This window comes from Pigmentiphaga sp. (assembly GCF_033795525.1).
In the GTDB taxonomy this organism is placed as follows: Bacteria; Pseudomonadota; Gammaproteobacteria; order Burkholderiales; family Burkholderiaceae_B; genus Pigmentiphaga.
Map to the genome: position 1 here is coordinate 450,884 of NZ_JARYGM010000001.1, position 115,343 is coordinate 566,226.

The 115,343-nt window shown below is 66.1% G+C and carries 98 protein-coding genes, 3 tRNA genes and 2 pseudogenes (2 of these 103 running past the window's edge); 66 read left to right on the plus strand and 37 right to left on the minus strand.

The genetic code is table 11. The features are described from left to right. Nucleotides 1–663, minus strand: the 5' portion of a protein-coding gene (locus QHC78_RS02170; RefSeq protein ID WP_319742238.1) for an HTD2 family dehydratase. It extends 225 nt beyond the left edge of the window; the window shows 663 of its 888 coding nt (coding positions 1–663); it begins with the start codon at nt 661–663; its stop codon lies off the left edge, out of view. 107 nt (nt 664–770) lie between these two features. Here QHC78_RS02170 and QHC78_RS02175 point away from each other — a divergent pair, with 107 nt between their 5' ends. From QHC78_RS02175 to QHC78_RS02200, 6 genes are all read left to right on the plus strand, one after another. Further along, a complete protein-coding gene (locus QHC78_RS02175; protein WP_319742239.1) occupies nt 771–1,706 on the plus strand; it encodes a LysR substrate-binding domain-containing protein in 936 nt (311 codons plus the stop codon). 81 nt (nt 1,707–1,787) lie between these two features. After that, entirely contained in the window at nt 1,788–2,723 is a 936-nt protein-coding gene (locus QHC78_RS02180) for an IclR family transcriptional regulator (protein WP_319742240.1), read from the plus strand. A gap of 47 nt (nt 2,724–2,770) precedes the next feature. Beyond that, nucleotides 2,771–3,763 carry a tripartite tricarboxylate transporter substrate binding protein gene (locus tag QHC78_RS02185; protein WP_319742242.1) on the plus strand — a complete coding sequence of 331 codons (993 nt, stop codon included), beginning with the start codon at nt 2,771–2,773 and terminating at the stop codon, nt 3,761–3,763. A gap of 22 nt (nt 3,764–3,785) precedes the next feature. Then, nucleotides 3,786–4,670: a TauD/TfdA dioxygenase family protein gene (locus QHC78_RS02190; protein WP_319742243.1), complete on the plus strand. Its 885-nt coding sequence runs from the start codon at nt 3,786–3,788 to the stop codon at nt 4,668–4,670. 116 nt (nt 4,671–4,786) lie between these two features. Next, a tRNA-Arg gene (locus QHC78_RS02195) sits at nt 4,787–4,861 on the plus strand. A 59-nt stretch (nt 4,862–4,920) separates the two neighbouring features. Beyond that, complete coding sequence (locus QHC78_RS02200; RefSeq protein WP_319742244.1) at nt 4,921–6,333, plus strand: amino acid permease; 1,413 nt, start codon at nt 4,921–4,923, stop codon at nt 6,331–6,333. Here QHC78_RS02200 and QHC78_RS02205 read toward each other — a convergent pair. Next, nucleotides 6,317–8,626 carry a molybdopterin guanine dinucleotide-containing S/N-oxide reductase gene (locus QHC78_RS02205; protein WP_319742245.1) on the minus strand — a complete coding sequence of 770 codons (2,310 nt, stop codon included), beginning with the start codon at nt 8,624–8,626 and terminating at the stop codon, nt 6,317–6,319. The genes QHC78_RS02200 and QHC78_RS02205 overlap by 17 nt on opposite strands. Nucleotides 8,627–8,642: 16 nt before the next feature. Continuing rightward, complete coding sequence (locus QHC78_RS02210; RefSeq protein ID WP_319742246.1) at nt 8,643–9,101, minus strand: Lrp/AsnC family transcriptional regulator; 459 nt, start codon at nt 9,099–9,101, stop codon at nt 8,643–8,645. Between the two features lie 149 nt (nt 9,102–9,250). Between QHC78_RS02210 and QHC78_RS02215 the strand changes: the two genes are divergently transcribed. The 6 genes from QHC78_RS02215 (at nt 9,251) to QHC78_RS02240 (ending at nt 17,713) form a co-directional block, all read left to right on the plus strand. After that, entirely contained in the window at nt 9,251–10,186 is a 936-nt protein-coding gene (locus QHC78_RS02215) for a 4-hydroxy-tetrahydrodipicolinate synthase family protein (protein ID WP_319742247.1), read from the plus strand. A gap of 18 nt (nt 10,187–10,204) precedes the next feature. Then, a complete protein-coding gene (locus tag QHC78_RS02220; protein ID WP_319742248.1) occupies nt 10,205–10,984 on the plus strand; it encodes an SDR family oxidoreductase in 780 nt (259 codons plus the stop codon). 112 nt (nt 10,985–11,096) lie between these two features. Next, nucleotides 11,097–12,101 carry a Bug family tripartite tricarboxylate transporter substrate binding protein gene (locus tag QHC78_RS02225; protein WP_319742249.1) on the plus strand — a complete coding sequence of 335 codons (1,005 nt, stop codon included), beginning with the start codon at nt 11,097–11,099 and terminating at the stop codon, nt 12,099–12,101. A gap of 16 nt (nt 12,102–12,117) precedes the next feature. Beyond that, nucleotides 12,118–13,377: a D-amino acid dehydrogenase gene (locus tag QHC78_RS02230; protein WP_319742250.1), complete on the plus strand. Its 1,260-nt coding sequence runs from the start codon at nt 12,118–12,120 to the stop codon at nt 13,375–13,377. A gap of 125 nt (nt 13,378–13,502) precedes the next feature. After that, nucleotides 13,503–15,680 carry a glycogen debranching protein GlgX gene (gene glgX, locus QHC78_RS02235; protein WP_319742251.1) on the plus strand — a complete coding sequence of 726 codons (2,178 nt, stop codon included), beginning with the start codon at nt 13,503–13,505 and terminating at the stop codon, nt 15,678–15,680. A 146-nt stretch (nt 15,681–15,826) separates the two neighbouring features. Further along, on the plus strand, nt 15,827–17,713 hold the full coding sequence (locus QHC78_RS02240) for a sensor histidine kinase (RefSeq protein WP_319742252.1): 1,887 nt from the start codon (nt 15,827–15,829) through the stop codon (nt 17,711–17,713). An 81-nt stretch (nt 17,714–17,794) separates the two neighbouring features. Here QHC78_RS02240 and ppa read toward each other — a convergent pair whose 3' ends face one another. The 5 genes from ppa to hemC all read right to left on the minus strand — a co-directional run bounded on the left by ppa (nt 17,795) and on the right by hemC (nt 22,630). After that, nucleotides 17,795–18,331: an inorganic diphosphatase gene (gene ppa / locus QHC78_RS02245; RefSeq protein WP_319742253.1), complete on the minus strand. Its 537-nt coding sequence runs from the start codon at nt 18,329–18,331 to the stop codon at nt 17,795–17,797. A gap of 79 nt (nt 18,332–18,410) precedes the next feature. Continuing rightward, a complete protein-coding gene (locus QHC78_RS02250; RefSeq protein WP_319742254.1) occupies nt 18,411–19,703 on the minus strand; it encodes a heme biosynthesis HemY N-terminal domain-containing protein in 1,293 nt (430 codons plus the stop codon). A gap of 3 nt (nt 19,704–19,706) precedes the next feature. Continuing rightward, on the minus strand, nt 19,707–20,864 hold the full coding sequence (locus tag QHC78_RS02255) for a uroporphyrinogen-III C-methyltransferase (protein WP_319742255.1): 1,158 nt from the start codon (nt 20,862–20,864) through the stop codon (nt 19,707–19,709). After that, nucleotides 20,861–21,700: a uroporphyrinogen-III synthase gene (locus QHC78_RS02260; protein ID WP_319742256.1), complete on the minus strand. Its 840-nt coding sequence runs from the start codon at nt 21,698–21,700 to the stop codon at nt 20,861–20,863. Before QHC78_RS02260 ends, QHC78_RS02255 begins: the two co-directional genes overlap by 4 nt. Before the next feature lie 3 nt (nt 21,701–21,703). Beyond that, nucleotides 21,704–22,630 carry a hydroxymethylbilane synthase gene (hemC, locus tag QHC78_RS02265; protein ID WP_319742731.1) on the minus strand — a complete coding sequence of 309 codons (927 nt, stop codon included), beginning with the start codon at nt 22,628–22,630 and terminating at the stop codon, nt 21,704–21,706. Between the two features lie 166 nt (nt 22,631–22,796). Here hemC and ppc point away from each other — a divergent pair, with 166 nt between their 5' ends. Next, on the plus strand, nt 22,797–25,643 hold the full coding sequence (ppc, locus tag QHC78_RS02270; protein ID WP_319742257.1) for a phosphoenolpyruvate carboxylase: 2,847 nt from the start codon (nt 22,797–22,799) through the stop codon (nt 25,641–25,643). 251 nt (nt 25,644–25,894) lie between these two features. On the opposite strand, the gene QHC78_RS02275 is transcribed toward ppc, so the two are convergent. The 5 genes from QHC78_RS02275 to metE all read right to left on the minus strand — a co-directional run bounded on the left by QHC78_RS02275 (nt 25,895) and on the right by metE (nt 32,282). Further along, nucleotides 25,895–26,623, minus strand: a complete 729-nt coding sequence (locus tag QHC78_RS02275; RefSeq protein WP_319742258.1) for a TerC family protein — start codon at nt 26,621–26,623, stop codon at nt 25,895–25,897. Nucleotides 26,624–26,801: 178 nt separating this feature from the next. Further along, nucleotides 26,802–27,515, minus strand: coding sequence for a TerC family protein (locus QHC78_RS02280; protein WP_319742259.1), 714 nt, complete (start codon nt 27,513–27,515; stop codon nt 26,802–26,804). Nucleotides 27,516–27,578: 63 nt separating this feature from the next. Next, nucleotides 27,579–28,460: a succinate--CoA ligase subunit alpha gene (gene sucD / locus QHC78_RS02285; protein WP_319742260.1), complete on the minus strand. Its 882-nt coding sequence runs from the start codon at nt 28,458–28,460 to the stop codon at nt 27,579–27,581. Nucleotides 28,461–28,495: 35 nt separating this feature from the next. Continuing rightward, a complete protein-coding gene (gene sucC / locus QHC78_RS02290) occupies nt 28,496–29,659 on the minus strand; it encodes an ADP-forming succinate--CoA ligase subunit beta (protein WP_319742261.1) in 1,164 nt (387 codons plus the stop codon). A 316-nt stretch (nt 29,660–29,975) separates the two neighbouring features. Beyond that, the gene (gene metE, locus QHC78_RS02295) at nt 29,976–32,282 is read right to left on the minus strand and encodes a 5-methyltetrahydropteroyltriglutamate--homocysteine S-methyltransferase (protein ID WP_319742262.1); all 2,307 of its coding nucleotides are present in this window, start codon (nt 32,280–32,282) and stop codon (nt 29,976–29,978) included. 113 nt (nt 32,283–32,395) lie between these two features. On the opposite strand from metE, the pseudogene QHC78_RS02300 reads away from it, so the two are divergent. Beyond that, nucleotides 32,396–33,310: pseudogene (locus QHC78_RS02300) on the plus strand (LysR family transcriptional regulator); the annotation flags it as partial. A gap of 31 nt (nt 33,311–33,341) precedes the next feature. Here the strand turns inward: QHC78_RS02300 and QHC78_RS02305 are convergent. The 4 genes from QHC78_RS02305 to recA form a co-directional block, all read right to left on the minus strand. Further along, nucleotides 33,342–34,961, minus strand: a complete 1,620-nt coding sequence (locus tag QHC78_RS02305; RefSeq protein ID WP_319742263.1) for a M30 family zinc metallopeptidase — start codon at nt 34,959–34,961, stop codon at nt 33,342–33,344. 69 nt (nt 34,962–35,030) lie between these two features. Continuing rightward, nucleotides 35,031–35,333, minus strand: coding sequence for a hypothetical protein (locus tag QHC78_RS02310; protein WP_319742264.1), 303 nt, complete (start codon nt 35,331–35,333; stop codon nt 35,031–35,033). Between the two features lie 55 nt (nt 35,334–35,388). Further along, nucleotides 35,389–35,865: a recombination regulator RecX gene (gene recX, locus QHC78_RS02315; RefSeq protein WP_319742265.1), complete on the minus strand. Its 477-nt coding sequence runs from the start codon at nt 35,863–35,865 to the stop codon at nt 35,389–35,391. Next, entirely contained in the window at nt 35,852–36,922 is a 1,071-nt protein-coding gene (gene recA / locus QHC78_RS02320) for a recombinase RecA (RefSeq protein WP_319742266.1), read from the minus strand. Before recA ends, recX begins: the two co-directional genes overlap by 14 nt. 129 nt (nt 36,923–37,051) lie before the next feature. Between recA and QHC78_RS02325 the strand changes: the two genes are divergently transcribed. From QHC78_RS02325 to QHC78_RS02335, 3 genes are all read left to right on the plus strand, one after another. Continuing rightward, on the plus strand, nt 37,052–37,741 hold the full coding sequence (locus QHC78_RS02325; protein WP_319742267.1) for a response regulator transcription factor: 690 nt from the start codon (nt 37,052–37,054) through the stop codon (nt 37,739–37,741). A gap of 99 nt (nt 37,742–37,840) precedes the next feature. Next, nucleotides 37,841–39,217, plus strand: coding sequence for a sensor histidine kinase (locus QHC78_RS02330; protein ID WP_413816408.1), 1,377 nt, complete (start codon nt 37,841–37,843; stop codon nt 39,215–39,217). A 201-nt stretch (nt 39,218–39,418) separates the two neighbouring features. After that, nucleotides 39,419–41,095, plus strand: coding sequence for an MFS transporter (locus QHC78_RS02335; RefSeq protein ID WP_319742269.1), 1,677 nt, complete (start codon nt 39,419–39,421; stop codon nt 41,093–41,095). 37 nt (nt 41,096–41,132) lie between these two features. On the opposite strand, the gene QHC78_RS02340 is transcribed toward QHC78_RS02335, so the two are convergent. Both QHC78_RS02340 and QHC78_RS02345 read right to left on the minus strand, forming a co-directional pair. Further along, nucleotides 41,133–41,594, minus strand: a complete 462-nt coding sequence (locus tag QHC78_RS02340) for a cyanophycin metabolism-associated DUF1854 family protein (RefSeq protein ID WP_319742270.1) — start codon at nt 41,592–41,594, stop codon at nt 41,133–41,135. Continuing rightward, nucleotides 41,591–43,855, minus strand: a complete 2,265-nt coding sequence (locus tag QHC78_RS02345) for a cyanophycin metabolism-associated ABC transporter (protein WP_319742271.1) — start codon at nt 43,853–43,855, stop codon at nt 41,591–41,593. The genes QHC78_RS02340 and QHC78_RS02345 overlap by 4 nt, the downstream gene beginning before the upstream one ends. Before the next feature lie 364 nt (nt 43,856–44,219). On the opposite strand from QHC78_RS02345, the pseudogene QHC78_RS02350 reads away from it, so the two are divergent. Beyond that, nucleotides 44,220–46,367 (plus strand): annotated as a pseudogene (locus QHC78_RS02350) (cyanophycin synthetase); the annotation flags it as partial. A gap of 73 nt (nt 46,368–46,440) precedes the next feature. Beyond that, nucleotides 46,441–49,047 carry a cyanophycin synthetase gene (gene cphA / locus QHC78_RS02355; RefSeq protein WP_319742732.1) on the plus strand — a complete coding sequence of 869 codons (2,607 nt, stop codon included), beginning with the start codon at nt 46,441–46,443 and terminating at the stop codon, nt 49,045–49,047. A gap of 11 nt (nt 49,048–49,058) precedes the next feature. Here cphA and QHC78_RS02360 read toward each other — a convergent pair whose 3' ends face one another. From QHC78_RS02360 to QHC78_RS02375, 4 genes are all read right to left on the minus strand, one after another. Further along, complete coding sequence (locus QHC78_RS02360) at nt 49,059–49,922, minus strand: spermidine synthase (RefSeq protein WP_319742272.1); 864 nt, start codon at nt 49,920–49,922, stop codon at nt 49,059–49,061. 35 nt (nt 49,923–49,957) lie between these two features. Then, nucleotides 49,958–50,389 carry an RcnB family protein gene (locus QHC78_RS02365; RefSeq protein ID WP_319742273.1) on the minus strand — a complete coding sequence of 144 codons (432 nt, stop codon included), beginning with the start codon at nt 50,387–50,389 and terminating at the stop codon, nt 49,958–49,960. Between the two features lie 235 nt (nt 50,390–50,624). Then, nucleotides 50,625–51,683: an aromatic ring-hydroxylating dioxygenase subunit alpha gene (locus tag QHC78_RS02370; RefSeq protein ID WP_319742274.1), complete on the minus strand. Its 1,059-nt coding sequence runs from the start codon at nt 51,681–51,683 to the stop codon at nt 50,625–50,627. Next, nucleotides 51,661–52,839: an ABC transporter substrate-binding protein gene (locus QHC78_RS02375; RefSeq protein WP_319742275.1), complete on the minus strand. Its 1,179-nt coding sequence runs from the start codon at nt 52,837–52,839 to the stop codon at nt 51,661–51,663. The genes QHC78_RS02370 and QHC78_RS02375 overlap by 23 nt, the downstream gene beginning before the upstream one ends. A 171-nt stretch (nt 52,840–53,010) precedes the next feature. Here QHC78_RS02375 and QHC78_RS02380 point away from each other — a divergent pair, with 171 nt between their 5' ends. The 3 genes from QHC78_RS02380 to QHC78_RS02390 all read left to right on the plus strand — a co-directional run bounded on the left by QHC78_RS02380 (nt 53,011) and on the right by QHC78_RS02390 (nt 56,414). Further along, complete coding sequence (locus QHC78_RS02380) at nt 53,011–53,931, plus strand: LysR family transcriptional regulator (RefSeq protein ID WP_319742276.1); 921 nt, start codon at nt 53,011–53,013, stop codon at nt 53,929–53,931. 134 nt (nt 53,932–54,065) lie between these two features. Beyond that, entirely contained in the window at nt 54,066–55,862 is a 1,797-nt protein-coding gene (locus QHC78_RS02385; protein ID WP_319742277.1) for an alkaline phosphatase D family protein, read from the plus strand. Nucleotides 55,863–56,027: 165 nt separating this feature from the next. Then, on the plus strand, nt 56,028–56,414 hold the full coding sequence (locus QHC78_RS02390; protein WP_319742278.1) for a hypothetical protein: 387 nt from the start codon (nt 56,028–56,030) through the stop codon (nt 56,412–56,414). 189 nt (nt 56,415–56,603) lie between these two features. Here the strand turns inward: QHC78_RS02390 and QHC78_RS02395 are convergent, their stop codons facing one another. Further along, entirely contained in the window at nt 56,604–56,975 is a 372-nt protein-coding gene (locus QHC78_RS02395) for a VOC family protein (protein ID WP_319742279.1), read from the minus strand. A gap of 153 nt (nt 56,976–57,128) precedes the next feature. On the opposite strand from QHC78_RS02395, the gene QHC78_RS02400 reads away from it, so the two are divergent. From QHC78_RS02400 to gloA, 13 genes are all read left to right on the plus strand, one after another. Next, on the plus strand, nt 57,129–58,757 hold the full coding sequence (locus QHC78_RS02400; protein WP_319742280.1) for a tannase/feruloyl esterase family alpha/beta hydrolase: 1,629 nt from the start codon (nt 57,129–57,131) through the stop codon (nt 58,755–58,757). 74 nt (nt 58,758–58,831) lie between these two features. Beyond that, nucleotides 58,832–58,908: transfer RNA gene (locus QHC78_RS02405), tRNA-Met, on the plus strand. Nucleotides 58,909–59,485: 577 nt separating this feature from the next. Continuing rightward, the gene (miaB, locus tag QHC78_RS02410) at nt 59,486–60,865 is read left to right on the plus strand and encodes a tRNA (N6-isopentenyl adenosine(37)-C2)-methylthiotransferase MiaB (protein ID WP_319742281.1); all 1,380 of its coding nucleotides are present in this window, start codon (nt 59,486–59,488) and stop codon (nt 60,863–60,865) included. Continuing rightward, nucleotides 60,862–61,881, plus strand: coding sequence for a PhoH family protein (locus QHC78_RS02415; RefSeq protein ID WP_319742282.1), 1,020 nt, complete (start codon nt 60,862–60,864; stop codon nt 61,879–61,881). The genes miaB and QHC78_RS02415 overlap by 4 nt, the downstream gene beginning before the upstream one ends. Continuing rightward, the gene (gene ybeY / locus QHC78_RS02420; RefSeq protein WP_319742283.1) at nt 61,856–62,365 is read left to right on the plus strand and encodes an rRNA maturation RNase YbeY; all 510 of its coding nucleotides are present in this window, start codon (nt 61,856–61,858) and stop codon (nt 62,363–62,365) included. The genes QHC78_RS02415 and ybeY overlap by 26 nt, the downstream gene beginning before the upstream one ends. A 26-nt stretch (nt 62,366–62,391) precedes the next feature. Further along, nucleotides 62,392–63,291 carry a CorC family transporter gene (locus QHC78_RS02425; RefSeq protein ID WP_319742284.1) on the plus strand — a complete coding sequence of 300 codons (900 nt, stop codon included), beginning with the start codon at nt 62,392–62,394 and terminating at the stop codon, nt 63,289–63,291. 53 nt (nt 63,292–63,344) lie between these two features. Continuing rightward, nucleotides 63,345–64,940 carry an apolipoprotein N-acyltransferase gene (gene lnt, locus QHC78_RS02430; RefSeq protein WP_413816409.1) on the plus strand — a complete coding sequence of 532 codons (1,596 nt, stop codon included), beginning with the start codon at nt 63,345–63,347 and terminating at the stop codon, nt 64,938–64,940. Between the two features lie 102 nt (nt 64,941–65,042). Beyond that, a complete protein-coding gene (gene glyQ / locus QHC78_RS02435; protein WP_319742286.1) occupies nt 65,043–65,942 on the plus strand; it encodes a glycine--tRNA ligase subunit alpha in 900 nt (299 codons plus the stop codon). After that, nucleotides 65,943–68,075, plus strand: coding sequence for a glycine--tRNA ligase subunit beta (gene glyS / locus QHC78_RS02440; protein ID WP_319742287.1), 2,133 nt, complete (start codon nt 65,943–65,945; stop codon nt 68,073–68,075). It abuts the gene before it with no gap. 2 nt (nt 68,076–68,077) lie between these two features. Beyond that, the gene (gmhB, locus tag QHC78_RS02445; RefSeq protein WP_319742288.1) at nt 68,078–68,653 is read left to right on the plus strand and encodes a D-glycero-beta-D-manno-heptose 1,7-bisphosphate 7-phosphatase; all 576 of its coding nucleotides are present in this window, start codon (nt 68,078–68,080) and stop codon (nt 68,651–68,653) included. After that, the gene (locus tag QHC78_RS02450) at nt 68,653–69,405 is read left to right on the plus strand and encodes a lysophospholipid acyltransferase family protein (protein WP_319742289.1); all 753 of its coding nucleotides are present in this window, start codon (nt 68,653–68,655) and stop codon (nt 69,403–69,405) included. The genes gmhB and QHC78_RS02450 overlap by 1 nt, the downstream gene beginning before the upstream one ends. Nucleotides 69,406–69,410: 5 nt before the next feature. Further along, nucleotides 69,411–70,319, plus strand: a complete 909-nt coding sequence (locus tag QHC78_RS02455; RefSeq protein ID WP_413816397.1) for a M48 family metallopeptidase — start codon at nt 69,411–69,413, stop codon at nt 70,317–70,319. 84 nt (nt 70,320–70,403) lie between these two features. Continuing rightward, nucleotides 70,404–70,799 carry a lactoylglutathione lyase gene (gene gloA / locus QHC78_RS02460; RefSeq protein ID WP_319742290.1) on the plus strand — a complete coding sequence of 132 codons (396 nt, stop codon included), beginning with the start codon at nt 70,404–70,406 and terminating at the stop codon, nt 70,797–70,799. Here gloA and QHC78_RS02465 read toward each other — a convergent pair. Then, nucleotides 70,796–71,983, minus strand: a complete 1,188-nt coding sequence (locus QHC78_RS02465) for an FAD-dependent oxidoreductase (RefSeq protein ID WP_319742291.1) — start codon at nt 71,981–71,983, stop codon at nt 70,796–70,798. The two genes, gloA and QHC78_RS02465, sit on opposite strands and share 4 nt — an antisense overlap. A 132-nt stretch (nt 71,984–72,115) precedes the next feature. Between QHC78_RS02465 and QHC78_RS02470 the strand changes: the two genes are divergently transcribed. Together QHC78_RS02470 and QHC78_RS02475 are read left to right on the plus strand one after the other, a co-directional pair. Continuing rightward, nucleotides 72,116–73,060: an AraC family transcriptional regulator gene (locus QHC78_RS02470; protein ID WP_319742292.1), complete on the plus strand. Its 945-nt coding sequence runs from the start codon at nt 72,116–72,118 to the stop codon at nt 73,058–73,060. 90 nt (nt 73,061–73,150) lie between these two features. Then, complete coding sequence (locus QHC78_RS02475; protein WP_319742293.1) at nt 73,151–74,380, plus strand: nucleoside recognition domain-containing protein; 1,230 nt, start codon at nt 73,151–73,153, stop codon at nt 74,378–74,380. On the opposite strand, the gene QHC78_RS02480 is transcribed toward QHC78_RS02475, so the two are convergent. Further along, nucleotides 74,362–75,297: a LysR family transcriptional regulator gene (locus QHC78_RS02480; protein ID WP_319742294.1), complete on the minus strand. Its 936-nt coding sequence runs from the start codon at nt 75,295–75,297 to the stop codon at nt 74,362–74,364. The two genes, QHC78_RS02475 and QHC78_RS02480, sit on opposite strands and share 19 nt — an antisense overlap. Before the next feature lie 124 nt (nt 75,298–75,421). On the opposite strand from QHC78_RS02480, the gene QHC78_RS02485 reads away from it, so the two are divergent. Together QHC78_RS02485 and QHC78_RS02490 are read left to right on the plus strand one after the other, a co-directional pair. Further along, entirely contained in the window at nt 75,422–76,282 is an 861-nt protein-coding gene (locus QHC78_RS02485) for a polysaccharide deacetylase family protein (RefSeq protein WP_319742295.1), read from the plus strand. Between the two features lie 47 nt (nt 76,283–76,329). Continuing rightward, nucleotides 76,330–77,298: a Bug family tripartite tricarboxylate transporter substrate binding protein gene (locus QHC78_RS02490; RefSeq protein ID WP_319742296.1), complete on the plus strand. Its 969-nt coding sequence runs from the start codon at nt 76,330–76,332 to the stop codon at nt 77,296–77,298. 37 nt (nt 77,299–77,335) lie between these two features. Here QHC78_RS02490 and rsmA read toward each other — a convergent pair whose 3' ends face one another. The 4 genes from rsmA to QHC78_RS02510 all read right to left on the minus strand — a co-directional run bounded on the left by rsmA (nt 77,336) and on the right by QHC78_RS02510 (nt 82,997). Further along, a complete protein-coding gene (rsmA, locus tag QHC78_RS02495; protein WP_319742297.1) occupies nt 77,336–78,118 on the minus strand; it encodes a 16S rRNA (adenine(1518)-N(6)/adenine(1519)-N(6))-dimethyltransferase RsmA in 783 nt (260 codons plus the stop codon). Continuing rightward, nucleotides 78,115–79,116 (minus strand): 4-hydroxythreonine-4-phosphate dehydrogenase PdxA, encoded by a 1,002-nt coding sequence (pdxA, locus tag QHC78_RS02500; RefSeq protein WP_319742298.1) that lies wholly within the window; start codon nt 79,114–79,116, stop codon nt 78,115–78,117. Before pdxA ends, rsmA begins: the two co-directional genes overlap by 4 nt. A gap of 108 nt (nt 79,117–79,224) precedes the next feature. Beyond that, nucleotides 79,225–80,724, minus strand: a complete 1,500-nt coding sequence (locus QHC78_RS02505) for a peptidylprolyl isomerase (protein WP_319742299.1) — start codon at nt 80,722–80,724, stop codon at nt 79,225–79,227. After that, the gene (locus QHC78_RS02510; protein WP_319742300.1) at nt 80,721–82,997 is read right to left on the minus strand and encodes an LPS-assembly protein LptD; all 2,277 of its coding nucleotides are present in this window, start codon (nt 82,995–82,997) and stop codon (nt 80,721–80,723) included. The genes QHC78_RS02505 and QHC78_RS02510 overlap by 4 nt, the downstream gene beginning before the upstream one ends. 156 nt (nt 82,998–83,153) lie before the next feature. Here QHC78_RS02510 and QHC78_RS02515 point away from each other — a divergent pair, with 156 nt between their 5' ends. The 9 genes from QHC78_RS02515 to ruvA all read left to right on the plus strand — a co-directional run bounded on the left by QHC78_RS02515 (nt 83,154) and on the right by ruvA (nt 91,684). Continuing rightward, nucleotides 83,154–84,230, plus strand: a complete 1,077-nt coding sequence (locus QHC78_RS02515; protein ID WP_319742301.1) for an aminoglycoside phosphotransferase family protein — start codon at nt 83,154–83,156, stop codon at nt 84,228–84,230. After that, nucleotides 84,230–84,907 (plus strand): N-acetylmuramate alpha-1-phosphate uridylyltransferase MurU, encoded by a 678-nt coding sequence (gene murU, locus QHC78_RS02520; protein WP_319742302.1) that lies wholly within the window; start codon nt 84,230–84,232, stop codon nt 84,905–84,907. Before QHC78_RS02515 ends, murU begins: the two co-directional genes overlap by 1 nt. A 31-nt stretch (nt 84,908–84,938) precedes the next feature. Continuing rightward, entirely contained in the window at nt 84,939–86,285 is a 1,347-nt protein-coding gene (gene pepP, locus QHC78_RS02525) for a Xaa-Pro aminopeptidase (RefSeq protein ID WP_319742303.1), read from the plus strand. Between the two features lie 7 nt (nt 86,286–86,292). Next, complete coding sequence (locus QHC78_RS02530; protein WP_319742304.1) at nt 86,293–87,471, plus strand: FAD-dependent monooxygenase; 1,179 nt, start codon at nt 86,293–86,295, stop codon at nt 87,469–87,471. A gap of 136 nt (nt 87,472–87,607) precedes the next feature. After that, nucleotides 87,608–88,609, plus strand: a complete 1,002-nt coding sequence (gene dusB / locus QHC78_RS02535; RefSeq protein ID WP_319742305.1) for a tRNA dihydrouridine synthase DusB — start codon at nt 87,608–87,610, stop codon at nt 88,607–88,609. A 21-nt stretch (nt 88,610–88,630) separates the two neighbouring features. Beyond that, nucleotides 88,631–88,867, plus strand: coding sequence for a helix-turn-helix domain-containing protein (locus tag QHC78_RS02540; protein WP_319742306.1), 237 nt, complete (start codon nt 88,631–88,633; stop codon nt 88,865–88,867). Between the two features lie 65 nt (nt 88,868–88,932). Next, nucleotides 88,933–90,519 (plus strand): bifunctional phosphoribosylaminoimidazolecarboxamide formyltransferase/IMP cyclohydrolase, encoded by a 1,587-nt coding sequence (gene purH / locus QHC78_RS02545; protein ID WP_319742307.1) that lies wholly within the window; start codon nt 88,933–88,935, stop codon nt 90,517–90,519. A 4-nt stretch (nt 90,520–90,523) separates the two neighbouring features. Further along, on the plus strand, nt 90,524–91,072 hold the full coding sequence (gene ruvC, locus QHC78_RS02550; protein WP_319742308.1) for a crossover junction endodeoxyribonuclease RuvC: 549 nt from the start codon (nt 90,524–90,526) through the stop codon (nt 91,070–91,072). Between the two features lie 36 nt (nt 91,073–91,108). After that, nucleotides 91,109–91,684, plus strand: a complete 576-nt coding sequence (gene ruvA / locus QHC78_RS02555) for a Holliday junction branch migration protein RuvA (RefSeq protein WP_319742309.1) — start codon at nt 91,109–91,111, stop codon at nt 91,682–91,684. 50 nt (nt 91,685–91,734) lie between these two features. On the opposite strand, the gene QHC78_RS02560 is transcribed toward ruvA, so the two are convergent. Beyond that, entirely contained in the window at nt 91,735–93,141 is a 1,407-nt protein-coding gene (locus QHC78_RS02560; RefSeq protein WP_319742310.1) for a class-II fumarase/aspartase family protein, read from the minus strand. 180 nt (nt 93,142–93,321) lie between these two features. Between QHC78_RS02560 and ruvB the strand changes: the two genes are divergently transcribed. The 9 genes from ruvB to QHC78_RS02605 all read left to right on the plus strand — a co-directional run bounded on the left by ruvB (nt 93,322) and on the right by QHC78_RS02605 (nt 100,368). Beyond that, nucleotides 93,322–94,395, plus strand: coding sequence for a Holliday junction branch migration DNA helicase RuvB (ruvB, locus tag QHC78_RS02565; protein ID WP_319742311.1), 1,074 nt, complete (start codon nt 93,322–93,324; stop codon nt 94,393–94,395). 397 nt (nt 94,396–94,792) lie between these two features. Then, complete coding sequence (ybgC, locus tag QHC78_RS02570; protein ID WP_319742312.1) at nt 94,793–95,230, plus strand: tol-pal system-associated acyl-CoA thioesterase; 438 nt, start codon at nt 94,793–94,795, stop codon at nt 95,228–95,230. A 42-nt stretch (nt 95,231–95,272) separates the two neighbouring features. Then, complete coding sequence (gene tolQ / locus QHC78_RS02575; protein WP_319742313.1) at nt 95,273–95,950, plus strand: protein TolQ; 678 nt, start codon at nt 95,273–95,275, stop codon at nt 95,948–95,950. Beyond that, on the plus strand, nt 95,950–96,396 hold the full coding sequence (gene tolR, locus QHC78_RS02580) for a protein TolR (protein ID WP_319742314.1): 447 nt from the start codon (nt 95,950–95,952) through the stop codon (nt 96,394–96,396). Before tolQ ends, tolR begins: the two co-directional genes overlap by 1 nt. Before the next feature lie 6 nt (nt 96,397–96,402). After that, on the plus strand, nt 96,403–97,374 hold the full coding sequence (gene tolA, locus QHC78_RS02585) for a cell envelope integrity protein TolA (RefSeq protein WP_319742315.1): 972 nt from the start codon (nt 96,403–96,405) through the stop codon (nt 97,372–97,374). Between the two features lie 38 nt (nt 97,375–97,412). Next, entirely contained in the window at nt 97,413–98,735 is a 1,323-nt protein-coding gene (gene tolB / locus QHC78_RS02590) for a Tol-Pal system beta propeller repeat protein TolB (RefSeq protein ID WP_413816410.1), read from the plus strand. 156 nt (nt 98,736–98,891) lie between these two features. Next, nucleotides 98,892–99,428 carry a peptidoglycan-associated lipoprotein Pal gene (pal, locus tag QHC78_RS02595; RefSeq protein WP_319742317.1) on the plus strand — a complete coding sequence of 179 codons (537 nt, stop codon included), beginning with the start codon at nt 98,892–98,894 and terminating at the stop codon, nt 99,426–99,428. 12 nt (nt 99,429–99,440) lie between these two features. After that, a complete protein-coding gene (gene ybgF / locus QHC78_RS02600; RefSeq protein ID WP_319742318.1) occupies nt 99,441–100,214 on the plus strand; it encodes a tol-pal system protein YbgF in 774 nt (257 codons plus the stop codon). 78 nt (nt 100,215–100,292) lie between these two features. After that, nucleotides 100,293–100,368, plus strand: a tRNA-Lys gene (locus QHC78_RS02605). A gap of 450 nt (nt 100,369–100,818) precedes the next feature. On the opposite strand, the gene QHC78_RS02610 is transcribed toward QHC78_RS02605, so the two are convergent. Continuing rightward, a complete protein-coding gene (locus QHC78_RS02610) occupies nt 100,819–101,604 on the minus strand; it encodes an IclR family transcriptional regulator domain-containing protein (protein WP_319742319.1) in 786 nt (261 codons plus the stop codon). A 128-nt stretch (nt 101,605–101,732) separates the two neighbouring features. Between QHC78_RS02610 and QHC78_RS02615 the strand changes: the two genes are divergently transcribed. The 6 genes from QHC78_RS02615 (at nt 101,733) to QHC78_RS02640 (ending at nt 108,151) form a co-directional block, all read left to right on the plus strand. Beyond that, complete coding sequence (locus QHC78_RS02615) at nt 101,733–102,716, plus strand: Bug family tripartite tricarboxylate transporter substrate binding protein (protein ID WP_413816411.1); 984 nt, start codon at nt 101,733–101,735, stop codon at nt 102,714–102,716. Next, nucleotides 102,674–103,882, plus strand: a complete 1,209-nt coding sequence (locus tag QHC78_RS02620) for a M24 family metallopeptidase (RefSeq protein ID WP_319742321.1) — start codon at nt 102,674–102,676, stop codon at nt 103,880–103,882. Before QHC78_RS02615 ends, QHC78_RS02620 begins: the two co-directional genes overlap by 43 nt. Nucleotides 103,883–103,899: 17 nt before the next feature. Beyond that, on the plus strand, nt 103,900–104,742 hold the full coding sequence (locus QHC78_RS02625) for a TauD/TfdA dioxygenase family protein (protein WP_319742322.1): 843 nt from the start codon (nt 103,900–103,902) through the stop codon (nt 104,740–104,742). Beyond that, on the plus strand, nt 104,742–105,752 hold the full coding sequence (locus QHC78_RS02630; protein WP_319742323.1) for an alpha/beta fold hydrolase: 1,011 nt from the start codon (nt 104,742–104,744) through the stop codon (nt 105,750–105,752). Before QHC78_RS02625 ends, QHC78_RS02630 begins: the two co-directional genes overlap by 1 nt. Nucleotides 105,753–105,870: 118 nt before the next feature. Continuing rightward, nucleotides 105,871–106,296 carry an OsmC family protein gene (locus tag QHC78_RS02635; RefSeq protein WP_319742324.1) on the plus strand — a complete coding sequence of 142 codons (426 nt, stop codon included), beginning with the start codon at nt 105,871–105,873 and terminating at the stop codon, nt 106,294–106,296. 106 nt (nt 106,297–106,402) lie between these two features. After that, on the plus strand, nt 106,403–108,151 hold the full coding sequence (locus tag QHC78_RS02640; protein WP_319742325.1) for a sensor domain-containing protein: 1,749 nt from the start codon (nt 106,403–106,405) through the stop codon (nt 108,149–108,151). Nucleotides 108,152–108,178: 27 nt separating this feature from the next. On the opposite strand, the gene QHC78_RS02645 is transcribed toward QHC78_RS02640, so the two are convergent. The 4 genes from QHC78_RS02645 to QHC78_RS02660 all read right to left on the minus strand — a co-directional run bounded on the left by QHC78_RS02645 (nt 108,179) and on the right by QHC78_RS02660 (nt 112,379). Then, the gene (locus QHC78_RS02645) at nt 108,179–109,048 is read right to left on the minus strand and encodes a proteasome-type protease (protein ID WP_319742326.1); all 870 of its coding nucleotides are present in this window, start codon (nt 109,046–109,048) and stop codon (nt 108,179–108,181) included. 81 nt (nt 109,049–109,129) lie between these two features. Beyond that, on the minus strand, nt 109,130–109,930 hold the full coding sequence (locus QHC78_RS02650; RefSeq protein ID WP_319742327.1) for a transglutaminase family protein: 801 nt from the start codon (nt 109,928–109,930) through the stop codon (nt 109,130–109,132). An 11-nt stretch (nt 109,931–109,941) separates the two neighbouring features. After that, nucleotides 109,942–110,895 carry an alpha-E domain-containing protein gene (locus tag QHC78_RS02655; protein WP_319742328.1) on the minus strand — a complete coding sequence of 318 codons (954 nt, stop codon included), beginning with the start codon at nt 110,893–110,895 and terminating at the stop codon, nt 109,942–109,944. Next, nucleotides 110,889–112,379, minus strand: coding sequence for a circularly permuted type 2 ATP-grasp protein (locus tag QHC78_RS02660; protein WP_319742329.1), 1,491 nt, complete (start codon nt 112,377–112,379; stop codon nt 110,889–110,891). The genes QHC78_RS02655 and QHC78_RS02660 overlap by 7 nt, the downstream gene beginning before the upstream one ends. A gap of 333 nt (nt 112,380–112,712) precedes the next feature. On the opposite strand from QHC78_RS02660, the gene gtdA reads away from it, so the two are divergent. Genes gtdA through maiA form a run of 3 tightly spaced genes read left to right on the plus strand, consistent with a single transcriptional unit; the run spans nt 112,713 to nt 115,166 of the window. Further along, on the plus strand, nt 112,713–113,765 hold the full coding sequence (gene gtdA, locus QHC78_RS02665) for a gentisate 1,2-dioxygenase (protein WP_319742330.1): 1,053 nt from the start codon (nt 112,713–112,715) through the stop codon (nt 113,763–113,765). Nucleotides 113,766–113,800: 35 nt separating this feature from the next. Then, the gene (locus QHC78_RS02670) at nt 113,801–114,499 is read left to right on the plus strand and encodes a fumarylacetoacetate hydrolase family protein (RefSeq protein WP_319742331.1); all 699 of its coding nucleotides are present in this window, start codon (nt 113,801–113,803) and stop codon (nt 114,497–114,499) included. A 16-nt stretch (nt 114,500–114,515) separates the two neighbouring features. Continuing rightward, a complete protein-coding gene (gene maiA, locus QHC78_RS02675; RefSeq protein WP_319742332.1) occupies nt 114,516–115,166 on the plus strand; it encodes a maleylacetoacetate isomerase in 651 nt (216 codons plus the stop codon). Between the two features lie 107 nt (nt 115,167–115,273). On the opposite strand, the gene aptA is transcribed toward maiA, so the two are convergent. Continuing rightward, nucleotides 115,274–115,343: the 3' end of an omega-aminotransferase AptA gene (gene aptA, locus QHC78_RS02680; protein ID WP_319742333.1), read on the minus strand. Its footprint extends 1,253 nt past the window's final position; the window shows 70 of its 1,323 coding nt (coding positions 1,254–1,323); its start codon lies beyond the right edge, outside the window; it ends in the stop codon at nt 115,274–115,276.

Sequence of the window (115,343 nt, forward strand, 5' to 3'; positions counted from 1 at the left end):
GACGACCAGGGCGGGATAGCCCTCTACTTGCGTGGCATAGGGCAGGTCGTAATGAATGCGGTGGCCGTTGAAGCACAAGGCGCTGTAGCGGAAGATCATGACGGAATCCGCCACGATGGGGTCGGAGCGGTGCTGCGCCTCGAAAGCCGGGGCGGCCGCCGCCTTGGCCGAGGCGCTGTCCTTGCCGAGAGCGCTGCTGCGATAAACGACATCCTGCTCTTCGACCACCACCGTACCGGCGGCGTTGCGGATGGTATGGCGCACGGTCACGAATACCAGCGGCCCGGAGCTGCCCTGCTTGGGCGCGATGGATGCGATGGTGGAAATCCGCTCGAGCTCGTCCCCGATCCGTATGGGCGCAACGAACTGGATACGCTTGCCCGCGAACATGCGTTTGGGCAGCGGCACGGGCGGCAGGAAATCACCCAACGCCGGATGACCGTCGCGCCCAAGCTGGGAACGCGGGACCACACGGGGAAAAAGCACGCTGTACCACATCTGCGGCAGCTCGGATCCGCGCTCGAACGTGCCGTCGCGCGTGGCCTCGATGGTAGCCGACAGGCGCTGGGCGAGTTGCGGAGTGACGACGTCGGTGGTCGTCTCGCTGCGGCCGACCCAGGCTTGCAAGTCTTCCAAGGCCGCCGACGTAGCGTCGGAAATCACGTTTCGTCTCCCTGTCTTTTTTCGCTTGTACGTGACGATCGTAGTGCGGCCGACGTTTTCCAGGAAATGGTAAATTGCTCATTAGCATTCCATTTTGGAATAGACGGATGAAACTCCAGCAAATCCGGGCGTTGTGCGCCGTGGTAGATCACGACATGAGCGTGTCGAGGGCGGCGCGTGCCCTGCATACCACCCAATCGGCCATCAGCAAGCAAGTCGGCCAGTTGGAGGACAGCCTGGGCGCGGCCCTGCTGATCCGCTCGAAAAGCCGCATACTCGGGCTGACCGACGTGGGCGAGCAGGTGTTGCGCTGCATGCGCGGCATGCTTGCCGCGACTGAAGACATCGCCCATATCGTCGCTGACCATCGCCGCGAAGCGGGAGGACGGCTGGCGATCGCCACGACCCACACGCACGCCCGCTATGCCCTGCACGACATCGTGCCGGCCTTTGCCCGCCGGCATCCCGGCGTCGGCCTCCATCTGGTCCAGGCCACACCGATGGAGATTGCCGACCTGGTGGCGACCGGCGGCGTGGACATCGGACTGTCGACCGCTCCCCAGCTCCTGCCGCCCTCGCTCGCTACCATCCCTTGCTATGAGCTCAAGCACGTATTGATCGGCGAGCGCGGCCATCCGGTTTTCACGTCGCAGCCACTGACGCTCCAGGCCATCGCCCGCTATCCGCTCATCACCTATAGCGAACAGCACGCCATCGGGCGGCGCGTGAACGAGGCCTTTGCGGCGGCAGGACTCGTGCCCCAGATCGCGGTGCGGGGTACCGATGTGGAAATCATGAAAAGCTATGCCGCCACGGGCGTGGGATTGGCCGTCATTCCCGTGATCGCCTATTCCCGGTCGGGCGACCGCCGGCTCCACGCCCGGCCGGTCGATCACCTGTTCCCGACCAGCACGGTCTATGTGCTGGCCCGCCGCGGCGCCTACTGGCCCGGCCATCTCTACGAATTCGTCGGCAGCCTCGCCCCAGGCCTGACCCGGGCAGCAATCGAGAAAGCCCTGTTGAGCACCGAGCGTCCCGACTGACCCGCCCGCTCGCATCCGGGTTCGAAACGCCATCCGCGCCGGGCCTAAAAGCGGAAAAATGAAAATGGTTTTTGAAAACCATTGTTTTCCGCAAGCAACGATCCTAGAGTGGTTGCCGACGGCGGACAGCCTGGTCCGCCTTCCCGGATTACCGCCACCGTCATGCGCCGCCCCACCAAGCCACCCGCCAATGTCACTGCCCTTGAACGCGGCTTTGCCGTGCTCGATTGCTTTGCCCGCGCCAACGGCCCGCTCGGCAATGGCGACGTCGCCGAGGCCACGGGAATTCCGCGGCCGACCGCTTACCGCCTGATTTCCACGCTGGTCTCGCTGGGTCAGCTGCGCCCCTGCCCCGACTCCGACAAATACGAACTGGCTGCCGGCGTGGTGCGCCTGGCCCAGTCCTTCCTCGGCGCCATCGATGCCCGCCGCCTGGTCCGGCCGCACCTGGTGGCATTGGCCGAAGCGTGCGGCGCGTCGGCCTTCCTGGGCCTGCGCGACGGTCCCGACATACTGGTGGTCGAGGCAGCGCGCGCCCGCTCGGCAGTCGCTTTCCTGGGCGCCGACGTCGGCACGCGCATGTCGCTGGCGAGTTCGGCACTGGGCCGGGCTTGGCTGGCCGGCGTCGATCCCATCACCTGCGCGACCGTCAGCGCCGATACGCTGCGCGCTGGAAGCACCGTCCCACCCTCGCGCCTCGAAGCCGCGCTGCGCAAGGCCCGGCGGCTGGGCTATGCAGCGTCCCTGGGCGAATGGCACGCGCAGATCAACGCAGTGGCCACGCCGGTACAGGCGCCTAGCGGCGAAGTCTTCGCCATCAATTGCGGCGGCCCGTCCTTCCTGATCACGCCCGACAAGCTGCACGAAGTGGTCATTCCGCGGCTGCTGCGCGCCGCCGCCGACTTCGCCGCCGAGATCGGCGGCATATCGGGTTTAACGCTGACATCCGCAACCGCACCGCCCGCCCCCGCTGCCGCGGCTACCCCTCGCCGGCGAACCGCCCCTTCTTCAGTCTGAAGAATCCGGTCGACGGCTGTTCATCCATAAAAACACAGGAGACACGCATGCCCCACTTTCCTTCCAATCCCAGGCGCCGGACTGCCCTCGCGGCGCTGCTGGCGTCGACCGCCGCGACACGGCTGTCGGCCGCCCAGCCCGAGGCTGCCTGGCCCACCCGCCCCATCAAGCTCATCGTGCCGTTCGCGCCCGGCGGTCCCACCGATACGATCGCGCGCATGCTGGCCGAGAAAATGCAGGCGGCCTGGAAACAGCCCGTGGTGGTCGACTACAAGCCCGGAGGCGGAACCATCACGGGCACCAGCACGGTCGCCAAGGCGCCGCCCGACGGATACACGCTGGGCATGGCCATCAGCGCGCTGATGATCAACCCCAGCCTGCAGCCCTCGCTGCCCTACGACACCCGCAAGGACCTCGCTGCAGTCTCGCAGGTCGCCCTGACCCATTTCGGCCTGTTCGCGCATCCGTCGCTACCGGTCAACTCCGTTCCCGAGCTGATCGCCTACGCCAAGCAGAACCCCGGCAAGCTGAGCTATGCCACGCCCGGAGTCGGCACGGGCACCCACCTGGCGGGCGAACTGCTGGCCCACATGGCGGGCATCGAACTGGTGCACGTGCCGTACAAGGGCAGCAGCCCGGCCCAGCAGGATGTGGTCGGGGGCCGGGTCCCGCTGTTGTTCGACGTCATGTTCTCGGCCTTGCCCTTCGTCGAGGACAAGCGGCTCAAGCTGATCGCGCTCGCCAGCCCGGCCCGCGCCGCGAGCAAACCCGACATCCCGGTCATTGCCGAAACCATCCCCGGATTCTCGGCCATGAGCACCATAGGCATCATCGAACCGGCCGGCGTGCCGCCGGAATTGCGGCAGCGCGTCGCCGCCGATATCGGACGCATCGTCAAATCGCCCGACTTGACCGCCCGCATGGCGCAGCTCGGGATGGAGGCCGTCGGCTCGACCCCGGACCAATACGCCGCGCTGATCGACGCCGAAATCGACAAATGGGCCCGTGTGGTCAAGGCCGCCGGGATCAAGATCGACTGACTCTGAAGGAGCGACTCTTACCATGGCACTCACGCTTACTCCTCTTACGCCGGGCTTCGTCGCCGATGCTTCCGGCCTGGACATCAGCCGTCCGCTGGACGACGCGCAGATCCGCGCGATCGAGAAGGCAATGGACGACTACGCCGTCCTGGTATTCCGCGACCAGCCGCTGGACCAGGACCAACAGATCCGTTTCGCCAAGTATTTTGGCCCGCTGGATCTCGGGCTGCGCAAGGTCAAAGGCGGCGCCCACCGGTTCGACTATGCCGAGCTGGCCGACATTTCCAACGTCACCACGGATGGCGAGGTGGCCCGCAGGGACCACGCGAAAATCGTCGGCAACATCGCCAACCAGCTCTGGCACAGCGACAGCTCGTTCCAGCGCCCGCGCGCCAAGTACTCGATGCTGTCCGCCGTCGTGGTGCCGGAAGACGGCGGCGAGACGGAATTCGCCGACCTGCGCGCAGCCTATGACTATCTCCCTGACAAGATGAAGGCTTCGATCGAGGGCCTGCGCGCCGTGCACTACGCGCTGCATTCGCGCTTCCTGCTCGGCGACACCGACTACACCGAGGCCCAGCGCAACGCCATTCCGCCGGTGCAGTGGCCGCTGGTGCAGACCGATCCGAGATCCGGCCGCAAGATACTGTTCGTGGGCATCCATGCGTGCGAAGTCGTCGGCATGACCCTGGCCGAGGGCCGCATGCTGTTGCTGGACCTGCTCGAGCACGCCACGCAGCGCGAATTCGTCTACCGCCACCATTGGCGTCCAGGGGACCTGGTCATGTGGGACAACACCGCGACGCTGCACCGCGGCCGGCACTTCGATTTCGCGCAGCGCCGCGAGCTGCGCCGCGCCACCACCGAGGAAGTGGAACTGCCGATCGAAGCCCGGGTCGCCGCCTGACGCGCACTGGCGCACCGCGCCGGTGCGCCAGTGCTGCCGCTCGCGAGCCGGACGGCGAACGACGGGCGATGCTAGAATGCGAGCCTTGCCGGATCCCAGCCGCGGATCCTTCGAGGCTCGCCATAGTTCAATGGATAGAACAGGGTCCTCCTAAGACTCAGATGCAGGTTCGATTCCTGCTGGCGAGGCCACCGCCATGCATGCTGCAATGCCGGGCTCAACGGCCCGGCCCATATCCAGCGGGGTGACCATGGACCTGTTCCGAGTCAAGAGCATCGACAGCATGATGGAACAGCGCAAGGCAGCCGGCCTGCGCAAGAGCCTGTCCACATTCGATCTCGTCATGCTGGGCGTCGGTGCTGTCATCGGCTCGGGTATTTTCATCCTCACCGGCACGGGCAGCCTCATCGCCGGTCCCGCCCTGTCGCTGTCCTTCGTCCTGGCCGCCGTGGCCTGCTTCTTTTCGGCGCTTTCGTATGCCGAATTCTCGTCATCGCTGCCGGTATCCGGTTCCGTCTACACCTATGTCTACGCGACATTGGGCGAACTTCCCGCCTGGCTGATAGGCTGGATACTGATCCTGGAATTCGGCCTGGCCGCCTCCGCGGTGGCCGCCGGCTGGTCGGGCTACCTGCAGTCCCTCATCGCCAGCCTCGGCATGCAGCTGCCCGACGCACTGCGCGCCGCGCCGGGCGCGGTTCCTGACAGCACGACGCTGTTCAACCTGCCGGCCTTCCTGGTCATCGCCGCGGTCACGGCCCTGCTCTCGATGGGCATACGCGAATCCAAGCGTGTCAACAACATCATGGTGCTGATCAAGATCCTGGTGGTGCTGCTGTTCATCGGCGCCGGGGCCGTGCATGTGCGGACAGAGAACTGGACGCCCTTCATGCCGTACGGAATGGGCGGCGTCTATGCCGGAGCGGCCCTGATGTTCTATGCCTTCATCGGCTTCGACGCGGTGGCCTCGTCGGCCGAGGAAGTCCGGAACCCGCAGCGCTCGCTGCCGCTGGGCATCCTCGGTTCGCTGCTGATCTGCACGGTGCTGTACGTGCTGGTGACACTGGTCATGACCGGCATCGTGCCCTACCGGGACTTCGCCGCCAACCCCGACCATCCGGTTTCGCTGGCGCTGCAGCGCACCGGGCAGCTGGGCCTGGCCGGCGTGGTGGACCTGGGGGCGATCCTGGGCATGACGACGGTCATCCTGGTCATGAGCTACGGCCTGACGCGCATCCTCTATGCCATGGCGCGCGACGGCTTGCTGCCGCGCGGGCTGGCCGCCCTGCACCCGCGCTACGCCACGCCGTTCACGCTGACCTGGTCGGTGGGCCTGATCTTCGCGCTGATCGCCGGGCTGGTCCCGCTGGCCGTGCTGGCCGAACTCATCAACATCGGCACCTTGACGGCATTCTCGCTGATCTCGCTGGCGGTCATCGTGCTGCGCCGGACACATCCCGGCCTGCCGCGCGGCTTCCGCTGCCCCGCCGTGCCCTACGTGCCGCTGGCCGCGGTCGCCTGCTGCGTGTTCCTCATCGCGCATCTGGACCGCGTGACCTGGCTGGCCTTCTGCCTGTGGTTGCTGGCCGGGCTGGCGGTGTACTTCCCTTACTCCCGCCGCCGCGCGGTACTGGCCACCGCTCCGGTCACGCAGCCGCGCTGAGCCCGGGCGGCGCGAAGGCTTCCACGTCCGGTACCGGCCCTTCCCATTTGGCGATATCCACCAGCGCCGACAGCGCGCTGGGCGCCTGCGTCAGGCGGGAGGTCCCCTGGTCCATGGTGAGGACGTTGGGATTGCCGTGGCGTTCGAGCCCCGAGCCGGCCGGATCGAACCAGGCGCCCGTCGACATGATCAGCACGCCAGGCATCACACCCTCCTGCACCGCGGCCGCCGCCATGCAGGCGCCCCTATCGTTGAAGACTTTGACCAGGTCGCCATCGGCAATGCCTCGCCGGGCAGCATCGGCGGGTGACATCCGGACGCGTTCGCGCCCGTGGACCTTGGACTCGACGGAGACCTTGCCGGCGTCCAGCTGGGAATGCAGCTTGTCGCCCGGCTGGGAGGTAATCAGGTGGAAGGGGTAGCGGGACGCGAGATCCGCCCCCAGCCATTCCCCTGGCGCCAGCCACGCGGGATGGGGCGGGCAGTCGTCATAGCCGAAGCCGGCAATGCGGTCCGAGTAGATTTCGATCTTGCCCGAGGGCGTCTTGAGGGCATGGGCAGCCGGGTCCTGCCGGAAATCGGCGAACAGCACGAAGTCGTCCCCGGGCTCGGGCAGCTCCAGATAGCCAGCGGCCCAGAAATCCTCGAAGGCCGGGGCGTCGAATCCGGCATCGCGCCAATTGGCCGCCATGCCGTCGTAGATGTGCCGTATCCATTGGAACTCATCGCGCCCGCCGGTGAAGGCGGCCTCGTAGCCGCCCATGGCGGCGAGCTCGCGAAAAATATCGAAGTCGTTACGGCTTTGGGCATGCGGGGCAAGCGCCTGGTGCATGGCCAGGACAAAGCGATCGCGCGACGAACCGCCGATATCGTTGCGTTCCAGGGTGGTGGTCGCCGGCAGCACGATGTCCGCACGGCGCGCCGTCGGCGTCCACCAACTGTCATGGACCACGATGGTCTCGGGCCGGCTCCAGGCGCGCATCAGCCGGTTGAGGTCCTGGTGATGATGAAACGGGTTGCCCCCCGCCCAGTAGACCATCCTGATGTCCGGATAGACGTCGGTGCGGCCGTTGAACTCGAACGGCTCGCCGGGCCGAAGCAGCATATCGGCGATGCGGGCGACCGGGATCGATCGCCCGATGGGATTGCTGCCTGCGGACATCTCCGGCGCCGCGACTCCGGGCCGGGGATTGCCCACACCGTTCATGGACCCGTGCCCGAAGGCAAAACCGCCGCCCGGCAGGCCGACCTGCCCCAACGCGCTTGCCAGCGCGATCACCGCCCAATAGGGCTGTTCGCCGCGGTGCGCGCGCTGCAGCGACCATGTGCAGGTCAATAGCGTGCGAGAGGCTGCGGCGCGCCGCGCGAGATCACGGATCTCTTCGGCGGGGACGCCGCAGATGCGCTCGGCCCATTCCGCGCTCTTGGGCTGGCCGTCGGCCTTGCCGGTTACGTAATCGGCGAAGCGATCGAAGCCGCTGCAGTACCTCTGCACGAAGTCCTGGTCATGGCGCCCCTCGGTCAGCAGCACATGTGTCATGGCCAGCATCAAGGCTGTGTCGGTATTGGGCCGGATGGGAACCCAGCGCGCCGCCAGCCCTTCGGGAATGTCGGCCCGCGTCGGGCTGACGACCACGAATTCCACCCCTGCCTCGCGCGCCTGCGCCAGCCAGCGGGCGGTCGAGTGTTCGCCCGCCCCGCCGGAAGTCACTTGCGTATTGCGCAGCGGCAGTCCGCCGAACGCGATGAACAACCGGGTATGGGCAGCGACGTTCCGCCAATCCGTCACGCGCCCGGTCACGGGCGCGTAGGTGCCAATGACGTGAGGCAGCAGGAACTGGGCTGCGCCCCAGCTATAGTTGCCCGCCTGGTGTACGCAGCCGCCGCCCGCGTTCAGGAACCGGTGCGTCAGGGTACGCGCATGGTGCAAGCGCCCGGCCGAGGACCAGCCGTACGACCCGCCGAAAATCGCTTCGTGACCGTGTTCGTTCCGCGTGCGCGCCAGCTCGCCGGCGACTAGTTCCAGGGCGACTTGCCAGTCCACTTCGACGAACGGCTCTCGGCCCCGCGCGGAGCGATCGGACCGGCCGCGATGCCGCAGCCATCCCTCGCGCACCGCGGGCCGCGCGATGCGCAGCGGGGAATGCACCATGCCCGGCATGGACTGGAGGATGGGCGATGGGGCCGGATCGAGCGGAAAAGGCTCGCAGGCTTGCAAGCGGCCATCGGCGACCACCGCGGTAAAAGCGCCCCAATGCGACAGGGAAGGAAAACGTTTGACGTCCATAGCCATGGCTGTCCCGGCAGATTCACGAATAGTCCAACGGCAGGGCCGTGGTGTATTTGAGCTCTTCCATCGCGAAGCTCGAACTGACGTCGAACAACTCCACGACTTGGATAAGTTTCTTGTACACCATATCGAAGCCCTGGATGTCGGGCACCACGACCTTCAGCAGGTAATCGATCTCGCCACTCATCCGGTAGAACTCCACCACCTCGGGCATATCGCGCACGCCAGCCGCGAATTTCTGCAACCATTGCAAGTCGTGGTGATTGGTCTTGATCGCCACGAATACGGTGACGCCGACCCCCAGTTTCCGGCTATCGAGCAGGCATACCTGCTTGCGGATCACGCCTTCCTGCGTCAGCCGCTGGATACGCTTCCAGCAGGCCGTGGGCGAGAGGCTGACGCGCTCGGCGATCTCGTTCCCCGAGAGGGTGGCGTCCTCCTGCACGATGGAAAGAATATTCCTGTCTTTTTTATCCATGGAAAAATTACCGCCGCCGTCCTGGAGAATTGATAAATAATTTTGCCATTCTCTGGCAGAATCGTGTTCATAAGCGAAAATTGACCGGTCCGCCCGCCGCTGCTTCCCGGCGGTATCATGTAACCGTTATCCCAATCGGTGGAATTGCAATGGCTAAGATGAAAATCGAAGGGTCGTTCGTCGCCCTGATCACCCCTTTCAACAAGGACGGCAGCGTCGATTTCGAAGGCTTCCGGACCTTGCTGAAGTTCCACGAAGACAACGGCACTGCGGCCGTGCTGATCATGGGCTCGACGGGCGAAGTCTCTATGCTGTCGCAGCAGGAGCGCCAGCAGATCATCGTCGAAACCGCGAAGATGAAGACCGGGAAGATGAAATTCTTCTACGGCTGCACCGGCAACAACACCGCTACCACCATCGACTACCTGCGCTTTGCGCACGCCAACGGGGCCGATGGCGCGATCCTCGCCGCGCCTGCATACATTTGCGGCTCCGAAGCCGACATCGAGGACTACTTCCTGGAAGTGGCCGATGCCACCGACCTGCCGCTGGGCATCTACAACAATCCCCCGCGGGTGAAGACCGACCTGCACTGGGACAACCTGCTGCGCATCTTCAAGCACCCCAACTACGTGGTGCACAAAGAGTCCACCACCCGCGTGGGCCAGGTGGCGCAAGTGCTGCGTGCCCGTCCCGACGTTGCCGTGATGTGCTGCGATTCGCCCAACCTTGGGCTGGTCGTGCCCACCATGAGCCTCGGCGGACACGGCACCGCCAACATGACGGGCAACATCGCGCCGGCCGAGATCGCGGTCATCTCGCGGCCCTGGACCACGCCCGACGTGTCGGTGAGCTTCCGCGACATGTACCTGCACATGCTGCCCATGCTGCATTTCTCGTATTCGGCCATCAACCCGGTCGCCATCAAGTCCTTGCTCAAGGCGGTAGGGTTGCCGGCGGGCGACTTGCGCAAGCCGCTCAAGGGGCTGGCCCCCGAAGCGCTGCAGAAAGGCTTGCGTGTGGTGCGAGAGCTCGAACTCGACAAGAAGTACGGCTGGAGCTCTCCCGAGCTGAAGTCGCTCTAAAGACACGGAGCGCAACCCATGGACCTGGGCATCCAAGGCAGGCGGGCGCTGGTGTTCGGCGGCAGCCGCGGCATGGGGCGCGCCTGCGCGCTCCAGTTGTCGCAGGAAGGCGTACACGTCACCATCGCGGCCCGCACGCTCGCCACGCTGGAACAAGCGGCGGCCGAGATCAGCGCGCAGACCGGCAATCCGGTCCGGCCCGTCGTTGCCGACATCACGACCGAAGCCGGCCGCGATGCGGCGCTGGCGGCCTGTCCGACGCCGGACATCCTGGTCAACAATGCCGACGGTCCCGCGCCGGGCGACTTCCGCGAATGGACGCTGGATGACTGGCACCAGGCCCTGGATTCGATGATGCTCGGCCCCATCGAGATGATCCGCCGTACGGTGGACGGCATGATCGAGCGCAAGTTCGGCCGTATCGTCAATATCGTGTCGCGCAGCGTGAAAACGCCGCAGGTCGAGCTGGGCCTGTCCAACGGCGCCCGTTCAGGACTGGTCGGATTCGTCGCGGGCCTGGCGCGCCAGACCGTGCGGCACAACGTCACCATCAACAACCTGCTGCCCGGAGTATTCGCCACCGATGCGCAGCGCCGGCACATCGAAGGCATGCTGGCGAGCACCGGCAAGACGTTCGAACAGCTCTGGGAAGAACGGGGAAGCGGCAATCCCGCGGGACGCTATGGACGCGCCGAGGAACTGGGCGCCCTGTGCGCGTTCGTCTGCTCGGCGCACGCCGGCTATATCACGGGCCAGAGCCTGCTGATCGACGGCGGGGGCTATCCCGGAACGTACTGAGCGCCGCTTGGCGCCGGGAGACGAAGGGGGCCGGCCCCGGCTGGTTCTTTTCTAATAGCCGAAAAATATAACGAAAACGGAGACAATCCTGTTTTCGAATATGGGGGAAATCATGAACCGCTCTACCCGCCGTACTTTCCTGAACGCAGCCTTGAGCGTTACCGGCCTGGCCAGCGTCGCCGCGTTCTCCTCGTCCGCCGTCGCCCAGAGCGACTATCCCTCGCGGCCGATTACCATCGTCGTTCCGCATGCGCCGGGCGGTGCGGTCGACAGCACCGCGCGCTTGTTCGCCGACAAGCTGAAGGACGAACTCAAACAATCGGTGGTGGTCGAAAACCGGGCGGGCGCCTCCGGCATGATCGGGGCCGCCCATGTCGCGCGCGCCGAGCCCGATGGCTACACGCTTTACTTCAACGCCTCCATCCACGCCATCAACCCGCTGCTGTACAAGAAGAACATCAAGTTCGATGCGGTCAAGGATTTCACGCCCATCAGCATGCTCGCCCAGGGCGCGCTGATCTTCAGCGTCAATCCCCACGTGCCGGCGCAGAACGTGCGGGAACTGGTGTCCGTGCTCAAGGCCCAACCCGACAAATACACCTTCGTCACCAGCGGATTCGGGTCGGCGGGCCACCTGGGTGCCGCGCAGTTCCTGCACGAAGCCGGCCTGACCGGCAACATCCCCATCGTGCTGTACAAGGGCGCCGCGCCGGCGCTCCAGGACCTGGTGGGCGGCCAGGTGTCGGCCATGATGGACCCCATGCTTTCGTCGCTGCCCCACGTCAAGGCCGGCAAGCTGCGCGCGCTGGCAGTGACCGGCCGCGAACGCAGCCCGCTGCTGCCCGACGTACCCACCATGCGCGAATCGGGCTTCAAGGACTTCGAGTTCTATTCCTGGTATGGCCTGTGGTCGCCGGCCAAGGTGCCGCCCGCGGTAGTGGCCAAGCTCGATGCAGCGTCTGCCAAGATCATGGCTTCGCCGGAAATCCGCGAGCGCCTGGCTTCGCTGGGCTTCGAGTCGGCCTACAAGAATTCGGCCGACTTCGCCAAGTACATCGAGTCAGAGATGAACCGCTACCAGAAGATCATCGACGCTGCCAAGATCACCGTCGAATGATCCAGGCGAAGCGTCCATGAAAGTACTCGTGCTGGGCGCCGGCGTGGTCGGCGTCGCGACCGCCTACTACCTGTGGAAAGACGGCCACGAAGTGACGGTCGTCGACCGCCAGCCCGGGCCCGGCCGCGAGACGAGCTACGGCAATGCCGGCGGGCTGTGCCCCAGCTTCGCCGGCCCCTGGGCCGCGCCCGGCATGGTGGCCAAAGTCCTCAAGCTGTCCTGGCAACGCAATTCGCCCATCCATTTCTCGCCCGTACCCGAGCGGCGCAAGGTCGACTGGGTACTGCAGTGGATGCGCAACTGCAACGTCGAACGCTTCCGCACCAACAAGCTGCGCATGCAACGCGTGGCGCACTACAGCCTGCATTGCCTGCGCGACATCGCCGGCCGCGAGGACCTGCCCTCCTTCGACTTCCATGAATGCGGGGTGCTGCAGATCTTCCGCACACAGGCCGAACTGGAGTTGGGCCGCTTGTCGGCCAAGACGCTGGAAGAATACGGCGTGCCATGGCGGCTGCTGGAAGCGGACCGGCTCGCCGAAGTAGAACCGGCCATGGCTCGCAGTTCGGTCCGCTTTTCCGGCGGCTTGCACTTGCCGGCCGACGCGTCGGGCGACAGCTACAAATTCGCGCAAGGCCTGGCCGCGTTCCTGCAAGCGCGCGGCGTGGACTTCCGCTACGGGGCGGCCATCGAGTCGCTGGAACGCGAAGCCGATGCAATCGCCGCCGTCCGAACGACCCAAGGCCGCTTGCAGGCGGACGCCTATATCGTCGCCTTGGGTAGCCAAGCGCCTTTCCTGCTCCGGCCGCTGGGCCTGAAGCTGCCGGTGTACCCGCTCAAGGGCTATTCCATCACCGTGCCCGTCTCCGACCCGCACGCGGCCCCCCGCATGGCCATCATGGACGAGCACAACAAGATCATGATTTCGCGCCTGGGCGACCGTATCCGGGCCGCCGGCATGGCCGAACTGACCGGGTACGGCCTGGGCTTGAACCCGGCCCGCAAAAAGTTGCTGGCCGGGGTCGTACGTGAGCTCTTTCCGCAAGGACTTTCGTGGGAGCACGTCGAATTCTGGGCCGGGCTGCGCCCCATGACCCCGGACGGCCCGCCTATCCTGGGCCGCACGCCATGGCCTAACCTCTTCCTCAATAGCGGCCACGGCTCGAACGGCTGGACCCAATCCTGCGGCACCGCGAAGATCGTTGCCGACATCGTCGCCGGCCGGCGCCCCGAGGTCGATCTCGAGGGCCTCACGGTCGAACGCTTCCTGGCCTAGCCGGCCGCAGCGGCGCCGGCGGCACGGCGCCGCTGCAGAACACTTACTTTTTTTACCTCCCGCCCGCGTCACCCTCCGGGCCGTATGCGGCATGCTATCGGTCGGTCATCGCGAAAGAGAACAGCATGACAAACGAGCAATACCGACTTGCGGAGGGCCGCCCCTATCCGTTGGGCGCCACATGGGACGGGCGGGGCACCAATTTTGCGCTGTTTTCGGCCCACGCCACCAAGGTAGAACTCTGTCTGTTCGATCCGGGCAGCGGCCGGGAAACCGACCGAATAGAACTGCCGGAATTCACCGACGAAATCTGGCATGGCTACCTGCACGGCCTGCCGCCTGGCACGCTGTACGGATATCGGGTGCATGGGCCGTATGCGCCCGAAGAAGGCCACCGTTTCAATCCCAACAAACTGTTGCTCGATCCCTACGCCAAAGAGCACGCCGGCGAACTGCGCTGGTCGCCCGAGGTCTTTGGCTATCAGATCGGGCATCCCGACGGCGACCTATCGTTCGACGATCGCGACAGCGCACCGTTCGTGCCCAAGTGCATGGTGGTCGGCGCAGCAGGCGGGACACGCCCCGAGCGTTTGCGCGTGCCCTGGGACATGACGGTCATCTACGAACTGCATGCGGCCGGCTATACCAAGCTGCATCCCGGCGTGCCCCCCGAGTTGCGCGGCACGATCGCCGGACTGCAGCGGCCGGAAGTGGTCGACTACATCCGCAGCCTGGGCGTTACCTCGGTCGAACTGCTCCCTGTTCACACCTTCGTCAACGACAACTACTTGCTCGAAAAAGGCCTGACCAATTATTGGGGCTACAACACCCTGGGCTTCTTCGCGGCCGACCCGCGCTACTTCGCGGGCGAAGCGGTAGAGGAATTCAAAGGCATGGTGGACCGCTTCCACGATGCCGGCCTGGAAGTCATCCTGGACGTGGTCTACAACCATACGGCCGAGGGCAACGAACTGGGCCCCACGCTCTCATTCAAGGGCATAGACAACGTCTCCTACTATCGGCTGTTGCATGACCAGCCACGCTACTACATCAACGATACGGGAACCGGCAATACGCTCAATCTGAGCCACCCGCGTACCTTGCAAATGGTGACCGACAGCCTGCGCTACTGGGTCACCGAAATGCAGGTGGACGGATTCCGCTTCGACCTGGCGACCATCCTGGGCCGGGAGACGCACGGCTTCGATGAAGGCGGCGGCTTCCTGGACAGCTGCCGGCAGGATCCCGTGCTCTCGAGCGTCAAACTGATTGCCGAACCGTGGGACTGCGGTCCCGGCGGATACCAGGTGGGAGGATTCCCGCCCGGCTGGGCCGAATGGAATGACTGCTTCCGCGATACCGTACGCAGCTTCTGGCGGGGAGACGCCGGCACGGCCGCCGACTTCGCGACCCGCATCACCGCCTCCGGCGATAAATTCAACCGCCGCGGACGCAAGCCCTGGGCCAGCGTGAACTTCATCACTGCCCACGACGGCTTCACGCTTAACGATCTGGTTTCATACAACGACAAGCACAACGAAGCCAATGGCGAAGACAACCGTGACGGCCACTCGGACAACCGGTCGTGGAACTGCGGCGCGGAAGGGCCGACCGACGACCCCGGGATCAACGCCCTGCGCGAACGCCAGAAACGCAACCTGCTCGCCACCTTGCTGCTCTCGCAAGGTACGCCCATGATCCTGGCGGGGGACGAATTCGGACGGACGCAGCGCGGCAACAACAACGCCTATTGCCAGGACAACGAGATCAGCTGGGTAGACTGGCAGGGCATCGACGAAGCGGGCCATGCCTTGCAGGAGTTCGTGCGCAAGCTTACGTACCTGCGCCGGCGGCTGCCGGTCCTCAGGCGCAATCGCTTCCTGACGGGCGAATACAACGAAGCACTGGACGTGACCGACGTGCAATGGCTGTCGCCCAGCGCGACGCCCTTGACCACCGAGCAGTGGGCAGACGAAGCGATGCGCTGCTTCGGCATGCTGATCGACGGCCGGGCGCAAGCTACGGGCATCAAGCGGCCGGCCTCGGATGCAACCCTGCTGCTTGTATTCAATGCTTACCACGATACTGTTGACTTTACCCTACCTGACGTGCCAGGCCCCGATGCCTGGACCTGCCTGATGGACACCAACGTGCCGGTCCGGGAGGACCTGCCGGTGTTCAACGCGGGCGACGTCTACCAGGTCACCGGCCACTCGCTGCTGCTGTTCGCGCTGGAAGCCAAGGGGGCCTCAGCCCGCGTCCTGGCCACCATCGAAACCCGGATGACCGATACGCCGGAATAGGATTTCACCCCTCCGCCGCCCGGTGGAGGATCTCCGGGCATTCCCTCGGCAAAATGAAGTAGGTACAATTCGGCGCGGACGAATTAGTAACCCTTTATTTCAGTTGATAATCAACCCCGATATCGGCTGACCGAGCGAGCCTCAAATTGACCGATGCCGGCGCCGTCCCTCCCAAGCCTGTTTCTCTCCCGCCCCCGGTCCGCGGGCGGGGCCTCATATACGGGTCCTGCGCGGGGACCCTGCTCGCTTGCGCCGCCACCGGCGGGCTGCATTGGCCGATCGCGCTGCCGCTCATCGCCACCCTGGTCGCGGGCGCCGTCCTGCTGCCCTTGCGGGAATCGACGCTGCTCGCGATGGCCTCGGTCCTGTTCACATCGGGGCTGGACTTCTGGGGCTGGCTGGTCGGTCCCCTACCTCGGATCTGGCGCATGCCGGACATTCCGGCCGCGCCACTTTTTGCGGTCACCGCGCTGTTTTACGTCGCCGCCGTGCACATCTGCATGTCGTGGGCCCGAACGGCCTCCGAAACCCGCGCCGCCCAAGCGGCAAGGCAGGCCGCCGAGCGTCCGCCCCAGCGGGTGGAGCCCCTGCTGGACAGCCTGCCCCACCCGGTCGCCATTCTCGATGCCCGCGGCGCGTTGACCTATGCCAACGCCCCCTACCTGGCGCTGATCGACAAACCGGCATCCATCGCACTGGGCCGCACCGTCGCCGAGCTGTGGCCGCGCCGCGCCGCAGCGCTCTATGGGCCGCACCTCGAACAGGCCGCCAGCGGCCAACCCGTGTGCTTCCGGCTGCCGTTCACCGGCCCCGACAATGCCAAGCGGGAATTAGACGTGTTCCTGTCGCCCCATGCCACCGACCAGCGGGCCACGCGCGCCATGCTGACCATGCTCGTGGACGTAACCGACGCGGTACGGGCCAAGCGGGGGCTGATCGAACGCGAATCGATGTACAAAGCGGTCATCGAGCATGCTCCGGTGGGTATCCTGAGCCAGGTGGACGGCCTGCTCATCTACGCCAACCCGGCCGCGTTGCTCATGCTGTCGGCCGACTGGTCGGGCCGCGCCATTGGCCGGCCCTTCGCCGATTTCATCATCGAGAAAGACCGTGAAGAGGTCCGCCGCCGCATCGAGCAGCTTTCCCACGCGCCGGGCTTCGCCGAATTCAAGCCCTATCGGCTGGTCACCCTGGACGACCAGACACGGGACGTCGAATTGGCTGCCATCAGCGTCACGCGGGACGGCAAGCAACGTGTAGAGTTATTCTGCGTCGACGTCACGGAACGAAAGCGCACCGAAGGCAAGATCCGCCAGCTGAACGAGACGCTCGAACTGCGGGTAGCCGAGAGGACCGCCGAACTCGAAGCGTTCACCAGTTCCGTCAGCCACGATTTGCGGGCGCCTGCGCGGCAAATCATGTCCGCCGCCGACATCATGCTGCGCAAGACCGGCCAGCCCGGCAGCGACCTCAAGCCCATGCTGTCGGCGCTGCTGACCACCGCCGAGCGCATGAACCGCACGATCGACGCGCTGCTCGAACTCTCGCGCCTGGGCCGGGCCGGCATCGTGCCTTCGCTGTGGCCCCTCGGGACGATGGTCCAGGAAATCCGCTCCGAATTGACGGCAGGCCTGGGCGAGCGCTGGATTTCATGGCGCATCGACAATTTGCCGCGCATCTTCGCCGACCCGCACCTGATCCGCCTGGTCATGGTCAATCTGCTGGACAACGCCGTGAAATTCACGCGCTACACGCCCGATGCCCGGATCGAAGTGTGGGCGGACGAATACGAGCAGACCGTCGCCATCAATGTTCGCGATAACGGCGCCGGGTTCGATATGCGCCATGCAGGCAAGCTGTTCACCATGTTCAGCCGCCTGCACTCGAACCGCGACTTCGAGGGCACGGGCGTCGGGCTGGCGCACTGCCGCCGCATCATCGAACGGCACGGCGGCCGCATCGTCGCGCACGGAGAGCCCGGCAAGGGCGCCACTGTGCGGTTCACGCTGCCGCACGAACCGCACCGCGGATAGGAGCGGCACGGGCAAGGCGCGGGGCGTTCAGACGGCGCGCTGCACGCGTCGCTACGCGGCCAGCGCCAGCCGCCGCGTCGCCTACTTACCCGCCTGCTGGTAGCGGGCGATGCTTTGCGTAATTTCCTCGCGGGCCGCGTCGGGACCGTCCCAGCCCTTGACCTTGACCCACTTGCCCTTCTCGAGATCCTTGTAGTGCTCGAAGAAATGCTGGATGCGCAGCAGGTACTCGGGCGGCAGGTCCTCGGGCTTCTGCCAATCCCGGTAGATCGGAAGGATCTTGTCGACGGGGACGGCGAGCAGCTTGGCGTCGCCGCCGGCTTCGTCGTCCATGTTCAAGATGCCGATGGGGCGGCAACGTACGACGGCGCCGACGGTAACCGGATGCGGCGTGATGACCAGTACATCGGCAGGGTCGCCGTCATCGGACAGGGTCAACGGCACGTAGCCGTAATTGCACGGATAGTGCATGGCGGTCATCATGAAGCGGTCGACGAACAAGGCACCGGTTTCCTTGTCGACTTCGTACTTGATCGGATCCGCGTTCATCGGGATCTCAATGATGACGTTGAATTCTTCCGGCGCCTTTTTGCCGGGACCGACTCGATCGAGATTCATAACTGCCTGGATGGTTGGAAGAAAAACATATTGGACCGGCCGCCGTGGGCCGGCGTGAATGGAAGCTGGCGGCGCAGCGCTACAAGCCAGCGGCCCGGTCGGGCGCCACAGCATCGTCGCTTTCGAACTGCGGCGCGGCGCCCGGGCCGAACAACACAGCCTCGTCAGCCTTGAGCACGGGCAGGCCTATCATGCCTTCCGTGGCGAGCCGCCAGTGGCGAACCGCCTCTGCGGCGCGGTCGGTGCGGTCGAACAGGCTGGCCAGCAGAGCATGCGTACGCGGATCATCACGTTCGCTCAAGCTGCGTTCCAGGTAGCGCTGCGCCGGCCCCCACAGACGTCCGCACAGGCACAGCGTGCCAAGCGCCTGCAGCAGGTCGGGATCGTTGGGATGCTGGCGCAGCCAGCCCTCGGCTTTCTCGAGCCGGGGTTGTATCTGCTCGGGGCTGCAGCGCGCATACGCCTGCAGCAACGCAGGCGTCAGCTGGACGTCCAGGGCGCTCTCCAGAACCTTGCGGGTCCGCGCTTCGTCGCCGTCTGCTTCGAACACGGCAGCGCCGGCAAGCGCGACGTCGGGCAGGACGCGCTCGTCTTCCTTGAGGTCTTTCCAGATTGCGCGCCGGGTCGCGGCGTCGCTGGCCGAACGCAGCAATTCCGCGGCAGCCGTCGCGATCATGCGCGTGCTGGCCGCGGGATGCAACGCGTTGCGCTTGGACAGCGTGCGAGCGAGTTTCAGTACTTCGGCCCAATGCCCGAGGTCGCGATGCGCGCGCAAGGTGAGCCGCAGCGAATGCATGTGGCGAGGCCCGCTTTCGTGCAATTGCGACAGCAGCGCCAGCGCTTCCTCGGGACGCTGCTGATCGAGCAGCATGTCGGCCTCGACGATGGTCACGGCGGGCTTGAGCGCCGCATCGGAACCAGCGGCCTCGCGTGCCTGCGCCAGAAGCATGTCGCGCCGCCCGAACTCCTGCATGGCATGGGCGGCACGCGCTGCCGACAACGTGGCGAGCACCCGGCGCGACGGGACGTCGGTCTGCCCGGCAACGCCGCTCATGTCGGATTCGGCCTTGGCATACCGGCCTTCCAGCAGGTTGATCCAGCCCCGTTCGAGCAACTCCTGCTGCTGGGCCAGCGCCCGGCGCGCGCGCCAGCGGCGCACCCGCACCGGCAGATCGAGGGTCCAGGAGATGGCGCGCAACGCTGCATACAGCGCCGCGAACAGCACGACCAGGATCAGGGCGGCCAGGCTGGCCGACAACTCGACGCGGTAAGGCGGCAACAACAGAGCCACATTGCCGGAGTGGTAGCGCAAACCGACCGCAAGGCCGACCGCGGCGACCAGGAGCAGCAGAGTCCAGAACCAGGTGCGCATGCCTTACCTCTGCACGCCCGGGGCGGCGCTGCGCGGCAGCACCGACCGCACTGCCGCCAAGCTGTCATTGAGGCTGGGTAGCTCGATCGAAATGTCGGTATCGCGGATTTGCTTGAGCAGCGACATCGCGTTCCGCGTGGCCGGCGCCGTGGTATCGAAATAGGCCGGCAGGGCCTGCGCCACGGCCTCGAGGTCTGCCTGCCAGGCCTGCTCCTGCCGGGACAACAGCGCCAGCCGCGCATTGAGCAGCCGCATCTTGAGGTTCTCGCGAACCATCGCGCCTTGCTCGGCGGAGACCAGCAGCGCTTCGGGCTTGTCGACGCGACGGATCCGGATGAGGTCGCGCATGTCCTCCATGAACCCGTCCCGCAGGGGTCCCCACCAGGCGAAGGCCCGCTTCCACCAGGGCGCGGCCTCGCCCTCGCCCGGGCTACCGGCGGGTTCGGCGGCAGGCGCAGCGGCTTCGGTCGGGCGCGGCTGCACCTCCGCCAGCAGCGGCATGCGATCGAGCAGCCCGATCATCTGGTCGATCTTGGCCACCAGCCCCGGCACGTCGATGGAGGGCAGTCCCCTCAGGCGCTCGAGATCCTCGGCGATGGCACGGCGCACCACGGTGAACTGCGGTCTGTCGGCACGTGCCAGCCGCGCATCGGCCACTTGCAGCGCCGCGATGGAATTCTGCACGTTACCGGCAAGTTGCAGTTGTTGCGCGGCGATGGACAAGGCCTGTTCGACCTCGATAAGCGTCCATTCGTCCTCGCCGCGGGACAATTCCTGGTAGAGCTGCTCGAGCGCCGCCTGCTGGCTCTGCGACTCGAGCAGCTTGGATTCGAGCACGGCCAGCTTGTCGGTATTGCCCTGCGAGATGGACAAAGCCTGGCGCGCCCTCGCCTGCGCATCGCGCGCGAACGAATCGATTTCGTTGAAACGGCGTGCCGATTCCCGGCCGATGGCGTCGACCAGTTGCTGCTGGCGCCACAGCGCCGCCGCCAGGACCACGATCACGATCAGCGCAAAGGCCAAGCCGGTTCCGAGCCAGGGAAAGGAGCGGTTGCCCCGGTTCTTGGCAGCGCGGCTGGACACGCGCTCGGTGGCGGGACGGGAATCGTTGGGCACGGGACCCTGCGCAGGAGCGGGGGAGGCGTTCTCGGATGCAGTCATGACACCGATTCTATCGCGGCCAGGATGTCCTCATCCCTGGGCGCGCAAGTTTGTAACATTGGGGGACCGCCCCGGCCGGGCAAAGCATCGGCGATCACCGCTATTAAATGCCGGGCAATCCGGGGATGGGTTGCAACGAGGCGACAATCGGCCCACCAGGCAAGCAGTTCGTGGGACGCCAACTGTGCCTGGATCGCGTCGACTCCCTCGGAACTGGTCAGTAGCCAGGTCGCCTGCACGCGCTCGCGGGCCCACTGGCGCAGCCGTTCTACCTGCTCGGCGGTCCACTTGCGCGGTTCGCGGCGGTAGGCCCGGTATACCGAAAGAATGGCGCCCGCCCCGCGCAGCCGGTCGGCCAGCCACTCGCGGCCGCTGCCCTGCTCGCCGCGCCCGCCGCGGACAATGAGAACCCGCGCCCCCGGTGCCTGAGCGGCCAGCACGCTCCATAAGGCTTCGGAATCGAACTGCGGGCTGTCCGCCGGCGGCTGCACCACCCGCGCCGAATTGCCGTATGCGGGATGCCGCCGCAGCGCCTGGGCGCTGGCGGGGCCCACCACCGCCGCGGCCGTGCCTGCCGGCCAGGACCACGCCGGGCCGCCGATGGCGCGCCATTTATCCAGGAACATTCTGACCGCATTGCCGCTGACGAATACGACGAAATCGAACTGCGCCGGATCCGGCGCCGGCCCATCTTCGGGCGTCAAGTCGAGCGCAGGCAAGTCCATCACCTGCCGGCCGCGTGCGGCCAGCGTGCGGGCCAACGCTTCGTTCTGCCCGTGCGGACGGGTCAGGATGACGACGGGAACACCGGACGATGCGGATGCCGGGGCCGACATGGCTTAGCCGAGGCTGGCGAGAAGCTCGGCCGCGCCGGCTTGCAGGAGCTCCTCGGCCACGGCCAGGCCGAGCGTTTCGGCCTCGTCGATGGAGCCTGTGCGCTCGGCCCGGACGAGACGGCCGCCATCGGGCGTGGCGACCAGCGCCCGCAGGCGCAAGCCCGTACCGGCCGCTTGCGCATACGCGGCGAGGGGCACCTGGCAGGACCCGCCCAGGCGCCGCGAGACGGCCCGTTCGGCCAGCGCCTCGGCGGTGGTCTGGGCATGGGACAACGGCGCCAGCGCGGCGCGCAGATCATCGCGGCCGGCCCGGATCTCGAGTCCGAGCGCCCCCTGGCCGGCTGCCGGCAGGCTTTCTTCAGGGGCGAGCAAGGTCCGGATCCGATCGGTCAGCCCAAGACGCCGCAAGCCCGCCGCGGCCAGCACGATAGCGTCGTAGTCGCCGCGGTCGAGCTTGGCCAGCCGGGTTTGCACATTGCCGCGCAAGGGCTTGACCTGCAGTTGCGGATAGCGCGCCCGTACCTGGGCCTCGCGCCGCAGACTGGAGGTGCCGACCACGGCACCGGCCGGCATTTCGGCCAGGCTGCCGTAGCGCGGCGATACCAGCGCGTCACGCGGGTCGTCGCGCTCCATGACCGTACACAGCTCGAACTCCGGCGACATGTCGACCGGCATGTCCTTGAGCGAGTGCACGGCCAGGTCGGCGCGCCCATCCAGCAGCGCCGTCTCGAGTTCTTTGACGAACAACCCCTTGCCGCCGACCTTGGACAAGGTGCGGTCCAGGATACGGTCTCCGCGCGTGGTCATGCCGAGCAGGTCGACCGTGCAATGCGGGTAGAGAGCACGCAGCCTGGCCTGGACGTGCCGGGCCTGCCACAGGGCCAACTGGCTTTCGCGCGTGGCGATGATCAAACGGTCGGGTTTCAATATGGGATCTCTGGTTCAGGGCGGTGCGGACTTGCGCAGCCGCGAGGCCACCCTTCGGGATTATAGAAGTATTCGATTGCCGGCCGCCTTTCGTGGCATGCTTGTCGCGGCGCCGGCCGGCGCCTTCCCGCAGCAGCCACCACACCGACAACAACAAGCTCGACGCGCCATGACCTCATCGCATCACGATCCGGACCTTCCTTTGCGCAACGACATACGGCTGCTGGGGCGCCTGCTGGGCGACGTGATCCGCGCCAGCGAGGGCACGGGCGTCTTCGACACCATAGAGACCGTACGCCGCATGGCGGTGCGGTTCCGCCGCGACGGCAACGCCACGGACGGACGGGCGCTGGAAAAGCGCCTGAAACAGCTGACGCCGGACGAGGTCAATTCCGTGGTCCGGGCCTTCAGCTATTACCTGCATCTGGCCAATATCGCCGAAGACCGCGATCAGAACCGGCGCCGGCGGGCGAGCCTGCTGCAGCAGGAAGCGCCGGCGCGCGGCAGCCTGCAGGACGCCGTCGCGAGGCTGCGCGCGGCGGGGATAAGCGGGGCGCGCATGCGCCAGCTGCTCGACGACACGCAGATTTCACCAGTGCTGACGGCCCACCCGACCGAGGTCCAGCGCAAGAGCACACTAGATGTGCACAAGGAAATCGCGCATCTGCTGCAGGAACGGGACCTGCCCCACTCCAGCGACGAGACCTTCGAACAGACGCTCGCGCTGCTGGGCCGGATCGCGACGCTGTGGCAGACCCGCATGCTGCGTAATTCGCGGCTGACCGTGGCCGACGAAATCGAAAATGCGCTTTCGTACTACCGCAGCACCTTCCTGGCCGTCATCCCCCAGCTCTATGGGCACCTATCCCGGCTGCTGGGCCGCGAGCTGGGCGATCCTTTCGGCCCGCACCCGGGCCCGCTCAAGTCGTTCCTGAGCATGGGAAGCTGGATAGGCGGCGACCGCGACGGCAATCCCAATGTCGACGCCGGCACGCTCGACCTGGCCCTGCTGCGGCAAAGCATCACGGCCTTCGAGTATTACCTGGACGAGACGCATGCGCTGGGCGCCGAACTCTCGATGAGCGCCCTGCTGACTCCCGCATCGCAGGCGTTGGGCGAGCTGGCCGAACGAGGCGGCGACGTTTCCGAGCACCGGCGCGACGAACCGTATCGCCGTGCATTGGTCGGCATTTATGCGCGCCTGGCGGCCTCGGCACGCACCCTCACCGGCCGTGACCTTGCCCGCCGGGAAGCCGCGCCGGCCCAGGCCTACGCCGGTCCCGGCGAATTCGCCGCCGACCTGGGCGTGATCGCAGACTCGCTCAATGACCACCACGCCGCGCCCGTCGCCCGGCTGCGGCTGTCAGCGCTGCGGCAGGCGGTAGACGTATTCGGCTTTCACCTGGCTACCATCGATTTGCGCCAGAGCTCCGACGTGCACGAACGTACGCTGGCCGAACTGCTGGCGCGCGCCGGCGTGGAACCGGACTACGGCCGCCTGGACGAGGCGTCGCGCGTCGCCCTGCTGCGGCGCGAGCTGGCCCAGCCGCGGCCTCTGGCGTCGCCCTGGATACCCTATAGCGAGGAAACGACTCGCGAACTGGCCATTTTCCGGACGGCCGCCGAGGCCCGCCGGCGGTTCGGCCCGCAAGCCGTCCATCACGCCATCGTGTCCCATACCGAAACCGTGAGCGACCTGCTGGAGGTGCTGGTGCTGCAGAAAGAGACCGGCCTCATTCCACCCGACCATGGCGCACCCGGCGGAACGCCGCCATCCGAAGGCGAAGGGCTGATGGTGGTACCTCTGTTCGAAACCATCCCGGACCTTGCCAATGGACCGGGCATCATGGCGCAGTTTCTCGACCTGCCGGAGGTCAAGGCCCGCGTGCGGCATGCCCAGCGTGGCATACAGGAAGTCATGCTGGGCTATTCCGATAGCAACAAGGACGGCGGCTTTCTTACCTCGAACTGGTCGCTCTACCAAGCCGAACGCGCGTTGGTCGAAGTGTTCAAGGCCCGCAAGATACGGTTGCGGTTGTTCCACGGGCGGGGCGGCACAGTGGGACGTGGCGGCGGGTCCAGCTACGACGCGATCCTCGCCCAGCCGCCGGGCACCGTGGCCGGCCAGATCCGGCTGACCGAGCAAGGCGAAGTCATCCAGAGCAAATACAAGGATGCCGACATCGGCCGCTGGCATCTAGAACTGCTGACTGCCGCCACGCTCGAGGCCAGCCTGGCGGACAGCACGGAAAGCGCCTCGGCCGAGGACGCGCTGTTCGCCCGCTATGGTCAGACCATGGACCATCTCTCGGCCGCTGCCATGCGCAGCTACCGCTCACTGGTCTATGAAACACCGGGCTTTGCGGAATACTTCTTTGCCTCGACCCCTATTTCCGAGATTGCCGAACTGAACATCGGCTCGCGACCCGCGTCGCGCAAGGCCACCGGCCGCATCGAAGACCTGCGCGCCATCCCATGGGGCTTCTCCTGGGGGCAATGCCGATTGCTGCTGCCCGGGTGGTACGGCATGGGCTCGGCCATCGACGACTACCTGCGCCATGGCGAAGGCAACCGGCGCGACCGCGTCCGGCACCTGCAAGCCATGGCACGCGAATGGCCGTTCTTCCGGACGCTGCTGTCCAATATGGAGATGGTCCTGGCCAAGACAGACCTGGTGATTGCCTCGCGCTACGCACAACTCGTCCCGGAAACGGCATTGCGCAAACGCATCTTCGGGCGGATCAGCGACGAATGGACGCTAACGATGAACGCCCTCAGGCTGGTCACGGGACAACGGCAGTTGCTGGCCGACAACCCGTCGCTGGCGCGGTCCATCCGCGACCGCATTGCCTATATCGACCCGCTCAACCATCTGCAGATCGAGCTGATCCGGCGTTACCGCGCGGATCGCGGGAAAAGCGGCCGGATCCGCTCCGCACCGGCCAGCGGCCGGACCCAGAACGGCATCCACCTGACCATCAATGGCATCGCGGCCGGCTTGCGCAACACCGGCTGAGGCAGATGGCCGGCGGGCCGCCGATCAGCGCAAGTACGACACGGCGACCGCCACGGCCACGCCGATCACGCCCAGCAGCACCAGCAACTGCATGAGCGTCATACCTTCTTGAAGCTTCTTCATAATTTCCTCTGGCACCGCCCCACGGGGGCGGCGGTTATCGCGGCCAGTCTTGTCGCAAATGAGAACGCCCTGCCGGGCGGCAGGGCGTTCGGTCACGGTCATGGCCCGGTGAAAGGGCCCGCCCCCGATCAGGCGTGTTCGGTCTGCCCGGCCTTCTTGCGACGCGCGAGCAACGTGCCAACCACCACCACGATCAGCGCGCCGACGATTTCCGCGCCGTATTTGAGCTCGGTATTGTAGGCTGCGAGCGAGCTCGGCTGGATCAGGTTGTTCTGCACCGCAACGTCGGTGATCAGCATGCCGCCGGCAATCCAGCCCAAAAGCGCGCCGCCGAAGGTGACGACGAGCGGGAAGCGATCGATCAGCTTGAGCACCAGCGTGCTGCCCCAGATGATGATGGGCACGCTGACCAGCAGGCCGAAGATCACCAGGCCGATCTGGTGGGCCTCGTCGGCCTGCTGGGCGGCACCGGCAATGGCGATGACGTTGTCCAGGCTCATGACGAAGTCGGCGACGATGATGGTCTTGATGGCGCTCACCAGCGTCGAGCCGCCCTCGATATTGTCGTGCGCCTCGTCCTCGGGAATCAGCAGCTTGATGCCGATCCAGAACAGCAAAAGACCGCCCACCAGCTTCAGGAACGGAATCTGCAGCATCGTGACGGCGAACGAGATCAGCACCACGCGCAGGATGATTGCGCCCGCAGTTCCCCACAGGATGCCCTGCATGCGGCGCTTCGGAGGCAGGTTGCGGCAGGCAAGCGCGATCACGACAGCGTTATCCCCGCCCAGCAGAAGGTCGATCAGAATGATTTGGAATACAGCGGCCCAACTGAGCGTCTGCAAAAACTCAAGCACGTATGGCTCCCTAAGAGAGATTCGGACGAGCGAATCTTCCGGATCGGAAGATGGCTCTCCCGTATTGTTGGAATTCGATGCGATCTCCAGGCCACTCGCCGCGACGCGCGACCCGGGAGAAAACGCCGGCCCGGCATCGTAAGCCAGGCCGGCGCCCTAGGACAAGTACAAACTGCCCCTAGCCCCTTGCGGCGGGCTGGTCGCCGGACCCGCGCCGGGCCATCAGTACTTTGCCGACGGCCAGCACGATGAGCGCGCCGACGATGCCGGCAGCGATCTCCGCACCATGATGGGTCAAGCCCATCGAGGCTTCCAGGGACTCCGCGTGCAGCGCCGGGTCGTTGACGAACAGCTCGCCGGCGATGAAGCCCAGCAGGGCCGCTCCCGCCCAGACGATGAGCGGGAAGCGCTCGATGACCTTGAGCAGCAGCGCGCTGCCGAAGATCACCAGCGGGATGCTGATGGCCAGGCCCAGCACCAGGAGCGTGGTATTACCCATGGCCGCAGCGGCCACGGCAATCACATTGTCCAGGCTCATGACGAGATCGGCAATCAGGATGGTCCGGATAGCGGCCATCAGCCCGTTCTTGGCCAGATTGCCCTCGTCCTCTTCACCTTCCGGCAACAACAGCGAGACACCGATGTACAGCAACAGCAACGAACCGATCAGCTTCAGCCAGGGCAGTTGCAGCAACTGGGCCGCAACCAGCGTCAGGATGATGCGCATCACGATGGCGGCCGCAGAGCCGATCACGATAGCTTTCTTTTGTTGATGGGCCGGCAGCGAACGCGCCGCCAGCGCGATGACCACCGCGTTGTCCCCCGACAACAGGATGTTCACCCAGATGATTTGAATGAGGGCCAATATGAAGGCCGCTGAACCGAATTCCACGCCTATCTCCTGAAATGCCAACGGGCGCGGCGATGTTCGCCGCGCCCGTCGTCCTCATTGTTGTTACAGCACGGACTTGAGCAGCTTGCCCATCTCGGACGGGTTCTTGGTCGTCTTGATGCCGCAGGCTTCCATGATCTCGAGCTTGGCTTGGGCCGTATCGGCGCCGCCGGAGATCAGCGCGCCGGCGTGGCCCATGCGCTTGCCCGCGGGAGCCGTGACACCGGCGATGAAGCCGACGACCGGCTTCTTCATGTTGTCCTTGGCCCACTGGGCGGCATTGACTTCGTCCGGTCCGCCGATTTCGCCGATCATGATAACGGCGTCGGTATCGGGATCGTCATTGAACATCTTCAGCACGTCGATGTGCTTGAGGCCGTTGATGGGATCGCCGCCGATGCCCACGGCGCTCGACTGGCCCAGGCCCAGCTCGGTGACCTGCGCCACCGCTTCGTACGTGAGCGTGCCCGAACGGCTGACGATGCCGATGCGGCCCTTGCGGTGGATGTGGCCGGGCATGATGCCGATCTTGATTTCGTCGGGCGTGATGAGGCCGGGGCAGTTGGGTCCCAGCAGCAGCGTGCGCTTGTTCTGCGCGCGCATGCGGTTGCGCACTTCCAGCATGTCGCGGACCGGGATGCCCTCGGTGATGCAGACCACCAGGTCGAGGTCGGCCTCGACGGCTTCCCAGATGGCGGCGGCGGCGCCCGCGGGCGGCACGTAGATGACCGAGACATTGGCGCCGGTGGCGGCCTTGGCTTCGGAGACGTTGGCGTAGATGGGCACGCCTTCGAAATCCTCGCCGGCCTTCTTGGGGTTCACGCCCGCCACGAAGCAGTTCTTGCCGTTGGCGTACTCGCGGCACATGCGGGTATGGAATTGACCGGTCTTGCCGGTGATCCCCTGCGTGATGACCTTGGTATCTTTGTTGATCAGAATCGACATTTCGAGTCCTTAATATCCTTTGCTGAGCGCAACGATTACTTCTTGGCGGCGGCCACGACGGCGGTGGCGGCCTCGGCCATCGTGTCGGCGCTGATGATGGGCAGCCCGGAATCGGCCAGCATCTTCTTGCCGAGCTCTTCGTTGGTGCCCTTCATGCGCACCACCAGGGGCACGCTCAGGCTGACGGCCTTGCACGCGGCGATCACGCCCTCGGCGATGACGTCGCAGCGCATGATGCCGCCAAAGATGTTGACCAGGATGGCCTTCAGGCCGGGGTTCTTCAGCATGATCTTGAAGGCCTCGGTCACCTTCTCGGCCGTGGCGCCACCGCCTACGTCCAGGAAGTTGGCCGGTTCGCCGCCGAACAGCTTGATGGTGTCCATGGTGGCCATGGCCAGGCCGGCGCCGTTGACCAGGCAGCCGATGTTGCCGTCGAGCTGGATGTAGGCCAGGCCGAACTTGCTGGCCTCGATTTCGGCGGGATCTTCTTCGTCGGTGTCGCGGTAGGCCACGATTTCGGGATGGCGGAACAGCGCGTTCGAATCGAAGTTGAACTTGGCGTCCAGGGCGATGATCTTGCCGGAGCCGGTGACGATCAGCGGGTTGATCTCGGCCAGGTCGGCGTCGGTTTCGACATAGCAGGTGTAGAGCTTCTGGATCTGCTCTGCCGCATCGGCGATCGAGGCGTCAGGCACGCCGATGCCGCGGGCAAGCTCGGAGGCTTCCTCGGTGGTCAGGCCCTTGGCCGGGTCGACGAACACCTTCAGGATCTTCTCGGGCGTGGCGTGGGCGACCTCTTCGATCTCCATGCCGCCTTCGCTCGAGGCCATGACGCAGACACGCTGGGAGCTGCGGTCGGTGACGATGCCGACGTAGAGTTCCTTCTTGATGTCGGCGCCTTCTTCGATCAGCAGGCGGCGCACTTTCTGGCCTTCCGGGCCAGTCTGGTGCGTGACCAGCTGCATGCCGAGGATCTGGCCGGCCAACGTGCGCACTTCCTCGATGGAGCGGGCCAGCTTGACGCCGCCGCCCTTGCCGCGGCCGCCCGCGTGGATCTGGGCCTTGACGACCCATACCGGGCCGCCCAGTTGTTCAGCGGCCTTGACGGCCTCGTCCACCGAAAACACGGGGATGCCGCGCGGAACGGTGACGCCAAATTTTTTCAGAAGCTCTTTGCCCTGATACTCGTGGATTTTCATGCGGAGCCTTCGCTGTCGGGGAGACGTTGAATGTTCGGTTGATGAAGACCAGCGCGATGACGGATCATGCGCCTGGGTACGGATGGGGATAGCGCTTGAATAGCCGCGGCCGGGCAAACAAACGCCCACGCACCTGTGCTCTGGGCGAGCAAGGCCGCGGGCGTTCGCATAGCGAGGCGATAGGCGGTCAAGGACATGCGCTAAGAATGCCCGGTGCATCGGGGCGCGGCAGGTTCTGGGCGCAGCCGGGACACAAGGGGCGGGCGATGAAACGCGAAGAGTATAGCACTGCGTCTCCCGCCCCCTACGGGCGGGCTCAGCCCTCCCGCAGTACGCGCGCCGCGGCGACCATTCTGGACAAGGCTGCCTCGGTCTCGGGCCAGGCGCGGGTCTTGAGTCCGCAATCCGGGTTAACCCATAGGCGCTCGCTGGGAAGGCGCGCGGCCGCCTTGCGCATGAGCGCGACCATCCAATCGACCTCGGGTACGTTGGGCGAATGGATGTCGTAGACGCCCGGGCCGATGTCGTTCGGATAGCGGAAATCCTCGAAGGCCTTGAGCAGCTCCATGTTCGAGCGCGAGGTCTCGATAGTGATGACATCCGCATCCATCGCGGCAATGGATTCGATGATGTCGTTGAACTCCGAATAACACATATGGGTGTGGACCTGGGTGTCGTTGCCTATGCCGGCCGTGCTGAGCCGGAAGCAGTCGACCGCCCATGCCAGGTATTCCGCCCAATGCGCGCGCCGCAGGGGCAGACCTTCACGAAATGCCGGTTCGTCGATCTGGATGACCCGTATGCCGGCAGCCTCGAGGTCCAGCACCTCTTCGCGCAGCGCCAGCGCCAATTGCTCGCAGGTCTTGCTGCGCGGCTGGTCGTCACGCACGAACGACCACTGCAGCAGGGTGACCGGCCCGGTCAGCATGCCCTTCACCGGTTTGTCGGTCAGCGATTGCGCATAGGCGGTCCATCCCACGGTCATGGCTGCCGGGCGCGACACGTCGCCGAAAATGATGGGCGGCTTGACGCAACGCGATCCATAGCTCTGGACCCAGCCGTTCTGCGTGAATGCGAAACCGGCCAGCAATTCGCCGAAATACTCCACCATGTCGTTGCGCTCGGACTCGCCATGCACCAGCACGTCCAGCCCCAATCGTTCCTGGAAGGCGATGCTGTCGGCGATTTCCTGGCGGATGGCCTTCTCGTAGGCGGCATCGCTGACCACGCCGGCCCGCCAGTCGCGCCGCAGGGCGCGAATCTCCGGCGTCTGAGGAAACGAGCCTATGGTAGTGGTGGGAAACCGGGGCAACCGCAGCCCGGCCTGCTGCGCCGCGATGCGATGCTCGAACGGCGCGCGATCGCGCGGCAGGTCCGGCGCGGCCCGCAAGGCTGCCTGGACCGCCGGATTGTGGATGCGGCTGGAAAGCATGCGCGCCCGGCAGGCGCGGCGCTGCGCGGCCAGCGCATCGGCGATGATGGGTGGCGTATCGCCGGCGGCGTCGCCGCATTCCACGGCCCGCGCCAGCAGCGCCAGTTCGTCGAGCTTCTGGTGGGCAAAGCTCAGCCAGCTTCTGAGCTCATCGTCGAGCTGCTCTTCCGCCGAAAGGTCCACCGGCACGTGCAGCAGCGAACACGAGGGCGCCAGCCACAGGCGATCCCCCAGCGCTGCGGCGTACGGGGCCAGGCGTTCGCGCCATGCGTCCAGGTCGGCGCGCCAGATATTCCGTCCGTCGATGACGCCTGCGGACAGCACCTGGTCCGCGCGCAAGCCGGCCGCAACGGCCTGCAATTGCCCGGGCGCCCGCACCAGGTCTATGTGCAGCCCCGCCACCGGCAGATCCAGCACAGTCCCCAGGTTGTCCTCCAGCCCGCCGAAGTACGTGGCCAGCAAGATGGCGACCGGCGATCGGGCCAGGCGTCGGTAGACCCGGGCGTATGCCTCGCGCCAAGACCCGGGCAGGTCGAGCACCAAGATGGGTTCGTCGATCTGGACCCATTGCACGCCTGCCGCCCCCAGGCGCGCCAGGATCTCTTCATAGACGGGCAGCAAGGCCTCCAGCAATTCCAGCTTGGAAGCATCGCCAGCGGCGCGATAGGCCTCACCCTTGCCCAGCCACAGCCAGGTGAGGGGACCGGGAATGACCGGCTTGGCCGCCAGGCCTAGCGCCCGGGCCTCCGCCACCTGCTCGAACAAGTCCGTACGCGCGATGCGGAAGCGCTGCCCCGGATGCAATTCGGGGACGAGGTAGTGGTAATTGGTATCGAACCACTTGGTCATTTCGCACGCGGCCGCCGGCGCGCCGGTCGGCGCGCGGCCCCGGGCCATTCTGAACACGGTGTCCAAGGACACCGGCCCGGCCTCGGGCTGGCCAAAGCGGGACGGTACTGCACCCAGCGTCGCCGACCATTCGAGCATGTGGTCGTACCAGGCGAAATCGCCCACCGGTACGAGATGCATGCCGGCCTGCGCTTGCACCGTCCAATGGCGGGCGCGCAAGCCCCGGCCGGTGGCCTCCAGTTCGTCCAGCGACGACCGCCCGGCCCAGTAGGCATCCAGGGCCCGCTTGAGTTCGCGGCGCACGCCTACCCGCGGGAATCCCAGGTTATGCAGAGTGACCATGATGTTTCGCTATCCAATGCCGAAGAAGTCCGACATTGTGGCTGCCCGTACCAGTGAATCAAAATCAAGTTCTGCATATCTACTATGAGAAAAATTCACGTTAATATGGCGCCATGATAGAAATCCGTCACCTCGAGACACTCACGGCCATCCGTGAGGGGGGCAGCCTGGTCGAAGCGTCGGAGCGCCTGCACCTGACGCAGTCGGCGCTGTCGCATCAATTGCGCGAACTGGAAGAGCGCCTGGGCACGCAATTGCTCAATCGCAGGACCCGGCCGCTGCGTTTCACCACCGCCGGCCTGCGCGTGCTGGCGCTGGCCGACGACGTGCTTCCCCGGATGCGGGCGGCCGAGCGTGAACTCAAGCGCCTGGCCGCCGGCCGCACGGGCCGCCTGCACCTGGCCATCGAATGCCATTCCTGCTTCCAGTGGCTGCTGCCGGCACTGGACGTGTTCCGGGAGCAGTGGCCGGAGGTGGTGCTGGACCTGTCGGCGGCCTTTTCCTTCGCACCGCTGCCCGCGCTGGTGCGAGGCGACCTCGACCTGGTCATCACGTCCGATCCCGTCCGTCTGGAAGCGGTGCGGTACGTGCCGCTATTCCGCTACGAACTCATGCTGGCGGTGGCGCGCAACAGCCCGCTGGCCGGCTTCAAATCCGTCGAACCGGAACAGTTGCGCGAACACACCTTGATCACCTATCCCGTGGACCGCGACCGCTTGGACATCTTCACCGCCTTCCTGGACCCGGCCGACGTGGAGCCGGCGGGCATACGGACCACGGAGCTCACGCCCATGATCATCCAGCTCGTGGCCAGCGGACGGGGCGTAACGGCGATCCCGAATTGGGCGCTGAAGGAATACCTGGACCAGGGACTGCTGCAGGCGTGCCGCCTGGGGCAGGAAGGCGTGTGGCGCACACTCTACGCCGGCGTGCGGGTCGAAGACGAGGACGCGCCCTACATCCAGAATTTCCTGGACATCGCGCGCGAACTGACCTTCCGGAACCTGACCGGCATACGGGCCCCGCGTCCCGGGCGCACAGCGGAAGAAGCGCGCCCCGCTACTGGACGACGATCGTCAGCGCCGAACCGGCCGGCACCGTAATCGACTCGGAATATATCGATCCGCCGGGCCGGCGTTCCACCGGGAAATGACCGGAAGCCTTGAGCGTGGCCGGGACGCTGCCGGGCAGGCGTCGCGAAGCGGCATAGTCGCGTCCATTGACGGCGGGCAGGCTGTAGCCGCCTTCGGCCCGCGCCGGATGGCCGAACCCCGCCGGCGGCGCAGCGGGCAGCAAGGCGATGGCCGCCCCCCAATCCCGCAGCGCGGCGCGGGCCCCGGCGCCGCCGGCCTGCCGGATTGCATGATCGAGCAGCGCAAACGAATCGGTCGAGGAAGTATCGCGCAGCAGGTTGCGGTAGAAACCGATACCGTGCTGGCGAAGCAGGTATCCCCCGAAGCTGTTGGCGATGGGATAGGAGAAACAGCTGGACGAGGCGTCCGCGTCCCATTCACGGATGTAGTCGCAATTGACGCTGCGGCTCAGCCATGTGGAGAAATCGCTGTCGCGCAAGGGACTGAAACCGGGCAGGACGCGGCCGGACGCGATGTCTTCCATCATCAAGGCCGAGGTTTCCTCGAGCCAGAGCGCAAAACGATTATCCGGGTTGATGCCGGTGCGGGCCGCCCGCTGGTAGAAGTTGACCATATGGGTCATTTCGTGGGCCAGCGTACTGTACGCGGTATTCCGGCCCGCTTCACCGCCGAGGGTCAGGGTCTCGGTATCGACGAACAGCGCCAGGGCTTCGTTGCTGAGCGGCTCATAGCTTTTCAGGAAAGTATTGGCGCTGAAGAAATAGCCGACCAGTCCCCAGGCCTGGCCGTCGGGCGTCAGGTTCGACAGCACGATGTGCAGATCTTCGTTCGGCCCGATATAGCCGCCGCCCACCGTGGGTCCCCACGGGGCGCCGGCCAGGTCGGTCACGATGGGATAGACCGAGTCCGGGCCGGAGGAAAACCGCGCGACCAGGTCGTCGAGGATGGACTCCGGAACATCGACCGGATGCGCGTCGCCTGACTGGCGGTCCTGGACCCACAGATTGAGCATGCGCCCGTCATGGGCAGGCCAACGCCGCTCAAGCGTGGCCGGGAACGTCCTCCCGCTGCTGTCCATCCACTCGTGCTTGTCGCCCACCGCGGTGGCCCGCACTGCCGCGGTCACCCTGTCCTGCCGCGCCGGGGCTTGCGAGGCCTGCTCCAGCGGCGGACGATACTCCCGGATGTGAGGCGGAATCTGGTTGAAACCGGGACGATGCGCGGGCTCGGGCGGGTCTTCCGCTTTCACGGAGGCGGAACCACCGGAGGTCTGCAGTCCGATGGACGGCATGCTGACTTCCTGGTCGGACACGTTGGTGAAAATCAGCATGACGGAGCGGCCGCTCACGCCGTTGAGCGTAACCGGCACCTCGGCGCGCGACCGGGACCCGCTATTGTCGTAGCGCCATATGCCGACGCCGCCCCCTCGGTAGGTCTGGGCGTCGGAAGCGCCGCACTGGGCACCGCTGCACGCCAGGGACAGTGCACCGGGCGCCGCAGGTCCGGCCCCATCATCACCACCGCCGCCACAGGCAGCCAGCAGCGCCGTCAAGACTGCCCCGGCCAGAACACGGGACCTATGCAAGAAATGCCGAGTCATTTTGCACCCGCCGGAAAACGGACTTCCCCGCAACATACCACGGGTCGATGTCCATCACTGTATGGACTGCACCTCCAGGCGCAAGGGCAGGCCGGTGCCGGCACCTCCCACCGGGCCTACCACCTTCCCGGTCACCGCTACGGTCCGGGACTGAAGAGCCAGTATCTGGGCACGGGTCAGGCCACGCAGTTCCCACTGCTGGTTTCCGGTATCGAGCACGGCAAGGATGAAGGGCTCGTTTCCCTTGAGGACGACCCGGCCCTCGACCGTGACGACCTCGCCCTCCCGGGGCGCGGGCGGCGTACAGGCCCCCAGGCTCGTGACGGTAAGGCAGATGGCCAGCAACAAAGCGCGCATAAAGGCCTCGCAGCGAAACGCGTGGAGAAAGTGTACGGGTTTTCGCAGGCCTGCCCTAGTCGAGGTCGTCGAACTCCACCCCTCGCAACACCTGCCGTATGGTGGCGTGGCTGAACCCCCGTGCGGTCAGAAAGCGTATTTGCTTGGCACGTTGGTTGGTATCGGCGGGTAGCGCGCCGAAACGCTTGCGCCAGACCTCTCGGGCCCGGGCAAGCTCGGTCGCTTCGAGTTCGCCACGCAGGTTGGCGATTTGCGCATCGGCGACGCCGTGCTGGCGCAGTTCGTGGACGATGCGGGCGGTGCCCTGCTTGGCCGCCAGCCTGTGCACCACGCTCTGGGCATAGCGTGCCGTGGACAGCCAGCCTTCTTTCTCGAGGCTGTCGAGCACCGCGCGCACCTCGTCTTCTTCGCCAAAACGGGCGAGCTTGCGGCCGAGCTCCAGACGGCTATGTTCCCGCCTGGACAAATAGCCTACCGCGCGGGCCTTCAGCGTAAGCCCGGAGGCAGGCTTGCTGTCGTCATTCGTCTTCAAACGCTTCGGCCACGCCGCCGCCCACGCGCGCGGTGACGCCCAGGCTTTCGCGTACGCGGTTCTCGATCTCTATAGCCATGTCCGCATGTTCCTTCAGGAACTCACGGGCGTTGTCCTTGCCCTGGCCGATGCGCTCGCCACCGTAGCTGAACCACGAACCGGACTTCTCGACGATGCCCGCCTGGACGCCCAGGTCGAGGATTTCGCCTTCGCGCGAAATACCTGCCCCGTACATGATGTCGAATTCCGCGCTCTTGAAGGGCGGCGACACCTTGTTCTTGACAACCTTGACGCGGGTTTCGTTGCCGATGACCTCGTCGCCCTTCTTGATCGAGCCGGTGCGGCGGATGTCGAGGCGCACCGAGGCATAGAACTTCAGCGCGTTGCCGCCCGTGGTGGTTTCGGGGTTGCCGAACATCACGCCGATCTTCATCCGGATCTGGTTGATGAAGATCACCATGCAGTTGGTGCGCTTGATCGAAGCGGTGAGCTTGCGCAGCGCCTGGCTCATCAGCCGTGCCTGCAGGCCGGGCAGCGAGTCGCCCATTTCACCTTCGATTTCCGCCTTGGGCACCAGCGCGGCGACCGAGTCGATGACGATCAGGTCGACCGCGCCCGAGCGCACCAGGGCATCGGTGATTTCCAGGGCCTGTTCCCCGGTGTCGGGCTGCGAAATGAGCAGGTCGGTGAGATTGACGCCCAGTTTCGCGGCATACTGCACGTCGAGCGCGTGTTCGGCATCGATGAAGGCGCAGGCGCCGCCGAGCTTCTGCATTTCGGCGATGACTTGCAGCGTGAGCGTGGTCTTGCCCGACGATTCGGGACCGTAGATCTCGATGACACGGCCACGCGGGAGCCCGCCCACGCCCAAGGCGATATCCAGACCCAACGAGCCGGTGGAGACGACCTGGATGTCGTGCTCGACTTCGTTGTCGCCATAGCGCATGACCGAACCCTTGCCGAACTGCTTTTCGATCTGGGACAGTGCGGCGGCGAGGGCCTTGGTTTTTTCGGTCTGGGCAGCTGCGGCGGCCTTGGAAGCTTTGGTGTCGTCCATTCTGATGTCCTTGGGTTGATGGGCGAATTATGGCACTGCCGATACTGTATAAAAAAACAGTATAGGACTGCAAGCTCCAAGATCAATTAACAACGAAATATCCTGGCGCCTCGCCGCTACAATTCCCGCATGCGTATCCTCATCGCCGAAGACGACAACATCCTTGCCGACGGCCTGTCCCGCTCGCTGCGCCAGAACGGCTATGCCGTGGATGCCGTGCACGACGGGGTGGAGGCGGATTCCGCGCTGGCGGCGCAGCCCTTCGACCTGCTGATCCTGGACATCGGCCTGCCGCGCCTGTCCGGCACCGAAGTGCTGCGGCGCCTGCGCGCGCGCAACTCCCACCTGCCCGTCCTCATCCTCACCGCGGCCGACAGCGTCGAGCAGCGGGTCAAGGGCCTGGACCTGGGCGCCGACGACTACATGGCCAAGCCCTTCGCCCTGTCCGAGCTCGAGGCCCGCGTCCGCGCCCTGACGCGCCGCGGCGCGGGAGGCGGCCCCACCGTGCTGCGCCATGGCCGGCTGGCCTTCGATCAAGTGGGCCGCGTCGTCACCATCGACGACCAGGTGGTGGAGCTGTCGGCGCGCGAAGTCAGCCTGCTCGAAGTGCTGCTGGCGCGCAGCGGCCGCATGGTCAGCAAAAAGCAGCTGGTCGACCACCTGTGCGAATGGGGAGAAGAAGTCAGCACCAACGCCATCGAAGTCTACGTCCATCGGCTGCGCAAGAAGCTCGAGCCGGGCGGCGTCAAGATCGCGACGGTGCGCGGCCTGGGATACTGCCTGGAGCGCGAGCCGGGCGCCCACAGCGGCGCCGCCTGACCCGGTCCGGCGGCCATGGACGACGACCGCAAAGGGCTGCCGCCCGTTCCGGCCATCGAGCGGCCCGCGCGGTCCCTGTTCGGCGAGATCCTCGATTGGATGCTCGTGCCGCTGTTCCTGCTATGGCCGATCAGCGTCGCCATCACCTATGTCGTGGCGCAGTCCATTGCCGTGGCCCCCTATGACCGGGGCTTGGCCAACAACGTGCTCGCGCTGGCCCAGCAGATCAAGGACGTCAACGGCCGCGCGCGCCTGCAGCTGCCGGTCTCCGCGCGCGAAATGCTGCGTGCGGACGAAACCGACAGCGTGTTCTATCTCGTGCTGGGAAGCCGCGGCGAATACCTGGGCGGCGACCGCGAGCTGCCCCTGCCCTCGCTCGAGCGCCCCCTGCCCGGCATCGTCCAGTACCGCGACGACGTCATGCGCGGCTTTGCCGTGCGGGTGGCCTATACCTGGGTGGCGCTGCCCACCAGCCCGACCGGCGCGCAACCGGCGCTGGTGCAGGTGGCCGAAACCCTGGAAAAGCGCTCGCAGCTGGCCAACGAAATCATCAAGGGGGTGATACTGCCCCAGTTCGTCGTCCTGCCCATCGCGGTGGTACTGGTGTGGTTCGGCTTGTCCCGCGGCATCGCGCCGCTCGGCAAGTTGCAGGAACGGTTGCGCGCGCGCCGGCCGGACGACCTGTCGCCCATAGACGAACGCGAAGTCCCGCAGGAGATCGCGCCGCTGGTCGGGGCCATGAACGATCTGTTGCAGCGCCTCTCGGCCAACGTCGCCGCGCAGAAACGCTTCGTGGCCGACGCTGCGCACCAATTGAAGACGCCGTTGGCCGGCATACGGACACAGGCCGAACTGGCGCTGCGCAACGCCAGTCCCGAAGACATGGAGGCCAGCCTGCGGCATCTGATCGCCGGCGCCGAGCGCGCCACGCGCCTGGTCAACCAATTGCTGGCCCTGGCGCGGGCCGAGGATACCGGCAGCCCGGTGGATACGTCGACCCGTGTCGACCTCCAGGAAGTGGCGAGCGAACAGACGCAGCACTGGGTGCACGAAGCCATGGAACGCGGCATCGATCTCGGGCTGGAAGGCACGGAGGGGCCCGTGCCGGTCGTGGGGGATGCCCTGCTGCTGGCCGAACTGCTCAACAACCTCATCGACAATGCGCTGCGCTACACACCGCGCGGCGGAACCGTCACGGTGCGCGTCATGGCGCAGGACGATGGTCCCGCGCTGGAGATCGAAGACTCCGGCCCCGGCATTCCCCCCGAAGAACGCGAACTGGTGTTCGACCGCTTCTACCGTATCCTCGGCTCGAACGCCGAAGGCAGCGGGCTGGGCCTGGCCATCGTGCGCGAGATCGCCCAGCGCCACGGCGCCGCCTTGACCATCTCGGACAATCCCCAGAGCACGGCCCCCGACATGCCCGGAACGCGCGTGCGCGTGCATTTTCGCCGGCCCGCCGCGGCCGCCTCCTGAAGCCGGCTGCGGTGCGCTTGCCGCACCGCATCGGGATTTCACCAAGCCGTGAAAATTCAGCATTCTGTAAGAATTCTGTCAGCTGCGCGTCAGTAAGTGTTTCTACTCTGGCTGCAAGCCCGTGGCTCGCGTGGCTATGGGCAAGTCTGCAATCCTCATTACCTCTACAAACGCAGGCCCTACCCGAGGAGACACCCCTTCATGAGCACCACCGTCAGCAGCACCGGGGCACCGACACCGGCCGCACGCCCAATGACCAAGGAAGAACGACGCGTGATTTTTGCCTCGTCGCTTGGCACGGTTTTCGAGTGGTACGACTTCTATCTCTATGGATCGCTCGCCGCCATCATCGCGCGGCAATTCTTCTCGGGGGTCAATGAGACGGCGGCTTTCATCTTCGCGCTGCTGGCCTTTGCAGCCGGGTTCGCGGTCCGGCCGTTCGGCGCGCTGGTGTTCGGCCGCCTGGGCGACCTGGTGGGGCGCAAATACACATTCCTGATCACCATCCTGATCATGGGCCTGTCGACGTTCATCGTGGGGATACTGCCCTCGTACGCATCGATCGGCATCGCCGCTCCCATCATCCTGATCATCTTGCGGCTGGCCCAGGGCCTGGCGCTGGGCGGGGAATACGGCGGCGCGGCGACCTACGTGGCCGAGCATGCACCCCAGGGCAAGCGCGGCGCCTACACCAGCTGGATACAGACCACGGCGACGCTGGGCCTGTTCCTATCGCTGCTGGTCATCCTCGGCGTGCGCACCGCCACGGGGGAAGAAGCCTTTGCCGCGTGGGCCTGGCGCATTCCCTTCCTGGTGTCCATCGTCCTGCTTGGGATCTCGGTCTGGATACGGCTCAAGCTGAACGAGTCCCCGGCGTTCCAGCGGATGAAGGCCGAAGGCAAGCAATCGAAAGCCCCTCTGACCGAATCTTTCGCCCGCTGGAGCAACCTGAAGCTGGTGCTCCTGGCCCTGTTCGGCCTGACCGCCGGCCAGGCCGTGGTCTGGTACACGGGCCAGTTCTATTCACTGTTCTTCCTGACCCAGACGCTGAAAGTCGACGGCACGACAGCCAACATCCTGATCGCGCTGGCGCTGCTGATCGGCACGCCGTTCTTCGTGGTCTTCGGCGCACTCTCGGATCGTATCGGGCGCAAGCCCATCATCATGGCCGGCTGCCTCATTGCCGCCCTGGCCTACTTCCCGCTGTTCAAGGCCATCACGCACTACGCCAACCCCGCGCTGGAGGCCGCCCAGGCCAAGGCCCCGGTGGTGGTCGTGGCCGATCCGGCAACTTGCTCCTTCCAGTTCAACCCCGTCGGCACTGCCCAGTTCGTCAGCTCTTGCGATCAGCTGAAGTCGTTCCTGGCTTCGAACTCGGTGAACTACAGCAACGAGGCTGCGCCTCCGGGAACGCTCGCGCAGGTCAAGATCGGCAATACGGTCGTCCAGTCGTTCGAAGGGGCAGGCTTGCCGCCCGCCGAGCTGAAGGCACGTAGCGACGAACTCAAGACGCGCCTGACCAGCGAAATCCGCGGGCACGGCTATCCGGCCCGCGCCGATCCGGCCCAGATGAACAAGCCCATGCTCGTCCTGCTGCTCACGCTGCTGGTGATCCTGGTCACGATGGTGTATGGGCCGATCGCAGCCATGCTGGTGGAGATGTTCCCCACGCGCATCCGCTATACGTCGATGAGCCTGCCTTACCATATCGGCAATGGCTGGTTCGGCGGCTTCCTGCCCACGACGGCCTTCGCCATCGTGGCAGCGACGGGGAACATCTACAACGGCCTGTGGTATCCCATCGTCATTGCCGTGATGAGCCTGGTGATAGGCACCTTCTTCGTCCGGGAAACCAAGAACAACCGGCTCGAAGATTGAACGCCGGCGGGGCGCCGCGATGGCGCCCCGCCGCCGGTCACAGGAAGCGGTCGAGGATCCGGCGGCTGGCGCGATCCAGGCGCTCGACATTGCGGATCAGGAAATGGATGCCGTGGCCGTCCGAGACCAGCAGCCGGGTGTGGGAAATACGCCGGATGTCCTGCTCGCTCTTGAGCCAGAGGCGGGCCTCGCCGCGGTCGGTCTCGACCGTCCAGGTCGTAGGCGTCACATAGCCGGACACTTGCACGATACGCAGTATCTCCGGCATGAATTCACGGTGCCGCAATTCCTCCCGCACGAGTTCCCGGGCCTCCGGCGGCAGCTCCGCCAGCCTGGCGATCCAGGCAAGCTCGTGTCCGCCCGGGCCGACCAGCGAAATGTGCCCGGACTCGGCATGGATGGGGAACGCGCGCACCGGCACCACTTCTTCGGCCGGACCGCCTTCCGGCGTATAGATCAGCTTGCCGAAAGCGTTGCGGGTCAAGGTAAAGGCAGTCATGCCTGCTCCTCCTCTTCGCCGTCCCAAGTGCTTTCGCTGCCGGGAGGATCGAGTTGCCGCGTCTGCGCCTGGTGCAGGCGGTAGTACGCGCCCTCTTTTGCGATCAGCTCTTCATGGCGTCCCTGTTCAACGATGCGGCCGTGATCCAGCACCACCAGGCGGTCGGCCCGGCGCAGCGTGCTGAGCCTGTGGGCCACGGCGATCGTGGTGCGGCCTTGGACCAGGTTGTCCAACGCTTTCTGGATCTCCTGTTCGGTAGACGTATCGACCGAAGAAGTGGCCTCGTCCAGGATCAGGATGCGCGGATCGATCAGCAGGGCGCGCGCAATGGAAATACGCTGGCGCTCACCGCCGGACAAGGCCTGGCCCCGTTCGCCCACCAACGAATCGTAGCCGTGCGGCAGGCGCAGGATGAACTCGTGCGCATGGGCCGCGCGCGCGGCCGCGACGATCTCCTCCAGCGTGGCGTCGGGCTTGCCGTAGGCGATGTTCTCGGCCACTGTGCCGAAAAACAGGAAAGGTTCCTGCAGCACCACGCCAATGTTGTGGCGGTACTCGGAAATCGACAACGAGCGGATGTCTACGCCGTCTACCTTGATAGCACCTTGCGATACATCGTAGAAACGGCAGATCAGGTTGACGAGCGTGCTCTTGCCCGAGCCGCTATGGCCAACCAGGCCGATCATCTCGCCCGGCGCGATATCCAGGTCGATGCCGCGCAGCACGGCCCGCGTGCCGTAGCGGAATACGGCATCGCGGATTTCGATGCGTCCTTCCACGTGTTTGAGTGGAACCGGATCGGCGGGCTCGGGCACGCTGGAAACGCGGTCGAGGATATCGAAGATGCGCTTGGCACCTGCCGCCGCTTTCTGGGTAACCGATACGATGCGGCTCATGGAGTCCAGCCTGAGGTAGAAACGGCTGATGTAGGCCAGGAATGCGGCAAGGACGCCGACCGAAATGTGGTGGTTGGCAATCTGCCAGATGCCGAATATCCACACCACCAGCAAACCGACCTCGGTCAGCAGGACCACCGTGGGCGAGAACATCGACCATACGGTGTTGACGCGGTCATTGACCACGAGGTTGTGGTCGTTGGCTTCCCTGAACCGGGCCACCTCGCGCTTTTCCTGCGCAAACGCCTTGACCACGCGGATACCTGGAATGGTGTCGGCCAGTACGTTGGTGATCTCGGCCCAATTGCGGTCCACCTTCTCGAACCCATGGCGCAGCTTGTCCCGTACCAAGTGGATGAGCCAGGCAATGAAAGGCAGTGGCAGCAGGGTCACCAGTGCCAACCAGGGGTCGATGGAAACCAGGATGCCCGCCGTCATCAGGATCATCAGCACGTCGGTCGCGAAATCGAGCAGGTGCAAGGACAGGAAGACGCAGATGCGATCGGTTTCATTGCCGATGCGGGACATCAGGTCGCCCGTGCGCTTGCCGCCGAAGTACTCGAGCGACAACTGTTGCAGATGCTCGTAGGCAGTCGTGCGCAGATCGGCGCCGATGCGCTCGCTGACCCAGGCCAGGACATAGGTGCGCGACCAGCCCAGCACCCACGCCACCAGCGCTGCCGCCAGCAGGCCGCTGAGGTACATCCCCGCCAGGCGGTAATTGATGGGCTGGCCGTTCTGGAACGGAATCAGCACGTCGTCCATCAAAGGCATGGTCAGATAAGGCGGCACCAGCGTGGCTGCCGTGGACAGGACGGTGAGGACGAAGCCCAGCACCAGTCGCCCCCGGTAGGGCCGCGCGAAGCGCCGCAACCGCAACAGCGCCCAGCCCGTGGATGCCGCGGGCGCCTTCGCATCGCAGGCAGGACAGCTGGTCTCGCCCGGCGGCAGCACGGCGTGGCAACGCGGACATGCGGGGGGCGGCGCCAGCGCGGCCGTGCCCTGCGCCAGCGCCTGGATCTGTCGTTCGAACTGCTCGGCAAGGCGGACCGCGCCCACGTGATGCGCCATGGTCGTGCGCCACTGCGCCAGGCGCCCGCCCGCATCGACGAGCTCGAGCGCCACGACCCCCGCATGGTCCGACAACGTCAGCCGTACCCCCTCGCGCACCGGCCACTCGGCCCAGCCGGACGCATCGGCACCAAGCAGCCGGGAGCCGGTCAGCACCAACATGCCGGTCGCATAGTGCAAATCGGTATCGAGGTCCAGCTCGACCCATGCATGAGGCGTTTCGCCCTTGGCCAGCGGCGGCGGGGACGGCCCGCGCCAAGTGCCGGGCAGGAAAGAAAAGGCAGCAGCAGTCATCGACGGGCAGAGCCCCAAATAGGCAACGCGGGATTTGTAAGCATTTCTAATTCATGGAAAAATGTCAGTCTCACGTAAGTATTATAGTTGGCACCGTCTTGCCGCCGTCCGAGAAACCGATGCGTTGTAGCGTCGCATCTAGGGCATTCCCTAGACCTCTTGTCTGTCCTTGCCTGCGTCGCGCGGCGGCAATACATTCCGCTCATCAGCCTGTCACCGGACCGATTCCAGTACGTCTCGAGAGCGTACACCCAGCCCGCTCCATCCCACCCGGACCCTCGTCCCAACCACCAGCACACACACCGCCTGCCCGCTCCGGTTCTTCGCTCCGCGCCGGGCGCCCCCGCCCCCACCGACCTCCAAGATGAAACGCAAACACATTGAATTTCTCGATGTGCTGTCCCTGCGCGGGCCCAGCATGTGGACCTACCCGCCGGTGCTCGAGGCCTGGATCGACATCGGCGAACTCGAGGACTATCCCTCGAACCTGATTCCCGGCTTCTATGAGCGGCTGCAAGCCTGGCTGCCGACGCTGGTCGAACACCGCTGCAGCTACGGCGAACGCGGCGGCTTCCTGCGCCGGGTACGCGAGGGGACCTGGCCCGGCCATATCCTCGAGCACGTCACGCTCGAGTTGCAGAACCTTGCCGGTTTGCCGGGCGGTTTCGGCAAAGCACGCGAAACATCGACCCGGGGCATCTATCGCGTGATCGTCAGCGCCTACCAGGAAGAGGTCACCCGGGCCGCGCTCCATGCCGCGCGCGATCTCGTGATGGCGGCGATCGAAGACCGCCCGTTCGACGTCGCGGGCACGGTCGAATCGCTGCGAGACCTCGTCAACGAATATTGGCTCGGCCCGAGCACGGCGAGCATCGTCCAGGCGGCCGAAGAGCGCCGTATTCCCTATATCCGCCTCAACCAGGGCAACCTGGTGCAGCTCGGCTACGGCGCCGCCCAGCACCGGATCTGGACGGCGGAAACCGACCGCACCAGCGCCGTGGCCGAGAGCATCGCCTGCGACAAGGACCTGACCAAGAGCCTGCTCCAGGCCTGCGGCGTGCCCGTGCCGCAGGGCCGTACCGTGCAGGACCAGGACGACGCCTGGGAGGCCGCGCAGGAAATCGGCTTGCCCGTCGTGGTCAAACCCTGCGACGGCAATCATGGGCGGGGGGTGTTCCTGGACCTGCGGACGCGGGAAGCCATAGAAACCGCCTACGAGGTAGCCAGCGGCGAAGGCAGCGGCGTCATCGTCGAACGCTTCGTGCCGGGCAACGAACATCGGCTGCTCGTCGTCGGCGACCGCATGGTGGCTGCAGCGCGCGGCAAGACCGCCTCGGTCGTGGGCGATGGCAGATCCACCATCCTGGCGCTGATTGCCAGCCAGCTCAACTCCGACCCGCGCCGCGGCAGTACCGAAGAGCACCCGCTGAACCTGGTGACGCTGGACTCCGCAGCCCGCATCGAGCTCGAACGCCAGGGCTACCACGGCGAGTCCGTCCCGCCCGAAGGCGAGGAGGTGCTGATCCAGCGCAACGGCAATGTGGCATTCGACGTTACTGACGAAGTTCATCCGTCGGTGGCTGCCCATGTGCGGCTGGCCGCACGCGTGGTCGGGCTGGACATTGCCGGTGTCGACCTGGTGGCCGAAGATATTTCCCGCCCCCTGGAAGAACAAGGGGGAGCCATCGTCGAAGTCAATGCCGGCCCGGGCTTGCTGATGCACCTGAAGCCGGCCGACGGCCGGCCGCGCCCGGTCGGACAGGCCATCGTGGACCATCTGTTCCCCGATAACGGCGAAGGACGGATCCCCCTCGTGGGCGTCACCGGCAGCCACGGCAACGCCCTGGTCGCCCACCTGATCGGCGAATTGCTCCGGCTGGCCGGCTACAAGATGGCGGTGGCGTCTCGCCTGGGCCTGTTCTTCGGCCCGCGGCAGCTAGACCGCGATCCGGCGGACTGGGCCGCCGCCCGGCGGGCATTGATGAACCCGCTGATCGAAGCGGCCGTTATCGAGAACGGCGCGCGGGCCATCCTGACCGAAGGCCTGGCCTACGACCGCTGCCGGATCGGCGTGGTGACCGGACTGGACGCGTCGCAGACCCACCCTGACCTCTGCATCGTCGAACCGGGGCAGATCTACAGCGTGCTGCGCACACAGGTCGATGTGGTCCTGCCCAGCGGTTACGCGGTCCTGAATGCCGCCGATGAACGCGTGGCAGAAATGGCCGAATTGTGCGATGGCGGCGTAATCTTCTTCGCGCCCGATGGGACGTTGCCGCGGATCGTGGAGCACCTGGCGCAAGGCAAGCGCGCGGTCTTCGTCCGTTCGGGCTCCATCGTGCTGGCAAGCGGCCGCGACCAGACGGTCCTGATGAATCTTGCCGATGTGCCTTGCCTGGCGCCGGCGACGGCGCCGGCTCAACACACCTCCAGTGTCCTGGCTGCCATCGCGGCGGGCTGGGGCCTCGACTTGCCGCTGGACTGCCTGCGGGCCGGCATCGGCACCTTCGACGCCCCCGCTCCCCTGCTGGCCTGAACAAAGGAACCCGCCCGGCGCACGGCGCCCGCATGACAGGAAATGCATGATGGAAGTCTCACGTATCCGCGCGCTGCGCGGTCCCAACTTGTGGAGCCGGCGTACCGTGCTCGAGGCCATTGTTTCGTGCGCACAAGCCGAACGGGCCATTGGCAGCCTCCCGGGTTTCGAAGCCCGCCTGCGCGCGCGCTTTCCCGCCATCGGCCTGCTCCAGCCCGCCGGGCGGGAACGCTCGGTATCGATGGCGCGCGCACTCGGCGTCGCGGCGCTGGCGCTGCAATCGCAGGCCGGCTGTCCCGTTACGTTCACGCGCAGCGTATCGACGGCCGAGCCCGGGATCTACCGGGTCGTCGTGGAATACACCGAAGAAGAAGTCGGCCGCCTGGCACTGGAACTGGCCCTGGAACTGTGCATGGCCGCCGAGCAGGATGAACCGTTCGGACTTGAACCGGCCCTGGCCAGACTGCGCGAGCTGGACGAGTCCGTGCGCATCGGTCCCAGCACCGGCGCCATCGTCCATGCAGCGGTGCGCCGCGGCATTCCCTATCGCCGGCTGACCGAAGGCAGCCTCGTCCAATTCGGCTGGGGCAAGCGGCAGCGCCGCATCCTGGCCGCGGAAATGGATCGCACCAGTGCCATCGCGGAATCGATCGCCCAGGACAAAGAGCTGACCAAGATCCTGCTGCATGCCGCGGGCGTGCCCGTGCCCGAAGGCAGAACCGTGACAAGCGCCGAAGAGGCCTGGGCCGCCGCGCAGGAAATCGGCCTACCCGTCGTGGTCAAGCCGCGTGACGGCAACCAGGGCAAAGGGGTGGCCGTCAACATCGCCTCCCGGGAACAAGTCCTGGCCGCCTATGCGGTTGCGGAAAAATACGGATCGGCCGTGCTGGTCGAGCGCTATATCCCCGGCCACGATTTCCGGCTGCTGGTGGTCGGCGATACGCTGGTCGCCGCGGCACGGCGCGAGCCGCCCCAGGTGATCGGCGATGCCGTGCACACCATTCGCGAACTGGTCGATGCGGTCAACGAGGATCCGCGGCGGGGCGAGGGGCACGCCACCAGCCTGACCAAGATCCGGCTGGACGATGCCGCCATCGCCACGCTGGCCGAGGCGGGCTACACGCCCGGCTCTGTGCCCCCCAAGGGCGAGCTCGTCATCCTGCGCAACAACGCGAACCTGAGCACGGGCGGCACCGCCACCGATGTAACGGACGAAGTACACCCCCAGTTCGCGGCGCATGCGATTACCGCAGCCCGTACCGTGGGACTCGACATCTGCGGGATCGACGTGGTCGCCAGCACCGTCATCCAGCCGCTAGAAAACCAGGGCGGCGCCATCGTCGAGGTCAATGCCGCGCCTGGCCTGCGCATGCACCTGGCGCCGTCCTACGGCAAGCCGCGTGCGGTCGGCGAGGCCGTGATCGACAACATGTTCGCGCCCGGCGACAACGGCCGCATCCCGTTGGTGGCGGTGGCCGGCACGAACGGCAAGACGACGACCGTACGGTTGATCGCCCACCTCCTGGGGGCTCGAGGCCATTTGGTCGGCATGACCAACTCCGACGGCGTCTATGTAGGCCGGCAACGCATCGACACGGGCGATTGCAGCGGCCCACGCAGCGCCCGCAACCTGCTGTTGCACCCCGACGTGGACGCTGCCGTCCTGGAAACCGCGCGCGGCGGCATTCTGCGCGAAGGACTGGGTTTCGACCGCTGCGACGTCGCGGTGGTCACCAACATCGGCATGGGCGACCACCTCGGCCTGGATTTCATCAGCACCGTGGAGGACCTGGCCATCGTCAAGCGCGTCATCGTGGAGAACGTCGCACCGACGGGCACGGCAGTGCTCAACGCCGCCGATCCGCACGTCGCCAATATGGCCGGTAGTTGCCCGGGCTCGGTCATCTACTTCTCGCACGACCGCCAGCATCCGCTGATCACGACGCATCGCACCCGGAACCAGCCCGTGGTCTATCGCGACGGCAGCGCCCTCGTGGCGGCGCACGGCAACGACGAACACCGGATCCCGCTCTCGGACATTCCCCTTACCTACGGCGGCGCGGTGGACTTCCAGGTCGACAACGCCATGGCCGCGGTAGCCGCGGCTTGGGCATTGGGCCTGGACTGGCCGGTCATCCGGCGCGGCCTTGCCAGCTTCGTGAGCAATGCGCAAACCGCGCCGGGCCGGTTCAACCGCTTCGAGTTCCATGGCGCCACGATCATCGCCGACTACGGGCACAACCCCGACGCCATGCTGGCCCTGGTCAGGGCGATAGAACGCATGCCGGCCCGGCGGCGTTCGGTCGTCATCAGCGGCGCGGGGGACCGGCGCGACATCGATATCCGCAGGCAGACCGAGATCCTGGGGACGGCGTTCGACCAGGTCGTACTGTACGAGGACCAGTGCCAGCGCGGCCGCGCGGACGGCGAAGTACTGGCCTTGCTGAGGCAGGGGCTGGAGGGCGCCCCCCGGACCCGCGACATCCGGGAGATCCGGGGCGAGTTCCTGGCCATCGACACGGCGATGGCCGGGCTGCAGCCCGGCGACCTGTGCCTGATCCTGGTAGACCAGGTGGAAGAAGCGCTGGCCCATATCGGGCGGCGCATCGCCGACGAACAAGCAGCCGGCGCCCGGGTTACCTGCGGCGGGTCCTGAGCTTGATGCCCTCAGTCGTGGAGCGGCCGTGCGTCGGCTGGCCAGTCGCGGCGCGTGGAAAACATCGGCAGCAGACGCTCATGGTCGATGCCCATGGGGCCGAGCGCCGGATGCAAGGCCCGGGCCTGCGCCGCAATGGCTTGCCGGTCCGGCAAGGGCCCGGCCGTAGCGAGAATCACCCGGTTGGCACGGCGCAAGTTGTAAAAATCGCCGAACACCTCGGCATAGGCAGCCGATTCGCTCGCGTAGGAACCGCTGGACGAAAACGTATTGGCCGCCAACACGCCGCCGGGCTGCAGTATGCCCCGCACCTCCCGGATGAACTCCAGGGTCGACAAATGCCGGGGGATGTAGGTTTCGTCGAAGGCATCGAGCATGACAATGTCGTAGCGGTCGTCGCGCCGCGCAACATCACGCACGAACTCGCGGCCGTCGGCGACATGCAGGCGCATGGATGGCCCCGTCTTGAATCCGAAGAACCGCTGGGCCACACGCGCCACCGCCGGGTCGATCTCGACGACGTCGATCTGCGCCGCCGGCACCGCCGCGGCCAACGCCATGGGGAGGCTGCCGCCTCCCAGCCCGATAACCAGGATACGGCGCGGATCCGGCCGCAGATAGAGCGAGGCCATCATCATGCGGGTGTAGTCGAACAGCAGCACCTGCGGCTGGCGGGGCGACTGGCAACTCTGGCGGCCCGGCGCATGCACGCTGCCGAATTTCATGCAGCGCTCGCCCTCGGACTCGTACACCACGATGTCCTCGAAGGCCGATTTTTCCTGGTGAATGACGGTTTGCGCCGACACCGGCAGCGATATCGCCGCCAGTGCCAGCAAACCCGCACGCGCCCTCAGGCGCCATCGCCGCATGAACATGGCATCCGCTCCGATGCCCTTGCGGACGATCAGGGCTATTGATTGAGAATGATGCTGGTAATGATGCCCGAAGCCACCGCGACCAGCAGGAACTCGGAACCGACGCGTACCCACTGGTAGCCCGGCCGCGGCCGGTACAGGCGATGGGCGCGCCAGTCGTTCACGACATAATAACCGCCGCGATAGTAGTCGGGCAGGCGGTCGCCCCGGACCCACCGGCGCGGAGGCGGCGGCGCCCGGTGAATGACGCGCGGCGCCGACCGGTAGCCGTCGCGGAAGCCGTGGCGATAGTCGCGGTCGCGCACGTGCCCGCGATCACGATCCCACCGGCCGTGCTTCTCGAAATGGCTGTGACCCTTGCCGTGGCCGTGGCCGCGGCCCCAGTCACGATCGCCCTTGGCCTGGGCCGCAGCACCCAGGGCGAGGCTGGCGCACGCCATCGCTACGATCAATGTTTTCTTGATCATGATGTCATCCCGATAAAACCCGAACCGCCATGCCGCATCGATAAAAAGCAAGCACACCTGGCTTTCGGTAAGCTGACTGTACACCGCCGCTGTGTTTGTCCACTGCTACATAGGTAATCAAACGTGACCTATAGGCCGCCAAAGGTTGTTTCCGCGGCCACACAGCAAGGTAGACGGATGTTGCAACCGTATGCCAGGACCCCTGCCGGGCGTCGCTATGGCGATACACCGCATCCTAGGCCCGGCCTTCCCGCTCCCGGACAAGCAGCTGCTTCATGATACGCCGGATGCGGATCGAGCCGGCATCGGTCGCCAGCAGCGCCGGTGCTGCGTCGAAAAGATCGGTCTCGCCCAGCAACCGCTGCTGCGCCTCGATGATGGGCTTGTCCTCCTCGATGAATACCCGGGTCATCAGCTCATGCCTCAACCGGGTCATTTCCGCATCGTCCTGGCGGTATTCCCGCGTCAGCCAGTACCAGTAATGGGAAGAGGTACGGGTCTCCGGCGTAACGATATGGGCGTTGAAGGTCTGCAATCCTGCTTCGCGCGGCATTCCCAGCGGCGTCACGCTGATATCGAGCTTGAGCAGGCCTGCGGGGACCCAGGTCACACGGTTCACGAAATCCACGGGCACCCCGGGCTGCGGCAAGAAGCGGTCGTAGACCGGAGGCGCGTTGCGGCCATGGCTGGACAACTCGATGACCACCTCGTCGCCGGACTCCGACACCACAGGCCGGTTCTCGACGAACGCCCCGCCCCCGAGGGTGGTCGCGTGCAGATATTCGACGTGGCTCAGGTCGGCGACATTGTCGACGATCAACTGGTAATGGCAGGCCGACGGCATGGAACCGCGGGACTGCGCGGCGGCCGGCACGCGCGCCATGTGGCTCAAGTCCGGTACGCGGGCGGGATCGGCAGCCGTGCGCTCTCCCATCCAGATCCACAGGATACCGTCGCGCTCGGCCACCTCGAATCCCTGCACGCACGCCTTGGCCGGGATGGCGCCATGCGGGTTCTCGACGCATTGGCCGGCGGCATCGAAGCGCAACCCATGATAGATGCAGCGCAACGTATCGCCGACCAGGGTCCCGCGGCTCAAGGGCGCGACGCGATGGGGACAACGATCCAGCAGCGCTGCCGGCCTCCCATCGCCCCGGCGGAACAGCACTACCGGTTGCTCGAGAAAAGTGCGGGCCAGCAGGGCGCCTGCGGGCAATTCCTCGCTCCAACCCGCCATGTACCAGCAATTCTTCAGGAACACCATGCAGCCCTCACGACATGCGGCACTGCGCATGGAAGCTGTCCTTGGCATCGGGCAAGGGCTTGGACACCGTTTTCAGGCTGACCCGCCCCTGTCCATCCTTGGCGGCCACGAACATATAGAGGTCCTGGATGGGATAGTTATTGTTGTTAAACCGGAAGTTGCCCCGCACCGACTTGAACGCGGCGGCCCGCAAGGCCTTGCCCAGCGCCGCCTTGTCGTCCACCTTGCCTGCGGTGGCCTTGAGTGCCGCCCCGATCAGCCGGGCCGAGTCATAGGACTGGGCCGCATATTCCGACGGGATGCGGCCGTACTTGGCCTCGAAGGCCTGCACGAACTGCCGGTTCTCGGCATAGGGCAGATCAGGTCCCCAGTTGCTGCTGTTGTAGACACCCAGCGCGGCCTCCTTCAAGGCAGGCAGGTTGGTGCCGTCGGCGGCGGCATTGGTCAGCAGCGGGATCTTGCCCAGCAGTCCGGCCTGCCCGTACGCGCGAACGAATGCCACACCGTTGGCGCCGGGATAAAAGGCATAGACGGCATCGGGCTTGGCGGCGGCAATGCGCGTGATCTCCGCGGAAAAATCGAGCTGCGCCAGCGGCGTATAGACTTCGTCGGCCAACGGCTGTCCGTAGTTGCGCTTGAAGCCCGCAACGAAATCCTTGCCGGCCTGGTAGTTGGGCGCGAGCGCGATCACGCGCCCATACCCCTGTTGCTTGGCATACGTACCGCTTGCCTCGGCGAACTGGTCGTTCTGCTTGGCGGCCGAGAAGAAAAATGGCGTACATCCCGAACCTGCCGTAGGCGAGGGACCGGCATTGCCGGACACCATGTAGACCTGAGCCGCGGCAAACTTGCGGTACACCGCCATTGCCACATTCGAGAAGGTCAGGCCCGCCACCAGCGGCACCTTTTCCCGTTCTATCAATTCGTCGGCGATCTGCGTGGCGACTTCCGGCTTGAGCTGGCTGTCCCGGCGCACGACGGTCACCGGCACGCCGCCCAGCTTTCCGCCTTCCTGCTCCACGGCCAGCATGAAGCCGTCGTACATGTCCTGCCCCAGCATGGCTTGCGGGCCTGACAGCTCGGCTATGAAGCCTATCTTGACCCGTGCCTGGGCATCGGTAGCGGCCAGGCCGGCCAGGCACGCGATGACCACTGCCGGCGTTTGCCGGAGGTATTTCCTTTGCATGAAACCTGTCTCCTTGGCAGCGATGCCGCCTTGTCGTTATCGAGTCATGGACCACCGACGCTCGTGCGATCCGGCGTGCTGGCAAATGTACCGACCGCACGAAAATTCCAATAGCAAATATTCCTGATTTCTTGTATTTGCTAATCAAATACTCCCGCTTTCCCGACCGGCATGAAAACCGACCTCAACCTCTTGCGCGTGCTGGTGGCCATTTACGACACCGGCAGCGTCAGCGCCGCGGCAGCGCGCTTGGCCATGAGCCAGCCGGCCGCCAGCGCTGCGCTTGCCCGTCTCCGGGCGTCCTTGGGCGACCAATTGTTCGTGCGGCGGGGGCCGCGTATGGAAGCGACGCCCCGCGCCCAGCGCATCATTGCGCGCACACGCGAAGTGATTCAGGTCATCGACCACGAAATCCTGCCCAACCCGGAATTCTCGCCCGCCAGCTTTTCGGGGGAACTGACAGTCTGCATGAGCGAGATCGGCGAAGCCGTGTTCCTGCCCGCGCTATATCAGCGCATACGCGCCGAGGCGCCTGGCGCGCGGCTGCGCACCATCGGGCTTTTGCCAGCGGAACTCGAAGGCGCCTTGTACGAAGGCAGGGTGGATTCGATCCTGGGCTACTTCCCGGACCTGCGCTCGAATTTCATCTTCCAGCGGCGGCTCTATTCCCACGACCTGACCTGTCTCGTGCGGCAGCAACATCCTATTGCCGGCCCGCGCATGACGCTCGACCAGTTCCTCGGCATGGAACACGTACTGGTCCGCGACGACGGCCGCAGCCAGGAGATGTTCGAACAGGAACTGGCCACGCGAGGCATCGAACGCCGGATAGCCTTGCACACCTCCCACTACATGAGCCTGGGCACGCTGATCAACGACAGCGACCTGATCGTGGTCCTGCCCCGGGCCGTCGCGGAGCTCCATGTACGCAGCGCCAACGCGCGCATCGTCGAACCGCCCTTCCCCATCCGGCCGTACGATCTCAAGCAATACTGGCACCGCCGGTTCCACCACGACCCCAAGAGCATCTGGCTGCGTTCGATCATCCAGGAAGTCCTGGGCGAGCCGTCCACCCCGCCTGCCTCCGCGTAAGCGCACGCGGAACTTGCCTCGCCGACGGCCTCCCCGCCGCCGGTTCGCCGCTGTACCTCTCCACCGCCGCGCTTTTCACTTCATTGTCACCGGGGCCCGGTAGCCTGCCGCTCCTCCCACTCTCGTGACCGAACATGACCGATCAGACCTCCCGCCGCCGCTTTCTGCGCGGCGTAGCAATAGGCGGCGCCAGCGTCGCCTCCAGCCTCGGACTGGCCGCCTGTGGCGGCGACGACTCCGTCGACGTCAGCTTTACCCATGGCGTGGCCAGCGGCGACCCGCTCGCGGACCGCGTGGTCATCTGGACCCGGGCCGTACCGGCCGAGGGCACGAGCGCCGAGATCACCTGGGAAATGGCCACCGACGATGGCTTCAGGAACGTGGTCAAAAGCGGCTCGGCCTCCACCAGCGCCGACCAGGACTACACGGTCAAAGTGGATGTCACGGGGCTGGCAGCGGGCAATTGGTACTGGTATCGCTTCAAGCACGAAGACGAGACCTCTCCGGTGGGCCGCACCCGCACCCTGCCCGCGGGCGCCGTGGAGCGCGTACGGCTCGCGGTGTTCTCGTGCTCGAATTTCCCGGCCGGCTATTTCCACGTCTACGCCGAAGCGGCCAAGCGGGGCGACCTGGATGCCGCCATCCACCTCGGGGACTACATCTACGAGTACGGTCGCGAAGGCTACGCGTCGGGACAGGCGCAAGCCATGGGGCGCGAGTCCGACCCGGTCCATGAGATCGTGGCGCTGGCGGACTACCGCCAGCGCTATGCGCAATACCGCAGCGACCCCGACTTGCAGGCGCTCCACGCGGCATTGCCTTTCATCGCCGTCTGGGACGATCACGAAATCACCAACGACACCTGGCAGGACGGCGCGGAGAATCATCAGCCCGAGACAGAAGGCGACTTCGGCCTGCGCAAGGCGGCCGCCGTGCGCGCTTACCACGAGTGGCTTCCCACCCGGCCCCAGTCGCCGCTGAATGTCATCTACCGCAGTTTCGACTTCGGCGACTTGCTGTCCTTGCATATGCTCGATACGCGCGTGCTCGCGCGGGCCCAGCAGTTGTCCTACGGCAGCTACCTGGGCGCATTGCTGACCGCCACCGACCCTGCAACAGGCCTCGCCGAATTCGCAGCCGGATTCACGGCCGATGTCTCCGACCCCGCGCGCGAACTGCTGGGAACGGCGCAGACGGCCTGGCTGCAGGAACGCATGGCGGCCTCGTCCGCGACCTGGCAAGTGCTGGGCCAGCAAGTCCTGATGGGCCCCGTCCATCTGCCCATGCCGGTACTGTTGGGCCTGCTGTCCTCGACCGGCCAGCTTGGCGACGTTTCCATACCGGCGGAGTTCGCAATGGACCCCGCGGCGTACGCCGGCCTGGTCGCACGGCAGCAAGCCGGCGATCCGACCTTGACGGCCCAGGAGCGCGCCATCCTGGCAATGCCCTGCATCCCCTACAACCTGGACTCGTGGGACGGCTACTGGGCGGCCCGCGATACGGTGCTGAACACGGCCAGGCAGCTGGACAAGAACCTGGTGGTCCTTGCCGGCGACACGCACAACGCCTGGGCCAGCGAACTGCGTGACAAAGATGGGAACGCCGTGGGCGTAGAGTTCGCGACCTCGTCGGTTACCTCGCCGGGGTTCGAGGAATACCTCGGGAATGGCGTGCCACCGGCGCAGCTGGCCGCGCTGCTTACAGGCCTGGCCAATCTCTCCACCCTGGCGGCCGGCAATAAATGGGCGGGCAGCCTGAAGTACGTCGACACCAGCCTGCGGGGCTACATGGTGCTGACGGCCACACCCGATCGCATCCGCGCCGACTGGCATTACGTCGACACCGTACACGACCGGGCCTACCAGACCACGCTAGGCAAAAGCCTCGCCATGCTGCCCGGCGCGGGCAACCGCAAGCTGACGGAGGTCTGAGCCGGAACACGCGTCCGCCACGGTCCGGAAGCACCGGAACGGACCGTGGCGCGCGCCATCACGGTGCACCCTGAACCGCTATTGTGCGTTGCAACATTTTCCTTGGCGAGCCAGCGCGACAGGCGCTACCATCAACGCAACTCCCTCGGATTCACTGAACATGCAATGCACAACGACACTCGCTGCACTCTCTTATCGGCGGCCATTGCCGTAAGGTCGGAACTCCAATTCCACTACCACGGCGCGACCCGGATCGCCCATCCCCATTCGCTGGGCACCACGACCGACGGTACCGTGGTCGTCATCGCGTGGCAGCTCGACGGCCGCCCCGGCGATCCACCCGGATGGCGCTTGTATAACGCCCACAAAATGAATCGCCTGGCTCGCACCGGACGGCGCTTCGATCCCCTGCCGGCACCTCCGTACAAACTCAGCGGCCTGATCAAGACCCGCCTGGGATCTCCGTCCGACGTGCCGGACAACCTGATCCACCTGCCTCCGCTGGTCGCGCAACAACGCAAGACCCGCACACGGTGGCTGCGCACCGCCTGAGACGGCACCGCCTCGGCCCTCCCTCGGGGCCGGGGCCATGCTCACCAGGGTGCCATGGAAAATGCGACGGCAATCAGGACCACGATTACGACGAAGGTGAGTAGACGGGTCGTTTTAGGACTCACGGGGGCTGCCTCCTGCAACGGTTTCTCTCCGCTCAGCCATTTCCATGCCCGGAAACCGTGTCAGCTACCGACCAACGCCGGGAAGCGTCTCGTGCGCGAGAATATTCACCAGCCGGCCAAACGGATCCCGGACGTAGAAGCGGCGTACGCCCCACGGCTCTGACGCCGGCCCATACTCGATGGGGACTCCCGCCGCCATCATATTGGCGTAGACCTCGTCCAGATTGTCTACTTCGACGGAAAGATCGGGCACCGGTGTACCGTTGCCGCCTTCGCTGGCGAATGCCACCTGAGCCACCGCCTTCTCTGCGCTGGCAAAGGTCGTGATCCAGCCATGATCCATTACAACCTCCAGCCCCAGCAGGCCGCCATAAAACCATTGCGCGTCCATGGGCCGGGTACACGCGATGTTGGCCACGATACGTTTAACGGTCATGTCTTTGTCCTGAGCAATCGATTAATTCATGTAAATTTTCGAATTCCAAAATGAAATCTCCCGGCATAGAGTACGGCGGACAAGAAATCCACCCCCACCTCGCCGCGGCTAGAAGATCGACAACGAGCGCGGCGCCGTACGAAAGGAGACATCATGGGACACCCGCATCCCGCGAGCGCCGCTTGGCCCCTCGCCCTCATCCTGGCCGCCTCCCTTGCCGCTTGTGGCGGCGGGGGCGGAGACGATGACGATACGGCGGGCCCGCGGCCCGAGCCGCCTGGAAGCGTCGCCCGCGCCTGCCAAGCCGAAGATTTCGCCGATGTGCAGATAGCCGGGGCGCGCATCACGGGCGTCTCGTCCATCCCGGCCGGCACTTACCGCCCCGCCGACAGCCGCCAGGATCTGGATGGCCTGCCTGCATTCTGCCGCATCGACGCGGTCGCAACGCCCACGGCCAGCTCGCAGATCAATTTCCAGCTCTGGGTGCCCGAGGGTGCGGCCTGGAACGGCAAGCTGGTGGCTACCGGCAACGGTGGCTACAGCCCGGCGCTGAGCTATGGCGACATGGCCTATGCAATGCGCCAAGGCTATGCCGTGCTGGGAGGCGATACCGGCCACCAGACGGAAGACATGCTGTGGGGCGTGAACAATCCCGAGAAAATCATCGATTGGGGGACCCGGTCGATCAATGCGATCACGACCTCGGGCAAGCAATTGCTGACCGAACTCCGCGGTACCGCGGCCAGCCGCGCCTATTTCCTCGGATGCTCGACGGGCGGCCATCAGGGGTTTGCGGAGGCGCAGCGCTACCCTGAGGATTTCGACGGCATCATTGCCGGCGCGCCGGGCAACAATCGCACTGCCCTCAATATCGAATTCATGTGGCGCTTCCGCTCCAACCGGCCGACCAACGACAACCTCACGCAATTCCTGACGCCGGCCAAGCTCCGGCTCATCACCGATCGCGCAGTCGCCGCCTGCGATGCGCTCGACGGCGTCACGGACGGCGTCATCGACGACCCCCGAGCGTGCACCGCGGACAAGTTCGACGTCGCGAGCTTGCAATGCACCGGCGGCGATGCTGCCGACTGCCTCACCGCCGATCAGCTCGCCGCCGCGCGCAACATCTACCAGGGCCCGCGCAATCCCCGTACGAACGCCCAGCTTTATCCCGGATGGCCCGTGGGCAGCGAATCGGGCTGGTCCGGCTACATGGGATCGACCGAACCGGTACGGGCAGATTTCTGGCGCTACTGGGTGTTCGACGACCCGCAGTGGAATTGGTGGACGTTCGATTTCGACCGCGATGTTTCATATGCCTACGCCAAGATTGCGCCGCTGGTCGACCAGACCAGCGCCGACCTGTCGGCCTTCAAGGCGGCGGGCGGAAAACTGATGATCTATCACGGCTGGAGCGACCCGGTAGTCAGTGCCTACGACAGCATCGGCTACTACGATCGCGTGCTGGCCGCGCAAGGGTCCCGGACCGCGCTCGACGAGTTCTACCGGCTATTCCTGGTTCCGGGCATGGGCCACTGCAGCGGCGGCCCCGGTGCGACCTCCCTGCGCGCAGAAGGAGACGCGGCCCCGGATCCCAGCCGCGACCTTCTGGCCGCCATGGACCGCTGGGTCGAACAGGGCACGCCGCCGGACGACTTCGTCGCCGCGCGGATGGCGGCAGGATCGGTGCAAAGAACGCGGCCGCTTTGCCCCTATCCCACGCAGGCGGTCTATGGCGGGTCGGGCGACCCGAATGACGCGGCCAATTACGCCTGCCGCTAAGGCTGTTGGAAGCCAGGCCGGGGGGATTTGCACGGTCCGCCAGAGCCTGTATATAATCGCGGTCTTAGTTTTTTGGCGCATTAGCTCAGCCGGTTAGAGCGACGGAATCATAATCCGCAGGTCCCCTGTTCGAATCAGGGATGCGCCACCAGTTTTTCCCAAAAGCGCCCACTCATGTGGGCGCTTTTTTTCGAGCCGGGGTTCCATGCGGGGCGAGCTCACCGCAGCTTTCCCCGTACGCAACGGATGAGCTGCCCCCGAACCGCGCCCAGGCGCAGCTGGCATCGACGCACGGCGCGCACAAAAAAAGGCCCGACAATCGCTTGTCGGGCCAATAGGGAGCACACAATGCCGCGCCTCAATATGCTCGCGGGGGAAGCGCGGTATCGGTGTCGGATGAATCGCTCTGCCAAGTACCGAAGATCTGCGGATTCCGCGGCACCCTTTATGGCAAAGCAACCATCTGAGCTTACAGTCTAGCCCCGGGGTACTGACAGAGTCCTGAACAATGCACCGGCAGCTGGCACGCCGCCCTCCCCCGGTGCACCGGCCAGCGTGCCGGGGGTCGTGTCCGTGCCTGCTCTGCTAGAATGGAAGGTCCGAACGCGCCCTGCCGGCCCCATGCCAGCGGGCTTTTCCGCTTTTCTGCCCCCGGGCTATAACCCCGCTACGGCAACCGCCATGAAAACGAATTCCTCCACTCTTTTGTCCGCCCCGCGGGAGATGGCATGAGTACTTCCGCGCCCCGCAAACTGTACATCCGCACGTTCGGCTGCCAGATGAACGAGTACGACTCAGACAAGATGGTGGACGTGCTCAACGCCGACCAGCCGCTGGAAATCACCGATCGCCCCGAAGAGGCCGACATCATCCTTTTCAACACCTGTTCGGTGCGCGAAAAAGCACAGGAAAAAGTGTTCTCCGACCTGGGCCGGGCACGCATGCTCAAGCGCGAGAAACCCGACCTGGTGATCGGCGTGGGCGGGTGCGTGGCGAGCCAGGAAGGCCAGGCCATCGTCGAACGCGCGCCCTACGTCGACGTGGTGTTCGGGCCGCAGACGCTGCACCGCCTGCCCGAGCTGATCGCCAAGCGCCGCAGCTTGGGCGTCTCCCAGGTGGACATCAGCTTTCCCGAGATCGAGAAGTTCGATCATCTGCCGCCGGCCCGGGTGGAAGGCGCGACGGCGTTCGTCTCCATCATGGAAGGCTGCAGCAAGTATTGCAGCTTCTGCGTGGTGCCCTATACCCGGGGCGAGGAAGTCTCGCGTCCGTTCGAGGACGTGCTGACCGAGATCGCCGACTTGGCCGACCAGGGCGTCAAGGAGGTCACGCTGCTGGGCCAGAACGTCAACGCCTACCGGGGCAAGATGGGCGACACCGGCGAGATCGCCGATTTCGCGCTCTTGCTCGAATATGTACACGACATTCCAGGCATCGAGCGGATCCGCTATACCACCTCGCATCCCAAGGAAATGACGCCCCGTTTGATCGAGGCCTATGCACGCCTGCCCAAGCTGGTGTCCTTCCTGCACCTGCCGGTGCAGGCAGGCAGCGACCGCATATTGATGGCGATGAAGCGTGGCTACACGGTGCTGGAATTCAAATCCATCGTGCGCCGCCTGCGCGCGGCCCGGCCCGGGCTGACGCTGTCCTCCGATTTCATCGTCGGTTTTCCCGGCGAAACCGAGGACGACTTCGAGAAGACCATGAAGCTGATCGACGACGTGGGCTTCGATACGTCTTTCTCTTTTGTCTATTCGCGACGGCCCGGCACGCCCGCGGCAGACCTGTCCGATGACACCCCGCAGGAAGTGAAGCTGGCCCGCTTGCAGCGCCTCCAGGCCCGCATCAACGAACAGGCCGCCGAGATCAGCGCACGCATGGTCGGAACGGTCCAGCGCGTGGTGGTCGAAGGGCCGTCCCGCAAGAACGCCAGCGAGCTGATGGGCCGCACCGAGAACAACCGCATCGTGAACTTTCCCGCACCGGCGCGGCTGATCGGCCAATTGGCCGACATCCGCATTACCGCGGCACTGTCGCATACGCTGCGCGGCGAAGTCGTTACCTATGAAACGGCGGTCGAGCGGGAGCGGGGTATGCCCGCATGACGCCTCCGTCCAACCGCACCTCCCCGCGGCGCGCTGCCCCGGTCGTCGTCACACTCGACGAGGACAATGCCCGGCTGTCGAATCTTTGCGGGCCGCTGGACGAGAACCTGCGCCAGCTGGCGGCGGCCTACGGCGTCGAACTGGCCCGCCGCGGACACCGGATCACCGTCGACGGCGAACGCTCGGCCGCGGCCGCGGCCGCGTTGCGGTACTTGTACGAACGCGCCGACCAGCCTTTGTCGGTGGATCAGCTGCAATTGAACCTCGTCGAGCTCGGCGCCATGACGGCCGCGCATGACGCCGACGAAGACGCGCCGCCGCAAGGCGCCCCGGACGAGGCCGAAGTGGTGCTGCGCCTGCCGCGGCGGCAGGACCTGCGAGGGCGCACGCCGCGCCAACGGGAATACCTGCGCAATATTCTCGAGCATGACATCACGTTCGGCATGGGCCCGGCAGGGACGGGCAAGACCTACCTGGCCGTGGCCTGTGCGGTCGATGCGCTCGAGCGCGAATCGGTACGGCGCATCGTGCTGACGCGTCCAGCCGTCGAGGCGGGCGAACGGCTGGGCTTCCTGCCAGGCGACCTGACGCAGAAGGTCGACCCGTACCTGCGGCCCTTGTACGACGCCCTGTACGACCTGCTCGGCTTCGAACGGGTCAACAAGCTCTTCGAGAAACAGACGATAGAAATCGCGCCGCTGGCGTACATGCGCGGGCGGACGCTGAACCATGCTTTCGTCATCCTCGACGAGGCGCAGAACACCACGCCGGAACAGATGAAGATGTTCCTCACGCGGATCGGGTTCGGCAGCAAGGCAGTCATCACGGGCGATCCGTCCCAGGTGGACCTGCCCAAGGGGCAGCGCAGCGGCCTGCTGGACGCTTCCCAGGTGCTGTCGGCGGTACACGGCATTTCGTTTACCCAGTTCACCAGCGGCGACGTGGTCCGCCATCCGCTGGTGGCCCGCATCGTCGACGCCTACGACAAACATGCCCAGACGTCCCCGGGCCGCTGACGCGGGTGCGGAGCGCCCGGTTTTCCCCGCGCTCTCGCTTTCGGTGCAATACGGCAAGGACGAGCCGCGCCTGCCGCGCTGGCGCTTGCGGCGCTGGATCGCCCAGGCCTTGCGGGCCCCGGAACTGGCCGGGGTGGCGGGCGTCGCGCTGACGCTGCGCCTGGTCGGCACGGCCGAAGGCCGCCGCCTCAACCGGGAATTCCGGCAGCGCGACTACGCCACCAACGTGCTGACCTTCGAATACGGGGCCGACCCGGACGGCGTGGTGGCAGGCGACATCGTCGTTTGCGTGCCTGTGCTCGTCGCCGAGGCGAAGGCGCAGAAAAAGCCGTTTTTGCATCACGCCGCCCATCTGGTGGTCCACGGCGTGCTGCACGCCCTGGGCTACGACCACCTGAACGAACGGGACGCCAAGCGCATGGAAGCGCTGGAAACCCGCATCCTGGCCGAGATGGCAATACCCGACCCGTATCGGGTATCCTAAACTTTTGCAACTGTCCTCAAAGGACGATGTCAGACACCTCCCCTAGTCCGGCGTACGCCACGCGTACGCCCAAACACACTCCCAAAACCTTCTTCGAACGGCTGTCGGCGCTGATTCACCGCGAGCCCGAGGACCGCGAGGATCTCAAGGCCGTGCTCGAGGCCGCCTACGGCCGCGACCTGCTCGATGCCGAAGCGCTTTCCATGATCGAAGGCGTGCTGGCCGTATCCGAACTGACGGCGGGCGACATCATGATCCCCCGCTCGCGCATGGATATGCTGGACGTCTCGCAGCCCATCGACGCGCTGTTGCCCACGATCATCGAAACGGCGCATTCCCGCTTTCCGGTCTACGAAGACAGCCGCGACAACGTCATCGGGATCCTGCTCGCCAAGGACCTGCTGCGCTACATCGTTGACCGCGAACTCGACCTGCGCACCTTGCTGCGGCCGGCAGTCTTCATTCCCGAATCCAAGCGCCTGAACGTGTTGTTGCGCGAATTCCGCAGCAACCGCAACCACATTGCCATCGTCGTCGACGAGCACGGCGGCACCGCCGGCCTGATCACGATCGAGGACGTCCTGGAACAGATCGTCGGCGAGATCGAAGACGAGTTCGACGACGCGAGCGTCGAACAATCCATCTTTCCGGATGGTAAAAACCGCTGGCGGGTCATGGCCTTGACCAACATCCGCCGCTTCAACGAAACTTTCGGCTCGTCCCTCGACGATGACGAGTACGACACCGTCGGCGGTTGGATGGCCGGCACGCTGGGCCGCATCCCCCGCCGCGGCGACCGTATCGAGCGCGATGACCTGCGCATCGACGTCATCCGGGCCGATGCACGCCGCGCCCTCTGGCTGCGCGTCTCGCGCTTGCCGTCCAGTGGTACTGCGGTGCCGTCCGCGCTTTCCGACCAAGGCTGACCCGACCCGTGCTTATCCCCAACGCCGCGCTGGCCGGTGCGCTGATTCTCGGCATGCTGCACGGGTTGGCGTTCGCGCCAGCCCCTTTCCCGGCCTGGTTCCTGCCGCTGCTGCAGGGGTCGACCTTCGGCGCGATGAGCTGGCTGGTATGGCGTGCGGCCACGTTGCGGCGCGCAATCTGGACGGGTGCCGCCTTCGGCGCCGGCACCTTCGCGGTCGGCATTTCGTGGATCTATGTCAGCCTCCATGTGTACGCGTACATGGCGGCGCCGCTGGCGGCACTCGGCGTGGGCCTGCTGGCCGCCTACCTGGCGCTTTATCCCGCCCTCGCCACCGGGGTGGCATGGTGGCTTTCTCAGCGTCCTTCCGCGGACGGCGCTTCCCCTCGCCTGGCCAGCGCGCTGGTCTGCGTGCTGGCGATGGCTGCCGCGTGGACCGGTGCGGAGTGGCTGCGCGGCGTCCTGTTCACCGGTTTTCCCTGGCTCAACATAGGCTATGCCCACGTCGACGGCCCCTTGCGCGGCTGGGCATCGCTGCTGGGCGTCTACGGCACCGCGTTCGCCGCCGCGCTCACTGCCAGCGGACTGGCGTGGACGATCGCGGCGCTCTGCCGGCGCGACGCTTCCCAGCGCCGCGCCACGCTGCGCGCGGGATGGCCGGCGGGAGTCGCGGCGCTGGCCATGCTGGCGCTTGGGCTGGCTGCCGCACAATGGTTGTGGGTGCGGCCCTACGGCTCGCCTCTGACCGTGCGGCTGGTGCAGGCCAATATTCCGCTTTCCGACAAATTCGATCCGGCCCAGATCTGGCACGGCATGGACTTGCACCGCGACTTGGCCGAGCGCCCCCGCGGCGACGGCCGCCCCATCGCGCTGACGGTGCTGCCCGAGACCGCCGTCCCGGTTTTCCAGGACCAGCTCAGCGCAGCGGCGTGGAAGGAATGGGTGGACAGCGCAGCCACGCACGGCGGCACGTTTGCCCTGGGCGTCGCGATGCGCGACATCCGCGCCGACCGCGACTACTACTACAACAGCGTCATCACGCTGGACGGAAACACCGCGCCCGACCGCCTCGTCAGCGGCCACGTCGAGCGGCGCTACGACAAGCGGCACCTGGTGCCGTTCGGCGAATTCGTCCCTCCGGGATTCCGCTGGTTCGTCGACGAGATGGTCATGCCGCTGGGCGACTTCGACCGCGGCGCGGCCCGGCAGAAGCCGTTCGATATCGGCGGCCAATACATCGCCATGAACATCTGCTATGAAGACGTTTTCGGCGAAGAACTGCTGCCCGCCGTGCGCGGCGGTACGTCGGACCCGGGTGGCACCATCCTGGCCAACGTCAGCAACCTGGCCTGGTTCGGCAATTCGCTGGCACTGCCGCAGCACTTGCAGATGTCGCGGATGCGCGTGCGCGAGACCGGGCGGCCCATGCTGCGCGCCACCAATACCGGCATGACGGCGGCCATCGACGCCCAGGCCCGAGTCATCGGCAAACTGGCTCCCCATACCGCCGCGGCCCTGGACGTTACCGTGCAAGGCACGACCGGACTGACGCCCTACGCCCGTACCGGCAACGCGCCTGTCCTGGTCCTTGTCGCAACGATACTGGCCGTCCTCGCCGGCCTGCGCCGGACCCGCCAGCCGAAGCGATGAGCAGCCGCGCGCCGGCGCCGGCGCGCATTTCATCGGGGCCAGTTAAAATCCACGGTTTGGCCGTGCCGGATGGCCGCCGGCGGCTGCATCTATTCCAACACCATGCTGACATTTCAACAGATCATTCTTCGACTCCAGGAATACTGGAGCCAGCAAGGCTGCGCCCTGCTGCAGCCCTTCGACATGGAAGTCGGTGCGGGCACGTCGCACACCGCCACGTTCTTGCGGGCCCTGGGCCCCGAGCCCTGGCGTGCGGCCTACGTGCAGCCCTCGCGGCGCCCGAAGGATGGACGCTACGGCGAAAACCCCAACCGGCTGCAGCACTACTACCAGTACCAAGTGGTGCTCAAGCCGTCGCCTCCTGACATCCTGGACCTCTACATCGGGTCGCTGCGCGCCCTGGGCATCGATCCGGGCGAACACGACATCCGCTTCGTCGAGGACGACTGGGAGAACCCTACGCTGGGCGCGTGGGGCCTGGGCTGGGAAGTCTGGCTCAACGGCATGGAAGTGACTCAATTCACCTATTTCCAGCAGGTCGGCGGCATCGATTGCAAACCCATCATGGGCGAGATCACCTACGGGCTGGAGCGGCTGGCCATGTACCTGCAGGGTGTCGAAAGCGTCTACGACCTGGTCTGGACCGAGTCCCCGGATGGCGCCCGCGTCACCTATGGCGACGTCTACCACCAGAACGAAGTCGAGCAATCGACCTATAACTTCGAGCACTCGTCGCCCGAGATCCTGTTCCGCCATTTCAACGACTACGAAGCCCAGGCCAAGCGGCTGGTGGAAGTACCGCTGGCCTTGCCGGCCTACGAAATGGTGCTGAAGGCTGCCCATACCTTCAACCTGCTCGACGCCCGCGGCGCCATCAGCGTGACCGAACGCGCGGCCTACATCGGCCGCATCCGCAACCTGTCGCGCGCCATCGCGCAGGCGTACTACGACTCACGAGAACGACTGGGCTTTCCCATGCTTGCACGCAAGGAGGCCGCGTAAATGCCGGCCGCTCTCCCCCTCCTGCTGGAACTTTTCACCGAGGAACTCCCGCCCAAGGCGCTGAACCGCCTCGGCCTCGCCTTCGCCGACGGCATTGCCGCCGGCCTGCAAAGCCGCGGCCTGCTGGCCGATGACAATACCGCCACGGCATACGCCACGCCGCGACGGTTGGCCGTGCGCCTGTCAGCCGTGCTGGCCCAGGCCGCCGATACCGAATTCTCGGAAAAACTCATGCCGGTCAGCGTCGGCCTGACGCCAGACGGACAGGCCACGCCTGCGCTGCTCAAGAAGCTGGCTGCCAAGGGCCTGGAAGGCGTGGACGTCACGCAGCTCGCGCGCGAGTCGGACGGCAAGAATGAACAGCTCGTCTACCGCGGCATCGCCAAAGGCGCGGCCCTGGCGCCCGCCCTGCAGGCAGCGCTGGACGACACGCTCGGCAAGCTGCCCATCCCTAAGATGATGAGCTACCAGTTGGCCGACGGCGTGACCACGGTCCGCTTCGTGCGTCCCGCACACGGCCTGGTGGCGCTGCACGGCGCAACGGTCGTGGAGGTAGGGGCGCTGGGCTTGCGAGCCGGCCGAGCCACCCAGGGACATCGCTTCCAATCTCAGGGCCCGATCGAGCTGCCCGACGCCGACGCCTACGAAGAACGCTTGCATGCCCAGGGGCGCGTGATACCGTCGTTCGAGCAGCGCCGTGCCGCCATCGAGCGACAGCTGCGCGATCAGGCCAGCCGCCTGAACGCCTCGCTGGGTGATGAGGCCGACGTGTCGCCGCTGCTGGACGAAGTTTGCGCGCTGGTCGAATATCCCACCGTGTACGTGGGCGAGTTCGAATCGGAATTCCTGGCGGTGCCGCAGGAGTGCCTGATCCTGACCATGCGGCTGAACCAGAAGTATTTTCCGCTGTTCGACGCGGCCACCGGCAAGCTGACGCACCGTTTCCTCATCGTCAGCAACATGGCGCTGGCCAACCCGTCCAACATCGTGGAAGGCAACCAGCGGGTCGTGCGGCCGCGCCTGGCCGACGCACGCTTCTTCTTCGAAACCGACAAGAAGGTGCCGCTGGCAGACCGGGTGGACCAGCTGGGCACCATCGTCTATCACAACAAGCTGGGCTCCCAGCTCGAACGGGTTCAGCGTGTCCGCGCGCTGGCTCGCTGGGTGGCCAAGGCCATCGGCGGCGACCCCGAACGCGCCGATCGTGCCGCCCTGCTGGCCAAGGCCGACCTGGTCACCGGCATGGTTGGCGAGTTCCCGGAACTGCAGGGCGTCATGGGCGGCTACTACGCGGCCGCCGATGGCGAACCTGCCGACGTCGTGGAAGCCATCCGGCATCAATACCGCATCCGGCTGGAGCAACCCGTCGATGACCCGAGCGCCACGGCCACCGCATTGTTCGTCGCCGAGCGCGCCGAAACGCTGCTGGGCATCTGGAGCATCGGACTGGTCCCCACCGGCGACAAGGACCCCTTCGGGCTGCGCCGTGCCGCACTCGGCCTGATCAGTGCCTTCGAGCAGCTCGCCGCCGGCGGGCGCTTGCCGGCCGACGGCTCCGGATTGACTCTGGACGGCCTGCTGGCGCAGGCGGCCGCGACTTTCGCCGCGCCGCCCACCGCAGCGCAGATCGAGGAAGTGCGCGCCTTCGTATTCGAACGCTACCGCAACCAGCTTGCGGGGCAGTTCGACCGTGCCGCTGTCGATGCCGTTGTCGCGGTCTCGCCGCCGCTGGCGGAGGTACCCGCGCGGGTACGCGCAGTGGTGGCGTTCTCGGCGCTGCCCGAGGCGGCGGCCCTGGCCGCGGCCAACAAACGTATCGGCAACCTGCTCAAGAAAGCGGAAGGCCAGCCGGGCTCCATCAACGAAGGCCTGCTGGCGGAGCCGGCGGAACAGGCACTGGCCCAGGCGCTGCGCACGCTACGCCCGCAAGCCGAGGGCAAGTTCGCACAAGGCGACTTCACCGGCGCCTTGACGGTACTGTCGCAGGCCCGCGATCCGGTCGACGCGTTCTTCGCCGACGTCATGGTCATGGCCGAGGACCCGGCGGTGCGCGCCAACCGGCTGGCATTGCTGGCCGAACTGCACCGGGTGATGAACCACGTGGCCGACCTGTCGCGCCTGGCGGCGTCATAACCATGCCTAGCGCCGCTGCCCGCCCCAAGCTGGTGATCCTGGATCGCGACGGTGTCATCAACCAGGACAGCCCCGATTTCGTCAAATCGCCCGACGAATGGATCCCGCTGCCGGGCGCGCTCGAGGCCATCGCCCGCATCAACCAGGCAGGCTATCGCGTCGTGGTGGCCACCAATCAATCCGGCCTGGGCCGCGGACTGTTCGATGCCGCCACCCTCAATGCCATCCACGCCAAGCTCAAGGCGCAGCTGGCCAAGGTCAATGGCGCCATCGACGCCATCTTCATCTGCCCCCACGCGCCGGACGCGGGTTGCGACTGCCGCAAGCCGCTCACGGGTCTCTACCGCAGCATCGCCCAGCGCTTCGAGATCGACCTGCGCGGCGTCCCCTCGGTGGGAGACTCCGCACGGGACCTCGAAGCGGCGGCCGCGGCGGGCTGCACGCCGTGGCTCGTATTGACCGGCAATGGACCGAAGACCCTGGCCAAAGGCCAGCTTCCTCCCGGCACCGTCGTCTGGAACGACCTCGGCGCGGTCGCCGATGCGCTCGAGGCTTCCGCCCAGGCAGAGGAACACTGATGCGCTGGCTGCGATCGCTGCTCTTTTCCATTTTCTTCATTTCCACGATGGTGCCCTACGCCATCGCCTGCGTTCTCTGGCTGCCGTTACCGCTGCACTGGCGCTATCGGCTCACCCAGGGCTGGCCGCGGCTGATCGTCTGGGGGGCACGATGGATCGTCGGCATACGCTGGCAGACCAAGGGCTGGGAAAACCTGCCGGACCGGCCCGTGATCGTCCTCTCCAAGCATCAGTCCACCTGGGAGACGCTGTTCCTGGCCGGCTGGCTGCCGCATGAGATCTGCTACGTCTATAAGCGCGAACTGAATTGGGTGCCTTTTTTCGGCTGGGGCCTGGCAGGGCTGCGCATGATCGCGATCGACCGCAAGAAAGGCAGCGATGCGTTCGAGCAGGTTGTCGCGCAAGGACGCGAGCGGCTGGCCGACGGCCGGTGGCTGGTCATGTTCCCGGAAGGCACGCGCATCGCGCCGGGCAAGAAAGGCAAGTACAAGAGCGGCGGCGCGCGCCTGGCCGTACGCACCGGCGCATGGGTGGTACCGATCGCGCACAACGCGGGCGAATGCTGGCCGCGCAAGACGTTCATCAAGCGTCCCGGATTGATTACGATATCGGTCGGCCAACCCATCGACCCCCAGGGGCTGACCGCCGATCAGATCAATCGCCGCGTCGAAGACTGGATCGAAAACGAAATGCGTCAGCTCAATCCCGAACGCTATCCCGACACACGAAGCGCCGAGCGCGCCGCAAGCTAGCATCCATGGCCAGGCGTCTCCCTACCGCTCCCTCGTTGCCGGCCACCCAGCGCGGCGCCGGATCGGCACCGGCGGCGCAACTCGATCTGTTCGCCGATCCGCCCCGGGCAGCCGCTGCGCCGGCGCCTGCCCCCATGGCGCCGCAGCCGCCGCTCGAACTGCCGCCCGGCGCGCGCTGGCGCGAAGTCGTCGCCGAAGGTCAATTGATACGCTTCGTCCTGCAGCGCTCGCGGCGCCGCACCATCGGGTTCCTGGTGGGCGACGACGGTCTGCGGGTCACCGCGCCGCGCTGGGTAGGCCTGGCCGAGATCGACGCCGCGGTTCGCGAGAAAGCCCGCTGGATACTGTCCAAGCTGCACGACTGGCAGCTGCGCAAGGAACGCCTCGCGCTGAACGAGACGCGCTGGGAAGACGGCGGGGAACTGCCCTACCTGGGCAGGCGTATCGTCATGCGCCTGGATGCACAGCGCAGCACATCGCTGGCCTCGGCAGATCCCGATGCCCCGGCCGATGGCGACATTCTGTGGCTGGGCCTGCCGCACGATGCCACGCCTGCGCGCATACGAGACGCGGTGCAGGCCTGGCTGCAGGGCCGCGCCGGCATCCTGTTCGAAGCACGGCTGCAGGCGTTTCTTGCTCGCACCGGCTTGTCGATCGCCCGCTGGCGCCTGTCCTCGGCGGCCACCCGCTGGGGTTCGTGCACCAGCGAAGGCAAGATTCTGCTCAATTGGCGCCTGATCCACTTCCCGGTCGATATCATCGACTACGTCATCGCCCATGAACTCGCCCATTTGCGCGAGATGAACCACGGTCCCGGCTTCTGGGCCGAAGTCGGCCAATTGCTGCCCGGGTTCGAAAGCGCCCGTGAAACGCTGCGGCGCCACGACCCAGCCAGCCTGCCGAAGTTCGACTAGCTCCTGTTTAAACTAATGAGGACCCCTCACAAAGGGACTCCTTTCCGGCGGGTGACCCGTTCCCCTTTTCTCACGAGGCAAAACATGCGACTCCTTCACACCATGCTACGCGTCGGCGACATGCAACGCTCGATCGACTTCTACACCAAGGTACTGGGCATGCGCCTGTTGCGCAGCAAAGACTATCCCGACGGCAAGTTCACGCTGGCCTTCGTCGGCTACCAGGACGAGCAAGACGGTGCGGTCATCGAACTCACGCATAACTGGGGCGTGGACAAGTACGAGCTGGGCACGGGCTACGGCCATATCGCTATCGAAGTCGACGACGCCTATGCCGCCTGTGACCGCGTGCGCGAACGCGGCGGCAAGGTCACGCGCGAAGCCGGGCCGATGAAGCACGGCTCGACCGTCATTGCCTTCGTCGAGGACCCGGACGGCTACAAGATCGAGTTCATCCAGGCCAATACGCGCCAGGACTAAGCGTCCGGACCAGTCCCCTGGCCGGGGGCGCCCAGCTGCGCCAGCGCGGCAAAGAAGCTGTCCACCTTGCTCTGTCCGTCCCGCCGCAGCTCGAGATCGCGGCGCTCGCAGCTGCCGGCGTCCTCCAGCGCCCCCGCCTGGCCGACCTGCCTCGAGACGTCCTGCACCAGCTTGCATGCGGGCGCGCGGCGCTCCCCGAACTCCCGCAATGCGTCATCCAGCGAGCCGGGCCCCGCCAGTACCTTGGCGAGCACGACCGCGTCCTCCAATGCCATGGCTCCGCCTTGCCCCATGAAGGGCGTGGAGGCATGGGCCGCATCGCCGATCAGTACCACGCGGCCCCTATGCCACGGCAGTGGCGCGATCACCTCCTCCACGCCGGTGTAGAGCACTTCGCTGCCGGGGCCGAGCTGGTCCAGGAACCGCGCCGCCGGCTCGCGGAACTCGGCGAATCGCTGCCGCATCAATGCCGGCCACGCGGCGGGGTCGTACCAGCTTCCTTCGGGTTCCAGCATGACGCCGAACAGATAGAGCTTCTCGTTGCTGATGGGCATGATGCCCAGCCGTTTGCCGATCCCCATCATCATGATCTTGGCATCGAGACCGGCGGGGCGGTCGTGGACGCTGCGCCAGACACCGAACCCCGAATAGACAGGTGTAACCGCAGGGAAGACCTCGGCCCGCACCTGCGAACGAATGCCATCGGCGCCGATGACGAGGTCGAAGCGTCCGTGCGAGCCGTCCGACAGCGCGACGGGCAATGCCTCGCCGGCATCGGGCCGAGGCAGCCGCAAGGCCGTGGTGCCCAGCTTCAGCGTGATGCCCAGTTCGTCGATGCGGCTGGCGAGCACACGGTGCAGCTCGGCCCGCTTGATGCCGACGATGGCGGGAAGGCCTTCGGGCGAGGGGTAGATCGTCTCCACGATGGGGCGGCCATGGTGGTCGAAATAGGCGTTGCGGCCGCCGGGGACGGCAAAACCCGCCTGCAGTATCTCGGGCAGCACGCCGATGTCGCGCAACGCACGCAAGCCGTTGCTGTAGATGAAAAGCCCCGAGCTCTGGAATTTCCAGGCTTGTTGCTTCTCCACCATGGTCACGCGTATGCCTTGCTGAGCCAGCGCGATCGCCGCTGAACAGCCCGCGATACCCGCGCCGACGATCAAGGCATGGTCGATTCTAGGCATGATAATCTCCGTTCCGATTCCCGTAGTGTCGGCGCCTGGAGCCTGGGCCTCAACCCTCGAGACGCCGGATCCGGGAACCCGGCGTCCGGAAATCCGGTCCGCCGCCCTACGCAAGACCATACCGACCAGACCATGCCTGCACGCCCCCGCGATCTCCTCAGCCGCCTGCTGGCTCACTGGCGGTCCGAGCGGGCAGTCACGGCGCGCTTCTCGCTCTCTACACCCTGGTCGCTGCACTCGTCCGGCGTCGAAGGCGCGCTTATCCGGATATGCAGCGGGGCGCCCTACTGGCTGGCGCTGGACGGCACCCAACCCGTCCAGATCGAAGCGGGCGACATCGTCATGCTGCCCCACGGCGATGCCCATACGGTTGCATCCGCCCCCGGCCTCGCGCCACGGCCGTTCCAGCCCCTGATTGCGACACACCAGGTCGGCGCGCACGGCGACCAGCCCATCGTGTTCTCGTTCGGAGGAGACGGCCCGGTCACGGAGTTGTTTTCACTGCATCTGTGGATGCCGGAAGCCGGCCTCGCCCCGCTGGTCGATGCTCTTCCCCGGCTCATTGTCGTCCGCCGGCGCGACGTGCCGATGACCAGCGTGCTGGCCCTCACGGTGGAATCCCTGGTCAACCAGACACTGGAGCAACCTCCCGGCTGGCAGCTCGCCACCGCCCGCATGTCGGACCTGCTCCTGGTCCATATCGTCGCGGAACACCTGCGGCCCCTGGCCGAGCGGCAGGCGAGCACCCTGCGCGGCATGCAGGATCCCAACATCGCGCGCGCCCTGCTGCAGATCCACGAGCATCCCGAACGACCATGGAGCGTCGCCACGCTCGCGGCCGCCGGCTATCTGTCGCGCACGGTCTTCAGCGAACGCTTTCGCCGCCTCGTCGGCATGACGCCTATGCAATATCTCGCGTCCCACCGGATGGCCGTCGCGGCCGAACGACTCAAGGATCCAGCAGCGGACCTGGACCGGGTGGCCCAGGCGGTAGGCTACGAATCCACCAAGGCGTTCTCGCGCGCGTTCCGCCGCTGGAACGGCAAGACCCCAGCCGAATATTGCCGGCGCGGCTGACTCCGTGTAGCGACTCGCTACAATCAGCGGGTTTGCCGCGCCCGTCCTGCCGGGACCGGGCTCTCTCTGACCCATGCTTTCCTTGCGCGCATGCTGAACAAACTCTGGCTGGGCTTTTTCATCGTGGCGGCCATCGCCGCTCTGGCGCGCTGGGGGCTCGGCGACGACCCGGCGGTGTTCCAGGCCATGGTAACCGCCCTGTTCGAGATGGCGCGGCTGTCGGTGGAAGTCATGGTCCTGCTGTTCGGCACCATCACACTGTGGCTGGGTTTCCTGAAGATCGCCGAACAAGCCGGCCTGGTCGATGCGCTGGCGCGGCTGCTGGGGCCGCTCTTTGCCCGCCTCATGCCGGAGGTCCCACGCAACCATCCGGCCATCGGCCTGATCACGCTGAACTTCGCCGCCAACCTGCTGGGGCTGGACAACGCCGCCACGCCCATCGGGCTGCGGGCAATGAAATCACTGCAGACCCTCAACCCGAGCAGCACTACGGCCAGCAACGCCCAGATCTTCTTCATGGTGCTGAACGCGTCGTCGCTGACACTGCTCCCCGTGACAATCTTCATGTACCGCCTGCAACAGGGCGCCGCCGACCCCACCCTGGTTTTCCTTCCCATCCTGCTCGCCACGACCGCCTCCACCGCGGCCGGTTTCGTGTGCGTAGCCCTCATGCAGCGGCTGCGCGTATGGGACCCGGTCGTGCTGGCCTGGATAGGCGCAGGCGCCGTCCTCCTGGGCAGTTTCATTGCCTTGCTGTCGACCCTATCGGCCGCTGCCCTCGCGGCCCTATCGTCGCTATTGGGAAACCTGACGCTGTTCTCGCTGATATTGCTGTTCCTGCTAGCCGGCGCGGCCAGGAAAGTGCCGGTCTATGAGAGCTTCATCGAAGGCGCCAAGGAAGGTTTCGATGTCGCCAAGGGACTGCTGCCCTACCTGGTCGCCATGCTGTGCGCGATCGGCGTGTTGAGGGCCTCGGGCGCACTGGATTTCGCCCTCGACGGCGTACGGGCTGCCGTGCAGTGGCTCGGGTTCGATACCCGCTTCGTGGATGCGCTGCCCACCGCGCTGGTCAAGCCATTTTCGGGCAGCGCGGCACGCGCCGTCATGATCGAGACCATGCAAAGCCATGGTGTGGACAGCTTCCCCGCACTGCTGTCGGCCACCATACAAGGCAGCACCGAGACCACCTTCTACGTGCTGGCGGTGTACTTCGGCGCCGTGGGAATACAGCGTACCAGGCATGCCGTCGGCTGCGCGCTGCTGGCGGACCTGGCCGGTGTGGTCGCCGCCATCGGCGTCTGCTATTGGTTCTTCGGCTGATCCTGTGCGGCAATCGGCTGTGCGCCCTTTGCGAGGGCGAATTCCTGCAAGGACTCCAGCATCAAGGCCTGCATGTGCGCAGCCGCCGGGGAAAGCGACCTGCCTGCACTGCGCAGCAGTCCCACGCAGCGTTCTATCCGTGGAGCGGTCAGGGGAACGAATGCCAGGTCATGCTCGGGTGCCGGCTGGGCCAAGGCAGGCAGCACCGTGATGCCGAGGCCGGCCTTTACCGCCGCGATCAAGGACGTGCGGTTCTTGATGACCATATGCGGACGATCGAGCAGGGCGCCTCGAGGCTGGTCGCGCAACGCGTGGAAAGTGGTGTTTTCGATGACCGGTTCCCCACGTACGGCGCGCCACGTTACCGAGCGCCGTTGTTGCGCAATACGGTGATCCCGGCGGCACACCACCCCAAAAGTATCGCGGGCAACGGGAACGCATTCCAGGCCGGCCGTCTCGCCGCTTACACCCGCCACGCCAAGCTGGGCTTCGCCGCTTGCGACCATCGGCCCCACCTGGGGCGACGAAACGTCGGCAATGCGCAAGCTCACGCCGGGATGCGCGGCGGCAAAGCGCCGCAACAACTGCGGCAACCACTCTTCGGCAAGCGAGGGCATGACGGCGAGGGCCAGGGACCCTTGTTCGCCGGACGCCAGCAGCTCGACTTCGTTCTGCACCCGGTCATGCACCGCCACCAACTCTCGCAATAGCGGCAGTACGGCGTCGCCCAAGGGTGTCAGGCGCGCCTGGTGGCCATGCTCGAAAAGACTGCCGCCTATCTGGGCTTCAAGGTTCTGCATGGCCAGGGTGACGGCTGCCTGCGTCCGGTGGGTTTCTTCGGCTGCCGCACGCAGGCTTTGCCGGGAGGCAGCGATCACGAATTGCCGCAACTGGGGGATCTTGAACGCCTCGGCCATCGGGGACTCCTTTTCATTAACACTTAATTTTAATTAAAAAAATTAAAATTGTTAAAAGCCCGGCATCAGCGGATAGTGACTGCCATCGCGGCGGCTCGGCCGCGCACAACAGCTCGGAGACCCTATGCCCCCTCATGCCTCTATCTGGCCGGACAACGCGCGTATCGTCGTCGCACTCACGTTTCTTATCGAGAGCTGGTCGGAAGGCAAAGCCCCGCCCTACTCTCCCATGACCAGTCCGCCCAAGCCGGGCGCCAAGGACCTCGCCGGCATCACCTGGTCGGAATACGGCGCCCGGGCCGGGGCGTACCGGCTCATGCGCCTGGCGCATGAGCGAGGCCTGCCCGCGACCTTCTGCGTCAATGCGCGCGTTGCGGAACTGTTTCCCGAAGTCGTCCGTGCCATCGTCGACAACGGCTTCGAGCTGGCGGGCCACAACTACGCCCAGGACGAAGTGCTGCCTGGCCTGGACGAAGACGAGGAACGCGCGCTCATCCGCAAGAGCCTGGACATTCTTCAGCGCACCTCCGGTGTACGGCCCCGCGGCTGGCTGAGCTCTACCATCGCTACCACCGAACGCACCGCCGACCTGCTGGCGGAAGCCGGCATGCTGTGGCACGGCGATTACAACTACCTCGACCTGCCCTGCCAGATCGAGACCCGGCACGGCAGCATGGTCGCGATTCCGCACAGCGACTTCGCCGACAACCGGGTATTGCGCGCCGCGCCGCGGGATTTCTTCCAGTGCTACCGCGACACCTTCGATTTCCTCTATCGCAAGGAACCCAATGCCTTCATCAACATTACCGTGCACGGGCATTTCGGCGGCCGGCCGCTGATAAGCGCCATGCTGGACGAGGTGCTGGACTACATCGGCGCGCACCCGGGCGTCTGGTTCCCGCGTCACGACGAGCTGGCTCATTGGGTGAACAAGCACCGGATTGGCTTTGTTCCCTATACGCAGCGCTTTCCACTGGCCACCTGAGGCCGCCGGCCGCCATCGCAGCGGTTGCAGCATAACGAGGAGACATCATGAAATACTTACGAGCGGCGCTCGCCGCCTTCTGCCTGATCCCATCGCTGTCGGCCGCACAGACCTATCCGGAACGTCCGGTCAGGATGGTCGTACCCTTCGCCGTGGGCGGCGCCGCCGACACCGTCGCGCGGGCCGTCGCCCATAAACTGACCGAAACGCTGGGGCAGACCGTCATCGTCGACAATCGCGCCGGCGCCAACAGCATGATCGGGTCGGAACTGGTCGCGCGCGCCGACCCGGACGGCTACACCTTGCTCATGCAGCTGGGTCCCCCTCACAACACCCTGCCGTTCTTCTCCCGCAACGTCCCTTATGACCCCGTCAAGGACTTCACGCCCATTGCCATCATCGGCACGGCGCCCCAGGCCATGGTGGTCAATGCCTCGCTACCGGTAAAGAACCTGAAGGAATTCATTGCCTACGCCAAGGCGCGGCCGGGCAAACTGTCGTACGGCACGTCGGGAGTCGGGTCTTCCCAACAGCTGGGCGGCGAGCTGCTGAAAGCCGCGACCGGCATAGACATGACGCACGTACCCTACAAAGGCGGATCGCCGGCGCTCAACGACGTGGTGGGCGGACAGGTGCCGGTGGGCATTCTCGTGCTGTCCAACGTCCTGCCCCATGTAAAGAGCGGCAAGCTGCGCCTGCTGGGTGTGCTACAGGCGGAACGCGCAAAAGCCGCGCCGGAAGTACCCACGCTGGCGCAGGCAGGAGTCGAAGGGTTCGCCGTACCCGACACCTGGGTCGGCCTGCTCGGCCCCGCCGGCATGCCCACCGCCGTGGTGGAAAGACTACGCAGCGGCATCGAGCAAGCCCTGGCATCGCCAGACTTGCAGACTCGCCTGGCGACAGCGGGTTTCGAAGTGGAGGCGCATCCATCACCGGCCAAGTTCGCCAGGCTGTTGGCCGGCAGCGTGGATACCTACCGGGATATCGTCGCCAAGGCGGGTATCGAGCCCGAATGACGGCGCACCGTCATCAAGCGGCGCGCCGCGCACAGGCTCAGCCGACCACGCCGGCTTCGTGCAGCGCATCGGCCAGCGCGATGAACTGCGATACCGACAACTCTTCGGCCCGCGCCGTCTCGGGGATACCTAGGGCTTGCCATGGCACGAGCCGCGCCCAATCGCCCAGCCCTCGCCGCAGCATCTTGCGGCGTTGGGCGAACGCCTTGGCCACAGTCGCCGACAAGGCTTCTTCGCTGCGCGCGCGGGGACGATCGGCGGGCAGCGGGATCATGCGGACCACCGCCGACACCACGCGCGGCGGCGGATCGAAGGCCTCGGGCGGCACGTCGAACAGCTTTTCCATCCAATACCGGGATTGCAGCATGACCGACAGCCGGCCATAGTCGGCGTCGCCAGGCCGCGCCACCATGCGGTCGATGACTTCCCGCTGCAGCATGAAATGCTGATCCCGCACCTGGTCGGCGTACGCCATCAGATGAAACAGCAAAGGGCTGGAGATGTTGTAGGGCAGATTGCCAACCACCCGGAGCGATGCCCCGAACGGCGCGAAGTCCACGGTCAATACGTCGGCTTCAGTCACCTGCAGGCGGTCGGGCGTATATCGCTCGCGCAGGCGGGCCGCGAGGTCGCGGTCGATCTCGATCACTTTCAGGGCGTCGAGCCGGTCCAGCAAGGGCCCCGTCAGCGCCGAGAGGCCGGGGCCGATCTCGACGACATTGTCCGCACGTTGGGGATTGACGGCGCGGACGATGGATTCGGTAATGCTGTCGTCGACCAGGAAATGCTGGCCGAAGCGCTTGCGCGCCTGATGCTTCATGAGGATGCTCCGGAGCTCGCCCCCGGCGCGGCAGATGCGCGCGCCATGTGGAGTGCGGTCACGATGGCCTCTTGCAGGCTGCCCGGATCGGCCTTGCCTGTACCGGCGAGGTCGAGCGCGGTGCCATGGTCCACCGAAGTACGTACATAGGGCAGGCCCAGCGTGATGTTGACGCCGCGTCCGAAGCTTGCGTGCTTGAGGACCGGCAAGCCCTGGTCATGGAACATGGCCAGGGCGGCGTCGAACTGCGCAACGTGGGACGGGACGAACAAGGTATCGGCGGGCAGCGGCCCGCGCACATCGATGCCGGCGGCCCGGGCACGTGCGATCGCGGGGGCGATGACCTCGATTTCCTCGCGTCCGAGGTGACCGCCTTCGCCGGCATGCGGATTCAGGCCGCACACCGCGATACGGGGCCGGGCCAAACCGAAGCGCGAGCGCAAGTCGGCATCCAGTATGCGCAGCACCTGGTCCAAGGTTTCGGCGGTAATGGCATCGGGCACCGCGCGCAGGGGCAGGTGCGTGGTCGCCAGCGCCACGCGCAGGCCGCCTCCTGCCAGCATCATCACCACCTTGTCCACGCCTGCGCGTTCCTGCAGGTATTCGGTATGGCCCGAGAAAGCGACACCGGCATCGTTGATCACGCCTTTGTGCACCGGCGCTGTAACGATGGCTTGGGCCTCGCCGCCCTGCACCATGGCGATGGCCGTATCCAGCGTATCGAGCACATAGGGCGCATTGGCCACGGCCAGCTTGCCGGCCTCGGCCGGTACGCGCAGCGCCACGTGGCGGATACCGACCCCGGCCAGCGCCGACGGATCGATACCGCCGCGTCGCGCCAGGAGGTCGCGATCGCCCACCAGGACCAGCTCTGCGTTGGCGGGCACGGTGTCTCCGCCCCGCATGCGCGCGAACCACACCGCCGCCGCGGCCGACAACTCCGGCCCGATGCCGGCGGGTTCGCCAGTCGTCAAGACCAGCCTACGCGGTGCATGCATATCGATTCTCCACGGGACGGCCATCCCCGGGCCGCGCCCCATACGGAACGCAGGCCCGGCGGAACCGCCCAGCCTCGTGCCGGATGGCCGATCCCGGGCCGGCGGGCCTTAGCGCGCGGGGGCGGACTCGCCCCCCAGCCGGATCTCTACGTAGGCCTTGTCGCGCAATTGCCGCGCCCAATCCTCGTAGGCCTGGTCCAGCTTGCGCTGGAACAGCGCCTGGCGGGCGGCGGCACGCTGCCGCTCGCGGCCGATGTCCTGGGTACGGCGCTCGACCACCTGGATCAAGTGCCACCCGAACGGCGACTGCACGGGTTCGCTGACCTGCCCCGGCTGCAGCGCATCCATCGCGCGCTCGAACTCGGGCACCGTTTCCTGAGGCGAGATCCAGCCCAGGTCGCCGCCCTGGGGCGCCGAAGCGTCGTTCGAGTACTGGCGCGCCATATCGGCGAAATTCGCCCCGCCCTGCAAGATACGCTGACGGATATTGACCAGGCGCTCCCGCGCCTGCTCCGACGTCACGACCTGGGTCGGCCGGATCAGGATGTGACGGGCATGGGTCTGCTGGACAGGCATCGCAGTGGCAGTGGCGCCGCCGTCGAGCGACTTGCGATCGAGCAGCTTGATGATGTGGAAACCATTGCCGCTCTGGACGATATCGCTGACGCCGCCGGGCTGCAGCTGCGCCACGGCTTCGACGAACATGGAGGGCCAGCGGTCTGCAGGACGCGTTCCCAGCTCGCCGCCGTGCAGGGCTTCCTCGCCATCGGACGAAGCGGCCGCCAGGCGCGCGAAATCGGCGCCGCCGCGGGCCTGGGACAGCAGGTCCTCGGCCTTCTGGCGCAGCCGCCCGACCATGTCGGAGGAGCTGCCTTCCGGCACGCGCACCAGTATCTGCGCAAGCGTCAATTCCGGCGGTGCCGCGTCATGCTGCTCGGACAGGTAAGCGTCGATTTCGGATTCGGAAATCTGAATCTGGCTGTCGACCGCCCGTTCGCGCAGCCGCAGCAAGGTGATCTCCTGCCGCAGGTCTTCACGGTAGGCCGGAAACGGCAAGCCGTCGCGCTCGATCTGGTCCCGCATCTCGGACACCGACACCTTGTTCTGCTCGGCGATGCGGCTAATGGCGCGATCGAGCTGCATGTCGTCGATACGGATGCCGGTCTGAGCCGCCTCCTGCAACTGGGTTTTCTCCACGATCATGCGCTCGAGCACCTGCCGCTCCAGGGAAGCTTCGTCGGGCGCCGCGATCTGCTGGCTGGCCAGTGTCGCCTTGGCGGCCTGGACACGCAAATCGAGTTCGCGCCGGGTGATGACGTCGGTGTTGACCACCGCGACAATGGCGTCACCCAACTGGATGCGCGAGCTCGTCGGGCCTGGGCGGGCCGGCGCGGCGGGCGTCTGCGGAGCGGCCGGGGATGTGGCCGGCGGCGCGATCAGCGAGGGCCCTCCCCCGTCCGTACTGCCGCCCCCGAGGCCACCTCCCATATTGTCGGGCAGGCGCAAGCCCTGGGCCAGGACCGGCTCGCCGGCGAGGGTGGCGAGGCAGCAAAAAGCGACGAGGCGCGTCGCCGTGGTCATGCGGGGCAATACCTTGAAAACCATCATTCGTACCTTTCAAACACCGTCCCTTGCTCAGGCGGCGGGTTGATGACCTGATAACCCGGGATGCTCCGGCGCAGCGTCGACATCGGATTGGCGCCGATACCGCCGAAACCGGTCAGCTGGAGCTGAAAGAACATCGCGGTCGTGGCGTTTTCCTTCGCCACCGCGTAGCGCTGGCCGACCAGGCGGAACGCCCAGCAGCATCCGCCGTTGTATTCGATCCCGGCCACGGCTTCCGCGATCCGGTTCTCGAACAGCGAGTAGTTGATGCGCCCGATGCCGAACCAGCGCGGCGCCAGGGGCCACTGGAAAGCAACGTCCACCAATTCCTGGCCGGGCAAGCTGACCGATTCGCGCTTGTAGCGATAGGCCAATGAAATCGTGCTGAGTCGCTGCGGGCTCCAGCGCGCACCGATGGTGGATCGGGTCACGCGGTCGAACTCGGGATTGTATTGCACTGTGGTTTCGCCGCTGAGCGTGGATGTAAGCGCTCCGTACACGGAAACCAGGAAATCGGAACGTCCGTCGGAGTCGGGCTCCTCGCCCGGCAGCATGACACGCTGGTCGCTGAAGTACAGGCGCTGCGCCCCCATGATGCGGGCGCGTTCGACGCCGGTCTTGGGGTCGAGCCAGCGTGTGGTGAGCGCCGCCGTCAACTGGTTGGCCTCGGCGATCCGGTCCCACCCCGAATAAAGATTCTCGGAGAAGATCTGCGCGAAATTGAAATCGGCCAGCGCCGTATCGTAAATCGGCAGATTCGACTGGTCGCGGTACGGCACGCGCAGGTAGTAGAGCCTCGGCTCCAGCGTCTGCCTGGCCGGCTGCCCGAGCAGCGAGCCGTCGCGCTCGAAGATCAGGCCCGTATCCAGCGACATGATTGGAACGGTGCGGCTGGCATCGTACGAGGCGGCGCCCTGGAAGGAATCGGTGTTGTAGCGGGTGGAATGGATCCCGATCTTGGGGATGAAGAAACCGCCTGGCCGGATGATGGGATAGGACACCGACGGATAAGCATACGCGCGCGAGCCGTTGACCATGGTATCGCTGCGGAAGCGGGTTGCGTCCGCCTCCAGCCGCAGGTCGAAACCGTTCCAGTCGAAGCGCTGTCCGGTCAGGTGCAGCTGCGGCTCGCGGCCGTAGGGCGGCACGATGGGGGCGAGCGGATCCTGCAGCGTCTGGTAGGAAATGACCCGGCCGAAAGCATCCCAATAACCGCGGTTCCAGTTCAACGTGAACGAACGCTCCAGCGTCGCGGTCGAGGCCAGGCCCGTGCCCAGTACCGAGAGATCGCGGAAATAGGCGTCGTCCGAGGCGCGCGACACGTTCCAGTTGAAACCCAGGTTCGGGGTCAGCTGCTGCCGGTGCTGCGAACTGAAGAAGTAGCGCTCACGCTCGGCGACCCGGTCGTTGGGCAAGTAGGTCAGCCGGGTTTCGCCGCTGAACGACGGCTCCAGATAGCGGAACTCGCCCGACAATTGCAGGCCGCGGCGCCCCATGAACTTCGGCGTCAAGGTCGCGTCGCGATTGGGGGCGATGTTGAAGTAATACGGAATGGCGAATTCCGGGCCACTCTTGCTGGTCAGCCCGAACGTGGGCGACAGAAAGCCCGACTTGCGTTCGTCGCTGATCGGAAACGACAGGATGGGCGAGGCCAGGATGGGTACGTTCTTGAAGTACAACACGCCGCCGTAGCCCAGCGCCTGGCCCGCGTTGTAGTCGAAATCCACCCGGCGCGCGCGCAGTTCCCAGTCCGGCACCTCGCAGTCGCAGCCGGTATAGCGCACACGGTCGGCGCGAAGGCGGTTCTGGCCCAGCAGCACGATCTGCTCGGCCGACCCGCTGCCGCCGTTCAGGCCGAAGAAGAACTTTGCATCGCTGATTTCGCCGGTCCCGCTGCTCATGTTGAGCTTCAGGCGCGGCCCGGTCAGCAGGTTGCCGTCGCGGATCAGGCGGACATTGCCCAGCGCCTCGAGCTCATCCTCGACCTGGTCATACTGGATGTTGTCGCCCTTCAGTATGGTGTCCCGGCGCCGCACCTGGGCATTGCCTTCGAGCGTGAGGATGTCCTCGCCCTCGGCGGTCATCTTGTCGCCTTCCATGAACACCGGCAACTGGTCCGGGTCGTAGGTATGCATCCGCAGCCCTGGCGACAGGCGCAGGCCCTGGCCGGCAACGGCGCCAGCGGCGGCCGGCGGGTCGGACGGACCTTCTTGCGCATAGGCCAGAGGCGCTATCGCACATGCTGCAAACAGGCTGAACCACCGGATCAATCGCACGGGCCTCGAGGAATCAAAAAACGGAAAAGTCGAAGAATACGCGACCCGGCGGCCGCGCGCGGCAAAAAGATAGCGGCCCGCGGCCTTCCGGCGTGGACCGTCCCCGGAGGGGCCGGCTCGTTCCGGGAACCGATATCGGTCGGTATTATAGGAGGCATGAATGCCAATACCGACCATGCCGCCGGCCAGTGCGGCACCGATCCGCGCCGCGCCCAGCTCGCCGCCTGGGTTGCCGGACTTCCGGCGGAACTCGAACTCGACCCGTCTTCATTGGAGCCCGCCTCCAGCGATGCCAGTTTCCGGCGGTATTTCCGTCTCGGAATGGGCGCCGGCACCGCGGTGATCATGGACGCACCGACCGACAAAGAGGACTGCCGCCCGTTCCTGCATGTGGCCGGGCTGTTGCAGCAAGCCGGCATCCACGTGCCGCGCGTCCTGGCGCAGGACCTGTCCCAGGGCTTCCTGCTGCTGTCGGATCTCGGGCGGACCACCTACCTGGACTATCTGCGCGGCACTCCGGCTCCCCACGAAACGCACCGTATCTACATGGACGCCCTGGGCGCCCTGGTCAAGTTGCAACAAAGCGCAACCACCGGACTCGCGCGCTACGACAAAAATCGGCTGGCGAACGAACTCCAGCTTTTCCCCGAATGGTATGCGGCGCGCTACCGGGACCTCCCTCTGGATGCGTCCGACCGCGACGCCCTGGCGGCCGTCTTCGACACGCTGATCGACGCCAATCTCGCCCAGCCCTTCGTCCTGGTGCACCGCGATTTCCACTCGCCCAACCTGATGGCGACCAACCTGGCCGGCCGCCCGGACTACGGGCCGAACCCCGGCGTCATCGACTTCCAGGATGCGGTGGTAGGCCCGATCACCTATGACCTCGCCTCGGTGCTGACCGACGCCCGCACCACCTGGGACGAGGCGCAACAACTCGATTGGGGCATACGCTACTGGGAAATGGCGCGCAAAGCGGGCTTGCCGGTGCCGGCCGATTTTGCCGAATTCCACCGCGCCTACGAGTGGATGGGCCTGCAGCGCAACCTGCGTATTCTTGGCGTGTTCGCCCGGCTGGCGCACCGGGACGGCAAACAGGGCTATCTGGACCACATGCCGCGCGTCAATGCCTATGTACGCCAGGTCGCCGAGCGCTATTTGGCCTTCAAGCCATTGATCCAACTGCTCGACAAACTCGACGGACGGCAGCCGGTGGCGGGATACACCTTCTGATGCGGGCCATGATTCTTGCCGCCGGGCGCGGCGAGCGCATGCGGCCGCTGACCGACACCACCCCCAAGCCCCTGCTCCCGGCGGGCGGCAAGCCGCTGATCGTCTGGCACATCGAACGGCTGGTCGCGGCCGGCCTGCGGGACATCGTCATCAACCATGCATGGTTGGGTGCCTCGATCGAACAGGCGCTGGGCGACGGCGCGCGCTGGGGCGCGCACCTGAACTATTCGCCCGAGGCCCGTGCCCTGGAGACGGCGGGCGGCATCCGGCAGGCGCTGCCGCTGCTGGGCGACGAGCCCTTCCTGGTCATCAACGGCGACATCTGGACCGACTGGGACCCCGCGGCGGCATACGCCGCCGGCGCCGCCCTGCTTCGGGACGATCGCCTGGGCTGGCTGGTGCTGGTGGACAACCCCGCCCACCATCCTGCCGGTGATTTCCACCTGGCGCCATCCGGCCTGGTGCAGGACGCCGACCCCAGGCTCACCTTCGCCGGCATCGGCGTCTACCGGCCGGCACTGTTCGACGGCCTGCCCGCCGGCGAACCGGCCCGGCTCGCGCCACTGTTGCGCGCGGCCATGGCCGGCGGGCGAGTCGCCGGGGCGCACCATGCAGGCCGCTGGACCGACGTCGGCACGCCGCAGCGCCTGGCCGAGCTCGACGCGAGCCTACAATAACCTTCGTCACTCCGCGTACGGATTCCCCGCCATGAGCATTCCCGCACTGGACATCTCGCCTTTTGCCGCACGGCGCCAACGCCTGCTCGATGCCATGCGAGCGCGCGGCGGCGGCATCGCCATCCTGCCCACGGCGCGCGAAGTCGCGCGCAACCGCGACAGCGAATTCCCGTTCCGCTTCGACAGCGACTTCTTCTACCTGACCGGCTTTCCGGAACCGGAAGCCTGGCTGGTCCTGATTGCCGGGCGCGAAGACCGCAGCCTGCTGTTCTGCCGCGGCAAGAATCTGGAGCGCGAGATCTGGGAGGGCTACCGCATCGGACCGGAAGCGGCGGCAGAGCAATTCGGGTTCGACCAGGCCCTGCCGGTCGATACGCTGGCCGACGAGCTGCCCAAGCTCATTGCCGACCAGCCGGCACTGTTCGTGCCCATGGGAAGCGACCGGCTGTTCGACCGGCGCTTGCGCATCTGGCTGGACAAAGTGCGCGCCATGGGCCGGGCCGGCGCCACCGCACCGGCATGCACCTACGACCTGCGTGCCATGCTTGCGGAAATGCGCCTGGTCAAGGACGCCAGCGAGCTCGACACCATGCGCCGCGCCGCAGCCATCTCGGCGGGCGCGCACGCGCGCGCCATGCGCGCCGCCCGCCCCGGCATGCACGAATACGAGATCGAAGCCGAACTGCTGCACGAATTCCGGCGCCACGGTTCGCAGGCGGTGGCCTACAACTCCATCGTCGCTACCGGCCACAATGCCTGCGTTCTGCACTACCGCGCCGGCGATGCCGAGCTCAAGGACGGCCACTTGCTGCTGATCGACGCCGGCTGCGAACTGGATGGCTACGCGTCGGACATTACCCGGACCTTCCCGGTCAACGGCCGGTTCAGCGGCCCGCAACGCGCACTGTACGAGATCGTGCTGGAAGCGCAGAAGGCGGCCACGGCCAAGACACACCCGGGAGCACGCTGGAACGACGGCCACGATGCCGCCGTCCGCGTACTGGCCCAAGGCATGCTGGACGAGGGCCTGCTGACCGGCACGCTGGACGGCGTGCTCGAATCGCAGCAGTACACGCGCTTCTACATGCATCGCACCGGCCATTGGCTCGGCATGGATGTGCACGACGTCGGCGACTACCGCGAACCGGGCCCGGCCGCGGCGGACGAAAGCCGCCCCTGGCGCCTGCTGCGTCCCGGCATGGTGCTGACGATAGAACCCGGTATCTATGTGCGGCCTGCGGCCGACGTACCCGAACGCTTTTGGGACATCGGCATACGCATCGAGGACGACGCGGTGGTGACCGAGTCCGGTTGCGAACTCATCACCCGCGGCGTGCCCGTCGCGGCGGACGAGATCGAAGCGTTGATGCGCGGATGAGCCGGCCATGCACGCCGACGTCACGATTCTAGGTGCAGGCCCCGTCGGCGCCACGATGGCACTGCTGCTCGCCCGCGGGGCTGCCCGGCCCGAGCGCATCGTGCTGTGCCGTCCGCGCCGGCCGATGGTGGCTTCGCCCGCCGCAGCCACGGACCCGCGTTCCATGGCGCTCAACCACGGCAGCCGCGTGCTGCTGGAGTCGCTGGGGGCCTGGCCGGCCGGCGGCGCCGACATCCTCGACGTCCATGTCTCGCAACGCGGCCGCCTGGGCCGCACCCATATTTCGCATGCCGACTTCGGCGTACCCGCGCTCGGTACCGTGCTGCCCTACCTGTCCATCGTGGAGGCGCTCGACGCCGCGCTGGCCCTGACCGGCATTACCGTACGCACTGGCCCCCCGGCCACCGTGCTGCGCCACGAGAACGGCCACGCCGTGGTGCGCCAGGACGAAGCGGAGTGGACCAGCACGGTGTGCGTGCACGCCGAAGGCGGCACCTTCGACAAGCAGGTCCGCGGCGACGTCCATCGGGGCTATCGCCAGCATGCCGTGCTCGCCATCGTGCGGGCCAGCCGCCCCCGCCCCGGTTGGGCGTGGGAACGCTTCACCGACGAAGGACCGCTGGCCCTGCTGCCCTACCCCGCCGGCGCTGCCCACGACACCGGCCGCTATGCCCTGGTGTGGTGTTGCCGCCCCGCGCGCGCGGAAGAATTGGCGGCCATGGACGACGACCGGTTCGCCCTGGCATTGGGCGACACTTTCGGGAGCAGGCTTGGCCGGTTCTCCCTGGCGGGGCCGCGCCACCGCTACCCCCTGGGCATCAATCTGCGACGCCGCGTCGTCGACCAGACCGGCGTGGCGATAGGCAACGCCGCCCAGACGCTGCACCCTGTGGCCGGCCAGGGCATGAATCTCGGGCTGCGGGATGCTGCGCGCCTGGCTGAAGCGCTCGCGCCGCTGCTGCGGGACCCGGGCACTCCCGTTGCGCCGCTGCTGGCCGCCTACACCCGTGCGCGCGCCGCCGACCGCTGGATTACCAGCGGCCTGACCGATTTGATGCCCCGCATCTTCGCCACCGGGCTTGCCCCCGTGGAACATGCCTGCGGCCTGGCGCTGCTGGGACTGGACATGTCCCGCACGCTACGGGGGCCGCTGGCCCGCCAACTGATGGAAGGATTGCGAGGCTGAGCCGCGGCCTTCCCCAGCCGGCGGCCGGCGCGTAACAACCCTCGGGGCCCGACAGCGGTACAATCCCCGCCTTCCTCAGACTTTTTCGTCCCGGCGCGCCGACCCTCCCCGTACGAGGCTAATGGCGCATTCAGTCATGCACATTGGCCCCTACGAACTGCCGAACAACGTCTTCGTCGCCCCCATGGCGGGCGTCACGGATCGTCCGTTCCGCCAATTGTGCAAGCGCCTGGGCGCCGGCCACGCCGTTTCCGAAATGGCGGCCAGCAACCCCAGGCTATGGAACAGCGTCAAGACGTCGCGGCGCCTGGACCATGCGGGGGAAAGCGAGCCCATCGCCGTCCAGATCGCCGGCAGCGACCCGGACATGATGGCCCAGGCCGCCGTGTTCAACGTCGGCAAGGGCGCGCGCATCATAGACATCAACATGGGCTGCCCGGCCAAGAAAGTCTGCAACGTCGCGGCAGGGTCGGCGCTGCTGCGCGACGAAGACCTGGTGGCGCGCATCCTCGAAGCCGTCGTAGGCGCATGCGCGCCGCTGGGTGTCCCGGTCACGCTCAAGACCCGCACCGGCTGGAGCCGGGCCGAGCGCAACGTGCTGCGAGTGGCCCGGCGCGCCCAGGATATCGGCATCGCCGCGCTGGCGCTGCACGGGCGCACCCGGGAAGACCTCTACGCCGGGGAAGCCGAGTACGAAACCATCGCTGCGGTGAAGGCCGAGCTCTCCATACCGGTCATTGCCAACGGCGACATCGATACACCCGAGAAGGCCCGCCGGGTCCTGGATGCCACGGGGGCCGATGCCGTGATGATCGGCCGCGCCGCGCAGGGCCGCCCCTGGCTGTTCCGGGAAATCGACCACTACCTGCGCACCGGCGCGCACCTGCCGGGCCCGACGCCTGCTGAAATGCGCGACCTGCTACTGCAGCACCTGGACGACCACTATCGGTTCTACGGCGAATACACGGGCGTACGCACCGCGCGCAAGCACATCGGCTGGTACCTGGGCTCGCTGCCGGGAGGTCCGCAGTTCTGTGCCCAATTGAACCTGATAGACAACACGCGCGACCAATGGCACTCGGTGGCCCGGTGGTTCGACCGCGCGATCGACCCCAGCGGCCCGCGGCTCGCCGCCTAGCCGCGCATAAGGAAACCACATATGAAAGAACACACGCTTGAAGAATGCGTACGCCACACCTTGGACCGCTACTTCAAGGATCTGGACGGCGAAACCACTTCCGGCATCTGGAACATGGTGCTGACTGCCGTCGAGCGGCCGATGCTCGAGGTGGTGCTCGAAAAAGCCGACCACAACCAGTCGCGTGCCGCGGAAATGCTCGGCATCAACCGCAACACCCTGCGCAAGAAGCTCGACCACTACCGGATCAAGGTCTGACGCGGCCTTATCGACATTCCATTGCTTCGTGCCTGCCCTGGCACCCCATCACTGCCCATCTCACCATGAAAATCGAACGCGCGCTTCTTTCCGTTTCCGACAAATCCGGCATCGTCGAATTCGCCAGGGCCCTGCACGATCGCGGCGTGCAACTGCTGTCCACCGGCGGCACCGCCAAGCTGCTTGCCCAGTCCGGCCTGCCGGTGCAGGAAGTCTCCGACTACACCGGCTTTCCTGAAATGATGGACGGCCGCGTCAAGACGCTGCACCCCAAGATCCACGGCGGCCTGCTCGCCCGCCGCGACGCCCAGTCCCACCTCGACGCCATCGCCAGCCACGGGATCGGCCGCATCGACCTGCTGGTCGTGAATCTCTACCCGTTCCGCGAGACCGTGGCCAAACCCGGCTGCACCTTCGAAGACGCCATCGAGAACATCGATATCGGCGGTCCGGCCATGCTGCGCGCGGCTGCCAAGAATCACGGCACCGAGGCTGGCGGCGTGACGGTCGTGATCGACCCGGCCGACTACGCCGCCGTGCTGGCGGACATCGATGCCACCGGCGCAACCTCCTACGCGCTGCGCCTGAACCTGGCCAAGAAAGTCTTCGCCCATACCGCCGCCTACGACGGCGCGATCGCCAATTACCTCACCAGCCTGGCCGACGCGCCGGCCCAGCAGGCCGTGCCCGAGCGCGCGGCCTACCCGGAAATCCTGACCTTCCAGGCCGCCAAGAGCCAGGCCATGCGCTATGGCGAGAACCCGCACCAGTCGGCCGCTTTCTACAAGGATCCCGCGCCGGCGGCCGGCCTGCTGGCCAACTATCGGCAGCTGCAGGGCAAGGAACTGTCCTACAACAACATCGCCGACGCCGACGCCGCCTGGGAATGCGTGCGCACCTTCGATGCGCCCGCCTGCGTCATCATCAAGCATGCGAACCCGTGCGGCGTAGCGATTTCGACCGACGCGCTCCATGCCTACCAGCAGGCCTTCAAGACCGACCCCACGTCTGCCTTCGGCGGCATCATCGCCTTCAACCGCCCTGTCGACGCGGCCACCGCGCAGGCGGTCAGCAAGCAGTTCGTCGAAGTGCTGCTCGCGCCGGCCTACGACGAAGGCGCGCGCGAGATCTTCGCCGCCAAGCAGAACGTGCGCCTGCTTGAAATCCCGCTTGGCGACGGCGTGAACGCCTTCGACGTGAAACGCGTGGGCGGCGGCTGGCTGGTACAGCAGCCCGATTCCTTCAACGTCTCGCGCGACCAGCTCAAGGTGGTCACCAAGGTCGCCCCCACCGAAGCACAAATGGACGACCTGCTGTTCGCGTGGAAAGTGGCCAAATTCGTCAAGTCCAACGCCATCGTCTTCGCCGGCGGCGGCATGACGCTGGGCGTCGGCGCGGGCCAGATGAGCCGCGTCGATTCCGCGCGCATCGCCTCCATCAAGGCCGAGAACGCCGGCCTCTCGCTCCAGGGCTCCGCCGTGGCGTCCGATGCCTTCTTCCCGTTCCGCGACGGCCTGGATGTCGTCGTGGACGCCGGCGCGACCTGCGTCATCCAGCCCGGCGGCAGCATGCGCGACCCCGAAGTCATCGCGGCGGCCGACGAGCGCGGCATCGCGATGGTGCTTACCGGCACCCGTCACTTCCGCCATTGATGCCGTGCGCATACTAGGCGTAGACCCGGGCCTGCGGCGTACCGGATTCGGCGTCATCGAATCGGACGGCCACCGCCTTCGCTACGTGGCCAGCGGCACCATCGTGGTCCCCGCCGAGGACGACCTCTCCGGCCGGCTCAAGGTCATCCTCGACAATCTACGGCAGATCGTGCGCGACACATCGCCCGAGTTCGCCGCCATCGAGAAAGTCTTCGTCAACGCCAATCCGCTGTCCACGCTGCTGCTCGGCCAGGCCCGCGGCGCCGCGCTTTGCGCACTGGCCGACAGCGGCTTGATGGTGCACGAATACACCGCCCTGCAAATCAAGAAATCGGTGGTGGGCACGGGCCGCGCGGCCAAGACGCAGGTGCAGGCCATGGTCCAGCATCTGCTGGCCCTGGACGGCTCGCCCGCCGCCGATGCCGCCGATGCGCTGGCCTGCGCCATCTGCCATGCCCACGTTGCGCCGCTTGCCGATCGCCTGCGCGACAATGGCGACCATCCGGCATTCGCCAGGCGCGGTACGCGCTTGCGCGGCGGCCGGCTGGTATGACGATGCCGCCTACAACCCTGTTGCCAAGGTAGCCCCATGATTGGACGCCTGACCGGGATCCTGGTCGAAAAACAGCCCCCTACCGTGTGCCTGGACGTAAACGGCGTGGGGTATGAACTGGACGTGCCCATGAGCACGCTCTACTCGCTGCCCGAACTCGGCGCCAAGGTCACGCTGCTGACCCACCTCGCCATACGCGAGGACGCCCACGTGCTTTACGGCTTCGGCACCGCGGCGGAGCGTTCGACCTTCCGCGAGCTCATCAAGGTCAGCGGCGTCGGCGCCAAGATCGCGCTGGCGGTGCTGTCCGGCATGACGGTTGCCGAGCTGTCGCAGGCCGTCACGCTGCAGGAATCCGGCCGCCTGACGCGGGTGCCGGGCATCGGCAAGAAGACCGCCGAACGCCTGTTGCTCGAACTCAAGGGCAAGCTCGGCGCGGACCTGGGCGCAGCGGGGGGCACCGTCGCCGTCGACGGCCAGACCGATATCCTCAATGCGCTGGTGGCGCTGGGGTATTCCGACCGCGAAGCCGTGGCGGCGGTCAAGGGCCTGCCGGCCGGCGTCGGCGTATCGGAAGGCATCAAGCTCGCGCTCAAGGCCCTGGCCCGCTAGCCGGGCCGCACACGGTGCGAGCCGGCGTCCTGCGCCGGCCCGATGCCGCTTCACCGAGCCGGCGAGTCCGGATAGTCCGCCTTGCGCGCCCGTTCGATCTCGGCCACTGCCCGGTCCGTGGCCTGCGCCGACAAGCCGGTATAGCGGGCCGGATCCAGCTGGCTGGCCAGGTCCAGTTCGTCCACGTGCGGCGCCAGCGCAGGCCTGCGCCGTATGGCTTCGAGCAGCGTGGTGCCGTTGTCCCAGGCTTCGCGCGCGGCCAGGCGCACCTCTTCGTGCGCCGTGTGCTTGCCTACTTTCTGGCCCAGTACGAACATGGCGTGTTCGGCCATGATCAGGCCATTGGTGCGATCGAGATTGCGCCGCATGTTGGCCGGGAACACCCGCAGCTTCTGCACCATGGGCACTGCGGCCTTGAGCAGCTTGTCCATGGAGACGCTCACCTGGCCCAGGACATCGGCGTTGCTGATCTGGTCGCGCTCGTGGATGGATATCATCCAATCCAGCAGTATCTCCGCCTCGTGAGGCACCACCCGCGAATACTGCACGACCGATCGCGAGTACGAAGGATTCACCTTGTGCGGCATGGTCGACGAACCCACGCTGTCGCTGGGGTCCTCGAGCTCGCGGATGTCGTCGCCCTGCAGGATGAAGACTTCCTGCCCGATGCGGCCCCAGGTCTTCGCGCTGATGGCCAGGAGCGCGCCGTACTCGGCGAACATGTCCTTGCTGCCCTTCCAGTCGGCGGGCCACGGCTGCCCCAGCCCGAGTTCGCGCATGACCTCGGCCTCGATCTGGAAAGCCTGGTCGCCCAGCGCCGCATAGCTTCCCACCGCGCCCGACAGCATGCCGGTATTGGTACGGGCGTGCCAGCTCTTGAGCCGCTCGATATTGCGCCGGTTCTCGGCCAGCCAGCTGGACACCTTCAGCCCGAAGGTGATGGGTAGCGCGTGCCGCCCTACCGTGCGGCCGATCATGGGCGTATCCCGGTGCTGGCGCGCCAGGGCAAGCATGGCCTCTTCCGCCTGCCGCATTTGCTGGATCATGATGGCGACGGCCTGCCGCAGCTGCATCACCTGCGCCGTATCGTAGATATCCTGCGTCGTCGCCCCGTAGTGAATCCACTCGCCGGCGCCGTCGCGCGTAGCGTCGGCCCAGGTGTCGATCAACGCCACCATCGGGTGCCCGACTTTCTTGCGGCGCTCCGCCACCGCGGCGGGCGGCACGGCTTCGAGGTTCGCCGTCCGGGCAATCTCGTCGGCGGCGGCCTGCGGAATGATGCCGTGCCGGGCCTGCACCCGGGCCAGCGCCACTTCGATCTGCATAAGCAGCTGCTGCTGGTAGGGCGGACTGAACACTGCCGCTACCGACGGCGGCGCCGCCTGCGCCGCCCATCCGGCCCCCGGCATCGCCACCAAGCAAGCCAGTACCGCCCGCCGCCACAAGACCTGGAACATATCTGCCTCCCTTTTTATCCGCTGTCGTTGTATTCCGGACTGCCCGGGCATCTTACATCGCTACCTGGGCCGGCCCCCAATGTCCGGCCTGCCGCGCCTGGGACGCCGCCAGGAGTTGCGGCGCGGAACGGGCTGACAGGAACGGGCTAACATACAGGCAGTTCAAGGCAGACTATCCCCATGGCGATCCAGCCCGACAAACTTTCTTCCCGAGACGACGCGCCGGACACGCGCGTCATCTCCCCGCGTCCGGCCTCTCCCAACGAGGAAGCCATCGAACGCGCCCTGCGCCCCAAGGCGCTCGACGAATACGTCGGGCAGCGCCGCATCCGCGAACAGCTGGAGATTTTCATCGCCGCCGCGCGCCAGCGCCGCGAGTCGCTGGACCACGTCCTGCTGTTCGGCCCCCCCGGGCTGGGCAAGACCACGCTGGCCCACATCGTGGCCCGCGAAATGGGCGTCCAGCTGCGCCAGACATCGGGACCGGTGCTCGAGCGGCCCGGCGACCTGGCAGCCCTGCTCACCAACCTCGAAAAAAACGACGTCCTCTTCATCGACGAAATCCACCGGCTTTCCCCGGTGGTCGAGGAAATCCTCTATCCGGCGCTCGAGGACTTCCAGATCGACATCCTGATCGGCGAAGGACCGGCGGCGCGCAGCGTCAAGCTCGATCTGCAGCCCTTCACGCTGGTCGGCGCGACGACCCGCGCCGGCATGCTGACCAACCCGCTGCGGGACCGCTTCGGCATCATTGCGCGCCTGGAGTTCTACACGGCCGACGAACTGACCGCCATCGTCACCCGCAGCGCCAGCCTGCTCAATGCCACCATTGCCGAAGACGGCGCCCGGGAAATCGCCCGCCGCTCCCGCGGCACGCCCCGCATCGCCAACCGGCTGCTGCGGCGCGTGCGCGACTACGCGGAGGTGAAGGCCGGCGGCCGCATCACCGGCGAAGTCGCCCAGGCCGCGTTGTCCATGCTCGACGTCGACCCGGCAGGATTGGACATCATGGACCGCAAGCTGCTGGAGGCCATCGTCTACAAATTCGACGGAGGGCCGGTGGGACTGGACAGCTTGTCGGCCGCCATAGGCGAGGAACGCGACACTATCGAAGACGTAATCGAGCCGTATCTGATCCAGCATGGCTATGTGCAGCGCACGCCCCGCGGCCGCATCGCGACGCAGGGGACTTACCGGCACCTGGGCTTGACGCCGCCGCCCCAGGCCGGCAGTGGCGATCTGTTTACCGGCTGAAGTCCGCCCGCGTTCCACCCATGAAAAAGCCCGTGCCTGGGCATCCCCCAGGTCACGGGCTCGACTGTGCAACGCACAGTTAACACCAGTCGGCCTCCATCCTGCCCGCCACGCGTGACGTCGCCATGACAGGTTGAACGCCGGAAAAGAAGATAGGTGGAAGCGTCGATGACCCGGACGGCGCCACCCACGCACCCGAAGCCGTACAGGCTTGCTATCAACGCTCCCTGGCGTCTGACGCCCCCGGCGCGCTAAAGTTTCCCGCTTTACAAGCCGTCACAATTGGCATGTTGGCGCGATGTCGCGCAAGTGTGCGGTGCCAGCCGGTTGTTTACAATTTCGGCCCGGGGGTCCGCCTGGACCTCACGTTCGCTCGACTCATCCCAAGGTTTGCTTCGTGTCCAACCCTGCCCGCGACGATTTCCGGTTTCCGATCCGGGTCTACTATGAAGATACCGACGCCGGCGGCGTGGTCTACTATGCCAACTACCTGAAGTTCTTCGAGCGCGCGCGCACGGAATGGCTGCGGGCCCTGGGTGTCGAACAGCGTGTACTCGCCGAGGAAACGGGATGCATCTTCGTGGTACGCGGCGTCGAGACCCAGTACCGCAGACCTGCCTGCCTGGACGACTGCCTGACCATACGCAGCAGGGTCTCGCGGCTGGGCAAGGCTTCCATCGATTTCCTGCAGTTTTGCGAGCGCGGCGATGAACTGCTGGCGACCGGCAAGGTCCTGGTAGGATGCGTCGATCGCGCCACACTGCGTCCGCGTGCCCTGCCCACCGGCCTCGTGGAAACCCTGGCTCCGCTGGCAGCAGAACCCTCAACCGACTAACCCTTCCAGCACTTTTCTTATCCGCCCCCCAAAGGACTTTGCATGAACGTCAACCAGGACATGTCCATCCTGTCCCTGATTACCCAGGCAAGCTTTACCGTCCAGTGCGTAATGGCCATCCTGGCCATCGTGTCGCTCATGTCCTGGACCTACATTTTCCGCAAGCATTTCGCCATCAAGCGCGCGCAGCGGCAGACCGACCGCTTCGAGGCCGACTTCTGGTCCGGCGGCGATCTCAACATGCTGCACCAGGCGGTCACCGCGCGCCGCGGCGAGCAAGGCGCGCTGGCGCGCATCTTCGAAGCCGGCATGGCAGAATTCGTGAAGGGTCGCCAAAGCAAGTTCAACGACGTCAATTCGCTGCTCGACGGCGCACGCCGCGCCATGCGGGCGGCCTACCAGCGTGAGATGGATTCGCTCGAGGCGCACCTGGCCTTCCTTGCTTCCACTGGCTCGGTCAGCCCCTATGTGGGCCTGTTCGGCACGGTATGGGGCATCATGCACGCCTTCCGCGGCCTGGCCAACGTCGAACAGGCCACGCTGGCCAGTGTTGCGCCGGGCATCGCCGAAGCGCTGGTCGCCACCGCCATCGGCCTGTTCGCTGCCATTCCGGCCGTGGTCGCCTACAACCGGTTCTCGCACGACATCGACCGGCTGTCGATTCGTTTCGACAGCTTCATCGACGAGTTCCAGAACATCCTGCAAAGACAGGTGCGCTGATGCCTTCCATCCGTTCCAGCAACCGCGGCGGCCGTGGCGGACGCCGTTCCATGAACGAGATCAACGTCGTGCCGTACATCGACGTCATGCTGGTGCTGCTGGTGATCTTCATGGTCACCGCGCCCATGATGTCGCCCGGCCTGATCGACCTGCCTACGGTGGGCAAAGCCTCCGAAGTGCCGGTCAAGCCGCTCGAGGTGATCCTGGCGGCCGACGGTACGGTCACCATCCGCGACCGCGAACGCGGCGACACGGCGCCGCGCGCCGTCCCGCGCAACGACCTGGCGCGCGTTGCCCGCGAACGCCAGACCGAACACCCGAACCAGCCGGTCGTCATCTCCGCGGACCGCAAGGCCCAGTACGAGTCCGTGCTGAAGGTCATGGACGACCTGCAGCGCCAGGGCGTCACCCGCGTCGGCCTGCTGGTCAAGCAACAAGGCTCCTGATCGTCCATGGCGCCCAACGATAACGACCGCTCCCGCCAGCCACGCCACCAGCCGCCTCCCGAACCGGGCAAATGGAAGGCATTCGGCCTGGCGGTGCTGATGCACCTGCTGCTGGCCGCCGCCCTGATATTCAGCCTGAACTGGAACCGGCGCACGCCTGGACCGGTGCAGGCCGAACTGTGGACGGCCCTGCCCTCGCCCAACCAGCCCGAGCCGGCGCCCACGCCGCAGCCCGAACCCGAGCCGGTCACGCCCCCGCCTCCTCCGCCGCCCCTGCCTGAACCCAAGGTCACGCAGGAGAAGCCGGACATCGCCATCGAGCAGGAACGGAAACGCAAGGAAGAAGCGCAGCGCCGGGAAGCCGAGGAACGCGAAGCCGAGCGCCGCCGCGAACAGCAGAAGCTCGAAGAACAAAAGCTCGCCGAGAAACGCGCCCAGGAAAAGAAAGAAGCCGAACGGCGCGAAGCCGAGAAGAAAAAGGCCGAGCAGCTTGCCGCCGAAAAGGCGGCTGCCGAGAAAAAGGCCGCCGCCGAGAAAGCTGCGGCGGAAAAGAAGGCCGCAGCCGAAAAGCAGGCCCAGGCCGAGCGCGACCGCAAACTGCGCGAAGCCTTCCGCAACGATACCGCGCGCGCGGCCGGGCTGGACGGTGGCCGCGAGGGCGGGACCGCCGACCGCAACCAGGCCGGTGGCGGCGGCGGGGATCCCGGCTATGCCGACCTGGTGCGCGCTTGCATCAAGCCGGGAGTCATTTATAGTGCAACTGGCAGCGCTGCCAACGGGAACCCCACCGCCGTGTTCCGGGTCCAGTTGCTACCCACCGGCGAGCAAGCCGGAGCGCCGCGGCTGGTGCGTTCATCGGGGGTGCCGGCGTTCGACCGTGCCGTCGAAGTCGGCATCCGGCGCTGCGATCCTTTCCCGCGGCCTTCGTCCGGCCGCTACCAGTCCAACATAGAAGTTCAATATCGGATGTTCGACTAATGACTTTTGCAAACCCCGCTTTTCCTTCCTCGTCCGCCATGTCCGGCCGCGCCCGCTTGCGTGACCTCGGCAGCCGGCTTGGACGGCGGTTGCTGCAATCGGCTGCCGCGTTCGCCGCGGCCGCCTTCGGACTGGGCGCTGCGCCGGCCCATGCCCAGCTTACCGTCCAGATCTCGGGTGCCGGGGCGACCCAGTACCCGGTGGCCATCGCCAATTTCGAGTCGAACGACCAGCAAGGCCGTGCAGTCGCGGAAATCATCCGCGCCGACCTCAACCGGACCGGCCTTTTCCGGCTGATCGACGCCGGCGATACGCCGCTGTCCGATTCGGCCGTCATCGGTTTTGCCGCCTGGAAGACCCGCGGGGCCGACGCCCTTGCCGTCGGCAGCGTGCAGCGCACCAGCGACGGCCGCTACGACGTGCGCTACCGCCTGGTCGACACGGTCAAGCAAGCCCAGATCGACGGTGTGGCGTTTTCTTCCGGCCCGAACGAAATGCGCCGTACCGCGCACCAGATCGCCGACCGCATCTACGAAAAGCTGACGGGCGACCGTGGCATTTTTGCAACGCGCATCGCCTACGTTCTCAAGCGCGACAACATCTACGAACTGCAGATTGCCGACGCCGACGGACAGAACGCCCAGACAGCCCTGCGCTCGCGCGAGCCCATCATCTCGCCCTCGTGGTCGCCCGACGGCACCCGCCTGGCTTACGTCAGCTTCGAGTCGCGCAAGCCTGTGGTGTACGTGCACACCATCACCACCGGCCAGCGGATTCCTGTGGCCAACTTCAAGGGCAACAACAGCGCGCCGGCCTGGGCCCCGGACGGCAACCGCCTGGCGGTGGTCCTGACGCGCGACGGCCTGTCCCAGATCTACCTGCTCAACGCCGACGGCTCCGGCCTGCGCCGGCTGACCCAGTCCCCCGGCATCGACACCGAACCGACTTTCACCACCGACGGACGCGCCATCCTGTTCACCAGCGACCGTGGCGGCAGTCCGCAGGTCTACCGGCTGAGCCTCGACAACAACCAAGTCGAGCGCGTGACGTTCAAAGGCAATTACAATGTGTCCCCCCAGTTATCGCCTGATGGCAAGACCTTGCTGTACGTCACCCGCCGATCCGGCTTCCAAATAGCTTCGCTGGACCTGGCCACCGGTAATGAGCTCGTGCTCACCAACGGCGGCCGGGACGAATCTCCCAGTTTTGCACCCAACGGAAAGATGATTCTTTATGCAACATCGCAGTCCGGCCGCGGTGTCTTGGCTGCGGTTTCGAGCGACGGTCGCGTCACCCAGACCTTGTCTGTGCTCAACGGTGACGTGCGCGAGCCTACCTGGGGGCCTTTCCTGAACAATTGATTACATGGAGCGGGCCATGCTGTCGCGGTGTCGCATCGTTGTCACGTCTTGCAACGTTGTGCGCCGCGTGGCCCATGTGACACTTTAAGATCACGTTTCCGTTAGTCATTGTCTTTTCCCAACCCACTATCGTCCTCCGAAACCCAAGGAAAAATCATGTCTACTCGTGCATTCAAAATGTTCGTCATAGCGAGCGTTGTCGCGGTAGTCTCGGCTTGCAGCAGCCCCGTCAAGCTTGATGAAAGCAGCAACGTCCCGGTCGAAGACCGCTCCGGCCAGACCACCGGCGCCGACCCCAGCGGCGTGGCGCGCGTCGACACCACGCAACAGGGCCTGGACCCGCTCAACGACCCGCAGGGCGTGCTGGCCAAGCGCTCGGTGTACTTCGACTTCGACAGCTATGTCGTCAAGGACGAATTCCGCCCCATCGTCGAAAACCACGCCCGCTTCCTGAACAACAACCGCAACCGCAAGGTCGTGATCGAAGGCCATACCGACGACGTCGGCAGCAGCGAGTACAACCTGGCCCTGGGCCAGCGCCGTTCCGAGGCCGTCCGCCGCATGATGGTGCTGCTGGGCGTGGGCGAAGACCAGGTCGAGGCCATCAGCTTCGGCAAGGAAAAGCCCAAGGCCACCGGCACCGACGAAGCCTCGCGCGCCGAAAACCGCCGGGCCGACATCGCCTACCGTTAAGGATCCGCCCCTATGACGCTCCGCATTTCCCGCCTCCGGCTGCTGGCCGCCACGTTTTGCGTGGGTGCCAGCCTGTCGGGCTTCTCCGCCCAAGCGGCCTTGTTTTCCGACGACGAGGCGCGGCAGGCCATCATCGACCTGCGCCGGGAAGTGCGCGAGCGCTCCGATCAGCAAAACCGAAAGCTGGCCGACGACCTGGCCCAGAGCCAGCGCAGCCAGCTCCAGCTGGCTTCGCAGATCGAGCAGCTGCAGCAGGAAATCGCGCGCCTGCGCGGTCAGATAGAAATCCTGACCAAGCAGGTGGCCGATACCCAGCAGGCCCAGAAAGACATCTACCTGGACGTCGACACGCGTCTCAAGCGCCTCGAGCCGCAGACGGCTTCGATAGACGGCCAGGAAACCACGGTCGATGCCAACGAAAAGCGCTCCTACGACGCCGCCATCGACCTGTTCCGCAACGGCAACTATGCCGACGCCATTCCCGCGCTGTCCGAATTCGTCCGCCAGTATCCGGATAGCCCGTACACGCCGGCGGCGCAGTTCTACATCGGCAGCAGCCATTACGCGCTCAAGGACTACAAGGCCGCGATCGCCCAGCAGCAAACGCTGGTGAAGAACCATCCCTCCAACGTGCGCGCGCCCGATGCCCTGCTGGTCATCGCCGGCAGCCAGGTCGAACTCAACGACCGCCGGGGTGCCCGCACGACCTTAGAGCGCATCGTACGCGACTACCCCGGCACGCCTGCGGCACAAACTGCCAAGGATCGCCTCGAACTGCTGAAGTAAGACGGCTTGGAAAAAAGCGGGCCACATGGCCCGCAAGATTTGACAAGTCCGAATGAACTCGTCATAATTTAGGGCTTCGGGTCGTTAGCTCAGTTGGTAGAGCAGCGGACTTTTAATCCGTTGGTCGCGCGTTCGAGTCGCGCACGACCCACCACGAATACGCAGTAAAAAACGAAAAAGCGCCTCCCTAACCGGTGGCGCTTTTTCTTTGGACTTTTTCTGGACTTTCGCTTCGAGCGAGCCCGACCATTCTCCAATGGCGGGACAAGCGCGTCCGTTGCTGTACCCCAGGCCGGGATGGGATTGTCGTTGCTCGGAGCGTCGGGAATGGAGATCAGCGTCGGGTCGGGCTGGAACTGGCGCACGACATTGTCGATGCGTTCTTTTTGCCAAAGCAGATCCAGCGACGCCCGTAGCGCGCCTCCCCTATAGTCCAGCGCCACGGAGCCGAGACTTCCGCGCGTGGATTGCCCTTTGATCGGCGTATCACCGGCCCGGGTCATCGCGTTGACGCGTATGCCGAAGGCCTGGTCCGGGCCGCATCGGGCGCCGTTGTCTGAGCCGCGGCCCCGTTACGATAGGGTGTGCGCGATGCCGCGCTTCGTCACTCCGACCGCGGCATCATCGACCGGATCCGTTCGGCCGCGCGCAGCAGTACGGGCAAGCATGCGCTCTCGAGTTCCGACGCCTTACGGCTGCCCAGCACTAGGCTCACGCTCAAGCCTGCCACCATGCGGCCGTCGTGGCGGTGCAGCGGCACCGCCACACCGGCGAAACCGTCCACGAGTTCGCTAACGGAAATGCAGTAGCCATCATTGCGTACCTGCTTGATCAACTTGCGCAAGGCCGGCCGGGATACGGTGGTGACGGGCGTCAACCGCTTGAGTTCTACCGATTGCAGATAGGCGTCGAGCGCGGCGTCGTCCAGGCCGGACAGCAGTACGCGGCCCAGCGAGTGCGGATACGCCGGCAGCCGGCTGCCCACGGACAAGTCCAGCCTGAAGGGCTTGGGCGCATCCTCGCGGGCGAGGAACACCACGTCTTCACGATCCAGCACGCCCAGCGAACACGTTTCCCCCAGCGTATCGGCCACCTGCCGCATGGCCGCCCGCGCCAGCTGAGGCAGCTTCATGGTGGCGAAGTACGCGTAGCCCAGGTCGAGCACTTTGGGCGTCACCGAAAACTGCCTGCCCGCCTGGCTCACATACCCGAGCTTCTCCAGGGTCAGCAAAATTCGCCGCGCCGCGGCCCGCGTCACATTCAGGCGGTCGGCCACATCCTGCATGGTCAACGCCGGGACACCGCTTGCGTAGATCTGCAACACCTGCAGGCCGTTGGCCAGGCCGTCGAGAAACTCCTCCTTCTTTTCCTTTTCTTCGTTCAGCGTCATGTTGGTTCGTATCCGGTGGCACCGGGGCCGATTGTAGTTTGACAGCATGGACCTCCGGGCGTAAATTTTAAATAGCGAACATTTGTTCGCTATTTGAGGGTGTTGCCTAGACCCCAGGAGGAGACATGATGGAGAAGACATCGCCGTTCAAACTGGCGCGTGCAGCGGTGGCCGCGGCCTGCCTGTCGGCCGCCGGCGCCGCTAGTGCCGCCGACACCTACCCGGCCAAGCCTATTCGCTTCATTGTTCCGGCCGCCGCGGGCGGACCGACCGAGATCGTCACGCGCCTGCTGGCCGAGAAGATGTCGGACAGCATGGGCGTTCCCGTGGTCGTCGAAGCCAAGCCGGGTGCCGGCGGAAATATCGGCGCTGACGCCGTCGCCAAGTCGGCGCCCGACGGCTACACCATTCTCATGGGAACCATAGGCACACATGCCATCAACCAGACGCTGTACCGCTCGCTGCCCTTCGACCCGATCAAGGACTTCGTGCCGGTAACCCAGGTGGTGTCCTATCCGCTGATGGTGGTGTCCAACCCCAAGCTTCCCGTGCGCAATGTGGCCGAGCTCATTGCCTATGCCAAGGCCCACCCCGGAGCGTTGAACCGCGCCTCCGGCGGCAGCGGCACTTCCATGCATATGTCGGGCGAGCTGTTCAACGAAATGGCCGGCATTTCGATGCAGCACATTCCCTACAAGGGCAGCCTGCCGGCCCTGACCGACGTCATGGGCGGCCAGGCCGATCTGGCCTTCGACAGCATGGTGGTCGCGCTGCCGCTGGTCAAAGCCGGCAAGCTCCGTGCGCTGGCCGTGACCGGACCGGAGCGGTCGGCGGCCGCCCCGGATGTCCCGGCCATCGCCGAGACCGTGCCGGGCTATGCCATGACGTCCTGGATAGGCGTGTTCGCGCCGGCAGGCACGCCCCGCCCCATTGTCGACAGGTTGCAACGCGAGATCGCCAAGGCGATGACCGATCCCAAGGTCAAAGACCAACTTGTTTCGCAAGCGGCCGACCCGGTCGGCAGCACTCCCGATGAATTCGCCCGCTTCGTGCGTGAGGAAACCCGGAAATGGGCGCCCATCGTCAAGGCGTCGGGCGCATCGGTTTCTTGATCCACGGAGGCACATTCATGCAGGCCATCGACTTTCATGCTCGGCGCGGCAACGTCGCCCGCCACGTCCGCGAGGCGGGTTTCGACGCCTATCTGGGTACCCGCCAGGGCGCGCTGCACTACCTGAGCGGCGCGTTCATGCCGTGGCGCGGCGCGGTGCTGGTTACCGCAAATGGAGCTTGCGAGTTCCTCTATTGGGCCATGGATGCGGCTCGTGTTGTGACCGAGGGCCGCGACGTCGCCATGCATACGTTCGAGTTCTCGGACTTCCCTCAGCTCATTGCGCAGCGGCTGCGTCACCATGGACTGGATGCCGGACGCATCGGCCTGGACCTGGCCCATCCCGGCGCCGCGCAGGTGGCGCCCGGCATGCTGACCGCCGCCGAGTATTTCGAGATTGCCGGCCAGTTGCCCAAGGCCCGGCTGGAAAATGGCGTCGACCTCATCGACGAAGCGATGCTGATCAAGGATGCGGCCGAGATCGAACGGCTGCGCCAGGCGGCCCACGTGTCGGACCATGGCTTCGAGCAGGGCCTGGCGGCCGTGCAGCCGGGCGCAACGGAGAACGAGGTGGCCGGGGAGATCGAACGTGCCATCCGCCACCGCGGCAGTACCTGGTCCTGGGCCGTTACCGGCGGGACCGAAGTGGGCGCCGGAGAGCGCACGGGCTTTCTGCGTGGCGTGACCCAGCAGGCCACGGACCGCCGCATCGGCAACAACGAATTCGTCATTCTCGATCTGCACCCCATGATCGACCTTTACCTGGCCGACACGGCGCTGCCGGTATTCGTCGGCAAGCCCGACGCGCGCCAGCAAACCATGATCGATTGCTGGGAAGCCACGGTGGAAACGATGTTGGCCGGCCTGCGTCCCGGACGTCCCATTCCCGAATGCGTCCAGGACGGGCTGGCCGTATTCGAGAGGTTCGGCTTGCGCGAATTCGGCCTGCCCTTGTTCGGACATGGCCTGGGCACGTGCGCGCGCACGCGGCCTTTCATCAACCTGCGCAGCCAGGACGTCGTACGGCCCGGGATGGTGGCCGCGCTGGGTACGCACCTGTACCAGCCCGGCGTGGGCGGCTTGCGCCTGGAGTATCCGGTGCTGATCGGCGAGCACGGCGCCGAACCGCTGGTACGCACCCCGGCCCGCGTGCATCGCGTTTCTTGACGGCAAAGGAGCCTGCCATGCAGATTACGCCGCTGAGTCCATTGATAGGCGCGGCCGTCCGGGGAGTGGACCTCGGCCGGCTGGACGATGATACCTATGCGCAGGTATACCGGGCATTTCTGGATCACCAGCTCCTGGTCTTCAAGGACCAGGCGCTGTCACCCGGGAAACAGCTCGAGTTCAGCCGCCGCCTGGGCCCACTGGACATCCATGTACTGTCGCAATACAACCATCCGGACCATCCCGAGATTTTCGTGTTGTCCAACGAGGTGAAGAATGGCGTGCCCGCCGGCATTGCCGACGGCGGTTCGTACTGGCACTCGGACTTCGCATTCCGCGAAAAACCGGCCAAGGCCACCATCCTCAACGCTCAAATCATCCCCCCCGAGGGCGGCAATACGCTGTTCGTGAACATGTACCGTGCGTACGAGGACCTGGACGCCGGCGTACGCGCCCGCATCGAGGGCCAGCAGGCGATCCATCGCTATCGGCCCCGCCAGGACAAAACCGAGGACAGCACGCGGGTAGTCATGAATCGCAGCCAGCTCGCGCAGACGCCGGACGTGGTGCACCCCATTGTGCGCACCCACCCCGAGACGGGCCGGCGCGCCTTGTTCGTCCATCCCGGCATGACGGTTGAAATCGTCGGCTGGCCGGAGGCGGAAAGCCGCGCCATGCTGGATGACCTGTTTGCCCATTGCACACAGGAACGCTACCAATATGCGCTGCAGTGGTCGCCCGGGGACGTGGTCATGTGGGATAACCGCTGTGTGATGCATAAAGCCACCACCCGCAACCTGCCGGCCCATCTCACGCGGACCATATTCCGCACGACGGTTTTGGGCGAACGGCCGGTGTGATGGCGCGCGTGCCAGGGTCGGCCGGTGTCTACGCCGCACCCACGCTGCGGCTCGACAGCGGGGAAGAACTGGCCCCCGCGCGCCTGGGCTGGTGCCGCTATGGCCCCGAGCCGGCGCAGGCCGAGCGGGTCGTCCTGTTTCTGCATGGCATTTCGGCCAGCCCGCAGGCGCTGCCCTTGGACGGAGAGGAAACAGCGCCCGACGCGGGCTGGGGCGAAGGCTGGATTGGGCCGGGACAGTACCTGGATACGCGCACTTGCTGCGTGCTGGTGCCCAATGCGCTGGGCTCGTGCTTCGGGTCCAGCGGACCGGGCTCGCAGCGCGAACCGGAACACTTTCCCGCCGTTACCATTGCCGATACCGTGCGGCTCCAGGGCCAATGGCTGGCAGCCCAGGGGATCACACAGCTGGACGAAATCATTGGCTATTCCTATGGCGGCTACCAGGCTTTCCAGTGGGCGGTGGCCGGCCCGCAGCGCCCGCGCCGCGTGGTGGTGCTGGCCTCGGCACCCCGGGGCAATGGGTCGGCGGCCGAGCTCGACCGGCTTTGCCGCCTGGCCGCGGCCTGGCAGTCCGGCGATGCGCAGGCCCGGATCCAATGGCGGACGTGGCGGCAGTCCGTTCTAGCGCGCTACGGCGTGCGGGCTTGGCTCGCAGCGCAGGGATGTCCGGATCCCGAAGGCCGCATCGCGGCCGAGGCGGCGCGCTGGGCCGACCGGTTTTCGCCGTGGTCGATGGCGCGCTTGCGCGGGGCTGCAATGGATTTCGACGTACGGGCGGCATTGGCTTCCTGCAGCGTCCCGCTGTTCTGGCTGCGCGGCCGCACCGATGAGGTGTTTCCGCCGGGCGGCGAACCGCTGGCGTGCCCCTGCGTCGCCCAGGCGACGGTGGACGGGCGGGCGGGCCACCTGTCGCCGCTGCTGGAAAGCCCGGCTTGGCAAGAGGTACTGTGTGCGCTTGTCCAACAGCCGCTGCCCGGATCATTGCATCAAGGTTACGAAAAGCTCTAGCCGGCCACCGCGTAATCTGCCGTAGGCGGCCGCCGTTGCGTTACAGCCTCTTGCGATTCCAGCCGCCGCCTCCCCGCACGACCGGCGTTAAGCTAGTCGGGACAGTCAGGAGGCGACCATGAAGAAATCAGCATCAGCCGTCTGGCAAGGCGGCATCAAAGACGGCAAAGGCACGCTGAAGACCGAGAGCGGCGTGCTCGACAATACCCCCTACAGTTTCCATACCCGTTTCGAAGACGGCAAAGGGACCAACCCGGAAGAATTGATCGGGGCGGCCCATGCGGGCTGCTTTTCGATGGCCCTGTCCGCGGAACTGGGCAAGGCCGGCATGACGGCCGACAGCATCGAAACCACGGCCACCGTCACGCTGGACAAGTCCTCGGACGGGTTTTCCATTACCGCCATCCACCTGGACGTGGTGGCTGCCATCCCGGGTGCCGCCCAGGCCGCCTTCGAGGCCGCTGCCAACGCCGCCAAGTCGGGCTGCCCGGTTTCCAAGGTGCTCAACGCGCAGATCACCATGGATGCGCGCCTCGAGGCTTGAGGCCGGCCGGGGAAGCCCGCCACGAGCCGCCCGCCTGTGATTCAATAGGGGCCGCGCGGCAATGCCGGGCACGAAAAATACATCCTGGTCGTGGAGGAAAAATACCGTGCAGATCGATGCGGACACCACGACAGCGTGGTCCGCGCAGCAACTGACCGCCACGGCGTATCGCCTGGCCATACAGTCGGCGCCCTGTGGCATGTTCGTCTGCGATGCCCATGGCATCTTCACCATGGTCAACCCGGCCTATGAACGCATTACCGGCTATTCCGCCCAGCAACTGGTAGGCCGGCGGCGGTTCGAAGACTTGCACGACCCTTCCGAGGCGGCGGTCCGCCGCATCGAGCTGATCAATCCGCCGACGCGCGATGTCGTGGCCGTGCAGCCCGGGGAACCCCTGACCGCCAATCAGGGCGCCGAAGCAGACTGGACCTACATCCGCCGCAACGGCGCACGCATTACCGTCACCCTGTCACTGGCGCGGCTGGCGCATGCCGACGGCCGGACCGCCGGCTACGTGGGCGCGGTCTTCGACAGCTCGCGCCGCCATCGCGATGGTCTGCAGCTGTGGCATCTGCTGCATCACGATCCGCTCACCGGCCTGCCCAACCAGGAACTGCTGGAAGAGCGCCTCGGACTGGCGTTGGAACGGGCCAAGGCTCGCAATGAACCCGTCCTGCTGGTCCTGGTGGAGCTCGACAACCTGCGCAAACTGCGCGATACGCTGGGACAGGCCGCCGCGGACGCCGCCGTCAAGCAGGTCGCCGCCCGCTTGAAGCGCCTGTGTGGCGACGACCACATGCTGGGCCTGATGCGCGACTCGCTGTTCGCCATGATTTCCTGCGGGCACCAGACGCTTTCCGCGGAACGCGAGGCGGCGCTGCTGGCCGAGGTTGCGCGGCCGATTCCGTTCGCGCCGGCTACCCTGCACCTGACGGCGAGCGTGGGCGTGAGCTCCTATCCGACCGCCGGCAACGATCCGCGGGCCCTGCTGCAGCGCGCGCTGCTGGCCTTGACTGCCGCCAGCCGCAGCGGCGGAGGCACCGCGCGTCACTTCGATTTCGGCATGCAGACCCAATCGGTACGCCGCAGCCACCTGGAAACCCTGCTGCGCGAGGCCGTCGATACGCAGCAGTTCTCGCTCGCCTTCCAGCCGCAGGTAGACTTGCACAGCGGCCGCATCACGCGCGCGGAAACGCTGCTGCGTTGGCGACATCCGCAGCTGGGCGCCATCGGGCCGGACGAATTCGTGCCGCTGGCGGAAGACCTCGGATTGATGGACCAAATCGGCAGCTGGGTATTGGACGCCGCCTGCCAGCAGACAGTGCGCCTGTTTAGCAAGTTCGGCCGGTCGCCCTGCATGGCTATCAACGTGTCGCCTACGCAATTGCGCGACCGCAAGTTCTACGACATGGTATCGGCAGCGCTCGAACGCTGGCGGCTGCCCGCCGGCTGCATCGAGCTGGAAATCACGGAAGGCCTGCTGCTCGACCACAGCCGCCAGGTCGTCGACACGCTGCATGCCTTGCGCAAGCTCGGCGTGGAAGTCGCCATCGATGACTTCGGCACGGGGTATGCGAGCATTGCCTACCTGACGCGCTTTCCGTTCAACCGGATCAAGATCGACCGCTCGCTGGTGCGCGCGATCTCATCGGTCAAGAACGGCGACGCCATCATCAGCGCCATCATAGGCATGGCGCATGCGCTCGGCATCAAGGTCACGGCTGAAGGCGTCGAAACGGCGGCCCATGCCGGCCGGCTGGCGGAGCTGGGCTGTGACGAGGCGCAGGGCTTCTGGTTTTCGCGGCCGCTGACGGCGCAGGCACTGGAGAACGCGTTGTCCCCGATCGCGTAGCGGCGCGCGGCCGGCCCCGCCCTGCCCTCAATCCGGCTCGGGCTGGCCGCCTTGGCTCTGAGCCAGGGTCTGTGCCAGCGCCGGTTCATGCACCGGCTTGTAGGGCCCATGGCCCGGCGCGAGCGGCGGGTCGGAACGCATGGGGGACCGACCCGGCGGCAGCGCCGATACCGGCGTCCACTGCGGGTCGGGGATCTCCGCGAACACCTGCCGCAGCCGCGCGCCCCACGACGTGTGAATCATGTCGAAGTACTCGTTGTCGTGGTCGATCAGGGCAAACTTGGTTACCCGCAGGCTGTCCTTCTCGTACACGAGCAGATCCAGCGGCAGGCCGACGGACACGTTCGAGCGCAAGGTCGAGTCCATCGATATCAGCGCGCACTTGGCCGCTTCATCCAGCGGCATGTCGGGCGTGAGCACCCGGTCCAGGATGGGCTTGCCGTACTTGGCTTCGCCGATCTGGAAATACGGGTTCATGGTCGAGGCTTCGATGAAGTTGCCGGCCGCGTAGATCTGGAACAGCCGCACGCCCTGCCCTTGAATCTGCCCGCCCAGCAAGAAGCTGCAATTGAACTCGATACTGAAGTCGTGCAGCGCCTCGGCATGCATCTTGTGGACCTCGCGCACGGCCTTGCCGACCAGGCACGCCGCCTCGAACATGTTGGGCACGTTCCAGAGCGTCGGGTGATCGGGTTCGGTGGGCTCGGCCAGGATCTGCGCGACCGACTGGGTCAAGGCGAGATTGCCCGCCGTCAGCAGTACCAGGACACGCTCGCCGGGCTGCTCGAACACGGTCATCTTGCGAAAAGTGCTGACGTGGTCCACGCCCGCGTTGGTGCGAGTATCGGCCAGGAATACCAGGCCCTCGTCCACGCGCATCGCCACACAATAAGTCATACCCGCTTCATGCTCGTCAAAGTATCCGACGATTCTAGCGCTTGCGCCGCCCGCCCGCATGGACCGCCCCGGCGTGCAACATCATTGCTCGGCCGCGGTTCCGACCTTGACGTCCACGGTCATGGCTTCGGCGCCGCCGCCGATCCGCATCCCGCGCACCGGCGCCGCCGTGTCGTAGTCGGAGCCGACCGCGATCCGGCAATACGGACCCGACGCATAGCATCCGTGGGTCACGTCCACGGACACCCAGCCGGCATCGTCCAGCCAAACGTCGGCCCAGGCGTGGCTGGCAGCGTGCGGCACGTCGCCGGGATCGATATAGCCGCTGACGTAGCGTGCGGGCACGCCCCGCGCCCGGCAGCAGGCAATCAGCAAATGGGAATGGTCCTGGCAGACGCCCTGCCCCAGGACCAGCGCCTCGGCCGCCGTACTGGTGACCTGCGTGATGCCGCTTCGGTAGGCGACCCGGTCGCGTATGCGGCGGGCCAGCTCGACGACCGCCGACGGCCGGTCCAGTGCGCCGGCGGCATGCGCCAGTTCGCGTACGGCATCGCTGGCCTCGGTCAGGCGGGTAGCGCAGGTGAAATGCTCCAGCGGAATGCGCCCCGGGTCTTCCTGCAGACGGCCGTCCCGCAGCGGCAAGGTCTCGACTTCGCCGCGCACCGAGAAACGCATCTCGGACATCGGCCGCGTCATGACGAGCATCTGGACCGTATTCCCATACGCGTCCGTCGACGCATCGAGCTTGCCCGGCACGTTCAGGTCCCAGTGCACCACGACCTGGGCGGTCCCGGAACCGGGCACCAGGCGCAATTGCTGGATGGAGTAATGCACCGGGGTGTCGTAGCGGTACGTAGTTTCGTGACGAATGGAAAGACGCATGGCGGCACCTGTCAGGCAGTGAGCGGCAGGAGGAACGTCGCACTGATCTTGTTGCCCAGCACGGCTATCCGTCCCAGGAACTCGGTCAGGTACTCGTGCAGGCCGCGCGCGAGGATGGGCCGGATCTCGCCGTACAGCAGCTCGGCACGCAATTTGCCGGCATAGCGCTCGCAATCGCGGGAAGTCGCGGTGCTGAGCCTGGCCAGGTTCTCGCACACCCGGTCCAGCGAGGCCAGCAGCGACCGCGGCATGGACGGATTGAGAATCAGCAGTTCCACCACGCGCTCGGGCATCAGCACGTCGCGATAAACCTGGCGGTAGATTTCCAGGCCCGACACGGAACTCAGAAGAGAGGTCCAGTAATAGAAGTCGCCCAGCTGCATGCTGGCCGGCACGCGCGCGCCCGGCGCACCATCCGCGAAGCGCACGTCCAGGATGCGGGCCGTGTTGTCGGCGCGTTCGAGGAAAATACCGAGTTGGGTGAAATAGAAAGCCTCGTCCTTGAGTGCCGTTCCCAGCGTGACGCCCCGCCACAAATGGGAACGCAACTTGACCGATTCGAATACCGAATCCGGGTCGATGTCCAGCATGCCTTCGTCCAGCTGACGATTGAACTCCAGCCAGGTATGGTTGATGGTTTCCCAGGATTCGGTCGTCAATGCACCTCGCACCGCCCGCGCGTTCTCGCGCGCGCTGCGCAGGCTCGAAAGAATGCTGGAGGGGTTGCCGGGGTCCGCGACCATGAAGCGCAGCACGTTCTCGGCCGTCACCGCGTCATAGCGGGCGGCGAAGATCTCGCTCAACTCGGAAATGGCCAGTACCGAGCGCTGGCTGCGCATGGCGTTTTCGTCGGTCTGCGGCAGCAGCAACTCCTTCAGGACGACATCCATCAGACGCGCCGTGTTCTCCGCCCGCTCGATATAACGGGCCATCCAGAACAAGTGATCGGCCGTGCGGCTCAGCATGCTCGTCCCTCCGCCACGGTCGCCATGCCGAGGGCGCCCACGGCAAATCGCGCGCCGCCACGCAGGGGTGGGTCCAGCACCCAGGTGTCCTTGGTCCCCCCTCCCTGGGACGAATTGACCACCAGCGATCCCTCCCTCAGCGCCACCCGCGTCAACCCGCCGGCAACCATGGCGATACTGCTCCCCGACAGGACGAACGGCCGCAGGTCGATGTGGCGCGGCGCGACGCCCTGGTCGACGAAAGTCGGGCAGCAGGACAGCGCCAGCGTCGGCTGTGCGATATAGCCCTGCGGGCGTTCCATCAACCGCGCCCGGAACGCCTCGATCTCGGCGCGGCTGGCAGTGGGCCCCACCAGCATTCCATAGCCGCCTGCGCCATGCACTTCCTTGACCACCAGTTCGGGCAAGTGCGCCAATACGTAGGACAGCTCGTCGGGTTTGCGGCACTGCCAGGTCGGCACGTTCTTCAATATGGGTTCTTCCGACAGATAGAACGAGATCATGTCGGGCACGAACGGGTAGATGGACTTGTCGTCGGCCACCCCCGTGCCGATCGCATTGGCCAGCGTGACCCGCCCCGCCCGGTACACCGAAAGCAGCCCCGGCACGCCCAGCGCCGATTCGGCGCGGAACGCCAGCGGATCCAGGAAGTCGTCATCCAGCCTGCGGTAGATCACGTCCACCCGTTGCGGCCCGCGCGTGGTACGCATGAAGACCGTGTTGTCGGCGACGAAGAGATCGCTGCCTTGGACCAGCTCGACGCCCATCTGCTGCGCGAGAAAGGCGTGTTCGAAATACGCGGAGTTGTAGATGCCCGGCGTCAGCACCACGACGGTGGGATCGTCCACGCCCACCGGCGCCACGGACCGCAGGTTCTCCAGCAGCAGGTCGGGGTAGTGCGCGACGGGTGCGATGCGGTTCTGCACGAACAGCTCGGGAAAGAGCCGCATCATCATCTTGCGGTTTTCCAGCATGTACGAGACCCCTGAGGGTACCCGCAGGTTGTCTTCCAGCACGTAGAACGTGCCATCCCGGTCACCGCCGGCCTTGACGATGTCCACCCCCGCAATATGCGCGTAGATGTCGCGCGGCACGTCCACGTCCTGCATTTCGGGCCGGTACTGCGCATTGGTATAGACCTGCTCGGCCGGGATCACGCCCGCACGGACGATGCGCCGGTCGTGGTACACATCGTGGATGAACATGTTCAGGGCCCGCACTCGCTGGGCGAGCCCGGCCTGCAGCAGTTCCCATTCGTCCGCGGGGATGATGCGCGGGATCAGGTCGAAGGGGATCAGCCGCTCCACGTTGCCGGCATCGCCGCCGAGCGCAAAGGTAATACCGACCCGGCGGAACACCAGGTCGGCCTCGGCGCGTTTCCTGGCCATGGTTTCGGCGCTTTGCCGGTTCAGCCAGTCGCAGAAGCGCTGGTAGTGGCGGCGGACGGCACCGCTCTCGAACTGCATTTCGTTATAGGAAAGCATGGCGCCCCGGGTGTTTGCAGATTCCACCCAAGCAAAGCAAAGCCCGTACCGGGCTGCCAGGACGGCTTTGGCTGTGGCCGCGCACCACCGCGGCGAGTTTCCGGGGCCACCGGACGTCATGGCGCACGGCCTTGGTGCACTTGATGGTGGCGGATCGCCTGCCTGGCTCTGCCATGCTGGTATCCATATGGTTGATAAGATAATTTCATATCGTTTCGTATACCTCGGGGCATACAATGAGGCGATATGGCCGGCGCGGCGATGGCGCGCCCCCGGCCGCCAGACTGGCGGTGGGCACAGCCCGCCCCAGCCTCGCCAGACACGGAGACACCCATGCTCGACAAGACTGCTCCCGACGCCGCGCGCCGCGCCTACTACGACCGCATCGCGCAAAAAAATCTCAGCCCCTTGTGGGAATCGCTGCATACGCTGGTGCCGCCCCATCCCCAACCGCGCTGCATTCCCGCCATCTGGAAGTACGACAAGCTGCGCGCGGACGTGATGGAGTCCGGCTCCATCATCAGTGCCGAAGAAGCGGTGCGCCGGGTCCTGATACTCGAGAACCCCGGCCTGAAGGGCCAGTCGGCCATCACGCAGACGCTGTACGCGGGACTGCAATTGATCCTGCCCGGCGAGATCGCGCCCAGCCATCGCCACACGCAGTCGGCGCTGCGCTTCATCGTCGAAGGCAAGGGCGCCTACACGGCGGTCAACGGCGAACGCACCACCATGCACCCGGGCGACTTCATCATCACGCCGTCCTGGACCTGGCACGACCACGGCAACCCCACCGAAGCCGAAGGCGGCGAACCGGTGGTCTGGCTCGACGGCCTCGACATCCCGCTGCTGCGCTCGCTCGACGCGGGCTTCGCCGAGAATTATCCCGAAGCCTCCCAACCCGTGATGCGCCCCGAAGGCGACAGCTTCGCCCGCTATGGCTACAACATGGCGCCCGTGCGCCATACCTTCAGCGGCAACTCATCGCCTATCTTCAACTATCCGTACGAGCGCACGCGAGAAGCGCTCGACCAGTTGGCCCGGCGCGGCGAACTCGACCCCTGGGACGGCGTCAAGCTGCGCTACGTGAACCCCGCCACCGGCGGCTACCCGATGCCCACCATGGCCACCTTCATGCAATGGCTGCCTGCGGGCTTCCAGGGCAAGACCTATCGGACCTCCGACTCCACGGTATTCAGCGTGGTCGAAGGACAAGGCAACGCCCGTATCGGCAACGAGGTCTTCCAGTTCGGTCCGCGCGACGTGTTCGTCGTGCCGCCCTGGCAGCCGGTGCAGCTGGCCGCGCTCGAAGACGCGGTGCTGTTCAGCTATTCCGACCGGCCGGTGCAAGCCGCGCTGGGCCTGCTGCGCGAAGAGCGCATCGACTGATCTCCCTTTCATCCATCCACCGAGGTTTGCGATCCATGTCGTACGTTTTCCAACCCGAACCGGCCGCCACGCTTCCCGTCGCCGGCAGCAATGATCAATTCCCCGTGCGCCGCGTCTACTGCGTGGGCCGCAACTACGCCGCCCACGCGCGCGAAATGGGCTTCGATCCCGATCGCGAGCCGCCGTTCTTCTTCTGCAAGCCGGCCGACGCCGTCGTGGCCGTGCCTTACGGCACCACGCTGGACCTGCCCTATCCGTCCGAAACCGCCAACTTCCACTACGAGATCGAGCTCGTGGCGGCCATCGGCAAGTCCGGCGCCAACATCCCGGTCGAACAGGCGCTGGACTACGTGTGGGGCTATGCCGTCGGCCTGGACATGACCCGCCGCGACCTGCAGATCAAGATGCGCGAAGTAGGCCGGCCGTGGGAAATCGGCAAGGCCTTCGACCAGAGCGCGCCCACCGCGCCGCTGCACAAGGCAGCCGACGTCGGCCACTTCGAGAAGGCCGAGCTGTGGCTGAAGGTGAACGGGCAGGACAAGCAGCGCAGCGATACGTCCAAGCTGATCTGGTCCGTCGCCGAGACCGTGGCCTACCTGTCGAAGTATTTCCGCCTCGAACCGGGCGACCTGATCTTCACCGGCACGCCCGAAGGCGTGGGCCCGGTCGTCAAGGGCGACGTGATGGAAGGCGGCGTGGAAGGATTGGGCACGCTGAACGTGCGAGTAGTCTGAAGCCGGGCGAGGCATCATGGAACTCTACAGCTTCTTCAACAGCTCGACCTCGTACCGCGTACGCATCGCGCTGGCCCTCAAGGGCCTCGCGTACGAGTACCGTGGCGTCAACATCCGGACGCTGGAACACCGCGCGGCGGAGTACGTGGCCAAGAATCCCTCGGCCAACGTGCCGCTGCTGGTGGACGGCGACGTGCGGCTGGGGCAATCGATCGCGATCATCGACTACCTCGACGCCACCTACCCCGAACCGCGGCTCATCCCCGAAGACAAGATGCTGCGCGCACGGGTGCTCGAGCTCTCGCTGGCCATCGCCTGCGACATCCATCCGGTCAACAACCTGCGCATCCTCAAATACCTGACGGACGTGCTGCGCGTGACCGAGGAGCAGAAAAAGGCCTGGTACGACCACTGGGTGCAGGACGGGCTGGCTGCCGTAGAACGCCTGCTGCAGGCCCATGGTTCCGGCCCCTACTGCTTCGGCGACGCGCCCACGCTGGCCGACTGCAGCCTGGTTCCCCAGGTGGCCAACGCAATGCGCATGGGCTGCGACACCTCCGCCTATACGCGCGTCATGGCGGTGTACGAACACTGCCAGAAACAAGCGGCCTTCCAGCAGGCGGAACCCGCCAGGCAGCCTGACTATACGCCCCCCCCCGCGCGCTGACGCGCGCCCCGGTCCGGCGCTCCCGGCCGCGAACCGGCCCCGCTCAAGGGGCAGGCGCAGCTCGGGAGAACCCCGGCCGGGCTGTCTTACCCCGGGCAGCAGCCCGGTTACCCTACCCTTTCCAGCATCTCCCGGACCGTCCCGAACAAGGTCTGGATCTGCGCTTCGTCGATAATG

Bases quoted from the DNA above. Each gene is read 5' to 3' on its own strand.
- QHC78_RS02175 (WP_319742239.1), top strand. From the start codon at position 771: ATGAAACTCCAGCAAATCCGGGCGTTGTGCGCCGTGGTAGATCACGAC.
- QHC78_RS02185 (WP_319742242.1), top strand. From the start codon at position 2,771: ATGCCCCACTTTCCTTCCAATCCCAGGCGCCGGACTGCCCTCGCGGCG.
- QHC78_RS02190 (WP_319742243.1), top strand. From the start codon at position 3,786: ATGGCACTCACGCTTACTCCTCTTACGCCGGGCTTCGTCGCCGATGCT.
- QHC78_RS02200 (WP_319742244.1), top strand. From the start codon at position 4,921: ATGGACCTGTTCCGAGTCAAGAGCATCGACAGCATGATGGAACAGCGC.
- QHC78_RS02205 (WP_319742245.1), bottom strand. From the start codon at position 8,626: ATGGCTATGGACGTCAAACGTTTTCCTTCCCTGTCGCATTGGGGCGCT.
- QHC78_RS02210 (WP_319742246.1), bottom strand. From the start codon at position 9,101: ATGGATAAAAAAGACAGGAATATTCTTTCCATCGTGCAGGAGGACGCC.
- QHC78_RS02215 (WP_319742247.1), top strand. From the start codon at position 9,251: ATGGCTAAGATGAAAATCGAAGGGTCGTTCGTCGCCCTGATCACCCCT.
- QHC78_RS02220 (WP_319742248.1), top strand. From the start codon at position 10,205: ATGGACCTGGGCATCCAAGGCAGGCGGGCGCTGGTGTTCGGCGGCAGC.
- QHC78_RS02225 (WP_319742249.1), top strand. From the start codon at position 11,097: ATGAACCGCTCTACCCGCCGTACTTTCCTGAACGCAGCCTTGAGCGTT.
- QHC78_RS02230 (WP_319742250.1), top strand. From the start codon at position 12,118: ATGAAAGTACTCGTGCTGGGCGCCGGCGTGGTCGGCGTCGCGACCGCC.
- glgX (WP_319742251.1), top strand. From the start codon at position 13,503: ATGACAAACGAGCAATACCGACTTGCGGAGGGCCGCCCCTATCCGTTG.
- ppa (WP_319742253.1), bottom strand. From the start codon at position 18,331: ATGAATCTCGATCGAGTCGGTCCCGGCAAAAAGGCGCCGGAAGAATTC.
- QHC78_RS02250 (WP_319742254.1), bottom strand. From the start codon at position 19,703: ATGCGCACCTGGTTCTGGACTCTGCTGCTCCTGGTCGCCGCGGTCGGC.
- QHC78_RS02255 (WP_319742255.1), bottom strand. From the start codon at position 20,864: ATGACTGCATCCGAGAACGCCTCCCCCGCTCCTGCGCAGGGTCCCGTG.
- QHC78_RS02260 (WP_319742256.1), bottom strand. From the start codon at position 21,700: ATGTCGGCCCCGGCATCCGCATCGTCCGGTGTTCCCGTCGTCATCCTG.
- ppc (WP_319742257.1), top strand. From the start codon at position 22,797: ATGACCTCATCGCATCACGATCCGGACCTTCCTTTGCGCAACGACATA.
- sucD (WP_319742260.1), bottom strand. From the start codon at position 28,460: ATGTCGATTCTGATCAACAAAGATACCAAGGTCATCACGCAGGGGATC.
- sucC (WP_319742261.1), bottom strand. From the start codon at position 29,659: ATGAAAATCCACGAGTATCAGGGCAAAGAGCTTCTGAAAAAATTTGGC.
- metE (WP_319742262.1), bottom strand. From the start codon at position 32,282: ATGGTCACTCTGCATAACCTGGGATTCCCGCGGGTAGGCGTGCGCCGC.
- QHC78_RS02310 (WP_319742264.1), bottom strand. From the start codon at position 35,333: ATGCGCGCTTTGTTGCTGGCCATCTGCCTTACCGTCACGAGCCTGGGG.
- recA (WP_319742266.1), bottom strand. From the start codon at position 36,922: ATGGACGACACCAAAGCTTCCAAGGCCGCCGCAGCTGCCCAGACCGAA.
- QHC78_RS02325 (WP_319742267.1), top strand. From the start codon at position 37,052: ATGCGTATCCTCATCGCCGAAGACGACAACATCCTTGCCGACGGCCTG.
- QHC78_RS02330 (WP_413816408.1), top strand. From the start codon at position 37,841: ATGCTCGTGCCGCTGTTCCTGCTATGGCCGATCAGCGTCGCCATCACC.
- QHC78_RS02335 (WP_319742269.1), top strand. From the start codon at position 39,419: ATGAGCACCACCGTCAGCAGCACCGGGGCACCGACACCGGCCGCACGC.
- QHC78_RS02340 (WP_319742270.1), bottom strand. From the start codon at position 41,594: ATGACTGCCTTTACCTTGACCCGCAACGCTTTCGGCAAGCTGATCTAT.
- QHC78_RS02345 (WP_319742271.1), bottom strand. From the start codon at position 43,855: ATGACTGCTGCTGCCTTTTCTTTCCTGCCCGGCACTTGGCGCGGGCCG.
- cphA (WP_319742732.1), top strand. From the start codon at position 46,441: ATGGAAGTCTCACGTATCCGCGCGCTGCGCGGTCCCAACTTGTGGAGC.
- QHC78_RS02360 (WP_319742272.1), bottom strand. From the start codon at position 49,922: ATGTTCATGCGGCGATGGCGCCTGAGGGCGCGTGCGGGTTTGCTGGCA.
- QHC78_RS02365 (WP_319742273.1), bottom strand. From the start codon at position 50,389: ATGATCAAGAAAACATTGATCGTAGCGATGGCGTGCGCCAGCCTCGCC.
- QHC78_RS02370 (WP_319742274.1), bottom strand. From the start codon at position 51,683: ATGCGCAGTGCCGCATGTCGTGAGGGCTGCATGGTGTTCCTGAAGAAT.
- QHC78_RS02375 (WP_319742275.1), bottom strand. From the start codon at position 52,839: ATGCAAAGGAAATACCTCCGGCAAACGCCGGCAGTGGTCATCGCGTGC.
- QHC78_RS02380 (WP_319742276.1), top strand. From the start codon at position 53,011: ATGAAAACCGACCTCAACCTCTTGCGCGTGCTGGTGGCCATTTACGAC.
- QHC78_RS02385 (WP_319742277.1), top strand. From the start codon at position 54,066: ATGACCGATCAGACCTCCCGCCGCCGCTTTCTGCGCGGCGTAGCAATA.
- QHC78_RS02390 (WP_319742278.1), top strand. From the start codon at position 56,028: ATGCACAACGACACTCGCTGCACTCTCTTATCGGCGGCCATTGCCGTA.
- QHC78_RS02395 (WP_319742279.1), bottom strand. From the start codon at position 56,975: ATGACCGTTAAACGTATCGTGGCCAACATCGCGTGTACCCGGCCCATG.
- QHC78_RS02400 (WP_319742280.1), top strand. From the start codon at position 57,129: ATGGGACACCCGCATCCCGCGAGCGCCGCTTGGCCCCTCGCCCTCATC.
- miaB (WP_319742281.1), top strand. From the start codon at position 59,486: ATGAGTACTTCCGCGCCCCGCAAACTGTACATCCGCACGTTCGGCTGC.
- QHC78_RS02415 (WP_319742282.1), top strand. From the start codon at position 60,862: ATGACGCCTCCGTCCAACCGCACCTCCCCGCGGCGCGCTGCCCCGGTC.
- ybeY (WP_319742283.1), top strand. From the start codon at position 61,856: ATGCCCAGACGTCCCCGGGCCGCTGACGCGGGTGCGGAGCGCCCGGTT.
- QHC78_RS02425 (WP_319742284.1), top strand. From the start codon at position 62,392: ATGTCAGACACCTCCCCTAGTCCGGCGTACGCCACGCGTACGCCCAAA.
- lnt (WP_413816409.1), top strand. From the start codon at position 63,345: ATGCTGCACGGGTTGGCGTTCGCGCCAGCCCCTTTCCCGGCCTGGTTC.
- glyQ (WP_319742286.1), top strand. From the start codon at position 65,043: ATGCTGACATTTCAACAGATCATTCTTCGACTCCAGGAATACTGGAGC.
- glyS (WP_319742287.1), top strand. From the start codon at position 65,943: ATGCCGGCCGCTCTCCCCCTCCTGCTGGAACTTTTCACCGAGGAACTC.
- gmhB (WP_319742288.1), top strand. From the start codon at position 68,078: ATGCCTAGCGCCGCTGCCCGCCCCAAGCTGGTGATCCTGGATCGCGAC.
- QHC78_RS02450 (WP_319742289.1), top strand. From the start codon at position 68,653: ATGCGCTGGCTGCGATCGCTGCTCTTTTCCATTTTCTTCATTTCCACG.
- QHC78_RS02455 (WP_413816397.1), top strand. From the start codon at position 69,411: ATGGCCAGGCGTCTCCCTACCGCTCCCTCGTTGCCGGCCACCCAGCGC.
- gloA (WP_319742290.1), top strand. From the start codon at position 70,404: ATGCGACTCCTTCACACCATGCTACGCGTCGGCGACATGCAACGCTCG.
- QHC78_RS02465 (WP_319742291.1), bottom strand. From the start codon at position 71,983: ATGCCTAGAATCGACCATGCCTTGATCGTCGGCGCGGGTATCGCGGGC.
- QHC78_RS02470 (WP_319742292.1), top strand. From the start codon at position 72,116: ATGCCTGCACGCCCCCGCGATCTCCTCAGCCGCCTGCTGGCTCACTGG.
- QHC78_RS02475 (WP_319742293.1), top strand. From the start codon at position 73,151: ATGCTGAACAAACTCTGGCTGGGCTTTTTCATCGTGGCGGCCATCGCC.
- QHC78_RS02480 (WP_319742294.1), bottom strand. From the start codon at position 75,297: ATGGCCGAGGCGTTCAAGATCCCCCAGTTGCGGCAATTCGTGATCGCT.
- QHC78_RS02485 (WP_319742295.1), top strand. From the start codon at position 75,422: ATGCCCCCTCATGCCTCTATCTGGCCGGACAACGCGCGTATCGTCGTC.
- QHC78_RS02490 (WP_319742296.1), top strand. From the start codon at position 76,330: ATGAAATACTTACGAGCGGCGCTCGCCGCCTTCTGCCTGATCCCATCG.
- rsmA (WP_319742297.1), bottom strand. From the start codon at position 78,118: ATGAAGCATCAGGCGCGCAAGCGCTTCGGCCAGCATTTCCTGGTCGAC.
- pdxA (WP_319742298.1), bottom strand. From the start codon at position 79,116: ATGCATGCACCGCGTAGGCTGGTCTTGACGACTGGCGAACCCGCCGGC.
- QHC78_RS02505 (WP_319742299.1), bottom strand. From the start codon at position 80,724: ATGATGGTTTTCAAGGTATTGCCCCGCATGACCACGGCGACGCGCCTC.
- QHC78_RS02515 (WP_319742301.1), top strand. From the start codon at position 83,154: ATGAATGCCAATACCGACCATGCCGCCGGCCAGTGCGGCACCGATCCG.
- murU (WP_319742302.1), top strand. From the start codon at position 84,230: ATGCGGGCCATGATTCTTGCCGCCGGGCGCGGCGAGCGCATGCGGCCG.
- pepP (WP_319742303.1), top strand. From the start codon at position 84,939: ATGAGCATTCCCGCACTGGACATCTCGCCTTTTGCCGCACGGCGCCAA.
- QHC78_RS02530 (WP_319742304.1), top strand. From the start codon at position 86,293: ATGCACGCCGACGTCACGATTCTAGGTGCAGGCCCCGTCGGCGCCACG.
- dusB (WP_319742305.1), top strand. From the start codon at position 87,608: ATGCACATTGGCCCCTACGAACTGCCGAACAACGTCTTCGTCGCCCCC.
- QHC78_RS02540 (WP_319742306.1), top strand. From the start codon at position 88,631: ATGAAAGAACACACGCTTGAAGAATGCGTACGCCACACCTTGGACCGC.
- purH (WP_319742307.1), top strand. From the start codon at position 88,933: ATGAAAATCGAACGCGCGCTTCTTTCCGTTTCCGACAAATCCGGCATC.
- ruvA (WP_319742309.1), top strand. From the start codon at position 91,109: ATGATTGGACGCCTGACCGGGATCCTGGTCGAAAAACAGCCCCCTACC.
- QHC78_RS02560 (WP_319742310.1), bottom strand. From the start codon at position 93,141: ATGTTCCAGGTCTTGTGGCGGCGGGCGGTACTGGCTTGCTTGGTGGCG.
- ruvB (WP_319742311.1), top strand. From the start codon at position 93,322: ATGGCGATCCAGCCCGACAAACTTTCTTCCCGAGACGACGCGCCGGAC.
- tolQ (WP_319742313.1), top strand. From the start codon at position 95,273: ATGAACGTCAACCAGGACATGTCCATCCTGTCCCTGATTACCCAGGCA.
- tolR (WP_319742314.1), top strand. From the start codon at position 95,950: ATGCCTTCCATCCGTTCCAGCAACCGCGGCGGCCGTGGCGGACGCCGT.
- tolA (WP_319742315.1), top strand. From the start codon at position 96,403: ATGGCGCCCAACGATAACGACCGCTCCCGCCAGCCACGCCACCAGCCG.
- tolB (WP_413816410.1), top strand. From the start codon at position 97,413: ATGTCCGGCCGCGCCCGCTTGCGTGACCTCGGCAGCCGGCTTGGACGG.
- pal (WP_319742317.1), top strand. From the start codon at position 98,892: ATGTCTACTCGTGCATTCAAAATGTTCGTCATAGCGAGCGTTGTCGCG.
- ybgF (WP_319742318.1), top strand. From the start codon at position 99,441: ATGACGCTCCGCATTTCCCGCCTCCGGCTGCTGGCCGCCACGTTTTGC.
- QHC78_RS02610 (WP_319742319.1), bottom strand. From the start codon at position 101,604: ATGACGCTGAACGAAGAAAAGGAAAAGAAGGAGGAGTTTCTCGACGGC.
- QHC78_RS02615 (WP_413816411.1), top strand. From the start codon at position 101,733: ATGGAGAAGACATCGCCGTTCAAACTGGCGCGTGCAGCGGTGGCCGCG.
- QHC78_RS02620 (WP_319742321.1), top strand. From the start codon at position 102,674: ATGGGCGCCCATCGTCAAGGCGTCGGGCGCATCGGTTTCTTGATCCAC.
- QHC78_RS02625 (WP_319742322.1), top strand. From the start codon at position 103,900: ATGCAGATTACGCCGCTGAGTCCATTGATAGGCGCGGCCGTCCGGGGA.
- QHC78_RS02630 (WP_319742323.1), top strand. From the start codon at position 104,742: ATGGCGCGCGTGCCAGGGTCGGCCGGTGTCTACGCCGCACCCACGCTG.
- QHC78_RS02635 (WP_319742324.1), top strand. From the start codon at position 105,871: ATGAAGAAATCAGCATCAGCCGTCTGGCAAGGCGGCATCAAAGACGGC.
- QHC78_RS02645 (WP_319742326.1), bottom strand. From the start codon at position 109,048: ATGACTTATTGTGTGGCGATGCGCGTGGACGAGGGCCTGGTATTCCTG.
- QHC78_RS02650 (WP_319742327.1), bottom strand. From the start codon at position 109,930: ATGCGTCTTTCCATTCGTCACGAAACTACGTACCGCTACGACACCCCG.
- QHC78_RS02655 (WP_319742328.1), bottom strand. From the start codon at position 110,895: ATGCTGAGCCGCACGGCCGATCACTTGTTCTGGATGGCCCGTTATATC.
- QHC78_RS02660 (WP_319742329.1), bottom strand. From the start codon at position 112,379: ATGCTTTCCTATAACGAAATGCAGTTCGAGAGCGGTGCCGTCCGCCGC.
- gtdA (WP_319742330.1), top strand. From the start codon at position 112,713: ATGCTCGACAAGACTGCTCCCGACGCCGCGCGCCGCGCCTACTACGAC.
- QHC78_RS02670 (WP_319742331.1), top strand. From the start codon at position 113,801: ATGTCGTACGTTTTCCAACCCGAACCGGCCGCCACGCTTCCCGTCGCC.
- maiA (WP_319742332.1), top strand. From the start codon at position 114,516: ATGGAACTCTACAGCTTCTTCAACAGCTCGACCTCGTACCGCGTACGC.